Source organism: Catellatospora chokoriensis (assembly GCF_011297315.1).
Taxonomy (GTDB): domain Bacteria; phylum Actinomycetota; class Actinomycetes; order Mycobacteriales; family Micromonosporaceae; genus Catellatospora; species Catellatospora citrea.
Map to the genome: position 1 here is coordinate 89,042 of NZ_JAAOTI010000017.1, position 107,616 is coordinate 196,657.

General features: G+C 73.0%; 103 protein-coding genes (1 of these 103 running past the window's edge). 61 read left to right on the plus strand and 42 right to left on the minus strand.

Features of this window, described 5'->3' with window-relative positions; all coding sequences use genetic code 11:
* Both HAV39_RS24855 and HAV39_RS24860 read left to right on the plus strand, forming a co-directional pair.
* On the plus strand, positions 1-417 hold the end of the coding sequence (locus HAV39_RS24855; RefSeq protein WP_203736332.1) for a glycosyltransferase family 4 protein. It extends 741 nt beyond the left edge of the window; only the last 417 of its 1,158 coding nucleotides appear in the window; the start codon falls outside the window, past its left edge; the stop codon is at positions 415-417.
* The gene (locus HAV39_RS24860; RefSeq protein ID WP_483398702.1) at positions 414-1,547 is read left to right on the plus strand and encodes a glycosyltransferase; all 1,134 of its coding nucleotides are present in this window, start codon (positions 414-416) and stop codon (positions 1,545-1,547) included. The genes HAV39_RS24855 and HAV39_RS24860 overlap by 4 nt, the downstream gene beginning before the upstream one ends.
* Before the next feature lie 4 nt (positions 1,548-1,551).
* Here the strand turns inward: HAV39_RS24860 and HAV39_RS24865 are convergent, their stop codons facing one another.
* Positions 1,552-2,427 (minus strand): LysR family transcriptional regulator, encoded by an 876-nt coding sequence (locus tag HAV39_RS24865; protein WP_191841565.1) that lies wholly within the window; start codon positions 2,425-2,427, stop codon positions 1,552-1,554.
* A gap of 220 nt (positions 2,428-2,647) precedes the next feature.
* Between HAV39_RS24865 and HAV39_RS24870 the strand changes: the two genes are divergently transcribed.
* Together HAV39_RS24870 and HAV39_RS24875 are read left to right on the plus strand one after the other, a co-directional pair.
* Entirely contained in the window at positions 2,648-3,496 is an 849-nt protein-coding gene (locus HAV39_RS24870) for a GNAT family N-acetyltransferase (RefSeq protein ID WP_191841566.1), read from the plus strand.
* A gap of 214 nt (positions 3,497-3,710) precedes the next feature.
* Positions 3,711-5,837, plus strand: a complete 2,127-nt coding sequence (locus HAV39_RS24875) for a BTAD domain-containing putative transcriptional regulator (RefSeq protein ID WP_191841661.1) — start codon at positions 3,711-3,713, stop codon at positions 5,835-5,837.
* A gap of 266 nt (positions 5,838-6,103) precedes the next feature.
* Here the strand turns inward: HAV39_RS24875 and HAV39_RS24880 are convergent, their stop codons facing one another.
* On the minus strand, positions 6,104-6,577 hold the full coding sequence (locus tag HAV39_RS24880) for an allene oxide cyclase barrel-like domain-containing protein (protein WP_191841567.1): 474 nt from the start codon (positions 6,575-6,577) through the stop codon (positions 6,104-6,106).
* A 181-nt stretch (positions 6,578-6,758) separates the two neighbouring features.
* Here HAV39_RS24880 and HAV39_RS24885 point away from each other — a divergent pair, with 181 nt between their 5' ends.
* From HAV39_RS24885 to HAV39_RS24925, 9 genes are all read left to right on the plus strand, one after another.
* Complete coding sequence (locus HAV39_RS24885) at positions 6,759-7,373, plus strand: pentapeptide repeat-containing protein (protein ID WP_191841568.1); 615 nt, start codon at positions 6,759-6,761, stop codon at positions 7,371-7,373.
* A gap of 91 nt (positions 7,374-7,464) precedes the next feature.
* Positions 7,465-9,051, plus strand: a complete 1,587-nt coding sequence (mptB, locus tag HAV39_RS24890) for a polyprenol phosphomannose-dependent alpha 1,6 mannosyltransferase MptB (RefSeq protein WP_203736331.1) — start codon at positions 7,465-7,467, stop codon at positions 9,049-9,051.
* Positions 9,045-10,256 carry a glycosyltransferase 87 family protein gene (locus HAV39_RS24895; RefSeq protein ID WP_239120682.1) on the plus strand — a complete coding sequence of 404 codons (1,212 nt, stop codon included), beginning with the start codon at positions 9,045-9,047 and terminating at the stop codon, positions 10,254-10,256. The genes mptB and HAV39_RS24895 overlap by 7 nt, the downstream gene beginning before the upstream one ends.
* 51 nt (positions 10,257-10,307) lie before the next feature.
* Positions 10,308-11,201: a DMT family transporter gene (locus HAV39_RS24900; protein ID WP_191841569.1), complete on the plus strand. Its 894-nt coding sequence runs from the start codon at positions 10,308-10,310 to the stop codon at positions 11,199-11,201.
* 174 nt (positions 11,202-11,375) lie between these two features.
* On the plus strand, positions 11,376-12,659 hold the full coding sequence (locus tag HAV39_RS24905) for an ATP-grasp domain-containing protein (RefSeq protein ID WP_191841570.1): 1,284 nt from the start codon (positions 11,376-11,378) through the stop codon (positions 12,657-12,659).
* A 153-nt stretch (positions 12,660-12,812) separates the two neighbouring features.
* Positions 12,813-14,450, plus strand: a complete 1,638-nt coding sequence (locus HAV39_RS24910; RefSeq protein ID WP_239120681.1) for a vWA domain-containing protein — start codon at positions 12,813-12,815, stop codon at positions 14,448-14,450.
* A gap of 7 nt (positions 14,451-14,457) precedes the next feature.
* A complete protein-coding gene (locus HAV39_RS24915; protein ID WP_191841572.1) occupies positions 14,458-15,054 on the plus strand; it encodes a hypothetical protein in 597 nt (198 codons plus the stop codon).
* A 10-nt stretch (positions 15,055-15,064) separates the two neighbouring features.
* Positions 15,065-16,216, plus strand: coding sequence for a hypothetical protein (locus tag HAV39_RS24920; protein ID WP_203736330.1), 1,152 nt, complete (start codon positions 15,065-15,067; stop codon positions 16,214-16,216).
* Between the two features lie 100 nt (positions 16,217-16,316).
* A complete protein-coding gene (locus HAV39_RS24925; RefSeq protein ID WP_191841573.1) occupies positions 16,317-17,606 on the plus strand; it encodes a toxic anion resistance protein in 1,290 nt (429 codons plus the stop codon).
* A 129-nt stretch (positions 17,607-17,735) separates the two neighbouring features.
* Here the strand turns inward: HAV39_RS24925 and HAV39_RS24930 are convergent, their stop codons facing one another.
* The 3 genes from HAV39_RS24930 to HAV39_RS24940 form a co-directional block, all read right to left on the minus strand.
* Positions 17,736-18,641 carry a hypothetical protein gene (locus tag HAV39_RS24930; protein WP_191841574.1) on the minus strand — a complete coding sequence of 302 codons (906 nt, stop codon included), beginning with the start codon at positions 18,639-18,641 and terminating at the stop codon, positions 17,736-17,738.
* A gap of 65 nt (positions 18,642-18,706) precedes the next feature.
* The gene (locus HAV39_RS24935) at positions 18,707-20,074 is read right to left on the minus strand and encodes a hypothetical protein (protein WP_191841575.1); all 1,368 of its coding nucleotides are present in this window, start codon (positions 20,072-20,074) and stop codon (positions 18,707-18,709) included.
* Between the two features lie 120 nt (positions 20,075-20,194).
* Positions 20,195-20,764, minus strand: coding sequence for an HD domain-containing protein (locus HAV39_RS24940; RefSeq protein ID WP_239120680.1), 570 nt, complete (start codon positions 20,762-20,764; stop codon positions 20,195-20,197).
* A gap of 249 nt (positions 20,765-21,013) precedes the next feature.
* Between HAV39_RS24940 and HAV39_RS24945 the strand changes: the two genes are divergently transcribed.
* Entirely contained in the window at positions 21,014-21,415 is a 402-nt protein-coding gene (locus HAV39_RS24945) for a hypothetical protein (protein ID WP_191841576.1), read from the plus strand.
* 236 nt (positions 21,416-21,651) lie between these two features.
* Positions 21,652-22,629: an NAD(P)H-dependent glycerol-3-phosphate dehydrogenase gene (locus HAV39_RS24950; RefSeq protein WP_191841665.1), complete on the plus strand. Its 978-nt coding sequence runs from the start codon at positions 21,652-21,654 to the stop codon at positions 22,627-22,629.
* A 3-nt stretch (positions 22,630-22,632) separates the two neighbouring features.
* On the opposite strand, the gene HAV39_RS24955 is transcribed toward HAV39_RS24950, so the two are convergent.
* Positions 22,633-23,412: a GntR family transcriptional regulator gene (locus HAV39_RS24955; protein WP_191841577.1), complete on the minus strand. Its 780-nt coding sequence runs from the start codon at positions 23,410-23,412 to the stop codon at positions 22,633-22,635.
* A 141-nt stretch (positions 23,413-23,553) separates the two neighbouring features.
* Between HAV39_RS24955 and HAV39_RS24960 the strand changes: the two genes are divergently transcribed.
* The 3 genes from HAV39_RS24960 to HAV39_RS24970 all read left to right on the plus strand — a co-directional run bounded on the left by HAV39_RS24960 (position 23,554) and on the right by HAV39_RS24970 (position 26,788).
* Positions 23,554-24,672 (plus strand): M20 family metallopeptidase, encoded by a 1,119-nt coding sequence (locus tag HAV39_RS24960; protein ID WP_203736329.1) that lies wholly within the window; start codon positions 23,554-23,556, stop codon positions 24,670-24,672.
* A 120-nt stretch (positions 24,673-24,792) separates the two neighbouring features.
* On the plus strand, positions 24,793-26,367 hold the full coding sequence (locus HAV39_RS24965; protein WP_191841578.1) for a hypothetical protein: 1,575 nt from the start codon (positions 24,793-24,795) through the stop codon (positions 26,365-26,367).
* Between the two features lie 46 nt (positions 26,368-26,413).
* Positions 26,414-26,788 (plus strand): VOC family protein, encoded by a 375-nt coding sequence (locus tag HAV39_RS24970; RefSeq protein ID WP_191841579.1) that lies wholly within the window; start codon positions 26,414-26,416, stop codon positions 26,786-26,788.
* A 47-nt stretch (positions 26,789-26,835) separates the two neighbouring features.
* On the opposite strand, the gene HAV39_RS24975 is transcribed toward HAV39_RS24970, so the two are convergent.
* The 3 genes from HAV39_RS24975 to HAV39_RS24985 form a co-directional block, all read right to left on the minus strand.
* Entirely contained in the window at positions 26,836-28,923 is a 2,088-nt protein-coding gene (locus HAV39_RS24975) for a peptidoglycan DD-metalloendopeptidase family protein (protein WP_191841580.1), read from the minus strand.
* A gap of 139 nt (positions 28,924-29,062) precedes the next feature.
* On the minus strand, positions 29,063-29,476 hold the full coding sequence (locus HAV39_RS24980) for a YkvA family protein (RefSeq protein ID WP_191841581.1): 414 nt from the start codon (positions 29,474-29,476) through the stop codon (positions 29,063-29,065).
* Positions 29,477-29,484: 8 nt separating this feature from the next.
* Positions 29,485-30,315, minus strand: a complete 831-nt coding sequence (locus HAV39_RS24985; RefSeq protein ID WP_191841582.1) for an aldo/keto reductase — start codon at positions 30,313-30,315, stop codon at positions 29,485-29,487.
* 98 nt (positions 30,316-30,413) lie between these two features.
* Here HAV39_RS24985 and HAV39_RS24990 point away from each other — a divergent pair, with 98 nt between their 5' ends.
* Positions 30,414-30,992: a TetR/AcrR family transcriptional regulator gene (locus tag HAV39_RS24990; RefSeq protein WP_191841583.1), complete on the plus strand. Its 579-nt coding sequence runs from the start codon at positions 30,414-30,416 to the stop codon at positions 30,990-30,992.
* Positions 30,993-31,006: 14 nt separating this feature from the next.
* On the opposite strand, the gene HAV39_RS24995 is transcribed toward HAV39_RS24990, so the two are convergent.
* Positions 31,007-31,756 (minus strand): SDR family NAD(P)-dependent oxidoreductase, encoded by a 750-nt coding sequence (locus HAV39_RS24995; protein WP_191841584.1) that lies wholly within the window; start codon positions 31,754-31,756, stop codon positions 31,007-31,009.
* A 128-nt stretch (positions 31,757-31,884) separates the two neighbouring features.
* Positions 31,885-32,430, minus strand: coding sequence for a nuclear transport factor 2 family protein (locus tag HAV39_RS25000; protein WP_191841585.1), 546 nt, complete (start codon positions 32,428-32,430; stop codon positions 31,885-31,887).
* Between the two features lie 263 nt (positions 32,431-32,693).
* On the opposite strand from HAV39_RS25000, the gene HAV39_RS25005 reads away from it, so the two are divergent.
* Genes HAV39_RS25005 through HAV39_RS25015 form a run of 3 tightly spaced genes read left to right on the plus strand, consistent with a single transcriptional unit; the run spans position 32,694 to position 34,880 of the window.
* Positions 32,694-33,380: a GNAT family N-acetyltransferase gene (locus tag HAV39_RS25005; protein ID WP_191841586.1), complete on the plus strand. Its 687-nt coding sequence runs from the start codon at positions 32,694-32,696 to the stop codon at positions 33,378-33,380.
* 46 nt (positions 33,381-33,426) lie between these two features.
* Complete coding sequence (locus HAV39_RS25010) at positions 33,427-33,774, plus strand: PadR family transcriptional regulator (RefSeq protein WP_191841587.1); 348 nt, start codon at positions 33,427-33,429, stop codon at positions 33,772-33,774.
* Positions 33,771-34,880, plus strand: a complete 1,110-nt coding sequence (locus tag HAV39_RS25015; RefSeq protein ID WP_191841588.1) for a hypothetical protein — start codon at positions 33,771-33,773, stop codon at positions 34,878-34,880. The genes HAV39_RS25010 and HAV39_RS25015 overlap by 4 nt, the downstream gene beginning before the upstream one ends.
* Before the next feature lie 106 nt (positions 34,881-34,986).
* Here the strand turns inward: HAV39_RS25015 and HAV39_RS25020 are convergent, their stop codons facing one another.
* Complete coding sequence (locus HAV39_RS25020; RefSeq protein WP_191841589.1) at positions 34,987-36,117, minus strand: lytic polysaccharide monooxygenase auxiliary activity family 9 protein; 1,131 nt, start codon at positions 36,115-36,117, stop codon at positions 34,987-34,989.
* Positions 36,118-36,419: 302 nt separating this feature from the next.
* Here HAV39_RS25020 and HAV39_RS25025 point away from each other — a divergent pair, with 302 nt between their 5' ends.
* Complete coding sequence (locus tag HAV39_RS25025) at positions 36,420-38,093, plus strand: DHA2 family efflux MFS transporter permease subunit (protein WP_191841590.1); 1,674 nt, start codon at positions 36,420-36,422, stop codon at positions 38,091-38,093.
* Between the two features lie 83 nt (positions 38,094-38,176).
* Here HAV39_RS25025 and HAV39_RS25030 read toward each other — a convergent pair whose 3' ends face one another.
* Together HAV39_RS25030 and HAV39_RS25035 are read right to left on the minus strand one after the other, a co-directional pair.
* Positions 38,177-38,401: a hypothetical protein gene (locus tag HAV39_RS25030; protein ID WP_191841591.1), complete on the minus strand. Its 225-nt coding sequence runs from the start codon at positions 38,399-38,401 to the stop codon at positions 38,177-38,179.
* A gap of 140 nt (positions 38,402-38,541) precedes the next feature.
* Entirely contained in the window at positions 38,542-39,237 is a 696-nt protein-coding gene (locus tag HAV39_RS25035) for an NADPH-dependent F420 reductase (RefSeq protein ID WP_275413976.1), read from the minus strand.
* A gap of 117 nt (positions 39,238-39,354) precedes the next feature.
* Between HAV39_RS25035 and HAV39_RS25040 the strand changes: the two genes are divergently transcribed.
* Together HAV39_RS25040 and HAV39_RS25045 are read left to right on the plus strand one after the other, a co-directional pair.
* Positions 39,355-40,278, plus strand: coding sequence for a GNAT family N-acetyltransferase (locus tag HAV39_RS25040; RefSeq protein WP_191841592.1), 924 nt, complete (start codon positions 39,355-39,357; stop codon positions 40,276-40,278).
* Between the two features lie 108 nt (positions 40,279-40,386).
* The gene (locus tag HAV39_RS25045) at positions 40,387-41,439 is read left to right on the plus strand and encodes a hypothetical protein (protein ID WP_191841593.1); all 1,053 of its coding nucleotides are present in this window, start codon (positions 40,387-40,389) and stop codon (positions 41,437-41,439) included.
* A 58-nt stretch (positions 41,440-41,497) separates the two neighbouring features.
* Here HAV39_RS25045 and HAV39_RS25050 read toward each other — a convergent pair whose 3' ends face one another.
* From HAV39_RS25050 to HAV39_RS25060, 3 genes are all read right to left on the minus strand, one after another.
* Complete coding sequence (locus HAV39_RS25050) at positions 41,498-42,055, minus strand: Rieske (2Fe-2S) protein (protein WP_239120930.1); 558 nt, start codon at positions 42,053-42,055, stop codon at positions 41,498-41,500.
* Positions 42,055-42,609 carry a DUF6529 family protein gene (locus HAV39_RS25055; protein ID WP_191841594.1) on the minus strand — a complete coding sequence of 185 codons (555 nt, stop codon included), beginning with the start codon at positions 42,607-42,609 and terminating at the stop codon, positions 42,055-42,057. The genes HAV39_RS25050 and HAV39_RS25055 overlap by 1 nt, the downstream gene beginning before the upstream one ends.
* A gap of 66 nt (positions 42,610-42,675) precedes the next feature.
* Positions 42,676-43,365, minus strand: coding sequence for a hypothetical protein (locus tag HAV39_RS25060; protein ID WP_191841595.1), 690 nt, complete (start codon positions 43,363-43,365; stop codon positions 42,676-42,678).
* 214 nt (positions 43,366-43,579) lie between these two features.
* On the opposite strand from HAV39_RS25060, the gene HAV39_RS25065 reads away from it, so the two are divergent.
* The 5 genes from HAV39_RS25065 (at position 43,580) to HAV39_RS25085 (ending at position 48,843) form a co-directional block, all read left to right on the plus strand.
* Positions 43,580-45,229 (plus strand): adenylate/guanylate cyclase domain-containing protein, encoded by a 1,650-nt coding sequence (locus tag HAV39_RS25065; RefSeq protein WP_191841669.1) that lies wholly within the window; start codon positions 43,580-43,582, stop codon positions 45,227-45,229.
* A 67-nt stretch (positions 45,230-45,296) separates the two neighbouring features.
* A complete protein-coding gene (locus HAV39_RS25070; protein ID WP_191841596.1) occupies positions 45,297-45,968 on the plus strand; it encodes a Crp/Fnr family transcriptional regulator in 672 nt (223 codons plus the stop codon).
* Between the two features lie 81 nt (positions 45,969-46,049).
* The gene (locus HAV39_RS25075; protein WP_191841597.1) at positions 46,050-46,586 is read left to right on the plus strand and encodes a hypothetical protein; all 537 of its coding nucleotides are present in this window, start codon (positions 46,050-46,052) and stop codon (positions 46,584-46,586) included.
* 10 nt (positions 46,587-46,596) lie between these two features.
* Complete coding sequence (locus HAV39_RS25080; protein WP_191841598.1) at positions 46,597-47,133, plus strand: protealysin inhibitor emfourin; 537 nt, start codon at positions 46,597-46,599, stop codon at positions 47,131-47,133.
* A 75-nt stretch (positions 47,134-47,208) separates the two neighbouring features.
* A complete protein-coding gene (locus HAV39_RS25085; protein WP_191841599.1) occupies positions 47,209-48,843 on the plus strand; it encodes a RecQ family ATP-dependent DNA helicase in 1,635 nt (544 codons plus the stop codon).
* Positions 48,844-48,961: 118 nt separating this feature from the next.
* Here HAV39_RS25085 and HAV39_RS25090 read toward each other — a convergent pair whose 3' ends face one another.
* Complete coding sequence (locus tag HAV39_RS25090) at positions 48,962-50,365, minus strand: MFS transporter (RefSeq protein WP_191841600.1); 1,404 nt, start codon at positions 50,363-50,365, stop codon at positions 48,962-48,964.
* Between the two features lie 205 nt (positions 50,366-50,570).
* Between HAV39_RS25090 and HAV39_RS25095 the strand changes: the two genes are divergently transcribed.
* A complete protein-coding gene (locus HAV39_RS25095) occupies positions 50,571-51,827 on the plus strand; it encodes an NAD(P)/FAD-dependent oxidoreductase (RefSeq protein WP_191841601.1) in 1,257 nt (418 codons plus the stop codon).
* 115 nt (positions 51,828-51,942) lie between these two features.
* On the opposite strand, the gene HAV39_RS25100 is transcribed toward HAV39_RS25095, so the two are convergent.
* Positions 51,943-52,839 carry an alpha/beta hydrolase family protein gene (locus HAV39_RS25100; RefSeq protein ID WP_191841602.1) on the minus strand — a complete coding sequence of 299 codons (897 nt, stop codon included), beginning with the start codon at positions 52,837-52,839 and terminating at the stop codon, positions 51,943-51,945.
* Between the two features lie 98 nt (positions 52,840-52,937).
* Positions 52,938-53,708 (minus strand): enoyl-CoA hydratase family protein, encoded by a 771-nt coding sequence (locus HAV39_RS25105; RefSeq protein WP_191841603.1) that lies wholly within the window; start codon positions 53,706-53,708, stop codon positions 52,938-52,940.
* A 102-nt stretch (positions 53,709-53,810) separates the two neighbouring features.
* Here HAV39_RS25105 and HAV39_RS25110 point away from each other — a divergent pair, with 102 nt between their 5' ends.
* The 3 genes from HAV39_RS25110 (at position 53,811) to HAV39_RS25120 (ending at position 57,882) form a co-directional block, all read left to right on the plus strand.
* Positions 53,811-55,313 (plus strand): succinic semialdehyde dehydrogenase, encoded by a 1,503-nt coding sequence (locus tag HAV39_RS25110; RefSeq protein ID WP_191841604.1) that lies wholly within the window; start codon positions 53,811-53,813, stop codon positions 55,311-55,313.
* A 20-nt stretch (positions 55,314-55,333) separates the two neighbouring features.
* The gene (locus HAV39_RS25115; protein ID WP_191841605.1) at positions 55,334-57,193 is read left to right on the plus strand and encodes an AMP-binding protein; all 1,860 of its coding nucleotides are present in this window, start codon (positions 55,334-55,336) and stop codon (positions 57,191-57,193) included.
* An 80-nt stretch (positions 57,194-57,273) separates the two neighbouring features.
* Complete coding sequence (locus HAV39_RS25120) at positions 57,274-57,882, plus strand: fasciclin domain-containing protein (RefSeq protein WP_191841606.1); 609 nt, start codon at positions 57,274-57,276, stop codon at positions 57,880-57,882.
* A gap of 51 nt (positions 57,883-57,933) precedes the next feature.
* Here the strand turns inward: HAV39_RS25120 and HAV39_RS25125 are convergent, their stop codons facing one another.
* Positions 57,934-58,554, minus strand: a complete 621-nt coding sequence (locus HAV39_RS25125) for an isochorismatase family protein (RefSeq protein ID WP_191841607.1) — start codon at positions 58,552-58,554, stop codon at positions 57,934-57,936.
* Positions 58,554-59,747 (minus strand): CaiB/BaiF CoA transferase family protein, encoded by a 1,194-nt coding sequence (locus tag HAV39_RS25130; protein WP_191841608.1) that lies wholly within the window; start codon positions 59,745-59,747, stop codon positions 58,554-58,556. Before HAV39_RS25130 ends, HAV39_RS25125 begins: the two co-directional genes overlap by 1 nt.
* Before the next feature lie 54 nt (positions 59,748-59,801).
* Between HAV39_RS25130 and HAV39_RS25135 the strand changes: the two genes are divergently transcribed.
* The 3 genes from HAV39_RS25135 (at position 59,802) to HAV39_RS25145 (ending at position 63,093) form a co-directional block, all read left to right on the plus strand.
* Positions 59,802-60,686 carry a hydroxymethylglutaryl-CoA lyase gene (locus tag HAV39_RS25135; protein ID WP_191841609.1) on the plus strand — a complete coding sequence of 295 codons (885 nt, stop codon included), beginning with the start codon at positions 59,802-59,804 and terminating at the stop codon, positions 60,684-60,686.
* 68 nt (positions 60,687-60,754) lie between these two features.
* Positions 60,755-62,245 (plus strand): class I adenylate-forming enzyme family protein, encoded by a 1,491-nt coding sequence (locus HAV39_RS25140; RefSeq protein ID WP_191841610.1) that lies wholly within the window; start codon positions 60,755-60,757, stop codon positions 62,243-62,245.
* Entirely contained in the window at positions 62,242-63,093 is an 852-nt protein-coding gene (locus tag HAV39_RS25145) for a DUF4437 domain-containing protein (RefSeq protein ID WP_191841611.1), read from the plus strand. The genes HAV39_RS25140 and HAV39_RS25145 overlap by 4 nt, the downstream gene beginning before the upstream one ends.
* 66 nt (positions 63,094-63,159) lie before the next feature.
* Here HAV39_RS25145 and HAV39_RS25150 read toward each other — a convergent pair whose 3' ends face one another.
* Together HAV39_RS25150 and HAV39_RS25155 are read right to left on the minus strand one after the other, a co-directional pair.
* On the minus strand, positions 63,160-64,023 hold the full coding sequence (locus HAV39_RS25150; RefSeq protein ID WP_191841612.1) for a hypothetical protein: 864 nt from the start codon (positions 64,021-64,023) through the stop codon (positions 63,160-63,162).
* Between the two features lie 190 nt (positions 64,024-64,213).
* A complete protein-coding gene (locus tag HAV39_RS25155; RefSeq protein ID WP_191841613.1) occupies positions 64,214-65,641 on the minus strand; it encodes a dihydroorotase in 1,428 nt (475 codons plus the stop codon).
* 77 nt (positions 65,642-65,718) lie between these two features.
* Between HAV39_RS25155 and HAV39_RS25160 the strand changes: the two genes are divergently transcribed.
* From HAV39_RS25160 to HAV39_RS25170, 3 genes are all read left to right on the plus strand, one after another.
* On the plus strand, positions 65,719-66,915 hold the full coding sequence (locus HAV39_RS25160) for a CaiB/BaiF CoA transferase family protein (protein ID WP_191841614.1): 1,197 nt from the start codon (positions 65,719-65,721) through the stop codon (positions 66,913-66,915).
* Positions 66,915-67,898, plus strand: coding sequence for a cyclase family protein (locus HAV39_RS25165; RefSeq protein ID WP_191841615.1), 984 nt, complete (start codon positions 66,915-66,917; stop codon positions 67,896-67,898). The genes HAV39_RS25160 and HAV39_RS25165 overlap by 1 nt, the downstream gene beginning before the upstream one ends.
* A 164-nt stretch (positions 67,899-68,062) precedes the next feature.
* Entirely contained in the window at positions 68,063-69,433 is a 1,371-nt protein-coding gene (locus HAV39_RS25170; protein ID WP_239120931.1) for an MmgE/PrpD family protein, read from the plus strand.
* Between the two features lie 10 nt (positions 69,434-69,443).
* Here HAV39_RS25170 and HAV39_RS25175 read toward each other — a convergent pair whose 3' ends face one another.
* Both HAV39_RS25175 and HAV39_RS25180 read right to left on the minus strand, forming a co-directional pair.
* Positions 69,444-70,916, minus strand: a complete 1,473-nt coding sequence (locus HAV39_RS25175; RefSeq protein ID WP_203736657.1) for an alanine/glycine:cation symporter family protein — start codon at positions 70,914-70,916, stop codon at positions 69,444-69,446.
* 129 nt (positions 70,917-71,045) lie between these two features.
* The gene (locus tag HAV39_RS25180) at positions 71,046-72,512 is read right to left on the minus strand and encodes an RICIN domain-containing protein (protein ID WP_191841618.1); all 1,467 of its coding nucleotides are present in this window, start codon (positions 72,510-72,512) and stop codon (positions 71,046-71,048) included.
* A gap of 174 nt (positions 72,513-72,686) precedes the next feature.
* On the opposite strand from HAV39_RS25180, the gene HAV39_RS25185 reads away from it, so the two are divergent.
* On the plus strand, positions 72,687-73,370 hold the full coding sequence (locus HAV39_RS25185; protein WP_191841619.1) for an FAD-dependent oxidoreductase: 684 nt from the start codon (positions 72,687-72,689) through the stop codon (positions 73,368-73,370).
* A gap of 96 nt (positions 73,371-73,466) precedes the next feature.
* Here HAV39_RS25185 and HAV39_RS25190 read toward each other — a convergent pair whose 3' ends face one another.
* Genes HAV39_RS25190 through HAV39_RS25240 form a run of 11 tightly spaced genes read right to left on the minus strand, consistent with a single transcriptional unit; the run spans position 73,467 to position 83,011 of the window.
* A complete protein-coding gene (locus HAV39_RS25190; RefSeq protein ID WP_191841620.1) occupies positions 73,467-74,324 on the minus strand; it encodes an HpcH/HpaI aldolase/citrate lyase family protein in 858 nt (285 codons plus the stop codon).
* On the minus strand, positions 74,321-75,484 hold the full coding sequence (locus tag HAV39_RS25195) for an acyl-CoA dehydrogenase family protein (protein ID WP_191841621.1): 1,164 nt from the start codon (positions 75,482-75,484) through the stop codon (positions 74,321-74,323). The genes HAV39_RS25190 and HAV39_RS25195 overlap by 4 nt, the downstream gene beginning before the upstream one ends.
* 4 nt (positions 75,485-75,488) lie before the next feature.
* Positions 75,489-75,872: a Zn-ribbon domain-containing OB-fold protein gene (locus HAV39_RS25200; RefSeq protein WP_191841622.1), complete on the minus strand. Its 384-nt coding sequence runs from the start codon at positions 75,870-75,872 to the stop codon at positions 75,489-75,491.
* The gene (locus HAV39_RS25205) at positions 75,869-76,981 is read right to left on the minus strand and encodes a thiolase C-terminal domain-containing protein (RefSeq protein ID WP_191841623.1); all 1,113 of its coding nucleotides are present in this window, start codon (positions 76,979-76,981) and stop codon (positions 75,869-75,871) included. The genes HAV39_RS25200 and HAV39_RS25205 overlap by 4 nt, the downstream gene beginning before the upstream one ends.
* Complete coding sequence (locus tag HAV39_RS25210) at positions 76,978-77,397, minus strand: MaoC/PaaZ C-terminal domain-containing protein (protein ID WP_191841624.1); 420 nt, start codon at positions 77,395-77,397, stop codon at positions 76,978-76,980. The genes HAV39_RS25205 and HAV39_RS25210 overlap by 4 nt, the downstream gene beginning before the upstream one ends.
* Positions 77,394-77,858: an FAS1-like dehydratase domain-containing protein gene (locus HAV39_RS25215; RefSeq protein ID WP_203736658.1), complete on the minus strand. Its 465-nt coding sequence runs from the start codon at positions 77,856-77,858 to the stop codon at positions 77,394-77,396. The genes HAV39_RS25210 and HAV39_RS25215 overlap by 4 nt, the downstream gene beginning before the upstream one ends.
* Positions 77,859-77,895: 37 nt before the next feature.
* Positions 77,896-78,894: a RidA family protein gene (locus HAV39_RS25220; RefSeq protein ID WP_239120932.1), complete on the minus strand. Its 999-nt coding sequence runs from the start codon at positions 78,892-78,894 to the stop codon at positions 77,896-77,898.
* On the minus strand, positions 78,882-80,222 hold the full coding sequence (locus HAV39_RS25225; protein WP_191841626.1) for an MmgE/PrpD family protein: 1,341 nt from the start codon (positions 80,220-80,222) through the stop codon (positions 78,882-78,884). The genes HAV39_RS25220 and HAV39_RS25225 overlap by 13 nt, the downstream gene beginning before the upstream one ends.
* Positions 80,215-81,402 carry a CaiB/BaiF CoA transferase family protein gene (locus HAV39_RS25230; RefSeq protein WP_191841627.1) on the minus strand — a complete coding sequence of 396 codons (1,188 nt, stop codon included), beginning with the start codon at positions 81,400-81,402 and terminating at the stop codon, positions 80,215-80,217. Before HAV39_RS25230 ends, HAV39_RS25225 begins: the two co-directional genes overlap by 8 nt.
* Positions 81,399-82,514, minus strand: a complete 1,116-nt coding sequence (locus HAV39_RS25235; RefSeq protein ID WP_191841628.1) for an LLM class flavin-dependent oxidoreductase — start codon at positions 82,512-82,514, stop codon at positions 81,399-81,401. The genes HAV39_RS25230 and HAV39_RS25235 overlap by 4 nt, the downstream gene beginning before the upstream one ends.
* Positions 82,511-83,011: a MaoC family dehydratase gene (locus tag HAV39_RS25240; protein WP_191841629.1), complete on the minus strand. Its 501-nt coding sequence runs from the start codon at positions 83,009-83,011 to the stop codon at positions 82,511-82,513. The genes HAV39_RS25235 and HAV39_RS25240 overlap by 4 nt, the downstream gene beginning before the upstream one ends.
* A 77-nt stretch (positions 83,012-83,088) precedes the next feature.
* Between HAV39_RS25240 and HAV39_RS25245 the strand changes: the two genes are divergently transcribed.
* The gene (locus tag HAV39_RS25245) at positions 83,089-83,796 is read left to right on the plus strand and encodes a hypothetical protein (RefSeq protein ID WP_191841630.1); all 708 of its coding nucleotides are present in this window, start codon (positions 83,089-83,091) and stop codon (positions 83,794-83,796) included.
* 96 nt (positions 83,797-83,892) lie between these two features.
* Here the strand turns inward: HAV39_RS25245 and HAV39_RS42830 are convergent, their stop codons facing one another.
* Positions 83,893-85,500 (minus strand): RICIN domain-containing protein, encoded by a 1,608-nt coding sequence (locus HAV39_RS42830; RefSeq protein ID WP_244958863.1) that lies wholly within the window; start codon positions 85,498-85,500, stop codon positions 83,893-83,895.
* Between the two features lie 242 nt (positions 85,501-85,742).
* Here HAV39_RS42830 and HAV39_RS25255 point away from each other — a divergent pair, with 242 nt between their 5' ends.
* Entirely contained in the window at positions 85,743-86,498 is a 756-nt protein-coding gene (locus HAV39_RS25255; RefSeq protein WP_191841631.1) for a hypothetical protein, read from the plus strand.
* Positions 86,499-86,563: 65 nt separating this feature from the next.
* Here the strand turns inward: HAV39_RS25255 and HAV39_RS25260 are convergent, their stop codons facing one another.
* The gene (locus HAV39_RS25260; protein ID WP_239120938.1) at positions 86,564-87,373 is read right to left on the minus strand and encodes an IclR family transcriptional regulator; all 810 of its coding nucleotides are present in this window, start codon (positions 87,371-87,373) and stop codon (positions 86,564-86,566) included.
* Between the two features lie 146 nt (positions 87,374-87,519).
* Here HAV39_RS25260 and HAV39_RS25265 point away from each other — a divergent pair, with 146 nt between their 5' ends.
* The 7 genes from HAV39_RS25265 (at position 87,520) to HAV39_RS25295 (ending at position 95,641) form a co-directional block, all read left to right on the plus strand.
* Positions 87,520-88,500 carry a flavin reductase gene (locus HAV39_RS25265; protein ID WP_191841632.1) on the plus strand — a complete coding sequence of 327 codons (981 nt, stop codon included), beginning with the start codon at positions 87,520-87,522 and terminating at the stop codon, positions 88,498-88,500.
* 36 nt (positions 88,501-88,536) lie between these two features.
* On the plus strand, positions 88,537-89,823 hold the full coding sequence (locus tag HAV39_RS25270) for an acyl-CoA dehydrogenase family protein (RefSeq protein WP_191841633.1): 1,287 nt from the start codon (positions 88,537-88,539) through the stop codon (positions 89,821-89,823).
* Positions 89,820-91,295, plus strand: a complete 1,476-nt coding sequence (locus HAV39_RS25275; protein WP_191841634.1) for an aldehyde dehydrogenase family protein — start codon at positions 89,820-89,822, stop codon at positions 91,293-91,295. Before HAV39_RS25270 ends, HAV39_RS25275 begins: the two co-directional genes overlap by 4 nt.
* Positions 91,292-92,149, plus strand: a complete 858-nt coding sequence (locus HAV39_RS25280; RefSeq protein WP_191841635.1) for an isocitrate lyase/PEP mutase family protein — start codon at positions 91,292-91,294, stop codon at positions 92,147-92,149. Before HAV39_RS25275 ends, HAV39_RS25280 begins: the two co-directional genes overlap by 4 nt.
* A gap of 156 nt (positions 92,150-92,305) precedes the next feature.
* Positions 92,306-93,451 (plus strand): FAD-dependent oxidoreductase, encoded by a 1,146-nt coding sequence (locus tag HAV39_RS25285; RefSeq protein ID WP_191841636.1) that lies wholly within the window; start codon positions 92,306-92,308, stop codon positions 93,449-93,451.
* A 142-nt stretch (positions 93,452-93,593) separates the two neighbouring features.
* Positions 93,594-95,042: an aldehyde dehydrogenase family protein gene (locus HAV39_RS25290; RefSeq protein WP_191841637.1), complete on the plus strand. Its 1,449-nt coding sequence runs from the start codon at positions 93,594-93,596 to the stop codon at positions 95,040-95,042.
* A gap of 74 nt (positions 95,043-95,116) precedes the next feature.
* Entirely contained in the window at positions 95,117-95,641 is a 525-nt protein-coding gene (locus HAV39_RS25295) for an RBBP9/YdeN family alpha/beta hydrolase (RefSeq protein ID WP_191841638.1), read from the plus strand.
* Between the two features lie 259 nt (positions 95,642-95,900).
* Here the strand turns inward: HAV39_RS25295 and HAV39_RS25300 are convergent, their stop codons facing one another.
* Positions 95,901-96,542 (minus strand): TetR/AcrR family transcriptional regulator, encoded by a 642-nt coding sequence (locus HAV39_RS25300; protein ID WP_239120939.1) that lies wholly within the window; start codon positions 96,540-96,542, stop codon positions 95,901-95,903.
* Positions 96,543-96,639: 97 nt separating this feature from the next.
* Between HAV39_RS25300 and HAV39_RS25305 the strand changes: the two genes are divergently transcribed.
* A complete protein-coding gene (locus HAV39_RS25305; protein ID WP_191841640.1) occupies positions 96,640-97,245 on the plus strand; it encodes a TIGR03086 family metal-binding protein in 606 nt (201 codons plus the stop codon).
* Between the two features lie 117 nt (positions 97,246-97,362).
* On the opposite strand, the gene HAV39_RS25310 is transcribed toward HAV39_RS25305, so the two are convergent.
* Positions 97,363-97,845, minus strand: coding sequence for a TspO/MBR family protein (locus tag HAV39_RS25310; RefSeq protein ID WP_191841641.1), 483 nt, complete (start codon positions 97,843-97,845; stop codon positions 97,363-97,365).
* Between the two features lie 110 nt (positions 97,846-97,955).
* Here HAV39_RS25310 and HAV39_RS25315 point away from each other — a divergent pair, with 110 nt between their 5' ends.
* A complete protein-coding gene (locus HAV39_RS25315) occupies positions 97,956-98,522 on the plus strand; it encodes a dienelactone hydrolase family protein (protein WP_191841642.1) in 567 nt (188 codons plus the stop codon).
* 5 nt (positions 98,523-98,527) lie between these two features.
* On the opposite strand, the gene HAV39_RS25320 is transcribed toward HAV39_RS25315, so the two are convergent.
* On the minus strand, positions 98,528-98,809 hold the full coding sequence (locus HAV39_RS25320; RefSeq protein WP_191841643.1) for a Dabb family protein: 282 nt from the start codon (positions 98,807-98,809) through the stop codon (positions 98,528-98,530).
* A gap of 88 nt (positions 98,810-98,897) precedes the next feature.
* On the opposite strand from HAV39_RS25320, the gene HAV39_RS25325 reads away from it, so the two are divergent.
* Genes HAV39_RS25325 through HAV39_RS25365 form a run of 9 tightly spaced genes read left to right on the plus strand, consistent with a single transcriptional unit; the run spans position 98,898 to position 107,463 of the window.
* Positions 98,898-100,553 (plus strand): carbon-nitrogen hydrolase family protein, encoded by a 1,656-nt coding sequence (locus tag HAV39_RS25325; RefSeq protein WP_191841644.1) that lies wholly within the window; start codon positions 98,898-98,900, stop codon positions 100,551-100,553.
* Positions 100,554-100,560: 7 nt separating this feature from the next.
* Positions 100,561-101,361, plus strand: coding sequence for an oxidoreductase (locus tag HAV39_RS25330; protein WP_191841645.1), 801 nt, complete (start codon positions 100,561-100,563; stop codon positions 101,359-101,361).
* Positions 101,358-102,326 (plus strand): alpha/beta hydrolase family protein, encoded by a 969-nt coding sequence (locus HAV39_RS25335; protein WP_191841646.1) that lies wholly within the window; start codon positions 101,358-101,360, stop codon positions 102,324-102,326. Before HAV39_RS25330 ends, HAV39_RS25335 begins: the two co-directional genes overlap by 4 nt.
* Positions 102,327-102,329: 3 nt before the next feature.
* Positions 102,330-103,532, plus strand: coding sequence for an aromatic ring-hydroxylating dioxygenase subunit alpha (locus HAV39_RS25340; RefSeq protein ID WP_191841647.1), 1,203 nt, complete (start codon positions 102,330-102,332; stop codon positions 103,530-103,532).
* Positions 103,533-103,534: 2 nt separating this feature from the next.
* A complete protein-coding gene (locus HAV39_RS25345) occupies positions 103,535-104,242 on the plus strand; it encodes a hypothetical protein (RefSeq protein ID WP_191841648.1) in 708 nt (235 codons plus the stop codon).
* Positions 104,235-105,185 (plus strand): hypothetical protein, encoded by a 951-nt coding sequence (locus HAV39_RS25350; protein WP_191841649.1) that lies wholly within the window; start codon positions 104,235-104,237, stop codon positions 105,183-105,185. The genes HAV39_RS25345 and HAV39_RS25350 overlap by 8 nt, the downstream gene beginning before the upstream one ends.
* 43 nt (positions 105,186-105,228) lie before the next feature.
* On the plus strand, positions 105,229-106,002 hold the full coding sequence (locus tag HAV39_RS25355) for an SDR family oxidoreductase (protein WP_191841650.1): 774 nt from the start codon (positions 105,229-105,231) through the stop codon (positions 106,000-106,002).
* Complete coding sequence (locus HAV39_RS25360; protein ID WP_191841651.1) at positions 105,999-106,661, plus strand: hypothetical protein; 663 nt, start codon at positions 105,999-106,001, stop codon at positions 106,659-106,661. Before HAV39_RS25355 ends, HAV39_RS25360 begins: the two co-directional genes overlap by 4 nt.
* A gap of 58 nt (positions 106,662-106,719) precedes the next feature.
* Entirely contained in the window at positions 106,720-107,463 is a 744-nt protein-coding gene (locus HAV39_RS25365) for a maleate cis-trans isomerase family protein (protein WP_191841652.1), read from the plus strand.
* Positions 107,464-107,616: the final 153 nt, after the last annotated feature.

A 107,616-nucleotide genomic window follows, 5' to 3' on the forward strand; every position in this document is an offset into this window, starting at 1 on the left:
CCGCAGGCAGACTTCCTGGGCACCCGGCGCGGCACCGACCTGGCCCGGCTGTATGCCAGCCTCGACGTGTTCGTCCACACCGGACCGCACGAGACGTTCTGCCAGACCGTGCAGGAGGCCCAGGCCAGCGGCGTGCCGGTGGTCGCCCCGGCGATCGGCGGCCCGCTCGACCTGGTCCACCACGGCGTGGACGGCCTGCTGGTCACCCCGGACGACGGCGCCGCTTTCGCGGCCGCGGTCGACGCGCTCGCCGACCCCGCGGTGCGCCGGGCCTACGGGCAGGCGGCGCGCGCGGCCGTGTCCACCCGGACCTGGTCGGCCCTGGGCGACGAGCTGATCGGCCACTACGCCGCCGCCGCGGTGCGCGCCCCCGGCCGCCTGCCCGCGCCCGTCGCCGTGCCGGTGCGCGTCCCGTGACCGGGCTGCGCATCGTCCGGCTCGCCAACTTCGTCACGCCCAGCTCCGGCGGCCTGCGCACCGCGCTGCGCGAGCTGGGCCGGGGGTACGCCGCGGCCGGGCACGAACCGGTGCTGGTCGTCCCCGGCCCGGCGCACACCGACGAGCAGACCGAGCAGGGCCGCGTGATCACGCTGCCCGGCCCGGTCGCGCCGGGGCTGGGCGGCGGTTACCGGCTGCTGGTGCGCCGCGGGCCGCTGGCGGACCTGCTGGCGGAGCTGGCCCCGGACCGGATCGAGGTGTCCGACCGCACCACATTGCGCTGGACCGGCGCGTGGGCACGCCGCCACGGCGTGCCGTCGGTGATGGTGTCGCACGAGAGCGTCGACGGCCTGCTCGGCGTCGTGAAGCTGCCCGCCGGGATGCGCGCCCGCATCGCCGCCGGGCTCAACCGCGCCAGCGCCGCCGCGTACGACCGGATCGTCTGCACGACCGCCTGGGCCGCCGGGGAATTCACCGGCGTCGGGGCGCACAACGTCACGCAGGTGCCGCTCGGCGTCGATCTCGACCTGTTCCACCCCGACCGCCGCGACCCGCTCGTGCGCGGCGCGCACGTGCCCGGCGGTGAGCTGCTGCTCGTCAGCTGCGTACGGCTTTCCCCGGAGAAGCGGCCCGAACGCGCCCTGGCCACGCTGCGCACCCTGCTCGACCGCGGGGTGGCCGCCCGGCTTGTGATCGCGGGCGACGGGCCGCTGCGGACCCGGCTGCAGGCCGCCGCCGCGGGGCTTCCCGTGACGTTCACCGGCTGGATCAGCGACCGTCAGGAGCTGGCTGCCCTGCTGGCCGGCGCGGATCTGGTGCTGGCCCCAGGTCCGATGGAGACGTTCGGGCTGGCCGCCCTGGAGGCCCTGGCCTGCGGCACCCCCGCCGTGGTGAGCGCGTCCAGCGCCCTGCCCGCCGTGGTCGGCGACGCGGGCGTCGCGGTCGCGGGCGAGGACTTCGCCGACGGGGTGCTGCGGCTGCTCGACCGCGACGAACGCCGCCGCCGCGACGCGGCCCGCGCCCGCGCCGAACACTTCGGCTGGGACGCCGCCGTACGCGGCTTCCTCGACGTGCACACCGCGCTCGACCCGGCCGCCGTCGCCCGCTGACCGGCTACGCGTCGGCGGCGGCCTGGACGAAAGCGCGGACCAGCGCCGTTTCCGCGGCCGCGCGCCACACCAGTGAGTACTGCAGGACAGGTCCGTCGGTGATGGGCAGGAAGGTGACGTCGCGGCGCACCCGGGTGGCGGCCGCGTGCGAGCCGATCGGGGACACGACGGTGCCGGCGCTGATCGCGGTGAGGGCCTCCTCCAGGGTGGCCACGCCGAGGCCGCGCCGGATGGGCCGCCCGGCCGGTGTGACCGACGGGGTGTGCGCCTCCCACATGTAGTCGGGAATCGGCCCGTCCGGCCACACGACCGGGAAATCGCCGAGGTCCTCCATCTCGACCTGGTCCCGGCCCACGAGCGGATGGTCGGGGGCGACGGCCAGCACCAGCGGCTCGGTGTGCAGGTTCGGGCCGGACGCGAGGTCTGGCTCGTCGACAGGCAGCCACACGAGACCGACGTCGACCCGGCCCGCGCGCAGCGCGGTGAACGGGTCGGAGGGGAGGATCTCGCGGATGCGCAGCTCGCATTGCGGATGCCGCTGCCGGAACAGGTCGAGGACCGCCGCGATCTGCTGGTGGTCGGTGGCCATCGTGCCGAGGGTCAGGGTGCCGACCTGCCCGCGCGTGGTGGCGGTGGCCTCGTCGATGCCTGCCATGATCTCGCGGTAGCCCGCGTCGAGCCGGTCGCGCAACCGCGCGCCGAGCGGGGTGAGCTGCACGCTACGGCTGGTCCGCTCGAACAGGGCGCCGCCGATCCGGCGCTCCTGCTGTTTGATCGACTGGCTGACGCGCGCCTGGGACAGGTGCAGGCGCTCGGCCGTACGCCCGAAGTGGAGCTCCTCGGCGAGCGTCAGGAAGATCTCGATGTCGCGCAGCTCCACCTGGCCGCCCCCCTCCTGTCACCGCGAGGCCTGATCTCGTCCTGAACCGCGCGATTCGGCAGTCTACGGCGGTGGCGACGGCCAGGTGGAACTGCGCGACGGTGACCCGGGCCACGGTCACCGTCGGCGCCGCGTCCGGCCTCGAACGATAACCGGCGCTTATGCAGCGGTGCGATCTTGCGCGTTGTTCCGTCCCGGCGGTCGGTCGATCGTGGATGCCATGAACGAGTGCTCGATCGACATCGTGGCGGTGCCGGACCATCCCGGCGTGCGGTGGTGGCAGGCCGTGGCGTCCCACGGCTTCGTCGCGGGGGTGGCCGGTCTGCGTCCGACCCGGTCGCTCGGACACGACCTGCTGCTGCCCGCGGCCACCGCCAGGACCACGGACGCGGCCGAGCTGACGCTTTACGTCGAGCCGCAGTGGCGCCGTCGCGGGATCGGCTCCCGGCTGCTGGCCGCGGCCCTGGCCCAGACCGCCGAGCCACGCCTGATCGCGCACGTGGCCGCGGACTCGCCGGGCGAGGCGTTCTGCCTGTGGCACGACTTCCGGCACACCCGATCCCTGCGCCATGACCTGCTCACCTACTGCAACGTCCACCACGCCTGGCTGGGTGAGCTGGTCGACGCCGAGCACCCCGGCTATCGCCTGACCCACTGGACCGGCGACCTGCCCGCCGAGCTCCGGGTCGAGGAACTGCTCCGCAGCCCGAGCCGGCCCGGTGACGCCGTGCTCACCGCCGCCGACGCCGACGGGGACCTCGCGGCATACGCCGTGGCGGTCGTCGGCGCGCCCGCCCGGCCGCGCGCCCGCCAGTACGGACCCGCCGTGCTCCCCGGACATCGCGGACGTCGGCTGGGCCGCTGGGTCAACGCCGCGCTGATCCAGCAGCTGCGCGACGTCCACCCGCACCTGGAGGAGATCGAGACGGTCACCGCCGAGGACGACTCCCACCTGCTCGCCCTGCGCGAGGACCTCGGCTTCGGCCTGCTCCGGCGCACGCGCCGCTACGAGTTCACCCTGCGACAACACACCCGACCCGCGGCAACACGCGGCGAAGACGCGCGCTGATCGAGCGAGCCATGCCGTCGACAGCCCGGATTTCGCCACCGACTCAGAGGATCACACCACCATGTCCGTCGCGTACACCGACCAGGACGAGGCCACCCTACGGAGCATCATGCACGGGGCCGCCGCGCCGCCCACCCGGACGGCAGCCAGGCGCCTGCTCGACAGGCAGGCGCCGGCCGAGGACTCCCGCGGCACTGTCGCCGTCATCATCAGGATGCTCGGACCGTTCGAGGTGCGCACGGACGGCAGGGTCGCCGACGTGCCGGGCGCGCGGCTGCGCGGGTTGCTGGTCGCCCTCGCGCTCGCACCCGGTCGGGTGGTCCCCAAGGCGACGCTGCTGGACTGGATCTGGGGCGGACACCCGCCCGCCGACGCGACCAACGCCCTGTACCGCCTGGTCTCGCGGTTGCGCAGGGCGCTGCCGGAGGGCCTGATCGAGGGGCACGCCGACGGCTACCGGCTGCGGCTGGACCCCGACGCCGTCGACGCGGTGCGTTTCGAACGCCTCGTGAGCCGGGCCCGCGACGACGAGGGCGCGCAGCGCGTACGGCGGCTGCGTGAAGCCCTCGCGCTGTGGCGCGGCCCCGCCATGCAGGACATCGGACTGCCCGACAGCACGGCGTGCGACGCGGCGGTCGCCCGGCTGGAGCGGCTGCACCTGACCGCCGTGGAGGACCGGTGCGACGGGGAGATCGGTCTCGGCCACGGCGCGGAGCTGGTCACCGAACTGACCGATCTGGCCACTGCGCATCCGCTGCGCGAACGCCTCGCCGCCGCGCTCATGCGGTCCCTCGTGGCCGCCGGACGCGACACCGAGGCGCTGCTGGTGTACCAGCGCACCCGCGACGCCCTCGCCGACGCGCTGGGCGTCGACCCGTCACCGGAACTGTCCGCATTGCACGTCGCGCTGCTGCGCGGTGAACTCGGCCGGCCGGAGCAGACCCGGCGGACGAATCTGCGGGCCGAGCTGACCAGCTTCGTCGGCAGGGACGCCGATGTCGTCGCGGTCCGCGAACTCGTCGCAGGCCACCGGCTCACCACCCTGATCGGGCCCGGCGGGTCGGGCAAGACGAGGCTCGCCACAGAAACGGCGCACACGCTGCTCGGCGACCTGCCCGACGGGATCTGGCTGGTGGAACTCGCCGCCGTCGGCACGGACGGTGACGTGGCGCAGGCGACGCTCGCCGGGCTGGGCCTGCGGGACGCCCGGCTCGGCGAGCCGTCCGGCGCGGACCCCGCGGACCGCGTCGTGGCCGCGATCGGCGAGCAGGCCATGCTGCTGATCCTGGACAACTGCGAGCACGTGATCGAGTCGGCGGCGGTCTTCGCCCATCGCGTGCTCGGCGAGTGCCGGCGGCTGCGGATCCTGGTGACCAGCCGGGAACCGCTCGGCATCACCGGCGAGGCACTGTGGGCGGTCGCGCCGTCGGCCCTGCCCGTGCCGGACGCCACCCCCGGCGAGATCGAGTCCGCGCCGGCCGTCCGGCTGCTGCGGGACCGGGCCCGCGCGGTGTGCCAGGACCTCACGACCGACGCCGCCACGTCGGCGACCCTGGCCCGCGTCTGCCGGGCCCTCGACGGGATGCCGCTGGCGATCGAGCTCGCCGCGGCCCGGCTGCGCACCATGTCCCTCGACCAGCTCGCCAACCGCCTCGACGACCGGTTCCGCCTGCTGACCGGCGGCAGCCGCACCGCGCTCCCCCGGCACCGGACCCTGCGGGCGGTGATCGACTGGAGCTGGGAGCTGCTCACCGAGGCCGAACGAGTGGTCCTGCGCAGGCTCTCGGTGTTCTCCGGCGGGGCGAGCCTGGAGGCGGCCGAACGGATCTGCGCCGGCGGTGCGATCGCGACGAGCCAGGTGTTCGAGCTGCTCACCGCGCTGACCGGGAAATCGCTCGTGCTCACCGAGGGCGGGTGCACACCGCGCTACCGGATGCTCGGCACGATCAAGGAGTACGCCCGGCAGCGGCTGGCCGAGGCAGGGGAAGCGGACCTGGCACGCCACGCGCACCTGGCCTACTTCACCGAACTCGCCGAGACCGCGGACCAGCACCTGCGCCGCGCCGAGCAGGTGACCTGGCTCGCCGCCCTCGACGCCGAACACGACAACATCAACGCGGCGATGCGCGGTGCGCTCGCGGCCGAAGAGGCACCGGCGGCGATGCGGCTCGCGGCGGGCGCCGGCCGGTACTGGTGGCTCGGCGGACACCGGGCCGAGGGCCTGGAACTGATCACCGCGGCCGCCGGCATCCCCGGCGAGGTGGGCGACGAGACCCGGGGCGCCGTCCGCGGACTCGCCACCACCTTCGCCGCCGCCGCACGGGACGCGGACGCGCGTTGACCAACGCGCGGGAGAGCGTCTCCTGGTTCCTGTTCACCCTGTTGGGCGGGTCCGGCCGTACAACAAGTACCTGCGCCGGGAGCTGGAGACCTACCCGCTCGGCGGGCCGTGGGACGCGGCCACGCTGCCGCTGCGCGTGGCCGACGACCCTGCCGGACTCTCCCCTGACCTGGAGAAGTTCGCCCGCGAACGCGGCCACGGCGACGTGCTCGACGCCTGGGGCGGCGAACTCGACCTGCTGCGGTGATCGCCGGAGCGGACGGCGGTCAGCGGCTGATGTGGAAGGTCAGGTGCCGTTCGGTCTCCCCGGCGGGGACCGTGTGCACGTAGCCCTGGGCGGTGCTGTAAGCCCCGCTGCCGCCGGTGATCGGGATGTCGATCGAGGCAGCGGCCGGCAGGTGCAGCAGCGCCTGGGCGGTGATCTGCCCGTCGGGCAGCGAGAAGGTGCCCACGCACTGGAGCGCGTCCGGGCCGAGGCTGACATAGGTGCAGACGACGCTGTGGTCGCCGATCTTCTTGCCGTCGCGGTACACGTCCTCGAACACGGTGCGTTCGTCGCCGAGACTGGGCCCCTTCTTGCCGTGGTCGAGGACTTCGGCCTGGGTCTGCTGGGCGACCAGCTGGAGGACCTCGGTGTCGTCCGCCCAGGCCGAGGCGGCGGCCGAGGCCAGCGGACCGGCGAACAGGCCGATGGCCAGCGCGGCGGCGGTGGTCAGCCGACGGATATGGATCTTGTTCATGGTGTGCCTTTCCTTGGTTCAGCCTCGTACGAATATGAGCATATCCTCGTATTCGAGCGGCATCCCCACGTGCGTGATCAGCGCAACTCGCTAGGGTCGTACCGTGCCACCTCGGTCAGCCACCAGCAGAGACGCCAGTCGCGCACCTCGGACGCCCGCCAGGCCGAAGCCGCCGACCGCCATGGACACCGCGGTGTCGCCGGATCACGACCTGGAGGACGAGGCCACGTTCCGGCGGCTCGCCTTCCTCGATTTCGAGCTTAGCGGGCAGGCCGCCGACTCGGCCGAGTTCGAGCAGTGCCGGTTCACCCGCACCGGCCTGGCCCACACCGTGCTGGACCGGGCCGCGTTCACCGACTGCCTGGTGGAGAACTCGGACTGGGCGAACCTCAAGGCGACCAAGTCGGGACTGCTGCGGGTCGAGGTGTCGCTGGCCCGGCTGACCGGCCTGCAGTGGATCGACGGTGCGCTGCGCGACGTGGCGTTCCGCGAATGCCGGATGGACCTGGCGACGTTCCGGTTCACCTCGTTCAAGGACGTGGCGTTCACCGACTGCAACCTGGCCCGGGCCGACTTCACCAACGCCGATCTGCGCGGGGCGTCGTTCACCGGCTGCGACCTGTCCGGCGCGCAGTTCGCGCAGGCCGACTGCGCCGGAGCCCGGTTCACCCGGTGCGAGCTGGGCGGCATCGGCAGCGTGACGAGCCTCAAGGGGGCCGTGGTGAGCGCGCACGACCTCGCCGGGCTGGCGCACACCCTGGCCGCGGCGCTGGACATCACGATCGACGCGGGCTGACCGGGGGTCGCGCGCGAGCGGCAACCCGGCGGCCACGGGCGGTTGGGGAAGCCGTCGTCTGCCGTACACCGCCTGCTGGCAGCCTGCCTGGGTGCTGTCCGCCATCCGGTTGCCCGACGAGACACGGCGCTGTTTCGTGCTGGGCCTCGCCGGCTCCACCGCGCTGGCCGGGGGCGGCCTCGCGGCGGGCGCGCTGCCGGTGCGCGACACCCTCGCGCCCGCGCTCGGGCTGAGCGATCTCCGGCAGCATCAGAGCGCCGGACTGGTCTGCGCCTACTTCGGCCTGGCGCTGCTGGTCGCCGCCTGGTGGCGGCTGGGCCGGGCGGTGCGCGGCGGCGACCCGCCCTCGCCCCGCGGCCTGCTGCTCGTGCTCGCGGCCTGGGCGCTGCCGCTGGTGGCGATGCCGCCGCTGTTCAGCCGCGACGTGTACAGCTACCTGGCGCAGGGTGCCATGGTCACGGCCGGGCTCGACGTCTACACGGCGGGTCCGTCGGCGATGGGCGGGCCGCTGCTGGCCGAGGTGCCCGCGATCTGGCAGCACACCCCGACGCCGTACGGGCCGGCGTTCCTGTCCCTGGCCGCCGGGGTCTCCGGGTTCGCCTCGACCGACGTGCCGCTGGGCGTGTTCGGCATGCGAGCCGTGGCGCTGGCCGGAGTCGTGCTGCTCATCGGCTGCCTGCCCCGGCTGGCGCGGGCCTGCGGGGTGGATCCGGCCGCGGCGCTGTGGCTGGGCGCGCTGAACCCGCTGGTGCTGCTGCACCTGGTCAGCGGCGCGCACAACGACGCCGTCATGCTGGGCCTGCTCATCGCCGGGCTGACCGCCGCCGCGGCCAGCCGGTTCGCCGTGGCCACCGTCCTGATCACCCTCGCCTGCCTGGTGAAGGCCCCGGCCGCGCTCGGCCTGGTGGTCGTGGTCTGGCTCTGGCAACGCGCACTGCGGCACCCGGCGGGCTCACCGGCCTCCCCGGTGGGGTCTTCCCGCCCGGCGAATCAGCCGTCGCCGCCCGGTTCACCGGCGGAGCCGCGGCCGGGCCGCCCGGCCGCCGCCCGGCGGACGGCCACCCCGCGGGCGCTCGCGCTGACCGCCGGGCTGGCCGCGGCGACAACCGCGCTGGTGACCGCCGTGACGGGCACCGGCTACGGGTGGGTGCGCTCGCTCACGACCCCGATCTCGACGCACAACTGGTCGCTGAGCAGCACCGTCGGCCGGATCACCCGGAACCTGCTGGAGGCGGCGGGCAGCGACCTGGCCGCGTCGGCGATCCCGGCGTGGCGCTGGATCGGGCTGGTCGCCGCGGCCGCCGCGACGCTGCTGGCCTGGCACCACCGTCGACGGCTCGGGCTGGTGTACGCCCTCGGGCTGAGCCTGACCGCGCTCGCCCTGCTCGGCCCCGCGCTGCGCCCCTGGTACCTGCTGTGGGGCCTGGTGCCGATCGCCGCGGCCGCGCCGCCGAACGGGCGGGTGCGCCGCTGGACCGCGCTCGCCTGCCTGGCGCTGACCGTCACCGTGTTCCCGAGCGGCTTCACCCCGTCCGCGGGCGAGCTGGCCGCGGCGGTGGCCGGGGCGCTGCTGGCCGTGCCGGTGGTCTTCCTGTTCACCAGTGACATCGCCTTCACCAGTGACATCGCCCCCGCACCGGTGCACCCCTACCGAGGAACGGAACCCGCCGCATGGTGAAGACCCCCCGCGCCCGCCTGCTCTGCGTGCTCGCCCTGGCCACCTCGGTCGGCCTGTTCATCGCGCTGATCCCGGGGCACCGCGGCTGGTTCGACGTGCTGGTCTACTACGGCACCGTCAACGACTGGGTGCACGAGGGCGGCGTCATCTACGACTACCTGGTGCCGGGCACCCACTACGGCTTCACGTACCCGCCGTTCGCGGCCGTGGCGATGGTCCCGATGACCCTGCTCGGCTGGCACACCGTGGTCGCGGTCAACGTGGCGCTGACCGCGGTGGCCTGCGCGCTGCTGCTGTACTGGCTGGTCGACCCGATCGCCCGGGAGCAGCGGTGGCCGCGGCTGTTCACCTTCGGGATCGCCGCGTGCCTGCTGGCGGCGCTGCAACCGGCGCGCGACACGGTCAGCTTCGGCCAGGTCAACCTGCTGCTCGTCGCGCTGGTGCTCGCCGACGCCTGGCTGCTGACGAGCGGCCGGGGCCGCTGGGCGGGCATCGGGATCGGGCTCGCCGCCGCGATCAAGCTCACCCCCGCGATCTTCATCGCGTACCTGCTGCTGTCCGGTCGGCGGCGCGCCGCCGTGGTCGCGACCGCCACCGCCGCGGCCGCGACGCTGCTGGCCGCGCTGATCGCGCCCGGCCCCTCGTGGCGGTTCTGGACCGAGACGCTCGGCGACACCAGCCGCGTCGGCGACCTGTTCTACATCTCGAACCAGTCGCTGCGCGGGGTGATCGCGCGCCTCGACCCGGACACCCCGCACCCGGTGCTCTGGCTGCTCACGGTGGCGGCCGTGCTGGCGGTATGGGTGTGGCGGGTGCGCCGGGCCGCCCGCGCCGGCGACGTCTGGGGCGGGTTAGCCCTCACCGGCCTCGCCGCGTGCCTGGTCAGCCCGGTCACCTGGGTGCACCACCTGGTCTGGGTGGTGCCCGCGCTGGTGCTGGTGGTCGGCGCGGGGCTGCGCGAGCCGGATCCGTCGCGCCGCCGGCGGCTGCTGTGGTCGGCCGGGGCCGCCTACGTGATCCTGTGCAGCAGCGTGGTGTGGCTGTGGTGGTACGACTTCTCCGGCCCCGGGGGCCTGCTGGGCGGCAGCGCGTACGTCTGGATCACGCTCGGCCTGCTCGTCCTCCTGCCGCTGCGCGCGCCGACGCCCACCGTTCACCGACCGGCGGCGCAAGAGTCGATCACCGTACTCGCCGCCCGGTCATGATGCCCGCACGCCGTCCGGTCGCGGCGGCGCGCGGACGGGCGGAGCTGATCCATGACCATCACCAGCACCATCCTGGGTCTGCTCGCGGCCGCGCTGTTCGCGGCGGCGGCGGCCCTGCAGCACCGGGTCACCCGGGCGGTCGCGCAGGCGCGCGGTGACACCGCCGGGCGCTGGCTGCCGGTGCTGGGCACCCTCGCCCGCCTGCTGAGCAGCCCGGTGTGGCTGGCCGGGCTCGGCTGCAACGTGCTGGGTTTCGTCGCGCACGCCTCCGCGCTGCACACCGGCTCCATCGCCATCGTGCAGGCGCTGCTCGCGGTGCAGCTGATGTTCGCGCTGCCGATGGCGTACACCCGCACCGGCCACCCGCCCACCGCCCGGGACTGGCTGGGCACGGCCGCGGTCTGCGCGGGACTGGTGGTGCTGGTGCTGGCCCGGGGCGGGGTCGCGCAGACGGTACGCCGCGAGCCGCTGCCCGCCGTGCTGCTGGCCGCGGCAGTCCTGATCGGCGTGCTGCTCGCCCTCGCCCGCAGCCGTGTCGGCCGGTCCGCCCGCACCGCGCTGACGGGTGTCGCCGCGGGCACCGGGTTCAGCACGACCGCCGCGCTCACCGTCGTCGTCGCCGACCAGCTCGCGACACGCGGCCCGCTCACCGCCGCCCTGGACTGGCCGGTGTACGCGCTGGGCCTGTCCGGCCTGGTCGCGGCGATCCTGGCGCAGGAGGCGTTCGGCAGCGGCTCGCTGCCCGCCGCGCTGACCGCGATGACCGTCGCCGACCCCGTGCTGAGCTGGCTGTGGGGCGCGCTGCTGTTCGACGAGGCCCCACCGGCGGGACTGGCGGCACTGTGGACGCTGACCCTCGCCGGTGCCGCGATCGCGGCCGGCGTGGCGCTGCTCGCCTACTCCCCCACCCTGCGCGTGACGGCCGGCGCGAGCCGCACCCCATGATCGCTCGATGTGCCCGGCACATGGGCGAAAGGGCGCTCAAGACACGCACACCCGCCCGGCAAGTCGGATGACCTTGCGGCGCACCGGGGCGTGTCGAAGAGTTCTCGTGGCGTTCGCCGGAAGTACGCCCGTTGCGCGCCGCGCCGCCGCCCGCGATCGGCCACAGTTGCCGCCATGGCATGGGACCTGCACGACTACCGCCTGGTGACCGCCAGCGCGTACCCCGGCATGATGGCACCGCTGACCGAGCACCCCTCGTGTGTCTGCGTGCTGTCCGGCGACACCGACGCCGACCTGCCCGGCACCCGGGCACTGTCGCTGGAGAACCTCGACGGCGTACGCCGCCGCTGGCGCTTCGGCGACGTGGCCCGGCTGGCCGACTTCGTCCCCAAGGTGCTGGCCGAGGCGCCCGCCGACGACCGGCCGATCCTGCTGGTGCCGCCGCGCGCCAGCACCGCCTGGGAGGCCGCGGCGGCAGCCTGGCCGGGCCGGGTGCGGCTGGCCGCCGGGCCGCTCGACGTGGTGGAGCGGCTCGCTGAGGACAAGGTCTACATCCGCCAGGCCCTGCAGGGCCTCGGCGTGCTGGTGCCCGAGGCCCTGGCGCTCGACCGGGACGAACTCGACTTCACCGCCGTGGCCCGGCGGCTGGACGCGCCGTTCATCGCGCAGACCCCCAACGGCGCGGGCGGCCAGGGCACCTACCTGGTACGCGACGCCGCCGAGCTGGCCGCCGCACGCCACGCGCACCCGCACGTCACCCGCTGGCTGCTGTCGCGCTACGCCGGGGACGTGACGATCAACGTGGCCGGGGTGGTGCACGCCGACGGCGTCCGCCTGCTGCCCGCGTCGTTGCAGATCAGCGGCATCACGCAGCTCGGCTACGCGTTCGGCGGCTACTGCGGCAGCGACTTCGCCGTGCCCCGGGTCGACCCCGGCGCGCTGGCCCAGGCCTACCTGCACACCGAGCGCATCGGACAGTGGCTGGCCGAGCAGGGACACCGCGGCCTGTTCGGGGCCGACATCGCGGTGTCCGGCGGCGACGTGGCGTTCCTGGAGGTCAACCCGCGTATCCAGGGCTCGTCCTGGCTGCTGAGCCGGTTGCAGGAGCGGCACGGGCTCAATCCCTGCCTGCACCAGCACCTGCAGGCGCTGCTCGGCGAACCGCTGGACCCGGCCGACGCGGCGCGGCCGGTGCTGCCCACCGCGGGCAGCCACCTGCTGGTGCGCTGGACCGGGCAGGCCGGCGTGGTGCGGTCGGTGCCGCGGCCCGACTCGTACGCCGGAGTCCAGGTCACCGGCTTGCCGGCGCGCGGCGTGACGCTGCTGCCAGGCGCGATCATGGCCCGGCTGGAGTCCACCGCGAGCCTGTCCGAGCCGGACGGACGCGGCCTGCTGCCCGCCACCGCGGCGCTGGTCGGCGCGCTCACCGACGCCGTGGCCGTCGAGCCGCTGCGCTGACGGCGAAACCGTTGCGGCGCACCGCGAACCGGTGCGCCGCTCCTGGGCACTGCCTTCACGCCCCGTTAACCCGTCGTTGGCCTGTTTGCCCTGGTAGCGGCTTGCTACCAAGGAATGGTCTTGGCAGAAGACCAACCGTGGCAAGGAGTCCGTGTGCGAACCAGGGTGCTCTCCGTGATGCTGGCGGCAGCCGTGCTGCTGTCCGCCGGCTGCGACGACACGTCGGACCCGCCCGGCGGCGGGGCGCCGTACAGCAGCGATCCGAAGGTGTTGCAGCTCGTCGCCGGATCCGAGCAGCAGTCGGTGCTGGACACGGTCGTCGAGCCGTGGTGCCGGGAGAAGGGCTACGACTGCCGGTTCACCCTCAAGGGGTCGGTGGACCAGGCGCGGCTGCTGGCCTCGGGCAACGCCGACTATGACGCGTACTGGTTCGCCAGCTCCGTCTTCTCGCAGATCGGCGACCAGGCCGGCAAGCTGTCCGACGTCAGGCCGATGTTCCTCACCCCGGTCGTGTACGCGGGCTGGCGCGGCGAGATGCAGCGGCTGGGCTTCACCGGCCGCACCGACGTGGCCGTCAAGGACGTGCTCGACGCGGTCGAGTCCGGCAAGACGACGGTGTGGGTGACCAACCCGACCCAGTCCAATTCGGGCGCCACGGTGCTGTTCGGCTTCCTGAACCACTTCGCGGGCAACGGCCCCGGCCAGGCGCTATCCCAGGCGCAGCTGGACTCCCCCGCCGTCGACGCCGGCATCAGCCGGTTCATCCAGGCCATGGACGCCACGCCGCCGTCCACCGGCACCCTGATGAACGACTGCCTGGCCCGGCCCGACGCGTGCCGCACCGTGTTCACCTACGAGGACCTGGTCATCGAGAAGAACCAGGAGCTGGTCAAGGCGGGCAAGGAGCCGCTGTACGCGGTGTACCCCAAGGGCGCGCTGGCGATCAGCGACGCACCGCTGGGCTTCCTGCCACACGGCGCCGACGCCGACCCGGCCAAGCGGGCACTGGTCACCGAGCTGCAGAACTACCTGCTGACCGACGCCGGGGCGAAGGCGAAGCTGCTGGCACTGGGCCGCCGCCCGGCCACCGGCATCGGCCTGACCCTGGACAACCCCGACCTGTCGGTGTTCAACCCCGACTGGGGCATCCAGGCCAACCTGCGCGAGCAGGGCATCACCTACCCGTCCGTGGCCGTGATCAAGGCGGCGCTGGACCGCTACCAGACGCACTACCGCAAGCCGGTGGACGCCTACTACTGCCTCGACGGCAGCGGCTCGATGAACGACAACAAGGGCTGGGACGGCGTACGCGACGCCGCGCACCAGATCTTCGACGCCGACCAGGCCGCGCTGAACCTGCTGCAGACCCACCCCGAGGACATCACCACGGTGACCGTCTTCAACAGCGGCGTCTCCGCCGGGCCGTGGCGGGTCACCGGCAACGACGCGGGGCAGCTGCACGGGCTCACCGAGAAGATCGTCGCCCACTCCCCCGGCAGCGGCACCAACATGTACGCCTGCCTCAAGCAGGCCGTGAGCGCGCTGGCAGCCTCGAAGTCGGCGGCCCGCAAGAGCCTGGTCATCGTGATGTCGGACGGCATGTCGGAGGACGCCGAGCAGGCCGAGGCCGTCGCCGCGCTCAAGGCGGCCGGGGTGCCCGTGGTGGCCATCGCGTTCGGCGACGACGCCGACCCGGGCCAGCTCAAGCAGGTCGCCGAGGCCACCGGCGGCGCGTTCGTGCAGCAGAACGACCTGGTCGCGGCGCTGCGCACCGCCGCGGGCTACAAGTGAGGCGGCCATGATGCGCAAGGTCGCCACGCCGCTGGCGCTGCTCGTCGCGGTCGGCGTGTTCGGCGGGCTGTTCGCGGTCACCGACAGCCTGCTGTGGTCGCCGCTGCTGGCCGCGCTGTGCGCGCTCGGCGTCTACCTGATGCTCGACTCGCGCACCACGTCCCAGGTCCGCGATGACGAGTACGGCGCCGACGCCGACCGCAAGGCCGACGAGGTGGTGCGGGCGGCGAAGGAGATCCGCAAGCTCAGCCGCGACGTCGCCTCGCCGTCGGTGAAGCACCTGCTCCAGCAGGCCGCCGAGTTCGTGCCCGAGCTGCTCGAACGGGTCCGGGCCACCTCGCCGAACAGCCTCTACTCCAGTGCCAGCCAGCTCGGCGCGCACCTGCAGAGCCTGCACGGGGTGGTCCGGCAGTACCTGGACATCCAGCGCAACCCGACGTTCTACGACGACCCGGCGGCGCTGCTGGCCGGCGGAGAGCAGGCCGTGCAGCGCTTCACCGAGTTCACCATCGACAGCCTGCGCCTGGTCAACCAGGGCGACCTCGCCCAGTACCAGGCCAACCTGCAGACCGTCGCCCCGCCGAAACTTCCCCAGCTGGGATGAGGAGCATCACGTGAGATTGCCGAGCGGCCGATTCCTGATCGGGCTCGTCCTGGTCCTGGTGGTCTGCGTGGCCACCGCGTACGTGCTGACCCGCGGGAAGGACGATCCGCCCGGCGGGGGCGGCACGGCGCAGGCCGTCACCGTCACCTGCCTCGGCGGCTCGGAGAAGACCGAGCTGATGGCCGACGAGCAGGTGAGGAAGATCCTGCGCGAGCAGTACGGCCTGACCGTGGTGTTCCAGCCGCTGGGCTCGTACGACCTGGTGCAGCTGTCCAAGGACGACCTGGCCGCGCGCAAGGCGGGCTGCCTGTGGCCGTCCAGTGCCAGCGCGCAGAAGGTGTTCGAGAGCCTGCACACCGGCGCGTTCCCCGAATACCGGGCCGAGACCGTGCTCCAGTCCCCTGAGGTGATCTACGCCGGGCCGCAGGGCACCGACGCGCTGGTCAAGGCCGGGATCGTGCAGAAGCGCGCGGAGCGCTACTTCATCGTCGACATGAAGAAGCTGCTGTTGGAGCACGTGCTCAAGCGCACCACCTGGCAGTCGCTGGGCACCGCCGACCTGCGCGGCCCGATCGCGGTGTCGAGCACCGACGCGGCGAAGTCCAACAGCGGCTTCACCCTGGCCCAGCTCCAGCTGAACATCATCGCCACCGACGACGTGTTCTCCGCGCCGAGCCTGGCCCAGGCCCGCAAGGTGCTGCCGACGGTGCGCGCCGTGTACGACGCGCAGGGCCTGCAGGCGGCGGGCTCGGAGGCGGGCTTCCGGCAGTGGCTGACCCAGGGCGCGGAGTTCCACGCCCCGCTCTACGCCGGCTACGAGAACCAGCTCATCCAGCAGGTGGTGCAGCTCGGCGCGGACGCCGACAAGCTGCTCAAGGACGTGCGGGTGCTCTACCCCGACCCGACGATCTACAGCGACCACCCGATCCTGGCGCTGGACGCCGACGCGGCCCGCTTCCTGGAGGCCATGAAAGACCCCGCCATCCAGCAGCTCGCCTGGCAGAAGTACGGCCTGCGCTCCGGCCTGCACGTCGGCCTGAGCAAGGTCACCGACTTCCCGAACCTCCCGCTGGCCGACCAGTTCCGCACCACCGCACCACCCGGCGCCGAGGTGACCCTCGCCCTCCTCGCCTGCGTCAAAGAGGTCGCCAAGTGCTCCTGACGCCCCACACCCCGCCCGGCATCCGCAGTTTCGGGGAAACTGCACGATCCGGGCCGATCGACAGCGCAGTTTCCCTGAAACAGCAGGAGGAGAACCCGTCATGAGCGAGCTTGCCATCGACTTCGGGAGCATCACGGGTGCTCCGGCGCAGCCGGCGGGCAGCGCGGACAGCGCGCTGGCCGCGGTCGCCCGCACGGGCGAGCCGGGGCGGCTGGTGTGCGCCGACCTGCTCAGCCCGGCGCAGCGCGAGCAGGCTCTCGCGCTGGCCAAGCAGACCTACCCGCGCATGCTGGCCGACACCGACCAGCTGGCCGGCTTCGGCAACGGCGCGATCGACCAGGTCAACACCCAGGTGCAGCGGATCTTCCGAGAGGTCGGGCCGGTGAAGATCCCGGAGCTGACCCAGATCATGCACGAGATCAACGACCGGATGCGCGACTTCCGGCGCCGGTACGACCCGGCCGACCCGCGGGTGCGCGAGGTGTTCGACAAGTTCATGGACGCGGTCCGGGGCGTCTTCCGCAAGGGCCGCGACCTGGTGGAGATGCTGTTCGAGGAGGCCCGGTCGGTGGAGCAGCAGCTCGACCGCATCGCGGGCACCCTGGTCGAGAAGCAGCAGCAGCTCAAGCGCAACGTGGTGCTCTGCGACGAGCTGTACAAGGCCAACGAGGCCGCGATCAGCCAGCTCGTCGGCGTCATCGCGGTCATGGAGCAGATCCGGGACCTGGCCGTGGCCGAGGCGGCGTCGATCCCCGTCGACCCGGCCGACGTCGACCGCCGCGACAAGGAGGAGCGCCTGGCCCGGGTCACCGAGTTCATCCAGGCGATCGAGGTGCGCATCAGCGAGTTCCAGCAGCGGCTGTTCGTCGCCTGGTCGACCTCGCCGCAGGTGCGCAACATCCGCTCCCTGCACTACGGGCTCGGGCAGCGGCTGGCCCTGCTGGTCAACCTGACCATCCCGACCATGAAGCTGACCATCGCCCAGTGGGGCCTGCTGCTGCAGGCCAACCAGGCCGCCCAGATGCAGCAGGCGGTCGCCGACGGCGCCAACGAGGTGCTGTCGGCCTACGCCCACGCCGCGGGCACCGGCGTCCCGCAGATCGCCCGCCTGATCCAGACCCCCACGATCCGCCCGGAGACCATCCTGGAGGTCGCCGCCTCGATCGACGCCCAGGCCAAGGGCATCGAGGACGCGGTCCGCTTCGGCCAGCAGGCCCGCGCCGAGGTCGTCTCCGCCATCGTCACCGCCCAGGAATCCATGTCCGCCAGCTCCCAGCACCTCAGCCGCACCGTCGTCGACCTCGTCACCAAGGCCGGCAAACCCCTCGAACTCCCCGCCGGCCCCCAACTACCCGCCTCGGTCCTCGACCGCGCTGTCAATCTGGCCTAAGAAAGGCACCTTCTCGTCTATCTTGGGCGAGGAGGTGCCCGCCTATTCGGTGACGGCATGGGGCGGTCCTTCCCGCTCGGAGAAGGCTGTCGTATCTGGATTCATGCCACAGCGCCGCCAACTACGGGCCTACTTCTTCTGCGGGTCGTTGTCGGGGTCGGAGTCGACCTCCTGACGCGGTTTCACCACCAAGACACCCGCGGCCTTCGACGTTATGCAGGGTTCCCCTTCGGGGCCGATGGGGATCCAGATGGGACCGGCAAGGATCGACTCGTTGCCGGCGGCGTCCACCGCGGTGACGGCATAGTTGTGGCCTCCGCCTCGCTCGCCGCCCCGGTGCAGGCTGTAGTCGGCGAACTCAATGCGCTCGCCGCTGTTCTCAAGGACGGGTGGCCTGACCTTGACCGTCGCCAGGAGTCGCTGATCCCGGTAGATGTTGTACGTGGAGACTGCGACATTGTCAGTGGCGTGGCCCCATGTCAGCGATGCGTGCCGTCCATCCTCGCCGATTCTTCCTTCGAAGTACGGCGGCACCGAAGGTGCCTGCGTGTCGGCTCCGCCTGCCGTGGCGATCATCTCGAAGACCCGCTGGAGCAGCTCGCGGAAGATGTCTTCCCGGTAGCCGATGGCGAAGGCGATGACGTAGCCGAGGACTCTGGGTGGTTTGGTGTCGAACCCGTCATCAAACGACAGTGAGGCTTGAACGATCGAGATGTAGATGAGGTAGCCGATCACGCCGACGATGGCACTGGTCAATGGACGTGCTGCGTACCAGAGGTTCCACGCCGGATTCCACTTTTCGCCATGCCGCAGGAGTCCTGTGATGCTGGCCATGACACCTCCGATACTCCCGTACCAGGCGATGTACAGCATGTTCCGGGGATCGAAAATCCACGGCGGATTGGCTTCCAACAAAGAGCTGCGGTATCTGAAATATGCCCACGCCAAAAGCAGCAGAAGCACGAGATAGCCCATGCTGATCTTTGATAGGGAACGCGGCGTCAGCTCTCGTCCGCGTTGCTCGCCTGCTGCCATACGTCCTCCAAGGCCAAAGCGCAGATGCTAGGGAGCTCTGGGACGACAGGCAGTCAACAAACCGACTACCAGCGCCATTGAGATGAAGCTGGCACCGGGTGGGCGCGTAGCCAGCCGTTCGCCGAGCGCGCCAGGCGGGCCAGCACCGGGGCGGCGAGCCAGGCCCAGACGACGGCGAAGAAGACCAGCTGCGCGTACCTACCCACGGCCAGGTGGCCCGGCCAGTCGGTCAGCGGATACCAGAGGTCGCTCTCGACGACACCGAAGCGGCAGTAGTCCTCCTGCAGGTTGGCCTTGTCGTAGCAGCGCGGCGCACCGCTGGACTCGAACACGCTGCTGTCCGCGGCGACCCAGACCGACAGCGACAGCACGCCCAGCAGCACCAGGTTCACCCAGGCCCGGGTGTCGGGGCGGGTCAGCCACACCGCCAGGGCCAGCGCCGCGGGCAGGATCGCGAGCAGGAAGAAGCGCGGCCCCCAGTACAGGTCGCCGCTCCACGCCCACCAGTTGGCGTACACCGCGACCATCGCCCCGACGTAGATCAGCCACGACCGGTAGGCGCCCCACAGGTCGACCGCGTCCGGGTCGTAGAGCCCGCGCAGCCTGCGCCGGATCGGCAGGAACAGGCCCGGCACGAACCAGACGAGGCCCTTGCCGAACGAGAACAGGATCGCCAGCACGCCCAGCGCCATCGGGTAGTCGAAGCGCTCCCCGGTGTATCCCTGGTCCAGCGGGTCGCCGCGGCGCAGCCACGCCTCCCCGAGCACCAGCAGCACCGCCGCGGCGACCGGTACGGCGTACCGCAGCCGGCGGAGCCGCACCGCCCGGTCGGCGGCGGTGAGCGCGAGCGCGGGGATCGTCGCGGCGATGTTGGCCGTGCCCAGCGCCATCCCGGCCCAGCCGAGCCGCCGCGGCCAGGGGTGGGTGGCGGCGAGGCAGGCGGCGAGCAGGCCGACGCCCACGGTCATCGCCGAGAACGTCTCGGCGTAGAAGTTCGAGATGTGCGCGGGGACCATGCTCCCGACGACCAGCAGCAGCAGGAACCGGCGCCGCAGCCCGGCGTCGACCCGCCCCCGCAGCAGCAGGTGCAGCGCGAGCAGGCCGAGGGCGAAGACCACCAGGTTGAAGTACGCCAGCCAGCCGTCCGCGCGGCCGACCACCTGCCCCGCCAGCCACATCGGCGTCGCGAACAGCGGCCCGACCAGCGAGTACCGGTCCTCGGACAGCCCTTCGCCGCTGAGCAGCTGGTCCAGCGCGTCGAAACGGCGGCGCGCGTCCCAGGTCACCTTGTGGTTGGCGAAGACCAGCGACACCATGCCGATCCAGAACAGCGTCCACTCCACGACACGGGCCCGGTCGCGCGGCGGGGACGGATCACCGGTCGGGGTGGCGGCCGGTGCGGCCGTGGTCTGCTCTCGGATCTCAGCGGGCATTCAGCGAACCTAGAGAAGCGGCCACCCACCACGCGACCGGCTCCGATTGCTGTTGGGTAACGGTCGGCGAGCCGCGACGGCGTCACGCGCGCCGCCTGGCGCGGGTACGCCCGGCGCGGCTCAGGCCGTCGCGGCGCTGAGCAGGCGTGCCTGCACCCGTTCGGCGGCCGAGCGCAGGTAGGGTGCCCGGCCCGCGTGGGCGGCCGCGTGCGGCGAGCACGCCCCGTGCCGCCGCAGCACCTCTTCGAGCCGGTCCTCCAGGAACACCGACTCACCGCGTACACCCGTGGTCTGGTCGGCGCAGGCCAGCGCGTCGGTCACGGCCGAGCCCTCGTCGCCGAACTCGGCCATGCCGCCGACGCCCTGCGCCGCGGCCAGGAAGGACGCCCCGGAGTGGTGTGCCACCAGCGCGCACAGCCGCATCGGCCAGCCCCTCCGCAGCAGCAGGCGGGCCCCGTCCAGGGGGTGGAATCCGGTGTCCCGGGCCGCGGCGGCGTATCCGATGTCGTGCAGCCACGCCGCGCACAGCAGCAGCTGCCGGTCGGCCGGGTCGACAGCGGCGGCGAGGTCTGCCGCGCGTCCGGCCACCCCGGCCGTGTGCGACCACCGTTGCGGCAGGTCGGCCAGCAGCTCGTCGGCCAGGCCCATGGCGCGGGCCGGCACGAGATGATCGCTGATGATCAGCTGCACGTCCGTGACGGTAGGCCCGTACCGGACCCCGCTCAACCGATGTCGCTCACCGGCCTTGCACTGTTCGCCTGCTGTTCACCTGGTGCGCCTGGGCGGCGGCACGGCCACCCGCACGGGCCGGGCCGGGCTGCCGTCGACTGAACGCCTTGGTTGTTCGCTGCGCAACGATGTCCGATCGGCGGGCGCACTGAAACGCTTACCGGTTTAACGTCCACATCGCACTGTCGGGCGATCACGGGAGAACACGCCATGAGACCACGTCCGTACGTGCGATGCCGCGGCTGCGACCTCGTCGGGCCGGCCGAGCGCCTCGACTACGAACTCAGTGACACGGGTGACGTGGACTGGGCCCAGCCGGTGGCCTGGCAGTGCGCCGAATGCGGCTACCTCGACTCGATCACCGTGGACCAGGTGCTCGACCTCGACGCCGCGCACACCTGTGTCGAGTGCGCGACGCAGACCCCCTGCCCGGCCACGGCCGCGCGCGTCGAGTGCGAGCGGTGCGGGCTCATCGGCCTCGGCCCCGCGACCGCCGACCCGGAGATCGCGGGGCAGTTGCGGGCCATCGAGGCGCTGCACGACATCGAGCTGCGGGTGCAGCGGGCGCTGCGGGACGGCCACGGTCCGTCCGCCGGACCCCGTCCCGCGTGACCGCCGGCCCGCCGCGCGGGTCGGCCGGTCGGCGCGCGGAGCAGCCGACAGGATGAGCGGTCGGGCCGTCGCGCCGAGCCCACGTCGCCGCAAGGTCGACTCGACGTCGACCGCATCGCCTTCCCGGACCCGCGTGGCATGATTCCGAGCGACGACGGCCGGGATCCCCCGGCGGCGCGGAACAGGCCCGGCGACTGCCGCGGCGGGAGAGGTGGCGACGGGTGCGGACCGCGGTGATGGGAGCCGGCTCCTGGGGAAGCGTCTTCGCGAAGATCCTGGCGGAGGCCGGCGGCGAGGTGACCATGTGGGCCCGCCGGGAGTCCATCGCGGAGGCCATCCGCACCACCGGGCGCAACCCGGACTACTTCCCCGAGGCGGCGCTGCCGCGCAACGTCACCGCGACGTCCGACCCCGCCTCGGCCCTGGCCGGAGCCGACCTGGTCGTGCTCGCGGTGACCTCGCAGACGCTGCGCGCCAACCTCACCGCCTGGGCCGGGCTGATCCCCGCCGACGCGACGCTGGTCTCCCTGATGAAGGGGATCGAGCTGGGCACGACCAAGCGGATGAGCGAGGTCATCGTGGAGACCGCCGGGGTCGACCCGAGCCGGGTCGCCGTGGTCACCGGCCCCAACATCGCTCCCGAGCTCGTCGCGCGCCAGCCCGCCGCGGCCGTGGTCGCCTGCACGGACCTGACCCGCGCGACCGCGGTGCAGGAGGCGATCACCACGCCCTACTTCCGGCCGTACACCAACGACGACGTCATCGGGTGCGAGCTGGGCGGGGCGGTCAAGAACGTGATCGCGCTGGCGTACGGCATCGCCACCTCGATGGAGCTCGGCGAGAACATCAAGGCCACCCTGATCACGCGGGGCCTGGCCGAAACCACCCGGCTCGGAGTGGCGCTGGGCGCGGACCCGCTCACCTTCGCGGGCCTGTCCGGGCTGGGCGACCTGGTGGCCACCTGCTGCTCGCCGCTGACCCGCAACCGCACGTTCGGCGAGCACCTGGGCCGCGGCCTGAGCCTGGAGCAGGCCCAGGCGGCCACCCGGTACACCGCCGAGGGCGTGAAGAGCTGCCTGGCCATCCGGGACCTGGCGCACGCGCACGGGGTGGAGATGCCGATCACCGAGCAGGTCGAGCGCATCTGCCACGAGGGCGTCGACCCCAAGGTCGCGCTGGCCACCCTGATGAGCCGCCAGACCAAGCCGGAGTAGCCGTCAGCCGGCGGGGTCCTCCTGCCAGTGCCGCTCGAAGACGATCTTGTGGCGGTCCCCGGGCAGCACGTTCAGGGTGCACTGCACCGGCTGCCCGGCCGCGGTGTACCCGGTGTCGTAGTGGGCCGCGACCGGGGTGCCGGGGCCGAGGCTGAGCCGGTGGATCTCCTCGGGCGTCGGCATCCGGATGAAGATCTCGTCGATGGCGCGGTCCTGCCGGTAGCCCAGGTCGGCCAGCACCTGGTCGGTGCCGCGGGGCAGGTAGGCCGGCGACATGATCTCCGAGTCCTTGACCAGGTCGATCGGGAAGTGCGAGTCGTTGATGTTGGTCGGCTCGCCGTTGATGAACCGGACCCGGCGGCGCGCCACGACGGTCTCCCCGGCCGCGATGCCCAGGCGCTGCGCCAGATCGGGCGCGGCCTGCACCAGTGACACCTCGATCGCCTGGTGCGGGGTGCGCCCCTCGGCGACGATCTGCTGCGAGAACCGGTCCATCTCGGGCGAGGCCGGGCGGGGCCGGGACTTCTCCTGCGGGCGGTAGACCATGTGCTCGCGGCGGCGCACGAAGTAGCCGTGCGGCCGCCGGGCGACGATCAGCCCCTCGGTGACCAGGATGCCGAGCCCGGTGCGCACGGTCTGGCGCACCACGCCGAACCGGTCGGCGATCTCGTGCTCGGTCGGCAGCCGGTCCTCCGGCCGCAGCTCACCGGACATGATCAGGCTGCGGTACGCGGCAGCGATGCGCTGATATGCGGGCGCCCCCGAACTCCGGACCGTGTCCACGTGCCCCGCCTCCCGACGCTCGGATGCGCCTGCGATCGATGTCTTGACAACACATCCAAGACGACGGCACCATCATACGCAACATCTACATTGTCTAGTCAATGTAGATGTTCTTGCCGAACTGCGCTCGGAGGGAATCCCATGTCAGACTTCGCGCCCGTCGACCCCACCCTGCCCGGCCTGCGGGCCCGCCTGCCCCGGCTGATCGAGGACCTCGCCGACCTGGTCGCCGTCGAGTCGCCCGCCGAGGACCCGCGTGCCACGGCCACCAGCGCCGACGCGGTGACCGCCCTCGGCAGCCGCCTGCTCGGCAGCGCCCCCGAGCGCCACGGCTCCCACCTCGTCTGGAGCCACGGAGAAACCCGCGTGCTGCTGATCGGGCACCACGACACGGTCTGGCCGGTCGGCACCCTGGCCCGCTGGCCGTTCCGGGTCGACGGCGACCGGGCCACCGGGCCCGGCTGCTTCGACATGAAGGCGGGCCTGGTCCAGCTGTTCCACGCGCTGTCCATACGGTCCTCCCTCGACGGGGTCACCGTCGTCGTCAACGGCGACGAGGAGGTCGGCTCGCCCGACTCCCGGGTGCTCATCGAACGCGTGGCCCGCGGTGCCCGGGCCGCCCTGATCTGCGAGCCCAGCGCCGACGGTGCGCTCAAGACCGCCCGCAAGGGCATCGCCCGCTACCGCCTGGAGATCGCGGGCCGGGCCGCTCACGCGGGCCTGGACCCGGGCCGCGGGGTCAACGCCGCAGTGGAGCTGGCCCACCAGATCCTGGCGGTGGCCGGGCTCGGCGACGGCGAGACCACGGTGACCCCGACGGTGCTGGCGGGCGGCAGCACCGAGAACACGGTCCCGGCCGCCGCCGGTGTCGCCGTCGACGTGCGCGCCTTCGACCAGGCCGAATTCGAGCGGGTGGACCGGGCGATGCAGGGGCTGCGCCCCGTCCTGGCGGGCAGCCGGCTGACCGTGCACGGCGGTGTGCACCGGCCCGCGCTGCCACCGACCGCCTCCGCGCGGCTCTACGAACTCGCCCGCACCGTGGCGGCGGAGCTGGGGCTGGCCGCGCCCGCGGGCGTCGCGGTCGGCGGGGCCTCCGATGGCAACCTGACCGCCGGATACGGCATCCCGACCCTCGACGGGCTCGGCCCGGTCGGCGGCAACGCCCACGCCGAGGGCGAATGGGTCGACCTGCCCGCGATGGCCGAGCGGGCCGCACTGCTCGCCGCACTCGTCGATCGGGTGCTGCGTCCCCGGGCGTAGGCGCACACCGCCGAATCGCCCGGTCGCGGGCGGGCCGCAACCGGCCCGCCCGCCCTCATCGACCCTCTTTCACGACCATGAGGCGGTCGTCCGCCTCCCGGACCGGACCGGAGCCGACCCATGTGGACTCCCACCGCGGGCAACCAGCCCACGCAGTACCTCAAGATGCCCGCGGCGCAGCGGCTGTTCCTGCAACGGTGGATCGAGATGACCTCGCCGGAGGTCGACTTCCGCTGGCGGCTGCGGCCGGTCTCGGACGGCCTGCTGCGCAGGGAACTCGCCGCCGTCGAGACCACGGGAGCGGACAAGCGGCGGCTGAACGGCAGCACGCTGTACGCGGCACTGCTCGACGACGAGTGGGAGCAGACGCCGAAGGTCATGTTCGAGCGGCTGTCCGCCGAGCAGGTGCAGGCCGACCCGGTGGGCTACGCGGAACGGATGGCGCACGGGCTGATCCTGGCCGGATACAGCCCGCAGACCCTGCTCGGCGCGCGGCGGATCCTGCTCAACGGGCAGCGGCTGCAGGACCAGCTCGACGAGCTGCAGCGCTGGCACGCCAAGCGGACCACCGCCCGCACCTTCCGGCTGGTGGTCCCGGTCACCCGGGGCGGCACCATGATCAAAAGTTTCGGCTGGTCGCAGCTGTACTTCGACACGCTGGAGCCCGCCTTCCAGCAGCTCGTCACCGCCGCCGAGTCGGCCGGGCACGCCGCCCGCACCCCGCGCTACCTGGTCGCGGAGGTGACCGCGAACGACCCGACCGCGGCCGCGATGACCTTCCTGGAGCACTACGACCGCTACCAGCTCCAGCTCCGGCCGCCGAACCGGCCGGTGAACATCGGACACGAGATCGTCGTCGTGCACGACGAGTACCCGGCGCCCCAGGGCCGCACGGTGCGCTTCCCGATGCCGCCGCGGTTCGCCTACGAGCAGCCCGAGGCCGTCGACGGCAGGACGACGCAGCGTGTCATGGCGGCCGCCGAGACCGACCCGAGGATCCACACGCTGCTGCTGCAGTACCTGATGGCGCTGCGGGAACTGGAGCGCGGCTCGGTCCGCGACGCGTTCCAGGCGCTGCTGCCGCTGCTCGACGTCGGCTTCGAGTGTGACGAGGGCCCGTGGGCGCAGCGCACGGCGTTCGCGCGCACCATCGAGATCGCCGCCATCCTGCTCGCGGCGCAGACTCCCCGGGCACTGTTCCGCCACCTCCAGCAGTACCTGCGCCAACCCTGCCCGATCAACGCCAAGAGCGCCCGCGGGCCGTGGGCCACCGGCGCCGATGCCGCGGACCTCGCGCTGCTCACCGGGCCGCGATGGCACGAGCTGGCGGCGGCGTACGAGTGGAACGGGCTGCTCGCGCAGCGCCGCGCGGAGCTGCTGTCCCTGGTCACCGACCCGCGCTCCGCGGTCCCCCGCACCCGCCGCACGGCCCGCTGGGACATGGCCCGCGCGGTGCGGGCCCGGCACGCCTTCGCGCACCGCGGCGAGCCGATGACCGACGCGTACGGCCTGTCCGTGGCCCTGGAGGCCGCCTACCTGTGCCTGGTCGCGCGCTGCGCGGCAGTGGAACGCGGCATCGGCTTCGCCGAGCTGGTGACCCGGCTGGACGCGGCCACCGGCGCCGACCCCGCCCCGCTGAACTGGCCGCTGCTGGTCGCCGAGGGCGAGTGGGCCCTGGCCCGGTGCGTCAGCTGACGCCGCCGCGGGCCGCGCGGCCTGCCGATATGTGATCATGGCCGCCATGACCATGGCACTGCACAGCATCACCGTCGACTGTCACGACTGCTACGCCCAGTCCCTGTTCTGGACGCAGGTCACCGGCTGGCAGGAGGACCCGGACGACCCGAACGGCCCCGGTGACCCCAACGGCCGCCTGGTCGGCCCGCACGGGGTCAACCTGCTGTTCATCCCGGTGCCGGAGGGCAAGACGGTGAAGAACCGGATGCACCTCGACCTGCAGCCGCAGGAGCGCAGCCGCGACGAGGAGGTCGAGCGGCTGGTCGGCATCGGCGCGACGATCGTCTCCGACCAGCGCCGCCCCGACGGGCGCGGCTGGGTCGTCATGGCCGACCCGGAGGGCAACGAGTTCTGCGTCGAGCGCGGCCCGCTGGGCTGACGGAACGGGGGCCGGCGCGTCAGCCGGCCCCCGTCGTCATGCCCGCGTCAGCAGGGCGCCGCGGTGTACGTCTGCCCCTGCAGGAAGACGTTGCCGGGCACGCCGCAGATCTGCGGGATGCGGTCGAGGCCCTTGATGAAGCCGCCGCCGCTGATCGGGTCGGCGGTGCTGTCCGGCACGGCGACCTCGAAGTGCAGGTGCTCGCCGCTGGCCCGGCCGACGTCGCCCTCCAGGCCGAGCACCGTGCCCGCGGTGACCACGTCGCCGACCTGGTGGCCGCGGCTGGTCACGCTGTTGGTCTGGAAGTGGGTGTACTTGCTCCACTCGCCGTCGGCGTGCTCGATCCAGACGTAGTTGTTGTCGTCGGTCGGCTCCGCGTTGCCGTCCACGATGTACCGGATGGTGCCGGTGCGGGCCGCCACGATCTGGTAGTCCGGCCCGGCGTTCACACCGGCCATGTCGATGCGGAACCGGCTCGGCGAGTGCGACTGGTGGTCACGGGTGACCGTGACCCGGGTGCCGTCGGTGTATCCGATGCGGTACTGCCCCGTGGACACCCCGGGGCCGCCGCCGAAGCGGTCGTACGCCGAGGCCACGCCCTCGATGCCGGCCGTGTTCTGGGAGAAGATCTGGTCGTTGGCGGTCAGCAGCCGCAGCACCGAGCCGTAGAGCACGTTCACGGCGCCCGCGCCCGGCTGCGTGCCGTCGGCCTCGCCCGGCGCGGCAGCGGCCAGGTCGGCCCGCCCGTTGCCGTCGAAGTCGCCCGTGCCCAGCGCGTACCCCAGGCTGTCGCCCGCCTCCAGCAGGCCCTCGACGCCGAGCGTGCCCTGGCTGACGACCTGGCTGGTGAGCAGGGACAGCCCGACCGGGCTGCCGAACGCCACCGCCACCGCGCCCGCGGCGACGTTGCCCGCCACGGTCGCCCGGGGGATGCCGATCGCCAGCTCGTCGTGGCCGGAGCCGTTGAAGTCCCCGGCCGCCAGCGCCGACCCGAACGAGTCGCCCGCCTGGGCCAGACCCGACAACAGCAGCGTGGTGCGGGTGACGATCTGGCTGCCGGAGGCGGTCAGACCCGACGCCGCGCCGTAGATCACGTTGACCGCGCCCGCGTCGCGGATCGCGCCGTCGTCCTCGCCCGGCGAGCCGATCGCCAGGTCGTCGCGGCCGTCGCCGTCGAAGTCGCCCGCGGTGACCGCCGTGCCGGTCAGGTCGCCCGCCTCCCAGTTGCCCGGCACGCCAGTCGTCGACTGGTTCCACACCTGGTCACCGGCGGCGCTCAGGCCGGCCGCGCTGCCGTAGAGCACATTCACCGAGCCGACCCAGGCCTCACCGCCGATCGACTCGCCGGGCGTGCCCATGGCCAGGTCGGCCTCGCCGTCGCCGTTGAAGTCGCCCGCGGCCAGTGCCGCGCCGAGCTGCTCGCCGCCCTCCGGGTCGCCCTCCACACCGGACGTCGCCTGGTTCCAGTCCTGGCTGCCGGTGCCGGACAGGCCGGTGCGGGTGCCGTAGAAGACGGTCACCGTGCCGGTCTGGTTGGCCCCGGCGACGTTCTCCCCGGGTGCGCCCACGGCCAGGTCGTCGCGGCCGTCGCCGTTGAAGTCACCCGCGGCCAGCGCGGTGCCGAACTCGTCGGCGCGCTCCGGCGTCTCCGGCACACCCGGCGTCGCCTGGTGCAGCACCTGGTTGCCGGTGGTGCTCAGGCCGCTCGCGGAGCCGTACAGGATGTTGACCGCACCCGCGTCGAACACGGCGTTCGCGGAGACGTCGACGCTCTCGTGCGAGACGCCGATCGCCAGGTCGTCGCGGCCGTCGCCGTTGAAGTCACCGCACGCGGTGTCGGAGCCGAAGGCGTCGCCCGCCTCGGCTACCCCGTCCACGCCCGCGCTGTCCTGGTGGAACAGCTGGTTGCCGGTCGCGGTCACGCCCGCGGCGGAGCCGTAGAGGACGTTCACCGCACCGGCGCTGTCCAGGGTGCCGACGCTCTCGCCGGGCACGCCCACCGCCAGGTCGGACCGGCCGTCGCCGTTGAAGTCGCAGGCGGGGCCCGCGATGCCGGTGGCCGTCGCGGCCCCGGGCGCGCCGAGCACCGCTCCGGCCAGGACCAGGGCGACGGCGGCTGCGCGCAGCGCTCTCATCGTCGTACGTTGCATGCGGATCTCAGGACCCCATCTCGTCGTCGGGGGGTGGCGCCCGTACGGTAGCCAGCGCCGACGGACGGCTCCGACATCCATCGCGTGTCCCCGATGTCGGAAATAGGACGAGATCAGGGACTGGTCAGCCCGACTCAGGCCCGCGCATGCCGGTCAGCCGGGTGAGCGCCGCGAAGCCGTCCTCGGTGCCCGGCCAGTGCCGGCGGACCGCGGCCAGCCCCGCGCGGCGCACCGTCGAACGCAGCACCAACGCCACGATGATCGCGTCGTCGGCGTACCCGATGACCGGCAAGAAGTCGGGGATCAGGTCGAACGGGATGGCCAGATAGACCATGAGCAGCGCCAGCCGGACGCGTACGCCCCGGGGCAGGGTGCGGTCGGCGGCCAGGCGGCGCAGCAGCCGCAGCAGGTCCGGCAGCAACCGCACCGCCTCGGCCAGCAGCGGGCCCTTCGGCCGCGCCAGCAGCAGACCGACGACCAGCAACAGCCACGACGCCAGCAGTGCCACGCCGAGGCCGATCAGCAGTTCCCGGCCCATGGCGGTGCTCAGTGGCCGACGAGGTCGGAGTCCACCGCCGCGCGCTCGCCCTGGTCCAAGCCGGAGATCCGGCCCAGCTCCGCCTCGCTCAGCGCGAAGTCGAAGACGGCCAGGTTCTCGCGCATCCGCTGCGGATCGGCCGACTTCGGCACCGCGGTCAGGCCGAGCTGCAGGTGCCAGCGCAGCACGACCTGCGCCGGGCTGCGCCCGTGCCCGGCCGCGATCTCGGCGATCACCGGGTCGGCCAGCAGTTCGCGGCCCTGGCCGAGCGGGCTCCACGACTGCGTGACTATGCCGTGCTCGGCGTGGTAGGCGCGCGGCAGCTTGCGGGCGATACGCGGGCTGAGCTGCACCTGGTTGACGTCGGGCAGCACCCCGGTCTCGGCACGCAGCCGCTCCAGGTGGGCCGGTTTGAAGTTGGACACCCCCACGGCACGCAGCCGCCCCTCCTCCAGCAGCGCCACCATGCCCCGCCAGGCGTCGACGTAGCGGTCCTGCTCGGGGTTCGGCCAGTGGATCAGCAGCAGGTCGACGTAGTCGACGCCGAGCCGCTCGGCGGACGCGTCGAAGGCCCGGCGCACCAGGTCACGGCCGTGCCAGCGGGCGTTGAACTTGGTGGTGACGAACAGCTCCTCGCGGGGCAGGCCCGCGTCGCGCATGCCCTGGCCGACGCCGCGCTCGTTGCCGTAGTTCTCCGCCGTGTCGAAGAGCCGGTAGCCGGCCTCGACGGCCTGCACCACGCAGGCCGCGGCCTGGGCGTCGTCCATCGGCCAGGTGCCGAGACCGATACGCGGCATCACCGCGCCGTGCGTGAGCTTCACGGTCATGTCGTTGGTCATATCGCCATCCTCGCCCTCGATCGTCCCCCCGTCACCGGCGGTCCCACCCACCCGGCACGTAATGGATCATACAGTCCAATACGTGCTAACCTGGCCCCATGGCCAGGCCCCGCAAGTTCGACGAAGCCGAGGTGCTGCGGGCCGCCCGCGAGCAGTTCTGGACCGGCGGCTACGAGGCGACCTCGCTGGACGACCTGACCGCCGCCACCGGACTCGGCCGGGGCAGCCTCTACGGCGCCTTCGGCGACAAGCACTCGCTGTTCCTGCGCGCCTTCGACGGCTACTGCACCGACGCCGTCGCCGGGGTCGAGGCCGACCTGACCGGCCCCGGAAGGGCGTACGACCGCCTGGTAGCGCACCTGCGCACCGCGGCCGCGTCCTCCGACGGCGGTCGAGGCTGCCTGCTCGCCAAAAGCACCGCCGAACTGGCCGGCGACGACCCGGCCGTCGCCGAACGGGCCCGGGCGACCTTCCTGCGCCTGCACGAGCTGCTGACCGACACCGTCACCGCCGCGCAGCGGGAGGGCGACCTCGATCCGGCCGCCGACCCCGCGAAGCTGGCCGCCGTGGTGCTGGCCGCCCTGCGCGGCATGGAGTCCGTCGGCAAGGCCGGCGTCGGCCCCGACCTGCTGCGCGCCATCGCCGACCAGACCATCGCGCTGCTCCCCCGGCCCTGACCCGGCGGACGGGGTCAGACCTGGTTCATGCCTCCGTCCACGAACAGCTCGATGCCGGTGATGAAGGTGCTCTGGTCGGAGGCGAGGAAGAGAACCGCGTCGGCGACCTCCTCGGGGCGGCCCATCCGGCCCAGCGGCACCCGGTCGATCAACGCCTGCTTGAACTGCCGCGCCTGCCCCTCATCGGCGACCAGGCCGCTGATGCCGGGCGTCTCCACGGGGCCGGGGCTCAACGCGTTGACCCGGATGCCCCGATCCTTCAGCTCCATGGCCCAGGACCGGGCGAACGAGCGGACCGCCGCCTTCGAGGCCCCGTACACGCTGAACGCCGGCTCGCCGTTGGAACCGGCCGTCGACGCGGTCAGGATGACCGAGGAGCCCTCGCCGAGCAGCGGCAGGGCCTTCTGCACGGTGAACAGCAGCGCCTTGACGTTGAGGTCGAAGGTGCCGTCGAAGTGCTCGGGAGTCACCTGGTCCAGCGGCATGAACTCGCCGCCGCCCGCGTTGGCCAGCACCACGTCCAGGCCCGCACCGCGCTGCCGGACCGCGGCATAGAGCCGGTCCAGGTCGGCGGCGGAGGTGACGTCGCCGGTGATGCCGGTGGCGTTCGCGCCGATCGCGGCCACCGCGTCGGCGACCTGCTGCTCGCGGCGGCCGATGAGGAACACGTGCGCGCCCTCGGCGGCCAGCCGCTGCGCGGCCGCCAGCCCGATGCCCGTGGTCCCGCCCGTCACCACCGCCGTCTTGCCGTCGAGCCGACCCACGGCGTCCCCCTCACGCTGACCGGACGCCGGTCGGAGGCCCGACCGGCTCCCCCCATTGGTCCACACGACGAACCGGCCCGTCCGCGGAATCGCGGATCGGGCCGGTTCGGGTGGGCGGGCGGGCGGGCTCAGCCCAGGGCGTTCTTGGCGGCGGCGCAGGCCGACGACGTGATGGGGCGCTTGCCCCGGATCCGCGAGACGAGCGCGACGTTGTCCTCGTACATGTGCATCGAGGTGATGCGACCGCCCGACACGCTCAGGTGGATGGCCACCGGTGAGGACAGCCGGCGGCCGGTCGGCTTGATCACATGGATGAAGTGACCCAGCACCACCGCGTCGGTGCCGTCGACCAGCACCTTGTCCGCTTCGACCGTGCTGCGGCCGAGCTCGAAGCGCGGCATCGTCAGCCGCAGGAAGTCGGCGGCCAGCCCTCGGCTGGCCATCCACGGGGCCGCCTCGGACGCCGCCACGTAGCACTCGACCTCGTCGGCGAACAGCTCCGCGATACGCTCCGCGTCGCCCTCGGCCAGCCGGGCCAGGTACTCGTCGACGATCATGCGGGTGCCGGGCACCGCCGGAGCCATCGGACGGCGCAGCGGGGCGATCCCCACCTGGTGTCCGGCGTTGAGGCCGGTCCAGGGCGCGGACGCCACAGCCTGATCCTGGATCAACATGGGCGGAACGCTACCTTCCGGACGACCCGGATTCCCAGCATGCGGGTTATCGGTTAAATCACCTGCTCAAGCTGGAATGCGACCGGCCGTCAGCGCGGTTGTCGGCGAGCTTGTTCGCCGGTGATCCGTCACGCCCGGTTGGGGCGTTTTGTGCTATTCGTGCAATTATTCGGGGTGCCGACCTGATCGGTTGGGAAATGTGATGTCCTCCACCCCAGGAAATCGCGTTGACCCGGCCGCCGATCCGCGCCGACCATCGGTTCATGCTCATCGATCACTTCCCGCTGGTCGGACTCCGGATCACCACGCCCCGACTGCAGCTGCGGCTACCCGACGCGGAGGAACTGGCCACGCTGGCCGACGTCGCCGCCGACGGCGTGCACGACCCGGCGTACATGCCGTTCCGCATCCGCTGGACCGAGCTGCCGCCGGCCGAGCGGGCCAGGTCCGTCGTGCTGCACCACTGGGGCCTGCTCGGCCAGTGGACCCCGAAGGCCTGGAAGCTCCCGCTCACGGTGTTCCACGAGGGTGCGCCGGTAGGCATGCAGATGCTCAAGGCGACCGACCTCGCGGTGACCGCCGAGTGCGCGACCGCGAGCTGGCTCGGCCTGCGGCACCAGCGGCAGGGCGTCGGCGCGGAGATGCGGGCCGCGGTGGCACACCTGGCGTTCATCCACCTCGGCGCGACGGATCTGGTCTCGGCGGCCTTCACCGACAACGTGTCGTCGCTCGGGGTGTCGGCCAAGCTCGGTTACGCCCACGACGGCATCGAGCGGCACGACGACCAGGGCCGCCTGCGGGTGATCCGCCGGCTGCGGCTGTCCAGGCAGGCCTGGCAGGAGCGCGACCGTCCTCCGGTGACCGTCGAAGGGCTGGCACCGTGCCTGCCGCTGCTCGGCCTGGCCGACGGGCCGCCTTCCGATCAGGACCGTCCGGCCACGACCGAGTGACAGGTTCGCAGATTGCATATGTTTGTTGGACGTATATGCTCCCGGCATGGCTGAGATATCCATGGGGGAGCCCGCCTTCCTGATCCTCACGGCGCTGGCGGGCGAGCCCAGACACGGCTATGCCGTGATCGAGGACGTGCGCGACATCTCCGGCGGACAGGTCCGCCTGCACACCGGCACCCTCTACTCCGTGCTGGACCGGCTGCGCGAGAGCGGTCTGATCGAAGTGGACCGCGAGGAGATCGTCGCGTCCCGGCTGCGCCGCTACTACCGGCTCACCGGGGTCGGGCAGGAGCGCCTGGCCGCCGAGACGGTGCGCCTGCGCCGCAACGCCGACGCGGCCGCCGCCCGGCTGTCCGGCTTCACCCTGCGCCCCGGGACGGGGGCGGCGTGAGCGAGCACCACGAGCAACTGGCACGCCGGTACGAGCGCCTGCTTGCCCTGTTCCCGGCCGCGCACCGGCACGAGTACGAGGACGAGATGATCGGCGTGCTCATGGCCGGGGCGAAGCCGCAGCAGCGCTTCCCCGGCCTGCGTGAGACCGCCAACCTGGTCCGCTGCGCAGCCTGGATGCGCCTGGGCGGGCGTGGCGCGAGCGTCGCCGACGGGCGCTGGGCTCCGGCCGCCGCCGTGTTCGGCCTGGTCGCGTCGTTCATGATGCTCACCTACCAGCTCGGCAGAGCAGGCTCATCCCTGGCGTCGTTCTGGCGCTTCGACGATGTCTTCCCCTGGCTACCGGGCCGGTTGTGGCTTCCGCTGGCCGGCTGGGCGCTGGCCGTCGTGTTCGCGTTCACCGGGTTCCGTCTCGTGGCGGCCGCGGGCGCCTGGGTGGCGGTGCTGGCCGAGGCGGTCACGGCGTTTCGCGACTATCCGGACAACCCCACCGGCGTTCTGCAGTCCTGGTGGATGCTGGTGCTCGGGGTCGGCGGCGCGCTGGCGCTCACCGCCCGGGGCCGGACGCGCCCGCAGGCGAGCCTGGGCGCCCGCCGCACCGTCGTGCTGACGCTCGCGTTCGCGATGCTCGCTGTTCTGCCCACGATCGAGGTGATGCTCGCCGTGGTCACCCGGACGCCGGGCGGCGCCGTCGACTCGATCGGGGCGCTGGGCGGCTGGAACACGTCTGGCGGCTTCGGCTACTACTACGTCAGCGGCATCATCTCCGTCGTGCTGGGGCGGATCCTCGTCCTGGTGATCCTGTACTGCCTGGTGCGGACCGCCGCGCCGGTGCGCCGCCGGCTGCTGGCGATGTTCGCCCCGGCGCTCGCGCTGCAGATGCTCGTGCCGGTGGCGTTCAACGGGTTCATCGTGTCGACGCAGCGGTTCAACCCGCCCGTGTTGCTCGTGCCCGGGCAGTGGGTGCTCCTGATCGTGTTCCCGCTGGTGCTCTTCGTCGCCGGGGCGCTGCTGGTGGAGCGCGGGGAGCGGCACGCATACCTGATCGCGCTGGGCCGGTCCGCCGAGCGTGAGGCGCGACTCAAGCGGGCAACCGCGCCTTCCTGACCACAACCGTGCGGGCAGCGCCACGGGGGCGCTGCCCACACGATGTGCGTGGTGAGGAAGGGCGCCTACCACAATTTATGCGTTGTGGCAGGCGCCCTTCCTCCTGTCAGGTGGGTGAGCAGGTGAGGGCGGGAGCGCCGTTGGCGCTGCCGGTGTAGCTGCCGAGGAAGCCGAAGGTGGTGCTGGCTCCCGCGGCGAGCGCGCTGTTGTGGGCGACGCTCTTGGCGGTGGCGGTGGAACCGCTGGTGGTGACCGTGGCATTCCAGGCGTTGGTGATCTGCTGGCCGTTGGTCCAGGTGACCGTGACCGTCCACTTGGTGATCGCGGAGGAGCCCGCGGTCACCTTGACCTCACCCTGGAAGCCGCCGGGCCACTGGCCGGTCAGCGAGTACGACGCCGAGCAGCCGCCGGGCGGCGGCGGGGACGACGACGGGCTCGGCGAGACCGACGGGCTCGGCGACGGCGGCCGGCTGGGCGACGGCGACGCCGACGGCGGGCGGCTCGGCGACGGGGACGCCGACGGCGACTGGCTCGGGTTGACGCCGCCGAAGGTCACGTCGCTGCAGAAGTAGTACGACTGGTCCAGGTGGCTGGCCTGCCAGATGGTGTACACGATGTGCCGGCCGGTGCGCCCGCTGGCGGTGCCGCCGACCTGGATCGACACGCCGCCCGCGCTCTCCGGGGTCCACTGCGAGGCGGGGGTGTTGCCGATCTGGCCGACCAGTTCCAGGTTGCCCCAGCCCAGCGGTTGTGTGATCGGGTTGTACCCCTGCTTGGTCACGTACACCCGGATGTAGTCCGCGCCGTGGCTGGCCTGGTCGTAGAGCTTGACGCTGAAGTTGTTCGCGATCGACTGCGCCTTCCAGTCACCGACGGTGTCCATCGCGTTGTAGCGGCCGCTCTGCGTGTGGCCCGCGCTGCACAGCTGGCCGTCCGGGATGGCGCCCTGGTGGTTGCCGGCGACGCCCTCGCGGAACAGGCCGTTCCAGTTCCACATGGCCTGGGGGTCGGCCTGCCAGGCCTGCCAGCACATGGGGTCCTGGGTGGCCATCGCCGGGTTCTGGAAGTCGCTGCCCCAGCGCTGCCAGCACCCGTAGTTGCGCGAGGCTGGGCTGACGATGTTGCCGTGCGCGTCGGCGATCTTCGCCAGCGCCGTGGTGAGCAGCAGGACCGAGGCGACGGCCACGATCAGCGCGTAGAGTGCGGCCCGCCGTCGAGCGGCGAGTGTGGTGGACATGGGAACTCCTTCGTACGGAGTGCCATGCACGCGTGGGCGGATACCGAGGGAGCCCGGGGCCGTCGCACCGCACGCGAACGCACGCATGGTCGGACTTCGACTTCAGCCGCGGAAGGCTGCCCCACTTCCGCGCTGCTACGTGGCTCCCGTAGCGGTCGAATCAGACCTTACGCATTACCTTGAATATGTCAATTTATCACTCTGCGTGCATCCGGCCGCCACCCCGACAGACGAACGGTACGGCGGAAGTCATCGTCCGAGGACTATGCTCCACCCGCTCGGACGCAGACAGGAGACACGCCATGATCACTCAGCGTACGCCCGGGGCCGCGCCCGCGGCCGACGCCCCGCAACGCAACCCGTGGCTCATCCTTTCGGTGCTGTGCCTGGGCTTCTTCATGATCCTTCTTGATACGACCATCGTGAACATCGCGATCCCGGACCTCATCGACGACCTCGGCGCGACGCTGAACCAGATCTTGTGGATCCTCAACGCCTACATCCTGGTGTACGCCGTCCTGCTGATCACCGCGGGACGGCTCGGCGACGTCCACGGCCCCAAGCGGCTGTTCATGATCGGCCTCGCGCTGTTCACGGTCGCCTCGATCGCCTGCGGGCTGGCCCAGGATCCGGCCCAGCTCGTGGTGTTCCGCATCGCGCAGGGCCTCGGCGGGGCACTGCTGACCCCGCAGACGCTGGCCGTCATCACCACCATCTTCCCCGCCGAGCGGCGCGGCGCCGCGTTCGGCGTCTGGGGTGGCGTGGCGGGCCTGGCCACGGTCGCCGGGCCGACCCTGGGCGGCTGGCTGGTCTCCGAGTGGGGCTGGCGCTGGATCTTCTTCGTCAACGTGCCGGTCGGCGTGATCGCGCTCGTCATGGCCGCGGTCATCATGCCCGACCTGCGCTTCAACCGCCGCCACCGGCTCGACCTGCCCGGCACCGCCCTGGTCACCGCCGGACTGTTCCTGATCTGCTACGGCCTCATCGAGGGCGAGTCGCACGACTGGGGGCGGGTGTGGGGCCCGGTCACCATCCCGATGGTCATCGCGGCCGGGGTGCTGGTCCTCGCCCTGTTCGTCTGGCTGTCGCACGTGCGCAGCGACGCCGAGCCGCTGATCCCGCTGCGGCTGTTCGCCGACCGCAACTTCTCGGTGATGAACGCCGTGGTCGCCGCGGTCTCCTTCGGCATGCTCGGGCTGTTCCTGCCGCTCACCATCTACCTGCAGTCGGTCCTCGGCCTCACCGCACTGCAGGCCGGGCTCACCACCGCACCGATGTCCCTGATCTCCATGTTCGTGGCGCCCGTCGCGGGCCGCGCGGCCGACCGCCACGGCAAGTACGTCCTGCTGGCCGGCATGATCCTGTGGACGGCCGGCCTCACCTGGGTCGTGCTGGCCGCCCAGGCCGGCTCGGACCGTGGCGACCTGCTCCCCGGCCTGCTCGTCGCGGGCCTCGGCCTCGGCGGCGTCTTCGCCCCGCTGCAGACCATCGCCATGCGCGACATCGAGCCGCGCTTCGCCGGCGCCGCCTCGGGCGTCTTCAACACCACCCGACAGCTCGGCGCGGTCATCGGCGCGGCCGCGGTGGGCGCGCTGCTGCAGGCCCGGCTCGCCGTCGACCTGGCCGCGCAGGCCCGCACCAACGCCGCCGCGCTGCCCGAGCCGTTCCGCGACCGCTTCGTCGCCGCGTTCGACGAGGCCGGATCACGCGGTATGGAGGTCGGCGCGGGCCAGAGCGGAGCCCACCTGCCCGCGGGCGCCCCGCCGGAGATCGCGCAGCTCGCGTTGACCACGTTCCACGAGGGCTTCACCGCGGCGATGAAGTCGACCATGGTGCTGCCCCTGATCGTGCTCGGGGTCGCGGCCGTGTCCGTGCTGCTGGTCAGGGGGCGCAGGTCGGCAGCTGGCGTGCCCCGACCCGCCGAGGCACCCGCGGCCGCGGTCAGCGACGAGCAGAGCGTTGCCGCACAGAGCTGAACCGTGCGGGCCGGGCAACGCGGGAGGGCGGCTGTGGTGGCGTCCTGAGGGTGCCTGACGCGCTGATCGTCCGGCTCAGGCGCTCAGCGCCGCGCGTTGCGCGGGTGGTCGCGTGCGGTGCGCTCGTTGCCGTGCCGGTAGTTGCCCGTCCAGCGGGCCATGACCTCCTGCGGGTCACCGGCTCCCACCTCGTCCAGGAAACGCTTGGCACGGTCGCCGCGCAGCAGGGTCACCACGGCACGGTGGTGCGACACGGCGACGGTTCCGTCGGCGCGCACGGCGAAGTCGAATCCGTGGGGCGCGGGCACGCGGCCGATCCTGCCACGCGCGCCTCGCCACCGCACCGAGGTTTCCGCGGGCACCGCGGTTTCCGCAGGCGCTGCCCACCAGCACGACGGGAAGGGCGCCTTCTCCAACGCGAAGCGTTGAGAAAGCGCCCTTCCTTACATCAGGCCGCTTCGACGGCGGCGCGGACGGTGGCGGCGGGGGCGGGGGTGCCGTGCTCGTTGCTGAACGGGCCGTACGGGGTGCCGTAGGCAGGGGTGTCGGGCTGGTATTTGCGGCCGCCCGCGCCCAGGGGGCCGGCGTCGACCGCGTCGTAGCCGATCGCGTCCAGGAACGCCGTCACGGCCGCCTTGGCAGCGGGGTCGTCGGAGGCGATGGGCAGCGCGGTGCGGTCCGGCGCACCGGCCGGGCGGGCCAGCGAACCCAGGTGCTTGAAGAAGATGTTGTTGAACACCTTCACCACGTGCGCGCCCGCCAGGTGGCGCTGCAGCAGCTCGCTGCTGCTGGAACTGCCGTCGTCGAGGACCTCGATCTGCCCGTCGCGCTCGGGGTAGTAGTTGTTGGTGTCCATCACGACCTTGCCGGCCAGCGGCTCCGGCGGGACGCTGTCGTAGGCGTGCAGCGGCACGCTGACCAGCACCAGGTCACCCGCCGCGGCGGCCTCGGCAACGGTGCCCGCGCGCGCCCGCGGGCCCAGTTCCGCGGCCAGGTCGGCCAGTGTCTGCGGGCCCCGCGAGTTGCTCAGCACCACGTCGTACCCGGCGGCCACGGCCAGCCTGGCCACGGTGCCGCCGATGTGCCCACTGCCGATCAACCCGATCGTCGTCATCGCCCACTGCCTTCCGCCGTCGCCCGGCATGATCGCCGGCACCACGGTGGTCAACGGTCGACCGGCGCCGACGGTTCCGGGCCTGGCCGGCGCCGTGTCCCGGTGTGACGGATGGACCAAGCGGGCCGGTCCTCGTAGGGTCACGGCATGATCAGCGTGCGCGAGGCGACGGGGCCGGAGATCGAGCGGTGGCGGGCGGAGTGGGCGCGGCGGCTGCGCGAGCGGTACGTCCGGTGCTACACCGACCCGGCGACGATCACCCGGGAGGTCGAGCGCAGCCTCGGCAACCAGCGCGACGACGAGGGCGGGCGCGTGTACGCCGTCGAGGTCGGCGGCGCGGTGGCGGGCTTCCTGGCCCTCGGCGGGTCACGGCCCGGCCGGCCCGAGCAGCGCAGCCTGCACGACCTGTGGCTGGCCCCCGAGCACCGCGGCCGGGGCCTGGGCCGCGCGGCGGTGGCGTGGGCCCGCGAACACGCCGCCGCGGACGGCGGCAGCCGCCTGGCCGTGGTGACCGCACCCGGCGACCCGGCCGCCGACGCGCTCTTCGGCGCGTACCCCCTGCGGGCGCAGCAGATGGTCAAGACCGTGCCCGCCGGGGTGTCCCTGCCCGCCGGCGTCGCCGGGCGGCCGATGACCCCTGTCGACTTCGGGCTGTGGCGGGAACAGGCGATCCGCATGTACGCCGAGGAGATGGCCGCCTCCGGCAGCCGCTCCCCCGCCGACGCGCTGGCGGCGTCCGTCGCCGAGCACGACGAGCTGCTCCCGGAGGGTCTGCGCACCGCCGGCCACGCCCTCTGGTGTGTGACCGCCGGGGACGAGGTCGTGGCCACGATATGGCTGCGGCACGGCTTCGTGCCCGGGATGAGCTTCGTGTTCGGCGTGGACGTGGACCCGGCGCACCGGGGCCGCGGCTACGGGCGCGCCGCGATGCTCGTCGGCGAGCAGGCGACCGCGGCGGCGGGCGACGCCCAGCTCGGGCTGAACGTCTTCGGCCACAACACGATCGCCATGCGCCTCTACGGCTCGATGGGCTACCAGGTCGTCGAGCAGTACCGCGCCGAGGACCTGTAGCCGCGGCGTATTCACTCTCCAGCCAGGTTCCGACAGATTCATTGAGATCGTTAGATCCACATGTTTGCATGTATCGAGTTACCGTCCCGTCACGGAAAGGTATCGGACATGCTAAGACCGACACGCGTGCTCTCCACCCTGGTGGGGATCGTCGCCATGCTCGGCACACTGCTGGTCGCCGGCACGCCCTCGCAGGCTGCCGTGCCGAACCGGTTCGGGTTCGTCCTGTGGAACGGCGCGGCGGTGGTGGCCGGAGGCACCACCCCGGCGGCCACCACGGTCGTCCCGCTGGCCGTCGGCCGCTACCAGGTCACGTTCCCAGGCCAGGCAGCCCCCGGGGGCGTCGTGCACGTCACCGCGATCACCACCGCGCCACGCTGGTGCCAGGCCGAGACCTGGTTCCCGTCCGGCGCCAACGAGATCGCCATCATCCGCTGCTACCGGGTCGGCGGGGTGCCCGACAACAGCGGCTTCAGCGCCTTCTTCACCATGGCCTCAGGCGTCGGGGCGTCCGGGCCCTACGGTTACGTGGACACCCAGCCGACCGGCGTGATCATCAGCCAGTACAACGCGGTGGGCGCGGGCAACCTGGTCACGCCGATGGGTGTGGGCCAGTGGAGCGTGAAGTTCCCGGGCATCGGCTCCGGCGGCCCGATCGACGGCAGCGCGCAGGTGACCGCCGTCGCCACCGCGGGCACTCGCTGCAAGATCCGCAACTGGACCTCGATCCCGGCGCAGCAGGAGGTCACGGTGCTCTGCTTCGACTCGGCGGGCGCCCTGGTCAACAGCCGCTTCACGGTGTCGTACCAGCAGAAGGCGTCGCTCTACGGCGCCGGATTCCCGCCGCAGTACTTCGGCTACCTCTGGAACGCCCCGCCGGTGGGCCCGGCGTTCACCAACTTCAACTCGGTGCTCGGCTACGGCGCGAACACCCTCATCTCGGCAGGTCTCGGCCTGTCCCTGGTCACCTTCCGGCAGATCGGCTTCGCGCCGCTGACCGTGCAGGTCACCGCGGCCGGCTCGAACTCGAACTTCTGCGGCCTGAACTTCCCGTGGACGATCTCGGGCGTCGACCTGTACGTGCGCGACGTCAGCTGCTACACCAACGCGGGTGCGGCCGTGAACACCGGCTTCACCGTCAGCGCCAGCTCGCGCATCTGACGGGCAGTCGAGCAGGGGCACCTTCCTCCACCGGCAACGAGAGGAAGGTGCCCTTCCTTCAGGCGCGGAAGACGCCGGTGGCGTCGGACTTGACACGGATTTCGCGGAGGGGGCGGTTGGCGGGGCCGCCGGCCACGGAGCCGTCGGCGGCGCGGAAGCGGCTGCCGTGGCAGCCGCACTCGATGACGCCGTCGGCGACGCTGGTGACGATGCAGCCCTGGTGGGTGCAGACGGCGGAGAACGCCTTGAACACGCCCGCCTGCGGCTGGGTGACGACCAGGCGCTCGCCTTCGAGCACCACACCGCCGCCCACCGGCACCTTGCCCGCCTCGACCAGCGGCTTGGCCGCGGGCGGGGCGGCGGCGGTGGCGCCGGGACCCGTGGTGCCGGGTGCCGGGCCGGGACCCGTCGTGGCCGGCGCGGGGTCGCCGGGCCCGGTCGTGGCCGGGGCCGGCTCGGGCAGCGGCTCCGCCGCCGTGTTCTCCCCGTACGTCTGGCAGCCCGCCAGCAGCGCGGCCGCCCCGGCCACGCCGGCCAGCACGGCCCGCCGGGACGCGCAGCCGGCCGCGCAGGCGCCGGTGGTCGTGTCGTCGTGCATCGCGGTCTCCCGGTTCATCAGAAACGCACCCCGATCGTGGTGAAGTACCAGAACGACGAGGTCAGCCACAGTCCGATCAGGGCGGTGAACACGGCGCCGCCCAGCAGCGGCAGGGTCCAGCCGGGCAGCCCGCGCTTGGGCAGGCTCAGCATCTTCACCGTGAACGCGCCGAAGAAGAAGCAGCCCAGCAGGGAGTGGGCCAGGGTGCGGGTGTCGTAGGTGGCGAAGCCCAGCGCGTACAGGCAGTGCACCGCCACCGGCACGGTCAGCAGGAACGCGAACCGGCCCGACCAGCGGTGCAGCGGCCCGATCCAGGACGGCACCCGCGGGCCGAACTTGCCCCACATCGCGAACGCGCTGACCAGCTGCACCAGCGCGAGCAGCGCCGCGCCGGTGGCCAGCCACACCTTCACCGTCTGCGGGCCGGAGAAGCCGGCCACGTTCACCGCGATCCCGGTCGGCGTGTGCACGCTGCCGTACACGCCCAGGGTCACCGTCACCACCGCGCCGAGCAGCAGCGGCACGTACAACCCCGCCGCCGAGACCCTGGTACGCCTCGTCTGCTCGCTCATGCCTTCTTCCCTTCCTGCTCGCCGGTGGCGCTGACGGCCACGAGTCGTCTGCGGTGCTCGTCCATGTCAGTTCGCGGTCAGCGGGCCGGTGACGGGTTCAGCGGTGAGCGCCGCGCCGTCGACGGTGACCGCGCCGGTGGCCGGGTCGATCGCGGGTGCGGGCTGCGGCACGTCGTCGACGGTGACGACACCGACCTGGCTGCCGTCGGGCAGCACGATCCAGCCGCCGACGACCTTGGCGTTGCGTACGGTCGCGGTGGCGCGGTAGAGGCCGGACGGCTTGGCGACCGCCTTCACGGTGAAGGTCCACTTGCGGCCGCTCGCGGTGACCGTGCCGGTGGCCTTGCCGCCGCCGAAGGTGCCGACGAGGGTCGCGCCGTTCTTGCCGGTCAGCGACAGCTTGCCGGCCGCGGCGGTGCCCTGCAGCCACACCTCGGCCTTCTTGCCGTCACACAGGTACGCCACCGCGACGCCGTCGGTGACCGAGATCGCGATGGTCGCACCGCCGCCGTCGACGGTGCCCGCCCAGGTGGCGTTCACCTTGGCGGCGGGCACGGCGGCGGGGGACGCCTCCGCCGAGGGCGAGGCCGCGGGCGGCGCGGACTCGGCGGGCGCGCTCGTGGCCGGCGCGGCGCCGAACCCGGCCGGGTCCGGGTCGTCGCCACCCCGTGCGGTGACCGTCAGGTTCACGGTGATCAGCACGGCCGCGAGGGCCAGGCCGGCCAGCAGCGTGAGCAGAGGTCCGTTGCGCTTCATGGTCAGCTCCTAACGCCGCCGGACACAGCACCGGCGACGCGTCCAGACAACCGCGTCAGCGGCTGGGAGTCTGCGTACTAGTCCACACAGCGCATTCGCGACAGTTCTGCGGCGGTGCCGCGGGGCGTAGGGTGTCGGCGTGTCGCGGCCCTTCCTCCCTCCCGCCGTCCAGCCGGTGCGCGCCCTGGTCTGGCTGCTGCACCTCGCGCTGCCGATGGCGGGGCTGTGGCTGCTGCTGGCCGTGCCGGGCGCGGACATCTCCTGGCACGACTCGCACAGCCACTTCTGGCTGGTGCTGGTCGTCGCCGCGGTGAACGTGGTGCTGGGCATCCGGATCTCCGCCGTGGCGCGCAAGCGGGCCGACGCGCGGCTGCTGCTGGTGTCGCTGGCGTTCCTGGCCAGCGCCGGGTTCCTGCTGCTGCACGCGCTGGCCACGCCAGGCGTGCTGGTGCACCACGCCTCCGTCGGCTTCGACCTGTCGCAGCCGGTGGGCCTGGCCGTGGCGTCGGTGTTCGCGCTGGTCTCGTCGCTGCCGCTGGAGGGGGCGCGGGGCACGGCGGTGCTGCGGGCTCGGCCCTACCTGCAAGGCGGGTTGTGGCTGCTGATCCTGGGCTGGGGCGTCGTCGAGCTGCTGGACCTGCCGCCGCTGAGCGCCCGGCCCGGCCCGCGCGACGTGCAGGGCGCGATGGCCTGGGTCACCGCGGCCACCGTCGTGCTCTACCTGGTCGCCGCGCTGCGCTACTTCGCCATGCACCGGCGCAAGCCCGCCGCCATGCTGATCAGCATCGTCACCGCGTTCACGCTGCTGGCCGAGTCGAGCGTGGCGGTGCTGCTGGCGTACAAGTGGCAGCTGTCCTGGTGGGAGTGGCACCTGCTGCTGGCGTTCGCGTTCGGCTTCGTCGCCTACAGCGCGTACGTGCAGTACGGCCGCGAGGGCGGCAGCGCCGGCCTGTTCGACGCGATCACCCTGGACCAGACGGCCCGTGCGATCCGCGCCGAATACGGTGCGGCACTGGAGGAGCTGGTCACCGCGCTGCAGGAGCGCGAGCGCACCGGGGCGGCCACCGGGCCGGTCGCCGCCCGCCTGGCCGAACGCTTCGGGCTCACCGAAGGCCAGACCGCGGTGCTGGACCGGGCCGCGGCGGCGCTGTCGGCCGAGCGGGAGGTGTCGCGCACGCTGGGCACCCTGTTCCGGCACTACCTCTCGCCGGACGTGGCCGCCGCGCTGCTGGCCGACCCCGACCAGGCCGCGCTCGGCGGCGAGGTGGTCGAGGTGACCGCACTCTTCGCCGACCTGCGCGGCTTCACCACGTTCTCCGAGGGCGTCGAGCCGGCCGAGATCGTGCGGATGCTCAACCGCTACCACGGCGTCGCGGTGCCGGCGATCCTCGACAACGGCGGCACCGTGGTGCAGTTCGTCGGCGACGCGCTGCTGGCGCTGTTCAACGCCCCGGCCCGGCAGCCCGACCACGCGCTGCGGGCGGTGCGCGCGGCGCTGGCCATGCAGCGCGGGGTCGACGCGATCGCCGCCGGGCACCCCGACTGGCCGCGGTTCCGGGTCGGCGCGAACACCGGCCCGGCGCTGGTCGGCAACATCGGCAGCGAGCAGCTGCGCGGCTTCAACGCGATGGGCGACGCCGTCAACGTCGCGGCCCGCCTGCAGACGCTCGCCGAGCCCGGCCAGGTCGTCATCGGCGAGGCGACCCGCCTGGCCGCCGGGGCCGCGATCACCGTGCGGCCGCTGGGCGACCTGCCGGTCAGGGGCCGGATCGCCACGGTACGCGCGTACACCGTCACCGGCCTGCACGTCCCGGCACCGGTCCCCGCTCACGCCGCCGACGAGCGCAGCGAGGAGAAGGCGTGAGCGAGCGGAGCGAGCGAACCATGTCGACGCGGACTCACGCCGCCGACGAGCGCAGCGAGGAGAAGGCGTGAGCGGTGGGGACTTCTGGAGCCTGCTGACGCCCGCGGAGCAGGAGCAGTTCACCCGGCGTAGCGCGCTGCGGCGGTGGAGCCGCGGCGAGGTGCTGTGCCGGGAGGCCGACCGCTCGGACTGGGTCGCCATGCTGCGCGCGGGGCGGGTCAAGGCGTCCTCGCACACCGCCGCGGGCGGCGAGGTCGTGCTCGCGGTACGCGGCCCCGGTGCGCTGCTCGGCGAGCTGTCGGCGGTGGACCGGGCGCCGCGTTCGGCCACGCTGACCGCGCTGGAGCCGGTGACGGCGCTGGTCATGGCATTGCCGGAGTTCGAGGCATACCTGCAGGCCCACGGCCGGGTGGCGTTCCTGCTGATGCGGCTGCTCACCGAACGGCTGCGCGACGCCGACCGCAAGCGTGTCGAGTTCGGCGCGCAGGACAGCACCGGCCGGGTCGCCGCGCGCCTGGTCGAGCTGGCCGAGCGGTTCGGCCGCCCCGACGGCGACGTTATCGCCATCGCACTGCCGCTGTCACAGGACGAGCTGGCAGGCTGGGTCGGCGCGTCCCGGGAGGCGGTCAGCAAGGCGCTGGGCGTGCTGCGCAGCGCCGGATGGATCCGCACCAGCCGGATGTCGGTGACCGTGCTGGATCTCGCCTCGTTGCGGGCACGTGCCGGAATGTCCGGTTGATCTCTCAGATGTCACCGGCTCGACGGATCCGGCCGCGTTGCGAGCGCGCGCCCGGCCGACGGGTTGAGTAGATTGCCCTCTGTGCACCGTTCATCGATTGTCCGCCCGGCACGCCGCACGTTGTGGGCGGCGGCCGTGGTCGCGGCGATGCTGCCGGCGCTCGCCGCGTGCTCCGGCGGCGAGCAGGCCGTGCGCGACCCCGGCCCGGTCGAGCACGGCGCCCTCATCAACGTGGTCCGCAACGGCGGGCGGCCGTTTCGCGACGAGAGCGCCATGGTGTTGCCGGACGGCTCCTGGCGCTCCTACCGCAGCGGCCAGGACAAGGCGTCCGGCACGCTGACCCCGCAGCAGCAGGCGCAGCTGACCGCGCTGCTGACCGATCCGCGCCTGCGCGACGAGGGGCGCCAGAGCCACCCGCCGACCTCCTGCCCGGACGCCTTCCGCGTCTGGCTGTATGTCGTGCACCCGGACGGCAACGTCACGATCGGCTACGCCGAGTGCCCGGACGCCACGGCACCCCCGGTCGCCGCGGGCATCGCCAACCTGCTGATGGACGCGACCGACTGGGTCGGAGCCCGGGCCATGGCCGCCGGCCCGGCGGTCCACCAGGGCGCATAGACTGACAGGCATGAATGAAGCACCGCCGTCCGGCAACCGGCCCGCGATCCGGGCCGTCCCAGCACACATGACCGCACTGCGTTTCGCCGCCCTCGCGGCGCTGCTGGCGCTCACCACGGCCTGCGCGCCCGGCCCCGCGGCTCCCGGCGCCTCACCCAGCCCCGGCGGGTGGTTCTCGCCCACGCCCGCCACGGTCGTCGTGCACCGCACGGGTGGCTTCGCCGGCGTCGACGACCAGATCACGGTCGACCCGGCGGGCAGGTGGACCGCAACCGACCGCGCCAAAGCCAACAAATCGGGTGAACTGACCACATCGGAGCAGGCGCAGCTGCAGACCCTCGCCGCCGACCCGCGCCTGGACACCGAGGCCGCGCGTCCCACCACGCCGACCAACTGCGCCGACGCCTTCCAGTACACCGTCACCGTGGACCGGACGGGCCGCCACGGAACGGTCACCGTCGCGTTCACCGACTGCCCCGGTGACGAAAATCTGCCAGAGGCCGCCGCCGCGATAGCGAACCTGGTCACGGGCGCTGTCGACCGCTGATCTTCATCCATACGCGTCTACGGACAGCATGTCGGTGACGTTTGCGTGTCGGCGGAACTGGTTAGAGTCGCGGCGATGATGTTCTTATTCCGCTCCCTGCGCCTGCGTCGCGCCGCCCGTGACCACTTCGGCTGGAACCGGTTGCGGCCCGCGCAGCTGGACGCCATGCGCGCCCTGCTGCGCGGCCGCGACGCGGTGGTGGTGCTGCCCACCGGTGGCGGAAAGTCGGCCGTCTACCAGGTCACCGCGTCCCTCCTGAAGGGACCGACCGTGGTGATCTCCCCGCTGCTGGCACTGCAGCAGGACCAGATCGCCAACCTCAACGATCGCGGCAACCCGGCCCTGCGGGCGGTGCGGATCAGCTCCGCGGAGACCCCCGCGAAGCAGGCCGCGGCCCTGCAGGAGCTGCGCGCGGGCACGGCCCGGTTCCTGTTCATCACGCCCGAGCAGCTCAGCTCGCCGGAGCGGATGGCTGAGGTGAAGGCGCTGCGCCCGAAGCTGGTCGCGGTGGACGAGGCGCACTGCATCTCGTCCTGGGGCCACGACTTCCGGCCCGACTACCTCACGATCGGGCATCTGATCCGGGGGCTGGGCCGCCCGCCGGTGGTGGCGCTGACGGCCACCGCGTCGCCGCCGATGCGCGAGGACATCATCGCCCGCCTCGGGCTGCGCAAGCCCAAGGTGGTGCTGACCGGGCTGGACCGGCCCAACCTGTTCCTGGAGTCGACGCACTGCCCCAGCGAGGACTACCGCTGGCGGCGGCTGCTCAAGCTGCTGGAGGAGGCCACCCCGCCGGGCATCGTGTATGTGCCGACCCGCCGCGCCGCCGAGGAACTGGCCCAGCGGCTCAACGACGCCGGCCACGAGGCCACGGCATACCACGGCGGCATGGCGGCCGGGGTGCGCGCCCGCGCGCACGAGGCGTTCCTCGCCGACCGAGTGCCGATCATGGTCGCCACGTCGGCGTTCGGCATGGGCATCGACAAGCCGAACATCCGCTTCGTCGCGCACATGGCCCTGCCTGATTCGCCCGACAGCTACCTGCAGGAGATCGGCCGGGCCGGCCGCGACGGCGACCCGGCGCACGCGCTGCTGCTGCACCGCGCCGAGGACGTGGCCCTGCAACGCTTCTTCAACGGCGGCGCGCCCGATCTGGCCGAGCTGCGCACCGTGGCCGCGGCCCTGCACAGCGGCCCGGTCACCAAGACGGCACTGGCGAAGACCACCGGCTACAACGCCCGCAAGCTCGCCGCGCATCTGAGCCTGCTGGAGCAGGTCGGCGCGGTCGCGACCGGGACCAAGGGCGAGCTGAGCGTGCCGCGCTTCGCGCCGCTGCCCGACCAGGCCGCCCGGGACGCGATCGCCGAGCACGGGCGATACCAGGCGGGCCAGCGCTCGCGCACCGACATGATGCGCCGGTTCGCCGAGATGCGCGGCTGCCGGGTGCAGGCCCTGCTGGGCTACTTCGGCGAGCAGCTCAACGACACCTGCGGGCACTGCGACAGCTGCCACGAGGGCACCTCGGAGGTGCTGCCCGACGACGTGCCGTACCCGCTGCACAGCACGGTGCGCCACGCCGACTGGGGCACCGGCATGGTGCTCGGCTACGAGAAGGACCGGATGACGGTGCTGTTCGACGAGGTCGGCTACAAGACCCTGGCGGTCGCCGTGGTCACCGCGCAGAAGCTGCTGGTCGTGGAACGCGGCTGACACCATCGGGCGCGACCGGGCAAGGTCGGTGCGCCCTGGCCTTGATCGCCCGACTTGCCTGGCAGGTGTGCGCGTATCTCGCACCTTCATCCGCCCACCTGCCTGGCAAGTCGAACGATCAAGAGGGCGTGTCGCGGGTGGACAGCGCAGCGGCGGCATCGGCGTCGTAGCCGGGCCAGGCCCGGAGCACGATCAGGCTGCCGACCACCAGCGGCGCGATGACCACGGCGTACGCCAGGCGCAGCGAGCCGGTGGCGTCGGAGGCCTCGCCGATGAGCCACGGGCCGAGCGCGCCGCCCAGCGTGATCACCGACTGGAGCACCGCGAAGCCCAGGCCGCGCCGGGAGGCGGCGACCACGTCGGCGTTGGCCGCGGTCAGGTTCGCGATGGCGCCGGCGAAGCCGACGTTGGCGAGTCCGAAGCAGACCACCTGCGGCACGAACGGGCCGACCGCCACGGCTCCGGCCAGCGCGACGGTGCCGAACAGCAGCGACGATCCGCCGAGCCGCACCCGCCAGCCGGGACGGCGGCCGTGCCCGCGGTCGCCGAGCCAGCTGCCCAGGCCGATGCCGGCGAGGATGCCGACCAGGCCCGCGCCGCCGCCGACCGCGGCCGACGCGGCCTCGTCGAGCCCGAATTCGCGCTGGTAGAACGACGGCATCCAGAAGAACAGCCCGCCCAGCCCGAAGAACAGGATGCTCAGCCCGCTCACCACGGACCGCAGCGTGCGGATGCCCCACAGCTCTCGCACCTGCGCCACCAACCCCGACATCGCCGGCTTTAGCCCGGATCGGGCCGCCGGGGCGGTCACGGGCGGCAGTCCGGTCGGCGGCTCCGCGGCCGGATCGGCGTACCAGGAGCTGAGGCGGTCGCCGATGCCGCGGACCGGTTCGCGGACCGTGAGCATGAGCACCGCGATGACCGCGCCGGGAATGGCGACGAGGAAGAAGCCGGTGCGCCAGTCGTACGCCTTCGCCAGCGCCCCGCCCGCAATGACGCCGATCGGCAGGCCCGCGAAGTAGGCGGCGCGTTCGAGCCCGTAGGCGCGGGCCCGGCTGGGGCCCGGGTAGAGGTCGCCGAGCAGGCTGGACGCGGGCGGGTTGTAGAGCTGCCCGGCCGCGCCGAGCAGCACCCGCACGCCGAACAGCATCGCGTAGGAGCCGGCCAGGCCGGTGCCGAGGGTGAGCAGCGCCCACACCGCGACCACGGCGGCCACGGTCCAGGTGCGCCGCCCGGTGTCGGCCAGCCGCCCGGCGGGCAGCAGCAGGAGCACCGCCGCGATCGCCCCGGCGGTGGCGATGGCCCCGGCCGCGCCGTCGTCGAACCCGAATTCGCGCTGGATCGCCGGCAGCGCCCCGGCCAGCAGGTTGTACTCGATCCGGTCGATCAGCGCGACCAGCGCGATGCAGACCGCGGGCCACCAGCCGAACGGGGCGGCACGCCCCCGGGTGACCCGCACCGGGGGCCGCCCCGCATACGCGGCGATCTCGCGGACCTGCTCGTCGACGGCGGGGACGGCCATGCGCCTACCTCCAGGGCTCGACCGGGCGACCCGGCAGCTGCCCGCGTCTCGTCCACGCCGAGGTGTCCCGCGGCAGCCACCGGATCCGGTGCCGAGCATCCTACGTATGGGAAACGGCGTTTCGCCAGAGGGAACCGACCTGCGGGGATCGACGCAGTCCACCGAAACCCGCTGCACCGCAGGTGCGGCGGCCTAGCCTGAGGACATGGCGGAACACTGGGACGTGGCCGTCGTCGGCGCGGGCCTGGCAGGGCTGACCGCCGCGCGGCGGATCGCCGACGCCGGGCTGCGGGTGACCGTGCTGGAGGCGTCCGACGACGTCGGCGGGCGGGTGCGCACCGACGCCGTGGACGGCTTCCTGCTGGACCGGGGCTTCCAGACGATCTGCCCGGCCTACCCCGCGCTGCAGGTGGAGTGCGACCTGGCCGACCTGCACCTGCGGCCGTTCACGCGCGGGGTGGCGGTGCACTGGGCCGGACGCACCCACGACCTGCGCCCCGGCCCGACCGCGGCGCTCGCGCTGGCCTCCGGGCTGGTGCCGGCGGCCGACGGGCTGACGCTGGTCGAGCTGGCCGCCCGGGACACGCTCGGCTCCACCGCGGCGGTGCTGCGCCAGCCGGACGTGAGCACCCTCGACGAGCTGAAGGCGGCCGACCTCGCGCCCGCGACGGTGGACCGGGTGCTGCGCCCGTTCCTGGCCGGGGTGTTCCTGGAGGACCGGCTGGACACGTCGGGCCGCTTCTTCCATCTCATGTGGCGCATGTTCCTGCGCGGCGGCGCCGCCGTGCCCGCGCAGGGCATGCAGGCGCTGCCCCGGCTGCTCGCGACGAAACTGCCCGGCGGGACCGTGCGCTGCGAGGCCCGGGTGCGGCAGCTGACCCCGCACGGCGTGGCGGTGGCGGGCGGCGAGGAGATCCTCGCGCGGGCCGTCGTCGTGGCCACCGACGGAGCCACCGCGGCGGCGCTGCTGCCCGGCCTGCGCGCACCCGCCTGGCACGGGGTGACCACGTTCTACCATGCCTGCTTCGGTGCGCCGTCCGCCCACCCGCTGCTGACCGTGGACCCCGGCGGGGCCGGCCTGGTGACCAACACGGTGGTGCTCACGGCCGCCGCGGCCGGGTACGCCACCGACGGCCGGGCGCTGATCGCCACGTCCACCCTGGACACGGCCACCCCGATCGACGCGTTGGAGCGCTCGGTCCGCGCCCGGCTGGCCGTGCTGTACGACGTGCCGACGGCCGGTTGGCAGTTCCTGGACGCGTATCGCATCCCGCACGCGCTGCCCGCGATGCCCGCACCGCACCGCATGCGCCGCCCCGTGCGCCACGGCTACGGCCGGTACGTCTGCGGTGACCACCGCGACACCAGCTCGATCCAGGGCGCCCTGGTCTCCGGCCGGCGCACGGCGAACGCGGTCCTGGCCGACCTGGGAGCACGGGTCTACGCGGCCGGCCGGGTCTGATTCCCGGCTGTCCCGGACGGCGGGGCCGTGGTGCCTCGCGCGGACCGGGCGGGCGAAGACCCCGGCGCCGGGCGCGTGCCGCGATCGGCGGACGCGCCCGGCACCCCAGGTTCACCTAGGCGACGCCCTCGAACACGACCTGTGGGTCGCCGGTCGCGCCCGGGCCCCACACGGCGTCGTAGGCCGTGGCGTCCCCGGCCAGGTAGTAGCGGAACCAGTCGGTCAGCACCCGCCGCGTGATCTGCAGCTGGACGGCGCGGGTGATGGTGCCGCTGTCGCAGAAGGCCGACGAGCTGTCGATGAAGCCGCAGTGGAAGCCGCCGACGATGGTGCGCAGCTGCTTGGGCGCGGGCTTGGCGGTGTAGATCGGACGCTGGTGGCTCGCGATCGGCGCGGTGCCGTCCTTCTGCCCGGCGACCAGCATCATCGGCACCCGCACCGAGGCCGCGGCGGTGGCCGCCGACGGGTTGGTCTCCGCGGCCGCGAGGTTGGCGACCGTGGTGACCGCGGGGTTGCGGGAGGCGGCCAGCACGCTCGCACCACCGCCCATCGAGTGGCCGGACAGGCCCAGCCTGGTGGTGACGATGTGCGCGTTGAAGCGCGAACCCGCCGTGGCGTCCTGCGCGACCAGCCAGGTGAGCTGCGCGTTGAGGTCGTCGGCGAAGGCACTGTGGCTCGGGAACAGGCTGCCCTGCGAGGTCGGCGCGGCCACCACGAAACCCCACGAGGCCAGGTGCTGCATGGTGCTGTAGTACTTGCTCACGCTCTGCAGGAAGCCGTGCCCGAAGGCGATGGCCGGGAAGCGCCCGGCGGCCACGGCCGCGTTCTGCCCCGCGGTCGCCGCCGGGTAGTAGATCCGGGCGCTGAAGGAACGCCCGGAGGCGCTGACCGAGGCGTCGACGTAACCCACGGCGTACGCGCCGGGGGTGGAGCTGTCGGCCGCGGCGGGCGAACCGGCGCTCGCCACCGCGGCGGCGATCATTGCCAGCACGAGGATCGCTCGTCTGATCATCACTGTTCCTCTCGTCGAGGGAATCTGGTTCGCACAGTGGAACACCGTTTCCCTAAACGAGACAAGAAATGATTTATGCCAACATATCGATATGCAGGTCAGGCCGCCCACGACGGCTTGCGCCGTTGCAGGAACGCCGTCATGCCCTCGACCGCCTCGTCGGTGGCGAACAGCCGCGCCGACTCCTCGGCCAGCCGCGTCCCGTGCTCGTCCAGCACGCGCCGGACAGCCGCCGTGGTCAGCAGCTTGGACGCGGCGAGGCCCTGCGGCGAGGCCGCACGCAGCCCGGCCAGCACGTCGGCCAGCAGCACGTCCACGTCGTCCCCGGCCAGGGTGACCAGGCCGCAGGCGACCGCCGCCGCTGCGTCGAACACCTCGCCGGTCAGGTAGTAGCGCGCGGCGGCGCGTTCAGGCATCCGGGTGAGCGTGGTCAGCGAGATCACCGCGGGGGCGACCCCCAACCTGGCCTCGGTGAACGCGAACCCGGACGCGGGCCCGGCCAGCGCGATGTCGCACGCCCCGAGCAGGCCCAGCCCGCCCGCGCGCACCTGGCCGTCCACCCGCGCCACCACCGGTTTCGGCAGCTCGACGATGGCCCGCAGCAGCCCCAGCAGGCGCGCCGTGCCCTCGGCGATCCCGCCGCCGGCGGCCTCGGCCAGGTCCGCGCCCGCGCAGAAGACGCGGCCGGTGTGGGTCAGCACCACGGCACGCACGCCGGGGTCGGCAGTCGCGACGGCCAGCGCCTCGCCGAGCTGCGCGACGAGCGCCGCGGACAGGGCGTTGCGGTTGTGCGGGGAGTCCAGCGTCAGCGTCGCGACGCCGCGCTCCACGGTCGAGGTCACGAGGTTCGGCACGGCGTCCACCCTCATCACCGCGTCCATAAAAGTCAAGCACGCTTGATTTATCTCGCGTTGACCTGCATTGATGCGACGAGCTCTTGCGTTTGCGGCACGAAGGGCTACCGTGCACGCATGGGCACCCCTGCATGCCGCGGGGCCGACGCCGTTCCGCTGGCGCCGCTCACCGGCGAGCCCCTCCCGCCCGTGCGGCAGTCCACTGCCGACGACGTCGCGCTGGCCTACGTCCGGGCCCGCGCGGCCCAGTCGGGCTGGGCGGCGCTGCCGCCGCGCGGGCGCGCCCGCCCGGTGCGCCGCTTCGCGGAGCTGCTGCTGCGCCGCCAGGACGAGATCCTCGACCTGGTGCAGCGTGAGACGGGCAAGGCCCGGCTGCACGCGCACGAGGAGGTGCTGGACGCGGCGCTGGTCAGCACCTACTACGCCCGCCGCGCGCCGCGCCTGCTGCGCCCGCGCCGCCGTGGCGGCGCGCTGCCGCTGCTGACGTACGCCGTCGAGGTGCGGCATCCGCTCGGTGTGGTCGCCGTGATCACGCCGTGGAACTATCCGCTGGCGCTCGCCGTGACCGACATCGTGCCGGCGCTGCTGGCCGGGAACGCGGTGGTGCACAAGCCGGACACCCAGACCGCGCGGACCGCGGCCTGGGCGCGGGACCTGATGACCGAGGCCGGGCTGCCGGACGGGGTGTGGCAGCAGGTCACCGGCGAGCCCGCGGACATCGGCGACGCGCTGCTCGACGGCGCGGACCACCTGTGCCTGACCGGTTCCACGGCCGCGGGCCGGGCGGTCGCGGCGGGGGCCGGGCGGCGGCTGATCGGCTGCTCGCTGGAGCTCGGCGGCAAGAACTCCCTGCTGGTGCGCGCTGACGCCGACCTCGACCAGGCCGCCCAGGCCGCCGTACGGGCCTGCTTCGCCAGCGCCGGGCAGCTGTGCCTGTCCGCCGAGCGCATCATCGTGCACGAGCGCGTGCACGACGCGTTCCTGGACCGATTCCTGCCGCTGGTGCGCGGGCTGCGGCTGGCCGCGCACCTGGACTACGGCCCGCAGATGGGCTCGCTGAGCCTGCCGCGCGTGCTGGCCACGGTGCGCCGCCACGTCGAGGACGCGACCGGGCGCGGCGCGGTGGTGCTGGCCGGCGGCTCGGCCCGCCCCGACCTCGGGCCGCTGTTCCACGAGCCCACCGTGCTGGCCGGGGTCACCCCGGACATGGCGGTGTATCGCGAGGAGACGTTCGGTCCGGTGGTGGCCGTGTTCGCGGTGTCCGGCGACGACGCCGCGGTCGAGCTGGCCAACGACACCGAGTACGGCCTCAACGCCGCCGTGTTCAGCCGGGACACGGGCGCGGCGCGGGCGCTGGCCCGGCGGCTGCGGGCCGGGACCGTGAACATCAACGAGGGCTACGCCGCCGCGTACGCCTCGCACGACGCGCCCATGGGCGGCATGAAGTCGTCCGGCCTCGGACGCCGCCACGGCACGGCCGGGCTGCTCGCCTACACCGCCCCGCAGACCATCGCCCACCAGCGCCTGAATCTCACCCCGCCGGCCGGTCCCGGGCAGGCCCGCTACGCCCGCGCGCTGACCGTCGCGGTGCGCGCCATGCAGTTGCTGCACCTGCGCTGATCCGTTCCGGAGAGGACCCGATGCACCCCGCCACCCCGCCCGCCGCGGGCCCGACGCCACCGGGCGCGCCCTCACCCGGCGCGGTCCCGCAGGCCGCGTCGCGCACCTTCGACGACCCGGAGCTCGTGCCGCCGAGCAGCAAGCATGCCGCGACGCTGTGCGCGGCGTTCCAGGCGACCGCGTCGGCCGCGCCCGATGACATCGCGCTGGGCGCTTACGGCTCCGACGTGGAGCTGACCTGGCGCGAGTACGCCGACCGGGTGCGGGCCATCGCGGCTGGCCTGGCCGGGGCGGGTGTGCGCCGGGGGCAGACGGTCGCGCTGATGCTGGCCAACCGGCCCGAGTTCCACCTCGCCGACACGGCCGCGATCCACCTCGGCGCGGTGCCGTTCTCGGTCTACAACACGTCCTCGCCCGCGCAGATCGCCTACGTGCTCGACAACGCGCAGGCCCGGGTCGTCGTCTGCGAGCAGCAGTACGCGGCGCGCATCGTGGCCAGCGGGGCGCGCTACGACCACCTGGTCTGCGTGGACGGCCGGCCCGACGGCACGATCACCCTCGACGGGCTGTGCGCGCTGGCCGAACCGGGTTTCGACTTCGACGCCGCGTGGCGTGCCGTGCAGCCCGACGACCTGCTCACCCTCATCTACACCTCGGGCACCACCGGTCCGCCCAAGGGCGTCGAGCTGACCCACGCCAACCTGCTGGCCGAGGCGGACGCGGTGACCGCGCTGTTCCCGCTGCACCGCGCCGACCACGGGCTGTCCTACCTGCCCGCCGCGCACGTCGCCGACCGCCTGGCCAGCCACTACCTGCAGCTGCTCTACGGCGCGCGGATCACCTGCCTGGCCGACCTGACCCAGCTCGGCGCGGCCCTGGCCCAGGTGCGCCCGACGTACTGGGCGGCGGTGCCGCGGGTGTTCGAGAAGATGCGCGCCCGCATCACCGACGCCCTGCTCGACGCGCCCGCGCCGCGGCGGTGGGCGTTCCGGCTGGCGCTGCGGTGGGGCCGGGGCAGGCGGGGCGGCCCGGCCGCGCGGGCGCTGGCGCGGATCGCGGACCGGCTGGTGCTCGGCCAGGTGCTGGCCCGGCTGGGCATGGACCGCATGCGCTGGGCGATGTGCGGGGCGGCCGCGCTGCCCGTGCCGGTGCTGGAGTTCTTCCTCGACCTCGGGCTGCCCGTGTGCGAGATCTGGGGCATGTCGGAGACCTGCGGCGCGAGCACGCTCAACCCGCCCGGCGCGATCCGCCCCGGCACCGTCGGCATCCCCGCGCCCGGGGTGCGGGTGCGCCTGGCCGACGACGGCGAGCTGCTGATCCGCGGGCCGCTGGTGACCCGCGGCTACCACCGCGACCCGCAGCGCACCGCCGAGGCGTTCGACGCCGACGGCTGGCTGCGCACGGGGGACGTGGCCGCGATCGACGCCGACGGCTACGTGTCCATCGTGGACCGCAAGAAGGAACTGATCATCAACGCGGCGGGCAAGAACATGTCCCCGGCCAACATCGAGGGCGTGGTCAAGTCGGCGTGCCCGCTGATCGGCGCGCTGGTCGTGGTGGGTGACGGGCGGCCGTACAACGTGGCCCTGATCGTGCCGGATCCCGAGGCGGTGGCGTCGCACACCGCGCGGCACGGCGCGGATACGGTCGCCGACGCGATCGCGGCCGGGGTCGCCGCGGGCAACGCCGAGCTGTCCCGGGTCGAGCAGATCAAGCGGTACGAGGTGCTGGACGCGGTGTGGGCGCCGGGCGGGGACGAGCTGACGCCGACGCTGAAGCTGCGCCGTGCGGCGATCGTCCGCAAGTACGCCTCCGAGATCGACGCACTTTACGCGTCACCCGAAAGATATTCCCCAAGCGCTCAGAAAGCAGAAAACTAAAAAATCCGGCTATACGACCAAACCGCGCCAGGCCCGGTGTCGAATCCCTCCTGAAGTCTCACCGGAGGAAGGACACCGACATGCTCGGCAAGAGGAGGCTGACCGCGCTCGCGGCAGCCGGCGCCTTTGCGTTCCCGCTGGCCTTGACGGCCTGCGGCGCCGACACCATGGCCACCCAGACCACGGGGGGCACCGTATCCGCGATGGCCGCGGAGGAGTTCGGACCCGGCTGCACGGCCGTGCCGAAGGACCCGAACAACCCGGGCAGCTTCGAGGCGATGGCCCAGCAACCCGTGGCGACCGCCGCCTCGGGCAACCCGCTGCTGTCCACGCTGGTCACCGCGGTCAAGCAGGCCGGCCTGGTCGACACGCTCAACAACGCCGAAGCCGTCACCGTCTTCGCGCCGACCAACGACGCGTTCGCGAAGATCCCGAAGGCCGATCTGGACAAGGTGCTGGCCGACAAGGAACTGCTCACGAAGATCCTGACCTACCACGTGGTGGCCGGGAAGACCGCTCCTGAGCAGCTCGCAGGCACCCACAAGACCCTGGAGGGCCAGGACCTGACCGTGTCCGGCAGCGGCGCCGACTTCAAGGTCAACGACAGCACGCAGGTGGTCTGTGGCAACGTGCAGACCCGCAACGGCACGGTGTACATCGTCGACTCCGTGCTGATGCCGCCGTCCTGACCGGATCCCACCGCTCCCCGGCCCGCGCACCGGGCCGGGGAGTACCCGCGCTCACCCGAGCCGGGTCAGCGCCTCGGCCAGGCTCACCACGTCGGCGTACTTGGCGTCGAGGTCGAACAGGTTGGCCTCGTGCGGGCCGGGGTCGCGGTCGGCGCAGGCCTCGCGCGCCACCATGGGCCGGAAGCCGTGCTGCAGCGCGTCCACGGCGGAGGCCCGTACGCAGCCGCTGGTCGAGAAGCCGCCGATGACCAGCGTGTCCACCCGGTGCGCGGTCAGCCACGCCGCCAGCGAGGTGCCCGCGAACGCGCTCGCGTAGTGCTTGAGCACGACGTGCTCCCCCGGCGCGGGGGCGACCTCCGCCGGGAACTCCCCCAGCGGGCTGCCCGCGGCGAACGCCGCCAGCGCGGGCACCTTCGCGGCGAACAGCGGGGCCTCGGCGCAACCGGCGTCGGCGTACCGCACACCGGTCAGCACCACCGGCAGCCCGGCCGCGCGCGCCGCCTTCAGCAGCGCGGCCATCGCCTCCAGCGCGGCCTGCCCGGTGTCGAGCCGCAGCGGCGAACCGTCCGCCGTGTACGCGGCCACCGGGTCGACCAGCAGCACCGCGGGCCGCTCGCCCCAGCCGAGCCGCCGGGCGAACCCGGCCCGCGCGTAGTCGGCGTCCAGCGCCATCAGATGACGCCCCGCTCCCGCAGCTGCGCCCGCTCGGTCTCGGACAGTCCCAGCAGGGTGCCGTACACCTCGTCGTTGTGCTGGCCCAGCGCGGGCCCGGCCCAGCGCACCGCACCGGGGTCGGCCGACAGGCGCGGGGCGACGTTCTGCATGGGCAGCTCGCCGAAGTCAGGGTGCGGCACGCGCACTATCGCCTCCCGGGCCGCGATGTGCGGGTCGGCCAGCATGTCCTTGGCGGTGTAGACCCCGCCCGCCGGGACCCCGGCCTCGTGCAGCGCGGCCAGCAGCTTGTCCGCGGGCTGGGTGCGGGTCCACGCGGCGATCAGGTCGTCCAGCTCGGTCTGGTGCGCGCCGCGGGCACCGTGCGTGGCGTATCGCGGGTCGGTCGCCAGCTCCGGCATCCCCATGACCTCGCACAGCCGCCCGAACACGGTGTCCTGGTTGGCGGCGATCAGCACCTCGGTGCCGTCGGCGGTCGGGTAGGCGTTGCTCGGGGCGACGTTGGGCAGCACCGCGCCGGTGCGCTCGCGCTGGTAGCCGGCCACCGCCCACTCGGGCAGCAGCGACTCCATCATGGCCAGCACGGCCTCGTAGATCGCCGAGTCGACGACCTGGCCGCGCCCGGTGCGCTCGCGGGCGTGCAGCGCCGCCAGGGTGCCGTACGCGGCGTACGTCGCGGCCAGGGAGTCGCCCAGCGAGATGCCGGAGCGCGACGGCGGCCGGTCGGGTTCGCCGGTGACGTAGCGGATGCCGCCCATCGCCTCGCCGATCGAGCCGAACCCGGCCCGCGGCGCGTACGGCCCGGTCTGGCCGTAGCCGGTGACCCGGACCAGGATCAGCCGCGGGTTGATCGCGGACAGCTCGTCCCAGCCCAGCCCCCAGCGCTCCAGGGTGCCGGGGCGGAAGTTCTCCAGCAGCACGTCCGCGTCGGCGACCAGGCGGCGCACCAGGTCCTGGCCTTCGGCGACACGCAGGTTGCAGGTGACGGACTTCTTGTTGCGGGCGACCACCGGCCACCACAGCGACTGCCCGTGCGGCTTCTCCCGGCCCCACTGGCGCATCGGGTCGCCCTTGCCCGGGTCCTCGAGTTTGATGACCTCGGCGCCGAAGTCGCCGAGCAGCTGGCCGCAGAACGGGCCGGCCAGCAGCGTGCCGGTCTCGATCACCCTGATGTCGGATAGTGCGCCTGTCACGGCCGCATCCTATGCTTTGGAAACGCTGTTTCGCCAGAGGGAACCGAGGGTGCCGTGGAGATCGTGGAGGTCGGCCCGCGCGACGGGCTGCAGAACGAGCGGACGCTGCTGTCCACCGAGGTGAAGGTCGAGTACATCACGCGCGCGCTCGCGGCGGGAGTGCGCCGCATCGAGGCCGTCGCGTTCGCCCATCCGGCCCGGGTGCCGCAGCTGGCCGACGCCGAAGCCGTGCTCGACGCGATCCCCCGGCGTGCGGACGTGTCCTACATCGGCCTGGTGCTCAACCGGCGCGGCCTCGACCGCGCACTGGCCTCGGCGGGCGTGGACGAGGTCAACTACGTGCTGGTCGCCACCGATGAGTTCTCGCAGCGCAACCAGGGCATGACCACCGCACGCTCGCTCGCCCAGTGGGACGAGGTCGCCGCCGGCGCCCGCGCGGCCGGGCTGCGCACCACGCTGACCGTCGCCGCCGCGTTCGGCTGCCCGTTCACCGGCGAGGTCGCCGCCGACCACGTCGCGTCGCTGATCGCCCGCGCCGCCGTCGCCCCCGACGAGATCTGCCTGGCCGACACCATCGGTGCCGGTGTGCCGCGCCAGGTCGCCGCGCTGGTCACGGCGGTGCGCGAGGCCGCGCCCGACGTCGCGCTGCGCGCGCACTTCCACAACACCCGCAACACGGGGTACGCCAACGCGCTGGCCGCGCTCGACCACGGCGTGTCGGCACTCGACGCGAGCATCGGCGGCATCGGCGGCTGCCCGTTCGCCCCGGCCGCCACCGGCAACATCGCCACCGAGGACCTGGCCTACCTGCTGGCGCGCTCCGGAATCGAGTCCGGGGTGCGGCTCGACGGGCTTGCGGCGACCGGAACCTGGATCGCCGAACGGCTCGGCATCACGGCCCCGGCCATGCTCGGCCGCGCCGGGAACTTTCCCGCCTAGTCCTGCCCGTGAGGGGCCGGGCGGGACAGGGGTTGCCTCAGAATGGAAACGGTGTTTCCATTCTCGGCATGGTGGATGCTGCCGAGCTGAACATCGCCGGGGGTGTGCGGGAGTTCGCCCGGGCGACCCCGGGCGTCACCGCGGTGATCGACGGCGACCGTCGGCTGAACTACGCCCAGCTCGACGACCGCTCATCCCGGCTCGCGCAGGCACTGCTGGCCCGCGGGCTGCGCGCCGGGGACCGGGTCGCGGTGCTGCTCGGCAACCGCCTGGAGTATCCCGAGATCGCCGCCGCGCTGGCCAAGGCCGGACTGGTGCTGGTGCCGCTCAACCCCCGGATGGCCGGACCCGAGATCGCGTTCATCGTCGAACACTCGCGGGCCCGCGCGATCCTCGCCGACGAGGCGCTGGCCCACCTCGCTCCCGCGCTCGACGTCTCCATCGCGGTCGGCGAGCAGTACGAGCAGGTCCTGGCCGCCGCCGACGCGCGCGACCCGTGGGCGGCGGTGTCCGAGCGCGACCCGTTCTGCGTCGCGTACACCTCGGGGACCACCGGCGACCCCAAGGGCGTGCAGATCTCCCATCGCTCCCGGGTGCTGACCTTCTATGCCGCCGCGCTCGAATGGGGCCTGGGGCCGGGGCGGCGCACCATCGCGGTCGCACCGATGTACCACGGGGCCGGGTTCGCGTTCGCGTACGCGGCGGTGTTCTGCGGCGGCACGGTCAGCATGCTGCGCGGATTCGACGCCGGGAACGTGCTGGAGATGATCGCGCGGGACCGGGCCCAGTCGGTGTTCCTGGTGCCCACGCACGCGCAGCTGATCCGCTCGCTGACCGCCGAACCGGCCGCGCACGCCGAGCTGTCCAGCCTGGACACCCTCTACTTCAACGCCGCCGCGCTGCCCCGCCCGCTCAAGGAGTGGGTGCTCGACGCGTTCCCCGGCGTCGGCGTGCACGAGCTCTACGGCTCCACCGAAGCCGGTGTGATCACCAACCTGCGCCCGGCCGACGCCCGCCGCAAGGCCGGGTCCGTCGGCCACCCGTGGTTCGCCACGCGGGTGCGGGTCGTCGACGACGAGGGGCGGCCGGTGCGGCCGGGCACGCCCGGTGAGCTGTTCAGCCGCTCGCCGTACCTGATGAACGGCTACCTGGACAACGCCGCCGCCACCGCCGCCTGCACCACCCCGGACGGGTTCATGACCAGCGGCGACATCGTGGTGGTCGACGACGAGGGGTTCATCTCCATCGTCGACCGCAAGAAGGACGTGATCATCACCGGCGGCGTCAACGTGTACCCGCGTGACGTCGAGGAGGCGCTGGTCACGCATCCCGGCGTGGTCGAGGCCGCCGTCGTCGGGGTGCCCGACGAGCACTGGGGCGAGCGGATCGTCGCGCACGTGGTGTGCCGCGAAGCCGTCGCGACCGCCGACCTCGACGCGCACCTGCGCGCCCGGCTGGCCGGCTACAAGGTGCCCAAGTCCTACGAATTCCCCGGCACGCTGCCCCGCAACGCCGCCGGAAAGGTGTTGAAACGACAGTTGAGGAGCGAACCGCAGTGAGAGCGCACGTAGAACTGATCCACGAGGACGACTACATCTGGCACGTCGGCGAGCTGCCGTACGGCGAGGGCAAGGTGCGCGAGCGCCGCCTGTCCGTCGACGAGGAGGACGGCTCGTCCTCGCTCTCGCTGGACTTCCCCGCCGACTGGGGCCGCGGCGGCGGCGTGCCGCACGCGAACACGGAGTTCTACGTTGTCTCGGGCTCGCTGTCCTACGGCGGCACCGAGCTCGGCGCGGGCGGCTACGTGCAGGTGCCGCGCGGCGTGCCGATGGACTGGATCAAGGTGCGGGAGGGCAGCCGGGTGCTGCACTGGCGCGAGTACGGCGACTGCGGGTTCGACCCCGGCGCGCGGCGGTGGGCCGACGCGGTGGGCGAGGTGACCGTGGTGGACGCCAACAGGATGGAGTGGACCGAGGCGCCCAGTGTCGGGCCGCTCACGCCGCTGTACATCAAGCTGCTGCACCGCGACCCGAAGACCGGCTTCTACACCCGGCTCATCCGGGCGAAGAAGGGCTGGACCGACCACCGGCTCGCGCACCACCCGTGCTACGAGGAGTTCTACACCCTCGGCGGCAAGATGGCGTACAACTTCGGCGACATCGACGACGGCACGTACTGCTTCCGCCCAGCCGGGGTCAAGCACGGCCACTTCATCGCCGAGACCGACATCGACTGGATCATCCGGTCGGACGGCGAGCTGATCAACTGGTACACCACCGAAGAGTGGGTCAAGTGGGGCGGCCACGCGGAGAACTACGACGACCACAACCACGACCACCTGCCGGTCATCTCCACGCTGCCGGTGCGCTCCCGCTCGCGCGGCGAGTGGAGCGGCGACGGCATGTGACCGACGTGTGCCCGGGCCGACGCGCCGACCGCGCGACGGCCCGGGCGCCTCTGTCCGGCCGGGCGCTCAGGCGGCGCAGATCGCGAGCGCCGTCGCCTGCCAGGGCGTGCTCATGCCGTACGCCATCTGGCGGGCGCTGACCGAGACCGTGTCGCTCGTCGTCCACGGCATCATCGCCTCGATCTTCGCGCCGTTGTCCGCGCCCGCGAGCGCACCTCCGACGCCGTGCACCGTCGTGCCCGGCGGGCAGTACGCCACCACGGCCTTGTCCGACGTGCTGAACGGGCTCGACGCGTACGCCCGCTGCTGGCCGGGCACCGGGGCGACGCAGATCGCCCACACGTCGCCGTATCCGGTCACGTCGGCGTAGTCGCCGGGCGCCGCCTCACGGGCCCGGTTCCATTGCACGGTCACCATGCCCAGGTCCGCGTCCACGACCAGGTCGTCCAGGATGTACGGCGACTTGTGCACACTGCCGCCCAGCCCGATCGCCTTGCGCCCCTTCGGGCAGTATGCCTTGGCGGTGCCGGTGGTCTGGCCCGCCAGGGTCGTGAACTCGGTGTGCACGATGCTGTGGCCGGTGACCCCGGTCCCGCAGATCGCCCAGGACTGCACCGCCCACGGGGTCGCGACGATCAGCACGCCGTCGCGGTAGGCGGCGTGCTCGTACGCGATCGCCGACCAGGCCCGGCCGTCGGAGCGCGGACCGGAGTGGTTGAGCTGCACCACGCCGTTGCCGCCGATGACCCGGCCGCCGCCGCCCAGCAGCAGCGTGCCGGTCGGGCAGGCCGCCTCAGCGATCTTGAAGGCGAGATTGGTCGGAGTGGTCGCGGAGACCACGACCCGTCCGGACACGGCAGCCGCCGGCACGGCAGGAACGAGGGCGGCGGCCAAGGCCACCACAGCGACTACGGCAAGGCGACGACTCATGACGGCCCTCACAGATCGGGTAGCGATTCCCCCGATCGTCCCGACACCCACCTCCCCACGCGAGCCCCCCGCCGCCAACCCGACAACACCCCGGGGCACCTCGGGCGCCTCGGGCGGCAGTTTCGGGGAAAGTGGCGGAATCGGCGCGCGGTTTCGTGCACTTTCCCCGAAACTGCAGGCGCGACGGGCGTCAGCGGGCGACGAAGCGGCCGGAGGGGGTGCCCAGGACCTTGCCGTCGCGGTAGGCGAGGCGGCCGCCGATGACGGTGGCGATGGGCCAGCCCTTGACCTTGTGGCCTTCGAAGGGGCAGTGGTCCTGGCCGGAGAGCAGCAGGTCGGTGGTGACCTCCTGTTCCAGCTCCGGGTCCACGACGGTCAGGTCGGCGTCCATGCCCACCATCAGGCTGCCCTTGCGCCCGGCCAGGCCGTAGGCGCGGGCGGGATTGCCCGCGGCGAGCTCGGCGACACGCTGAGCGGACAGGCCCCGCTTGTGCAGGCCCTCGCTGAGCAGGATCGGGTACAGCAGCGCGGTGCCGCCGAAGCCGGGCAGCGCGGGCCACAGCGCGTCGCCCTTGTTCTCCTCCAGGCAGCAGGCGTGGTCGGAGGCGACCCAGTCCACGGTGCCGTCGAGCACCGCCGACCACAGCGCCTCGGTGTCCGACACGGACCGGATCGGCGGGTTGACCTTCGCACCCAGGCCGCCGCGGCGGTCCAGGCTCTCGTGGTCCAGGCACAGGTGGTGCAGGGTGACCTCGCAGCGCAGGTCGAGCCGGCCGGTGGCCTTGGCCGCGGCCGCCGCGGCGATCGCCTCGGCCGACGACAGATGCAGCAGGTTGACCGGGCAGCCGGTCGCGCCGGCCAGCGTCGTCGCCTCGCCGATGGCGACCTGCTCGGTCAGCGGCGGGCGCGCGTCGGAGTACGCCTTCAGGGTCTGCGGGTCACCCGCGGCCCGGACCCGGTCGATGAACAGCCGCATCAGCTCGGCCTGCTCGCAGTGCAGCGACAGCGAGACCCGGCGGCCCGCGCGCTGGTTCGCCGCGACCGCCTCCATGATCTGGTACAGGTGGCCGAGGTCGTACTCGTCGCTCATGGTGAACGACTTGGCGTCGCGGGAGTCGGCGGACAGGTTGAATCCCTTGTAGAACATGTAGTACTTGAACGAGCTGACGCCGTGCTCGTCGATCAGCGCGGGCACCTCGCCGACCTGCGCGGTGTCCATCGGCGCGAGGTGGAAGCCGTAGTCGGTCCAGGCGTGCCCGGCCACCGCGTCCAGCACCTGCGGGAAGATCTCGCCGTAGGGGCCGGTGCGGTTGAGGTAGTGCTGGCCGGTGCGGAAGTAGGACAGCACCGTGGTCACCCCGCCGACCAGCGAGGAGCGGGTCTCCTCGGCGGCGTCCAGGGCCAGGTCCCTGTAGATGCCCAGGTGGTAGTGGGCGTCGACGGCACCGGGGAAGACCAGCCGGTCCTGCGCCGAGACGACCTCGTCGGCCGCGGCCGGGTCGAGGTCGTCGGCGATCGCCGCGATCTTCCCGTCGCGTACGGCGAGATCGGCGCGTACCGTGCCGGCATACGGCAGCACCAGTGTTCCGTCCTTGACCAGCAGATCGTATCGTGCCACGGTGGTCCTCCCAGGAGTGCGTTTCGCACACTGTAACGAGGTTTCCTTTTTGAGGGTAGGGCGTGTACGGTTCCCCCATGCCGCCCGCCGCCCTGTCCGGCGTCACCGTCGTCGACGCCGCGACCCTTTTCGCCGGACCCCTCGCCGCGACGATCCTCGGCGACTACGGCGCGGACGTGATCAAGATCGAGCACCCGGCCAAGGGCGACCCGTCCCGGGGACACGGCCCGGCCCGCGACGGGGTGCCGCTGTGGTGGACCATGCTGGGGCGCAACAAGCAGACGGTCACCCTCGACCTCGGTCGCGCCGAGGGGGCGGCACTGGCCCGGCGGCTGCTGTCCGAAGCCGACGTGCTCATCGAGAACTTCCGGCCCGGCACCCTGGAGCGCTGGGGCCTGTCGCCCGAAGCCCTGCACGAGGTCAACCCGCGCCTGGTCGTCGCCCGGGTCACCGCGTTCGGCCAGCACGGCCCGTACGCCCACCGGCCCGGGTTCGGCACGCTCGCCGAGGCGATGAGCGGCTTCGCCGCGATCACCGGCGCACCCGACGGGCCGCCCACCCTGCCGCCGTTCGGGCTGGCCGACGGCATCTCCGCGCTGACCTGCGCGCAGGCGGTGATGACCGCGCTCTACCACCGCGACGCGCGCGGCGGCACCGGGCAGGTGATCGACCTGGCCATCGTCGAGCCGATGCTGACCGTGCTGGGCATGCAGGCCATGGCGTACGACCAGCTCGGGCTCGTGCAGCAGCGCACGGGCAACCGCTCGGTCAACAACGCGCCGCGCAACACGTACCGCACCCGCGACAGCCGCTGGGTCGCCGTGTCGACCAGCGCCCAGGCCATCGCCGAACGGGTCATGCACCTGGTCGGCCACCCCGAGGTCATCGCCGAGCCCTGGTTCGCCACCGGCGCGGGCCGCGCCGCGCACGCCGACGAGCTGGACGCCCACGTCGGCGCCTGGATCGCGCAGCGCGACCTCGACGAGGTGGCCAAGGCGTTCGACGAGGCCCAGGCCGCGGTCGCGCCGATCTACGACATCGCCGACGTCTTCGCCGACCCGCAGTTCACCGCCCTGGACTCGATCACCACGATCGAGGACCCCGCGCTCGGGCCGCTGCGCATGCCCAACGTGCTCTACCGGATGTCGCAGACGCCCGGCCGGATCGGCTGGACCGGTCGGCCCCGCGGAGCCGACAACGACGCCGTCTACCGCGACCGGCTCGGCCTCACCGACGACGAGCTGACCGCACTGCGCGACACCGGGGTGATCTGATGCAGGGCCTCGACCAGGACCGGCACGCACTGCTGCCGGCACCGAGCGGCCGGTCGCGGCCGGCATCAGCCGCCTCGGTCGACACCTCGACACCGCACGGCACGGTCCCGCAGAGCGGCATCGCGACACCCGACAGCGGTGCGGCCCGGCCCGGCCTCGCCACGCCGAGCGGCGGATTCGGCAGCACGGTCACACCGTGGGAGGCACTGCGCGGGCGGCGAGTGATCGACCTGGCGCAGCCGATGCGGCGGGGCATGCCGCAGTCGCCGAACCACCCGCCGTTCCGGATGGCGCTGGAGCGCCGGCACGGCGACATGACCAGGCCCGACGGCGGCTCCGCGGCCAACGAGCTGATCGTGACCGGCGGGCACGTCGGCACGCACGTCGACGCGCTGTCGCACGTGTCGCAGGACGGCCTGCTGCACGGCGGCCGCCCCGCCGGCCCGCTGCAGTCCCACCTGGGCTTCAGCGACCTCGGCATCGACACGTTCCCGCCCTACCTGGGCCGCGCCGTGATCCTGGACGTGGCCCGGGTACACGGCGTGGACGTGCTTCCCGCCGGGTACGCGATCACGCCCGACGACCTCGGCCGCGCCGCGAGAGACCTGACCCTCGTCCCCGGCGAGGTGATCCTCATCGGCACCGGCTGGTCCCGCCGCTGGTCCGAACACGACGCCTTCATCGGTGCCCGCGACGGCACCCCCGGCCCGGACGAGGCCGCCGCGCACTGGCTGGCCGCGCACTCCCCCGCTGCCGTCGGGGCGGAGACCATCGCCTTCGAGCACATCCCGGCCGGACGCGGCCACGCCGTGCTGCCCGCGCACCGGGTGCTGCTGGTGGAGCACGGCGTCCACATCGTGGAGACGATGAACCTCGACCCGCTGCTGGCCACCGGTGCCCGCGAGATCCTGCTCGTGCTCAACCCGCTGCCCCTGGTCGGCGCGACCGGCGCCCCTGTCCGCCCCCTGGCGGTGCTCGCATGACCCCCGGACCCGACCCCATCGGGGCCGCCATCGCTTCCCGCGCCACCGATCCCGGTGCCCCTGCTCCCGGTGCCCCTGCTCCCGGAGCCGCTGCTCCCGGTGCTGCTGGTTCCGGAGCTGCTGGTTCCGGAGCTGCTGGTTCCGGTCCCGGGTCGCCTGTCGCCGTGGACAAGGCGGTGCACCGGCTCGCGGAATTCGCCGTGGGCTGCCGGGACGGCGTGGTCCCGGACGGGGTGCCGGGGCGCATCCTCGACATCCTCGGGCTGGCGCTGGCCGCGCAGGACGATCCGGCGGTGCGGGCGGTGCTCGCGTCGGTGCGCCGGTGGGGCGGCACGCCCGAGGCGACCGTGATCGGCGCGGGAGACCGGCTGCCCGCGCCCGCCGCGGCGCTGGTCAACGGGGTCATGGCGCACGCGCTCGACTTCGACGACACGCACCTGCCGTCGGTGCTGCACCCGAGCGCGAGCATCGTGCCTGCCGCGCTGGCCGCCGCCGAGGCCGTCGGTGCGGACGGTCCCGCGCTGGTCCGCGCGGTCGCCGCCGGGATAGAGATCTGCAACCGGCTCGGCATGGCCGCCTACGACCGGGAGCTGCGCAACTCCGTCTTCTTCGAACACGGCCTGCACGCCACCTCGATCTGCGGCACGATCGGCGGGGCCGCCGCCGCGGGGCTGCTGTACGGGCTGGACGCGGCCGGGATCGGGCACGCGATGGGCATCGCCGCGTCCATGGGCGCGGGGCTGCTGGAGGCCAACCGGACCGGTGGCACGGTCAAGAAGGCGCACTGCGGCTGGGCCGCGCACGCCGGGGTCAGCGCCGCCGTGTTCGCCGCCGACGGGCTCACCGGGCCGCCGACGGTGCTGGAGGGGCGTTTCGGCTTCTTCGCCGCGTACACCTCGGGGGTCTTCGACGCCGACGCCCTGCTCGGCGGCCTGGGCGAGCGGTGGGAACTGTCCCGGACCGTCTACAAGCCCTACCCGACCAACCATTTCACGCATCCGGGCATCGACTGCGCGCTCGCGCTGCGGGCGGCCGGGCTGCGCGCCGCCGACGTGGCGTCGATCGAGCTGGGGGTGGCCGCGCCCGTGCTGCGCACCATCGCCGAGCCCGCCGCCGACAAGGCCCGCCCGCAGACGGCGTACCACGGGAAGTTCTCCGGGCCGTACACGGTCGCCGCGGCGCTGCTCGGCGGGGGCGGGCTCGGCGTGGGCACGGCCGACTTCCGCGAGCTGGACGAAGCCGTGCTGGCGCTGGCGGCGCGGGTGACCTGCGTGGCCGACGAGCGCGCCACCGAGCTGTTCCCGAACGCGTTCGCGGCCGTGCTGCGGGTCCGCACCACCGGCGGCAGGCTGCTCGAACACCGGGTCGACTCGTCGCGAGGCAGCGAGCGTCACCCGCTGAGCAGCGCCGACCTGGACCTCAAGTTCCGCCTGAACGCCGCCGGCCTGTCCACCGCGCAGGCCGCGGCGGTGTCGGCGGCCACGCGCGCGCTTCGCCCGGCCGCCGAGCTGCTGGCGCTGACGCGGCCCCGCTGACCGGCCCGCCCTAGGGCCAGACGTCGCCGACCAGCGGCCGGGGCAGGTGCGGGTTGCCGGTCGCGGTGAAGGCGGGCTCACGGCCGCCGCGCGCGGCCGCCTCGAAGTCGTCGAGCATCCCGAACGCCCACTTGCCGAGCAGCAGGATCGCGGTCAGGTTCACCAGCGCCATGAGCGCCATCGCGACGTCGGCGAGCGCCCATACCGGCTCCAGCGCCACCACCGAGCCGATCGCGACCGCCACCAGCACCACGATCCGGAACGCCGTCTCCACGGCCGGGCTCGCGCGCAGGAAGTCGAGGTTGACCAGGGCGTACGAGGAGTTGCCCAGGATCGACGAGAACGCGAACACGGTGACCAGCACGGCCATCAGCCAGTTGCTCCAACCGCCGAGCTGGGCCGCGACGGCCGCCTGGGTCAGCGACGCGCCGGTGTCCGCCGTCGCCTGGCCCGGCCGGTACACGTCGTCCCCGCCGAGCATCACGATGAAGGCCGTGGCGGTGCAGATCAGGATGGTGTCGACGAAGACGCCCAGCGACTGGATCAGGCCCTGCCGCGCGGGATGGGTCGTGGTCGCGGTGGCCGCCGCGTTGGGGGCGCTGCCCATGCCGGCCTCGTTGGAGAACAGGCCGCGCTTGGCGCCGTTGAGCAGCGCGGCGCTGATCCCGCCCGCGACACCGGCCAGGGCCGGGTCCAGGCCGAACGCCGACTTCACGATCGTGGCGAGCATGCCCGGCACCTCGCCGAGGTTGAGCAGCACGATCAGCGCGGCCAACAGCAGGTAGACCGCCGCCATGACCGGCACCACGTATTCGGCGACCCGCGCGATGCGCCGGATGCCGCCGAACAGCACGGGCGCGGTCGCCAGCACCAGCACCAGCGCCACCCCGAGCTGGCGGTCGCTGGAGCGCAGGGTGCTGACCACGTCGGCGATCGTGTTGGCCTGCACCATGTTGAACGCGATGCCGAAGGTGAGGATCAGCAGCACCGCGAAGACCTTGCCCCAGGTCCGCGAGCCCAGCCCGCGCTGGATGTAGGTGGCGGGGCCGCCGCGGAACGCACCGTCGGGCCCGCGCACCTTGAACACCTGCGCGAGCGTCGCCTCCACGAACGCGGTCGCCATGCCGACCAGGCCGACCACCCACATCCAGAAGATCGCGCCGGGCCCGCCGAGGGTCAGCGCGATGGCCACCCCGGCGATGTTGCCGGTGCCCACCCGGGACGCCAGGCCCACGCAGAACGCCTGGAACGACGAGACCCCGGTGTCCTCGCCGGAGCGCGACCCGCGCATCTCGGAGATCATCTTGGGGAACAGCCGGAACTGCACGGCGCGGGTCCGCAGGGTGAAGTAGAGGCCCGCGCCGATGAGCAGGTAGACCAGCACGTAGTTCCAGAGGAACGCGCTGACCGGGTCGATCAGCGACTGCTGGATGAAGTCCACCGTGCACCCTCCGCCGACGTCGACGTCCCGCTCGATTGTCAACCCATCGGACCGCCCAATACCCCCAAACAGCCACATTCGCCCCGCACCGCCTCGACCGAACCCGGGAAGGGCGCCGTCCCATCGCTCCGCGATGTAGAAGGTGCCCTTCCCGACGTCGGCTACGGGAGCTCAGCGCCAGAACCAGACCTGGTTGGACTGCGGACCGGCGCCGCACGCCCACAGGATCGTGGTGGTGCCGTTGGCCGTGCCCCAGGCGTCGGCGTCGAGGCACTTGCCCGACGCCGGGTTGACCATGTTGCCGTTCGCCTGCATGACCCACTGCTGCGCCGAGTTGTTCAGGCAGGTCCACAGCCGCACCACGGCCCCGTCGGCGGTGCTCGCGCCCGCCACGTCCAGGCACTTGCCCGAGTTCGGGTTGACCAGCGTGTTGCCGACCTGCCGCCACTGCTGCGCCGGGTTGTTCAGGCAGTCCCACAGCTGCGTCTTCGTGCCGTCCTCGGTCCGCCCGCCCGACACGTCCAGGCAGCGGCCCGACACCGGGTTCCCGATCGGCCGCGCGGGCGCGCCGCCGCCGCGGATCAGGAACAGGTTGTCCGCGACGTTGAAGTTGTTCGCCAGGTACGACCCGGCCGCCGGGTTGGTGCTGTAGTAGTCGTCGTGCCGGCAGTCCAGCCGCTCGTCATGGGACCGGTCGCCGCAGACGAAGCGCATCGGCGGGTGGTTCGGCTCGTCGGAGTAGCACATCACGTCCCACTCGTCGGTGCAGTGCGCGCCGCCGGAGGCGTTGGGGGCGTTGTTGTTCACCGCACCCAGGTTGTGCCCCAGCTCGTGGCTGGCCACGGCGGCCGTCCAGCAGCCGTTGTCGGACCGGCCGTACTCCGGGCCGAAGTTGGACCGGTTGTCGTCGGTCTTGCGGGTGTCCCCGGCGAAGCCGCCGATGCCGCAGTACACGTTCGCCTCGACCAGCATCACGTACTTGCGGTCGGTGCGGCTGTAGCCCTGCGCCCGCACCGCGTTGACGCTGGCCCCGAACTCGCCCAGGGCCGACTGGGCGACCTGCACCCGGCGCACCACGGGCCGGCACGCGCCGTTGACGTTCTCGGTGACGAAGCGGATGTGCCGCTCGCCGCCGGTCTCCCGGGCGCTCTCGTTGTAGATCACGTCCATGCCCTCGGCGAGGGTGCGGAACGTCTCCCGGTACTGGTCGTACCGGTTGGTGGCGCCGTGCACGTAGAGCACCTCGACGCGGCGGCCGGACACCCCGTCGCCCTCGCAGACGGCCAGCGCCGCCGGGGCGGACAGGGCCTGCGTGGCGGGGATGCGCCGGTTCACGGCCAGCCCCGCGGGCGGGGCGTCGGGGCCGTGCGTGCACATGACCGGCGTGACCGCGACGACGCGCATGCCGCCGACGCACGGACCGGCGGTGTCGGCGGTCAGGCCCCGGTGGACCAGCCCGCGGTCGGGGTCGTCGGCGGGCAGCGCGATCGGCCTGGCGTCCGCGCCGAACGCGCGGAACTCCGGGGCCGGATCGGCGGGGCGGGCGGTGGCCGAGCCGGTGAGCACCGTCGCCAGGAGCAGCAGCGCGGTGGCCGCGAGCGGTGCGACCGCCCGGCCGCGGGACAGTTGCAGAGCCATGGGCGTGGCTCCTCTCCGAAGGGTGGGGAGCCCAGAAGCTATCCGCGGCCCACCTCCGGAGTCGATGGTTTTCGATACTCCTATGGCTTCACCGCGGGCATCGGTCCGGCGGTTCTGGACGCGGCCGCGCGATCAGGCGAGGATGTGCGACAGCGAGCGAGGAGAGACAGCCCCATGGCCCGACTGCACCTGATCGGCAGCACCCACGAGTACGGCGACGTGGTGACGTACCGCTTCCGCCCGCAGGGCGACCTGAGCTTCGCGCCCGGCGAGTACGGGCACCTGTTCTTCCCGCAGTTGCTGCGGCGGTTCGCCAAGCCGGTGCGGGAGATCTCGTTCGCCTCCGCACCCGGCGACGACGAGGTCTGGTTCACCCTCGACCACGCCTCCGGGTCGCCGTTCCAACAGCATTTCCGGTCGCTGGCACCGGGTGCGGCGATGCAGGTGTTCGGCATCGGCGGCCATCTGAAGCTGCCCGAGGACCCGACCCGGCCGCTCGTGCTCGTCGGCGGCGGCATCGGCGTGACGCCGTTCCGCTCGATCCTGCGCCACCTGCGCGTACACCAGCCGCAGACCCCGGTCGCGCTGGTCCACGCGGCGCGCGCGGACTACCTGTTCGGCACGGAGTTCGCGGCCATGCCGATCGCGTACCACCAGGTCGGCCGAGCCGAGCTCGCCGACACCCTGGCCGCCGTCGGCGACGTCGAGCCGCCCGCGGCATACCTGGTGGCCGGATCGGACGCGTTCATCTCCGGCGCGGTCGAGCACCTGCACAACGCAGGCGTCCCGCACGGCTCCATCCAGACCGACACCTTCAAGGGCCTGCACGACCTCGACGCCGCCACCGCCGTGCCTTGATCGTCTGACTTGCCTGGCACCCGCGCATATCTTGAACGGTGATTCGCACAGGTGCCAGGCAAGTCGAGCGATCTTGCCCGCTGGGGCGAGCCTGGGTCAGTCCTGGGTGAGGAGGCGGCGGGCGGAGCGGACCACGGCCTCGTCGACCAGGTGGCCGTGGGCGTCCAGGCAGACGCCGGAGCCGTCCCGCATCGCCTGCTCGTGCCGGGCCACCAGATCACGGGCCGCGGCGAGTTCCGGCTCCGTCGGGGTGAAGACCTCGTGCACCACCGGGAGCTGGGCCGGATGGATGCAGGCCCGGCCGCGGAAACCCAGCCGTTGGAGAGCGACCGTCGAAGCGCGCAGGGCGTCGAGGTCGCGGAAGTTCACCGAGACCGGCGCGACCGGCGGGGCGATGCCCGCCGCCGCGCCGGCCAGCACGGCCTGCGAGCGGGCCCAGAGCAGCTCGCGCTCGTCCGGTCCGAGGGTGACGCCCAGGTCAGCGGCCAGATCCGCCTCACCCAGCTGCAACCGCGCCACCCGTGGCCCGCGCGCGATCGCCGGGGCGGCCAGCACCGCCGCCGCCGACTCCAGCAGCGGCACGACCTTCGTCGAGCCCACCACCAGCCCCGCCGCCGCCTCCAGCCCGGCCAGCACACCGTCCAGTGCGGACAGCTGCGCCACCGACTCCGTCTTCGCCACACACAACCCGGCCAGCCCCGGCCCGACCACCGCCGCCGCGTCGGCGTGCCCCAACTCCCCCGGATTCACCCGCACCCACACCCGCGGCCGCGCCGCCCCGTCCACGGCAGCAGCCGCATCCGCCAGGAAGTCGGCCACCGCGGCGCGGGCGGCGTCCTTCCCGGACGGGGGTACGGCGTCCTCCAGGTCGACGATGAGGGCGTCCGCGCCGACGGTCAGCGCCTTGGCCAGCTTCACCGGGTTGTCGCCGGGCACGTACAGGTAGGACCTCATCCGATCGCGCCCTTGCCGGCCAGCAGCGCGCGGGCGATGACGATGCGCTGGATGTCGTTCGTCCCCTCGCCGATCATCATCAGCGGCGCGTCGCGGTAGAGGCGCTCGACGCCGAACTCGGGCGAGTACCCGTACCCGCCGTGGACCTGCATCGACAGCAGGGCGCAGTCGACGGCCGCCTCGGAGGCGTGCGCCTTGGCCATGCCCGCCTCCAGGTCGACGCGGTGTCCGGCGTCGGCGCGCGACGCGGCCCAGTGCACCAGCAGCCGCGACGACTGCACCTTCATCGCCATGTCCGCGAGCTTGAGCTGGATCGCCTGGAACTCGCCGATCTTCTGCCCGAACGCCTCCCGCTGGTTCGCGTACGCCAGCGCGGTGTCGTAGGCCTCCTGCGCGATGCCCAGCGCCCGCGCGGCGACGTTGATCCGCCCGATCTCCAACCCGGACAGCACCTGCTGCATACCCCGTCCCTCGACCCCGCCGAGCAGTGCCGTCGCGGGCACCCGCACCTCGTCGAACACGAGCTCGCACGACTCGGGACCCTTGTAGCCGAGCTTCGGCAGGTCGCGCAGCACCTCGAAGCCGGGCGTGCCGGCCTCGACGAGCAGCACCGACATCCCCCGGTGCGCGGGGTCGGCGGACGGGTCGGTCTTGCACAGCACCGGCAACGGATCGGCATGCCGGGCGTTGGTGATCCAGGTCTTGCGCCCGTTCAGCACGTAGTGGTCGCCGTCGCGGCGGGCCGTGGTGCGGATGCCCTGCAGGTCGGTGCCCGCGTCGGGTTCGGTCAGCGCGATGCCGGTGCGGCGTGCTCCGGTGGCGAGTTCGGGCAAGTAGCGGTCCTTCTGCTCGGCGGTGCCGTGCCGGGCGATGAGCCAGCAGGACAGCGAGTGGCTGCCCAGGATGCCCGCGATGCCCATCCACGCCCGGGCGATCTCCTCGAAGACGATCGAGAAGGAGACCAGGTCGGCACCGAGGCCGCCGTACTGCTCCGGCACGGTCAGGCCGAACAGGCCCAGCTCGCGCATGGTCGCGACGATCTCCGTCGGGTACCGGCCGGATGCCTCCCATTCCCGGGCCACCGGACGGATCTCGCGGTCGGCGAAGGCGCGGATGGTCTCGCGCAGCAGCCGCTGCTCGTCGTTGAGCTCGAAGTCCACGGGTTCACTCCTCGGTGGTGAAGACGGGCAGCGCCCGCCCGTCGGGCAGTGGCCGCCAGGCCAGGGTCACGGGCAGGTCGCACCGCGGCTCAGGTGTGCCCACCAGCGCGGTGAGCAGGATCGGCCCTTCCGCCAGCCGCACCCTGGCCACGGTGTAGGGCGCCTCGGCCGCCGGGTCGGCGGCACGGTGGATCACGGTGTACGAGTCCACGACACCCCGCCCGTCCACCGGCTCCAGCCGTGACGCGCGGCTGCCGCAACCGGTGCACAGCACGCGCGGCGGCAGCTGGGCCAGCCCGCAGCGGGCGCAGCGCTGCACCGTGAGCCGCCGCTCGCGCGTGGCGTCCCACCAGGGCGCGGTGACCTCGTCCTCGGGGATCTCGGTCACCGGACCCCCAGGATGACGGTGGCGTGGCTGGACGCGATGCCGCCGGTGCCGTGGACCAGCGCGGTGGCCGCGCCGTCGACCTGGCGTGCGCCGCACTCGCCGCGCAGCTGGCGCACCGCCTCGACCAGCAGCAGCACACCCAGCTGACCGGGATGGCAGTAGGACAGGCCGCCGCCGGTGGTGTTCACCGGCACGCCCGCCCAGTGCACCCCCGTGCCGGGCGGGCAGAAGCCGAGCTGCTCCAGGCCCAGCGGCACGCTGACGGTGAACGAGTCGTAGAGCTGGATGACGTCGATCTCCTCCGGTCGCACCGCCGCGCGGGCGAACGCGCGCGCCCCGGACGCGGCCGCGCCCGTGCTGAGCAGATCGTCCGGCGTGGCCATCGCCGCGTGGGTGACCGACTCGCCGTAGCCGAGCACGCGCACCGGTGTCTTCGCCAGGTGGCGGGCGCGGTCCAGGGAGGTCAGCACGATCGCGCCGCCGCCGTCGGTGACCAGGCAGCAGTCCAGCGCGCCCAGCGGGCTGGAGATCATCGGCGCGGCGAGCACCTCCTCGACGGTCAGCGGCCCGGCGGCGTGCCGGAACGCTGCTGGATTACGCAGCGCGTGCTCACGCGCGGCGACCGCGACGCGGGCCAGGTCGGCCCGGTCCAGCCGGTAGGTGTGCAGGTAGCGCTGCGCGGTCATGGCGTAGTAGGACAGCGGCCACAGCGGCTGGTACGGCTGCTCGAACTGCGCTTCCGGGGTGGCCGGGTCGTAGACGCCGCCGATGCGGCGGGCGCGGGCCGAGCGCTGGTTCGAGGCGAACGCGATCACCGCGACGGTGCACTGCCCGGCGGCGATGGCCTGGGCGGCGCGGGCGACGTACATCTCGAAGACGGCTCCCCCGGCGGCGGTCGAGTCCGTCCACGACGGGCACAGGCCCAGCTGGTCGGCGAGCTGCGTCGCGGGGAAGCGCCCGTGCCCGGTGGTGGCGATGCCGTCCACGTCGCACACCCGCAGCCCCGCGTCGTCGAGTGCCCGGACCACCGCCTGTGCCAGCAGGTGCTGCGTGGACAGCCCGGTCTGCCCTAGATCGCACTCGGCCGCCCCGACGATCGCGACGCTCACGGTGCCACCAGGACCACGGTCGCGCCGGCCGGGTGCACGGCGACGCGGCCGTCGTCGGCCACGGTGACCTTCAGGGTGAGGATCACCGTGTCCCCGTCGACCTCGACGACCTCGCCGGTGGCGACGACCGTCTCGCCGGCGAACACCAGCGCGGCGAAGCGCAGGTGCAGCCGGGTCAGCACGGCGCCGGGTCCGGCCCAGCCGCGCACCAGCTCGGCCAGCAGCGCGCCGAACAGCTGCCCGTCGACGACGGGCCGGGTCAGGCCGCGCCCGGCGAGGTGGTCCGGGTCGTAGTGCAGGCGGTGCCAGTCCCAGGTCGCGCCCGCGTACGCGATCATGTCGGGCAGTGTGATCGTGCGCCGTAGCTCCGGCAGCCGCTCGCCCACCGCGCTGACTCGCTCGCGATGCTCGCTCATGCGCCACCGCCCAGGTAGATCAGCGTCTCGGCGTTCACGGCCAGCAGCTCGGCGCGCTGGTTGCGGTAGGTCGCGGTGGACAGCACCACCAGCATCGGCGTGCCGCCGCCGGTGACGCGCTCGGTCATCGACTCCAGCCGCCAGGTCACCGTGAGCACGTCGGACGCGCGGGCGGGCTGGTGGAACTCGTAGGCGTTGCCGCCGCGCACCAGCCGCGCGCCGGGCACGTCGAGGTGCCAGCCGTGGCCGGGGTAACCGTCGGCGTCGGCCGGCAGGTTGGCGTACTGGTTCGTCTCGCAGATCATCGTCGGCGGCGCTTCGGGATCGTCGCCGCTGGTGTACGCCGGGTCGACGGCCCCGATCGCCTGGGCGAAGTACCGGATCGCGGCGCGACCGATCTCCTCCGGCGCGGTGTAGACCACCTCGCGTCCGAGCTGCGCCCGCAGCTGCTCGCTCAGCATGGTCACGACCTCGCCTCGCCGTTCGCCGCCCGCGTGCTCATGCCGCTGCCCGCTCGGGCAGCAGGCCGCGCGGCACGACCTCGATCAGGAACTCCGGGCGCAGCAGCGCGTCGCAGACCACCGAGGTCACCACCGCGCCCGGGAAGTAGTCGGCACGCAGCTCGGCCAGGCGCGGGTAGGCCGCGACCGCGTCCGGGGTGACGTACTCCAGCAGCGACACCGTTTCCGCGCCACCGGCCGCGCCGAACACCGCGGCGATGTTGCCGTACACGAAGGCGGCCTGGGCGAGCAGGTCACCCCCGTGCACGGCGGTCTGCGTGACGGGGTCGAGCGCGCCGAACCCGGACCCGAACACGTGCCGCCCGGCGACCGCCGCGGGTTGGTAGGTGAGCGTGTCATACCTGGCCCAGCCGGGGTTCACCGCGTGCAGCGGGCCGGTGGCGGCGACCGCGTCGAGCGCCACCATCGCGCCGGGCGCGAGCGGCACGTCCACCAGGATGCCGGCCGCGCCCGGGTGCACGGGGCCGTCGCCGAGCAGCTCGCGGCGCGGCCGCCCGCAGCGCGGGTACGACGCGCGAGTGGCGGTGGCGGTGTAGTCGGTGGTGAGCACCAGGGCGTCCAGGCCGAGCCGCAGCGGGGACAGCAGCTCGCGCACCCGCAGCAGGCAGGCCCGGTACTGCTCGGCGAACTCGCCCTCGGTGGTGTACACGCTGGGCAGGTAGACCACGCCGTCGGCGACGCGCAGCACGTCGCGGTCCGTGCCGCGCAGCACGCCGCCGCCGGGGTACGCCGTGACCCCGACGCGGTACGGGTCGGCGCTGCCGGGGAAACCGCGCACCGGGATCGTCGACACCGGGGCCACCATGCCGTCCAGCAGCACGTCCCGCCCCGCGGCGACGGCGGCGGGATCGACCGCCGCCGTGACGTACTCGACGACGTGCACGATGTCGGAGGGTTCCCGCTCGTGCGCCGCCAGGGCGGCGGCCGCGTGGGCGTATCCGCCGACCGCGGGCAGGTGGATCGTCAGGCCAGGCACGTCACCAGCTCCTTCACGTCGGGTGCGGTGGGCAGCGCGGCCAGCGCCGCGAGCACCGCGTCGGCCCGCTCGCCCAGGTTGGCGCGGGCCTTGGCCACCAGCAGCTCGTCCAGTCCGGGGTCGTCGGCCCCGCCGCCGCACCGGGGCACGCCGACCTCGCGCACGCCGCCGTGCGCCAGCTGCGCGCGGACGTGGCCCGGCGCGTCCGCCGCGGCGGTCGGCACGTCCTGGCGCAGCGGCTCGATCGCCACCCGCCGGGCCAGCGCGACGATGTCGGGACGGAACGGGTCGTCGAACACCTCGACCGGCAGCGCCCCGTCGCGCAGCATCGCCGCCACGCACCAGGCCGCGGAGAACTTCGCCGCGTACGGCGTGGACGGCAGCCCGGCCCCGCCGACGATCGGCAGCGCGTCGGGGTGCAGCCGCACGACGACGGCGGTGATCTGCGAGACGTCCACGTCGCGGCGCAGCAGCGCGGCCGCGTCGATGACGGCGTGGCTGAGCCGGCAGGCCGGATAGGGCTTCACGGTGATCCGCGCCGCCTCCCAGCGCTCACCCAGCCCGCCGCGCAGCATCCCGGCGTCCGGGGCACGCCCCGCCAGCGCCGCGAACAGCCCGTTCGCGCCGTCGAGGAAACCCGCCGGGCCGGTCGCGCCCGCTGCCGCCAGCCGGGCGGCGACGATCGCCGCGTGGGCCGCCAAGCCGGGGTGCAGCTGCTTGGTCGAGCCGCCGGTGTGCAGGAACTCCAGCAGCCCGGACGAACCGCTGGCGGCGATTCCGGCGGCGTGCGCGGTGGTCGCGGCGTCCAGCCCGAGCAGCCGCGCGGCGACCACGGCCCCGGCGATCGTGCCGCAGGCCGAGGTCGCGTGCACACCCCGGGCGTGGAACGCATGCGGTGCCGCGGCGCCCAGCCGGCACACGACCTCCAGACCTGCCGTGTACGCCGCCAGCAGGTCCTCGCCGCTCGCCCCGGTCTGCTCGGCCAGCGCCAGCGCCACCGGCGCGGTGACCGTGGTCGCGTGCACGAGCCCGGTGGCGTGGGTGTCGTCGAAGTCCAGCGCGTGCATCGCGACCGCGTTGCCGAACGCGGCCGCGGCGGCACCGATCCTGATCGGCGGGTGCGGCGCGGCGACGTGGCCGAACAGCGTCGCCTCGGGTGGGCCGCCGAGGCTGCGGGCGACCTGCTCGGCGGCGGGTGCTTCGGCTCGGCGTACGCCCGCGATCAGGCAGCCCAGCCCGTCGAGGAGCCGCGAGCGCGCGGCGGCGCGGACCGGCGCGGGGATCTCCGCCCAGGTCAGGCCCGCCGCCCAGGCGATCAGGTCAGGCACCGAAGGCCCCTGCCGCGCGCAGCCGCGCGACCTGCTCCGGGCTGTAGCCGAGCAGGTCGTCGGTCACGTAGCCGAAGTCCTCGTTGCGGCGCGGGGCGCGGCGGTAGGCGGGTGCCTCGTCGCCGACCCGCACCGGCGAGGCGACCTGGGTGACCGTGCCGAAGGCCGGGTGCTCGGTCCGCACGATCATGTTGCGGGCCTGCGTGTGCGGCTCGGCCAGCGCGGCGGCCACGTCGTTGACCGGCCCGCAGGGCACTCCGGCGGGCTCCAGCACGGCGAGCCAGCCGGCCACGGTCCGGGTCGCGAACGCCCGCTCCAGGATCTCCAGCAGCTCGTCGCGGTGCTGCTGCCGTTGCGCGAACGTGGCGAAGCGCGGGTCGCCCGGCAGCTCCAGCACCTCGGCCAGCCGCCGCCAGAACTTCTCCTTGGCGCAGCCGACCACCAGCCACCCGTCGGCGGCCGCGAACACCTGGAACGGCACCAGCGACGGGTGCGCCGAGTGCCGGGTGCGCGCGGGGGCGAACCCGGCGCTGAGGTGCCAGGTCGCCGGGTAGGTGAGCAGGCCGATGGCGGTGTCGAACAGGCTCAGGTCGCAGTCCATGCCCCGGTCGTCGCGCCGGGCCGCGTGCACGCCCGCGAGCAGCGCCATCGCCGCGACGAAGCCGCCGGAGTAGTCCACCATGGACAGCCCCGACTTGGCGGGCGGGCCGTCGGGTTCGCCGGTCAGCGACATCCAGCCGGCCAGGCCCTGCAGGATGTAGTCGTAGCCGGGCTGCCTGGCGCGCGGCCCGGTCATCCCGAAGCCGGTCAGCGAGCAGCACACGATGCGCGGGTTGAGGTGCTTGAGGTCGGCGTAGGTCAGGCACATCCGGGCGGGCACGTCGCCGCGCAGGTTGGAGTAGACGGCGTCGGACTCGGCGACCAGGTCCTCGAACACCTCGCGCCCCGCGGCCGTGGACAGGTCGAGCGACAGCGAGCGCTTGCCCCGGTTGAAGGTCTCGAAGAACAGGGAGTCCTCGCCGTCGGTGTACGGCGGCACGTAGCGGCCGACGTCGCCGCCCGACGACGGGTCCTCGATCTTGATGATCTCCGCGCCGAGGTCGGCCAGGTGCAGGCTGCCGAACGGGCCCGCGCCGTACTGCTCGACGGCGATCACGCGGATGTCGGCCAGTGGTCTCACGCCAGCTCCCGGATGAGGTCGATGATCGCGTTCTGGGCGACCCTGATCTGCGCCGGGGCGAGCCCGTGCGTCGGCGGCGACAGCTTGACGGCGTCGGCCAGCCCGTCGTACCGGGCGATCCCGGCGGCGACGTCGTCACGGGTGCCGCTGAGGGTGTACGCGGCCGCCATCGGCGCGGGCACGAACTCCGCGAGGGCTTCGGCGGCGCGGCCCTCGCGACGCGCGGCGACGACGGCCGCTTGCTCGTCGGCGTACTCGGCGAAGAGGTCGGCGTAGGTCTGCACGCTGGCGTAGAAGCCGACCACTCCGCGCGCCCGGTCCCGGGCCACGACCGGGTCGGCGTCGACGGAGCAGCAGGCCGACACCACGACCTCCGGAGTCCTGCCCGGCAACACCGCCGTGGCGGCGCTCGCGGCTGTTCCGGCGCCCGTCACCGGGCCGGTGTTCGTCGCTTGTCCGGCGCCCGTCGCCGTTCCGGCGCTCGTCACCCTGTTCCGGTTGCGGGCGGAGCCCTTGCGCAGCACGGGCAGGATCGTGTCGGCCAGGTGGCCGGGCGGGCACAGCTCGTGCGACAGCCAGCCGTCGCCGATCTCGCCGGCCAGGGCGGTCATCGCCGGGCCCATCGCGGCCAGGTAGACCGGGATGCGCTCGCGGACCGGCGGGTACGGCCGCCGCCAGCCGCGCACCGCGATCGACGCCTCGCCGGTGTGCTCGATCGGCTCCCCGGTGTACGCGCCAGCCACGACGGCTCGGATGATCGCCACGGTGTCGCGCAGCCGGGCCACGGGCGGGTCGAACGGCATGCCGTGCCAGTCGCCGATCAGGCGGCGCACGCCCGTGCCCAGGCCGAGGCGGAACCGGCCGCCGGACAGCTCGTCGAGGTCGAGCGCGGACAGCGCGGTGAGCATGGGGCTGCGGGCGAACGCGAGCGCGATGCCGGTGCCGACGCCGACGCGGGTGGTCGTGGCGGCCAGCGCGGCAGCGGTCACCGGGGCGCTGCGGTGCAGTTCCGGGGCCCACAGCACGCCCGCGCCGGCGTCCTCGGCGCGACGGGCCGCGTCGGCCAGCTCGGCCAGGCTCTCGCCCCAGGGCTGGAAGTCCAGGCGGATCATGCGGTCATCGGGCCGGTCTTCGCGACCGGGAAGAGGTCCTTGTCGTGCGGGGCGTCGCGCTTGTAGACCATGACGGTGCGGGTCCACGACATGACCTCGTCGCCGTCGGAGTTCAGGCCGCGGGTGCGGCAGGTGACGATTCCCGCGTACGGGCGGCTGCCCGACTCGCGCAGCGCGGTGACCAGTGATTCGGCGTAGAGCGTGTCGCCGACGAACACCGGGTGGGTCAGCCGGATGCCGTCCCAGCCGAGGTTCATCAGGGCGTTCTGGCTCATGTCCGAGACGGACAGGCCCAGTACGATCGCCACGGACAGCCCCGAGTTGACGATGAGCCGCCCGTACGGGGCGCGGCTGGCGAAGTGCTCGTTGAAGTGGTTCTGGTTGGTGTTCATCGTGAGCAGGGTGAACCAGGTGTTGTCGGCCTCGCTGATCGTGCGGCCGAGCGGGTGCTGGTGGACGTCACCCACGGTGAAGTCCTCGAAATAACGACCGACCATGGCGCCGACGCTAGCCACGCGTTGAGCAGCCCGTCAAGGGCTTGTTTCTCACAGCGAATCAGTGTTTCCATTACGCGGTGGGACCGCATACGCACGGCTGGTGGATTCTGCTCCACGTCATCCTCTTCGTCTTCTGGCTCGGCGGCGACCTGGGCGTGTTCTGGTCGAGCCGGTTCGTCCTCCGGCCCGACCTCACCCCCGCCGCCCGCGCCACGGCCCTGAAGATCATGGGCGGGCTCGACCTCGGCCCGAAGATCTGCCTGGTGCTGTTCCTGCCCAGCGGCGTCACGCTGATGGCCCTGGAGCCGCACGGCGCGACGGTGTTCGGCGTCAACCCGTTCGGCTGGCCGGTGGTCGTCGCGGTATGGCTTTTCGCCGCCGCCTGGCTGGCCGCGACGATCATCGACCACCACCACCCCGGCCGCCGGCCCTGGGTGCGCCGCGCCGACTGGACGATCCGGCTCACCCTGATCGCGGCGCTGGGCGTCACCGCCGTTTACACCCTGGTCGCGGACCGGCCTTTCGGGGTCGACACCCATCCGCGCTGGCTGGGCGCGAAGCTGCTGCTCTACACCGCGGCCATCGGCTGCGGCCTGGGCATCCGGCTGACCCTGCGCCCGTTCGGCCCGGCCTTCGGCGCGCTGATGGCCACGGGCTCCACGCCCGAGGTGGAGAGCGCGCTCAAGCGGTCCATCGACGGCTGCCTGCCGTACGTGTGGGGCATCTGGGGCAGCGTGCTGGCCGCCGCCGCGCTCGGCATCCTGAAGCCGTTCGCGGAGCTGTGACCGCCGGGGACTCGGGGCACGATCGCCGCTTCGGGTCGGAAACTGAGGTTGGACCACAGGTTTCGACCCGAAACGGCGATCTTCACAGCTGACGGGTCAGCGCCAGTTCTGGTTGGACTGCACGGGGGTGCCGCAGGCCCAGATGATCATCTGGGTGCCGTTGGCGGTGCCCCAGCCGTCGGCGTCGAGGCACTTGCCCGACTGCGGGTTGACGACGGTGCCGTTCGCGTTGACCGTCCAGCGCTGCGCGCCGTTGCCCAGGCAGGTCCACAGCCGCACGAGCGCGCCGTTGGCGGTCGAGCCTCCGGCCACGTCCAGGCACTTGCCGGAGTTCGGGTTGACCAGTGCGCCGTCGGCCTCGACCCGCCATTTCTGGGCCGGGTTGTTCAGGCAGTCCCACAGCTGCACCTTGGTGCCGTCAGCGGTGCGCCCGCCGGACACGTCCAGGCAGCGGTTGGCGCCGACGTTGACGAACGTGCGCTCGGCGACGCCGCCGCCGCAGGTCGTGGTGAAGGCCCGGTCGGTCAGCCCCGCGCAGAAGGCGTTCTTGGCACCGGTGTATCGCGACAGCCGGCCGTCGACGAACCAGGTCGAGTTGACCGGGAAGTCGAAACTGCCGTCGTCGACGCCGTCCCAGCCGTAGCGGAAGTCCAGGTCGATGTAGGTCGCCGCTTTGATCACATTGCTGAGGTCGTACGTGCCCGAGGTGTTGGGCAGCGGCCCGACGTAGTCCATCAGGCTGAACAGCCGCCGCACCCACGTCTCGCCGCGCGCGGCCTCCAGGCCCGCCGTGTCGCCGCCGTTGTCGGTGAAGTTCATCATCCCGGACTCCGACACGATCATCGGTTTGCCGTGGTCCTTGGCGAACTTCATCATCTTGAGCACGTTGCCGTCGTGGTCCCAGTTGCGCCAGATCGCGGTGTCGTTGCCGTTGCCGTCCTTGCCGAGGTACGCGTTGCGGCACTGCAGCGCGGCCGTGTCGTAGTTCTGCGGCGGCGTGCCGTTGTACAGGTAGCCGTTGTCGTAGATCGGCAGGCACAGCTCGTGCGCGAACACCGAGACACCGACCCAGTCGGTCACCGCGTCACCCGGGTAGAGCTGCTCGTACTCGCCGCGCACCGGGTGGAACACGTAGGTGACGTTGTCGGGCGCGGTGCCCGCGTCGATGAGGCCCCGCAGCCGGGCGAAGGCGTTGCGGTAGGACGCGCAGCTCGCGTCGGTGCAGTGGTAGAAGCTGGACACCTCGTAGTCCAGGCGCAGGAAGAACTTCGCCTGCGGGTACGCGTTCATGAAGTTGATCAGGTTGGTGAACTGCGCGGCGTGCTGACCGTTCGCGATCTCCTGGGTGACCGCGCGGGAGCGGGCCGCCTTGGCGTTCTCGTCGCCGCCGGAGAAGCCGGGCGGGTTGTCCTTCCAGCTCACGCCGACCTGGATCATCTTGCCCTGCTGGGCGAGCCAGGTGGCGTGGTCGCGGTGGCCGTTGTTGACCCAGGTGCCCGACTTGACCTCGTAGTAGACCGAGCCGCCGGCGGGCGGCTGCGCGAACGAGGTGTAGTCGTTCCAGGAGGCCTGGGTGGACTGGCCGATGAACAGCAGCCGCCCGTTCGCGGGCGCGAAGGTGGCGGCGGTCGCCGGGGCGGCGACGGCGGTCAGGGCGGCCGCGGCGAGCAGGGCGCAGGCCAGGCCGATGGCGGTACGTCTCACGGTGGTACACCTTCCGTGCGGGAGTCGTCCCGGGGAGCGGGATGGTGTCGCCAGGCTATGAACGGCGGGGCTGGATACCGCCGGTTTTCGATACTCCGACATCATGTTGATCACCTGAAGTGATCAAGCGACTGCGCAGGGAAGTCGTCCACGCAAGGTGGAAACATCCAAAGTAGACCGGCGGAATGTTGTCTGTTTCGCAGGCTGGAACACTGTCCCTGAAGGCACATAGGCTCGCGCGCATGTTCATGGATGTGCTGCCGATCCTGGCGTCGGCGGCCGAGGAGCAGCCCCCCGCGCTCAGCGTGGCGCTGGCGGTGGAGGACTTCGCCCCCACGCTGCTGGCGTTCGCCGGGTTCCTGCTGCTGGCCCCGTCCGCGCTGGGCCGGATCGGCGCCGTCCTGATGGGTGCGGGCGGCGCGGCGAAGTCCACCTGGAAGCTGCTGCACGCCGCCTGGTCGATCGACGTCGACTGGCTCGACGACCTGCTCTTCCCCCTGCTGGCCGCGGGCGGGCTGCTGCTGGCGCTGTCGCTGCACCGCTCGCTGCGGTGGTGGCGCTGGCCGCTGCTGCTGATCGGCACGGGCGTCGCGACCCTCGCCGCGCAGGCCCGCTCGGTGCAGCCCGCGTTCGTGTTCGCCACCGCGATCGTGATCTGGATCAGCGTGCTCGGCACGGTGCGCGCCTGGAAGCACGGCAACGCGCTTGCGGCCGGGCTCTTCCCGGTCAGCGTGCTGGCCGTGATCGTGCTGGTCCCGTTGCGCGGCCACGCGGCCAGCGACGCCCTCGCCTTCCAGTGGGTGCAGCAGGGCATGAACACCATGGCCCAGGGCATCTTCTTCGTCGCCGCGCTGCTCACCTACCGCGCAGTGAAGGGCAAGGGCAAGGACTTCACCGACGCCGACACCGTCGACCGGCAGTGGCCCGCCGACGAGCACACCGGATACGACGGCACCCGCCGCTACGAACCGCAGGGCGGCCGCCGCCGCCGGCCCTGACGGACAGCCGCGCTTCGGACGAGCGCCATGCCGCACGGGGCGCCCAGGCAGGCGCCCTGCCGCGGTCAGGCCACGTAGCCCAGCTGCTCCGAGATCCGGGCGGCCGCGGCCATCAGCTCCTGCGCGTTGCCGGACTGCTCGGGCTTGAAGCGGGCGGCCGGACCGGCGACGCTGAGCACGGCGACCACGTGGCCGTCGTGGTCGAACACCGGCGCGGCGATCGACGCGGCCCCGGCCTGCCGCTCGCCGAGCGAGGTCGCGTAGCCGCGCTTGCGGATGACGGCCAGCTCCTTGCGCAGCTTCGCCGGGTCGGTGACGGTCTTGTCGGTCAGCGGCTGCAGCGGGTGCCGTTCCAGGTAGGCGTCGACGTCGCTGTCGGGCAGGAAGGCCAGGAACGCCTTCGACGACCCGCCGGCGTGCAGCGGGTACGGGATGCCGAGGGTGACCTCCATGCGCAGCTCCTGGTCGGGCACGACCTGGTCGACGTAGAGGCGGGTGTCGCCGCGGCGCAGCGACAGCGTCGCCGTCTCGCCGGTCGCCTCGGCGAGCTGGCGCAGCTCGGGCGCGGCCATCGCGCGCAGGTCGGTGCGGGCCAGGTAGGCCCTGCCCAGCGAGACCGCGGCGTGGCCGAGGGCGTATCGCCGCGTCACCGGGTCGACCGTGATCAGGTCGCGGCTGCGCAGCGCGGTGAGGATGCGGTGCACCGCCGCCTTGGTCAGCCCCAGCGCGGTCGCGATCTCGGTGACGCCCAGGTCCGGGTGTCCGCTGCGGCCGAAGTAGAGCAGCACGTCCATGGCGCGCTCGACGGCGGCGATGGAGCGGGACTGGCTGTCGTCGTCAGCGGTGACGGTCGACTTCGCAGCGGCAGTGGGCACGGGTCCTCCTGAGAGCGCGGACGGTCGCCAGTGTAGATCCAGCCGCGTTCCGCGCGCAGAGGCCGCACGGGCGTTGACAGGTGCGCGACCGAGTCGTTACCTTCACGGCAACAGCGTTTCCTAATGCGAAACGGAGGGTGGTGGCGGTGGACGGCGCACACCTGCGTTCGGTGCTGAGCCAGTGGCCCAGCGGCGTCGCCGTGGTCACCACCATGGTGACCGAGCCGGACGGCGCCCGCCGCCCCCACGGCATGACCGCCAGCTCATTCTCCTCGGTCAGCCTCGATCCGCCACTGGTCTCGGTCTGCCTGGGCAATCATCTGCCCACCCGGCTGATGGTCGAGCGGGCGGGCGTGTTCGCGCTGAGCTTCCTCGGCAAGGACCAGGCCGAGATCGGGCGGCGTTTCGCGGGCGCGCGACCGGGCGAGGACCGCTTCGCCGGCCTCGACTGGCTGACCGGGCCCACCGGCTGCCCCATGCTGGCCGACGCGACCGGCCGCCTCGACTGCACCGTCGAGCACGCGTACCCCGGCGGCGACCACACCATCTTCGTCGGGCGAGTGGTCGACGCGGCGGTGCCGCGGATCACCGCGCCGCTGCTGTTCCACTCGCGCGCGTGGGGCCAGCTGGCCGACCCGCTGCCCGAGGAGATCACCATGACGGTGCTCGACGACCCCGCCGCGACCGTGCCGCACCCGCTGCTCGTCCGTGACTCCGGCGACGTCGCGCAGGTCGCCGCCGCCGCGGCGCACGCGCCCGTGCTGGCGTACGTCACCGATGCCTTCTCCCCCGCGCGTGAGGCCGCCGTGCTCGCCGCGATCGACGCCCTGGCCGGGCTGCCGGGGGTGACGCTGGGCTGCGCCGAGACCAGCCCGGCGTCCCCGCTGCAGGTGCGCCGGGTGCTGCAGGACGCCGTGGTGCGTACCCGGCCCGCGCCGGTGCGCGTGCGGCTGCTCGCCCACCACGGCCTCGGCCTGGTGAACGCGCTGGTCGCGATGAAGAGCGGGGTGCACCGGTTCGACACCGTGCTCGACCCCGGCTCCGGCGGCCTGCCCGCGCAGGACCTGCTGCTGCTGGCCCGCCAGCTCGGCGTGGCGTGCGCGCCGCTACCCGGCCTCCATCCCTGAAGAACTCGCCTGACCATCCACAAGGGAGTGCACGAAATGGCAGACCGGCTCATCGGCCAGCGCCTCGTCGACGACATGACCGACGCCGAACTCGACCGCGCGGCCCGCGTGGAGGCGGTGCTGCCCGCGCTGCGCGCCGCGGCCGAGCAGGCCGACGCGGCCGGGGAGTTCCCGGTCGGCCACGTCGCGCTGCTGCGCGAGGCCGGGCTGCTCGGCCTGGTCGTGCCGCAGGTGTACGGCGGCCTCGGCGGCGGGCTGCGCGACCTGGCCGCGGCCACGTTCGCGATGGGCAGCGCCTGCCCGTCGACCGCGTTGGCCTTCTTCTTCCACAACACCAGCGCCTCGCGCGGGCTGCTGCCGCTGGAGGCGATCGAGGCCGGGCTGTTCGACGACGCCGACGTGCCGGTGGTGCGGGCCTTCGCCGAGCAGGTGCTGCGCCGCATGGCCGGCGGGATGTGGCTGGCCAACTTCGCCAGCGAGTCGGTCAAGAGCGCCAGCGCCAACATCGCCATCTCCACCACGGCCCGTCCCGCGACCCGCGACGGCGTCGCGGGCTGGCTGATCACCGGCGAGAAGTCGTTCGGCTGCGCCACCGGCGTCGCCGACACCTACCTGGTCACCGCCCGGCTCGACGGCACCGACACCGCCGCCGGGCTGGCCCTGTTCCTGGTGCCGCGCGAGGCCGAGGGCGTCGCCTCCCGCCCGGCCTGGGACGGGCTGGGCATGCGCGGCTCGGCCAACCACGGCATCACCCTGCGCGACGTGTGGGTGCCCGCGACCGAGGCGCTGACCGTGCCCGGCGCGTTCGTGAAGATGCTGCAGTGCAGCCGGGGCAGCTTCGTCGGCAACCAGCTCGCCATCACCGCCGTGTACGTCGGCTGCGCCCAGGGCGTCTACGACGAGACGCTGCAGCGGCTGACCAGCAGGACGTTCGCCGACACCGGACGGCCCATTGCCGAGTCCCCCATGCACCAGGTGATCATCGGGGACATGACCGAGAACCTGGAGACGGCGTACCTCTGGCTGCGCCGCCAGCTGCTGCTGGAGACGTCCGAGCCGCCCATCGCGAGCAAGCACGAGGTCTACCGGCAGTGGCGGCTGGCCAAGGGCTCGATCTGCGAGAACGCGTTCGCGGTCGCGGTCGGCGCGTTCAAGGCGTCCGGCACCTCCGGCGCGACCCTGCACGGCACCATGGGCCGCGCCCTGCGCGACCTGTCGATGGGCCTGGTCATGACGTTCCCGCCGGAGCGCGGGCGGCTGGAGGCGGCGGGCATGATCACCGCTGATCGGGCGAACGACCTGTTCGCGAGCGTGCCCAAGTGAGCGCCCGGCCCGAGGCCGTCGCCGACCTGGTCGACGGCGACTGGGCGGCCTGCACCGCCCCGCTCGGCTTCACGTTGCAGGATCCGGCGACCGGCGAGTCCGTCGGCGCGGCGGTGGGCAGCGACCCCGCCCGGGTCGAGGCGGCCGTCGCCGCGGCGACCGCGGTGCACGAGTCGGGTGCCTGGTCCGGCCTGCCCGCGACCGAGCGCGCCGACGTGCTCGACGCGGTCGCGACCCGGGTGGAGGCGGCCGGAGCCGACATCGCCGCCGTCGAGTCGTTCGCCACCGGCGTGCCGATCTCGCAGACCATGCCGCTGTCGGTCATCCTCGGCGGCGCGTTCCGGCTGGCCGCGATGCAGCTGCGCGAGGGCTGGCTGAGCAGCGCCATGCCGCGCGAGGACGGCCGGCTCGCGCACGTCGACCGGCTGCCCTGGGGACCCGCGGCCTGCCTGGTGCCGTGGAACGCACCCGCACCCATGGCCGCGCACAAGGCCGCCAACGCGCTCGCCGCGGGCTGCCCCACCATCGTCAAACCCAGCGAGTACGCCCCGTACGGCACGCAGCTGCTGGCGCGGGCCGTGCACGCGGCGCTGGCCGAGGCGGGACTGCCCGGTGGGCTGTTCCAGCTCGTGCACGGCGACGCGGGCACCGGGGCGCGGCTGGTGGGCGACCCGCGCGTGCGGGCCGTGTCGTTCACCGGCGGGCTCGCCGGTGGCCGGGCCGTCGCGGCGGCCTGCGCGTACGACATCAAGCCCGTGCAGCTGGAACTGGGCGGCAACAACCCGCTGCTGGTGCTGCCCGACGCGGACACCGCGGACACCGCACGCGCCGCCGCCGACCTGCTCACCACGCTCAACGGGCAGTGGTGCCGGGCGCTGGGCCGCCTGATCGTGCCCGCCGGCCGGGCCGCCGAGATCCTCGACGCGACCCTGTCCCGGCTGGCCGCGCTGCGGGTCGGCGCACCGCTCGACCCGGACACCGACTTCGGTCCGCTGGTCCACTCCGGACACCGCGACCGGGTCGCCGCCGCCCGCGACGCGCTCGTCGGCCACGGCGGCACCGCGCACACCTCGCTCGCCGTGCCCGGACACGGCAACCACCTCAGCCCGACGCTGGTCACCGGCGTCGACCCGATGCACACCACGCACGAGATCTTCGGCCCGGTCGCCGCAGTGCACACCTACGACACCGTCGACGAGGCCGTGGCGCTGGCCAACGGCACGCCGTACGGGCTGGAGGCCTACGTGTCCGGGACCGACGAGGACGCCGCGCTCGCGGTCGCGCGGCGGCTGCGGGCGGGCGAGGTGAAGGTCAACGGGTCCAGCGTGATGAGCCTGCACCTGTTCACCCCGCGCCCGGCGTGGGGGCTGTCCGGATACTCGGAGGAGGGCACGGCCGAGACGCTGCGCTTCTTCACCAACCCGCGGGTCGTCGGCGTCGAGGGCGGCTTCGCGCTGCACGGCCGCCCGTGACCGCCGCGGCGCTGCGGGCCCTGCTCGCCGCAGGCGGCGTCACCCACCTGCCCGGCGTGTACGACCCGCCCACCGCGACGCTGGCCGTGCGTGCCGGGCACCGGGCCGCGCACCTGTCCGGGGCCGCCTGCGCCGCCCTCGACCTGGGGCTGCCCGACCTGGGTTACGTGCACGGCACGCACATCGCCGAACGCGCCGCCCGGATCACGCCCGCGCTCGGCGGCGTGCCGCTGCTGGCTGACGCCGACACCGGCTACGGCGACGCCCTGCAGGCCGTGTGGACCGCCCGGCGCTACGCGGCGGCGGGCGTGTCCGGGCTGCACCTGGAGGACCAGGTGATGCCGAAGCGCTGCGGCCACCTCGCGGGCAAGGAACTGGCCGACGCCGACACCGCCGCGCGCAAGATCCGGGCGGTGGTGTCCGACGGGACCGGGATCGTGGTGGTGGCGCGCACCGACGCGTACACCGTGACCGGGTTGGACGATGCGATCGCCCGTGGACGGGCCTACGCGGCGGCCGGCGCGGACGCCGTCTTCCTGGAGGGCGTGTCCGGCCTGGACGAGCTGGGTCGCGCCCACGCCGCGCTGCCGGGTGTGCCGCTGGTGCTCAACCGGTCCGAGGCGGCCGGGGACACCTCCGCCGCTGCGAGTGATGCCGAGCTGGCCGCCGTCGGGGTGCGCCTGGTGTTGCATCCGGTCGCGCCGCTGCTGGCGGCGCTGCACGCCGCCGATCGTGCGTATCGGGAGATCGCCGCGACCGGGCTGGCGAGCGTGGCGCGGCTGGCCTGGTCGGAGTTCACCGGGCTGGTCGGCCAGGACGAGGCGCTGGCACTGGACGCGAGGAGCTACGGGTGACCACTTTTATCGACGCTGGCCTATCACATCGAATCCGGGCCGCGGATTTTCGATGTGATAGGCCAGCGCCTATGCCAACACAGGGCGAGGCGGCGTCACCCTGCGCTGTTCGCCGGACGCGCAGCGCCGCATGACCGGACGCCGGGAGGAGAGGGCATGAGCAGGATCGTCGTCGCCGGGGCGGGGCCGGTCGGGTTGACCGCCGCGCTGGCGTTGGCGCGGCAGGGCGTCGCGGTGACCGTGCTGGAGGCGGGCGACGAGCTGGCCGCCGAGTCACGGGCCTCGACGTTCCACCCGCCGACCCTGGAGATGCTGGCCGAGCTGGGCGTCGTCGACGCACTGCTGGCCCGAGGGCTGATCGCGCCGACGTTCGCCTACCGCGACCGGGCGGGCCACGTCGCCACGCTCGACCTGAGCGTGCTCGCCCGGGACACGCCCTACCCGTACCGCGTGCAGTGCGAGCAGTCGAAACTCACCCCGATCCTGCGGGCCGAGGTCGAAGCCGCCGGGGGCGTCATCCACTTCGGCTGGCCGGTGGCCGGTGTCGACCAGGTCGCCGACGGTGTGGTGGTCCGGGCCGCCGACGGCCGGATCGAGCGCGGCGGCTGGCTGATCGCCGCCGACGGGGCCCACTCGGCGGTGCGCCGCTCGCTCGGCGTGGAGTTCGCGGGTATCACCTACCCGGAGCGCTTCCTGGTCGCGTCGACCGATGAGGACCTACCGAGCCTGCTCGACGACCTGGCCGAGGTCAACTACGTGTTCGACCCGGTGGACTGGTCGGTGCTGCTGCGTACGCCGGATCACTGGCGGGTGCTGCTGCCGACGCCGGACGGCACGCCCGACCGTGACGAGCTGGACCGGCTCGACGGGCGGCTGCGGCAGGTCGCCGATCCCGGACGGCCGTGGCAGGTCGCCCATGCCAGCATCTACCGCGTACACCAGCGGGTGGCCGAGCGGTTCCAGGTCGGACGGGTCCTGCTGGCCGGGGACGCCGCGCACGTCAACAACCCGCTCGGCGGGCTGGGCATGAACTCGGGCATCCACGACGCGGTCGCGTACGCCCGCGCGCTGGTCACCGGCGACGGCGCGGTCCGGCTGGCGACCACGCAGCGGCGGCGCATCGCCCTGGAGTACGTGCAGACCGTCTCGCACCAGAACTACCAGCGCCTCACCGCGACCGATCCCGCCGCGCGCACCGCGTACCTGGACGAGGTCCGCGCCATCGCCGCCGACCGGGCCCGCTCCCGCGTCCACCTGCTGCGCGCCTGCATGATCTCCTCCCTGCGCCCGGTGCCCGCGTGAACGCCCCCGGCGCACGACCAGCCCCGCGCGCCGCCCACGGCGACCAGCCGGGCTCGCGGATCGCGCGCGGAGGACGGCCAGGCTCGCGGCTCACGCGCGGAAGACAGCCGGGCTCGCGGGTCGCTCGTGGCGGGGAGGTGGCATGAGCGGGCGGATCGCGCGCTACAACCCGGCGCGGGTGTACGAGCTGGTCGGCACCGTGCCCGTCGCGGACCCGACCCGGGTCGACGCCGTGGTGCGGGCCGCCGACGCGGCGCAGCGGGGCTGGGCGCGCACCGACGTCGCGGACCGGGTGGCCGCGCTGCGGGCCGCCGCCGACGCGGTCGAGCCGGACCTGCCCGTGCTGGCCGAGCTGCTGGCCCGCGAGTCGGGCAAGGTGCTGGCGGACTGCCGCGGCGAGCTCGGTTTCGCGCTGACGTTTCTGCGCTGGGTGGCCGACCGGGCCCCGCGAGTGCTCGCGGACACGGCGCTCGACGACGCGGCGGGACGGCTGCTGCTGCGCCGCCGCCCGTACGGCGTGGTCGCGGCGATCACCCCGTGGAACGCCCCGATCATCCTGTCCCTCCTGAAGATCGCCCCGGCGCTGGCGGCGGGCAACACGGTCGTGGTCAAGCCGTCGCCGCTCGCCCCGCTGGCCGTCGACCGCACGGTGCGGCTGCTCGCGTCGGCGCTGCCGGCCGCGGTGCTGCAGGTGCTGCACGGCGACGCCGAGGCGGGCGCCGCGCTGGTCGGGCACCCGCTGGTCGGCAAGGTCGCGTTCACCGGCGGCGCGGCGACGGCCCGGGTGGTCGCGGCGGCGGCCGCGGCGCAGACCACGCCGACCACGCTGGAGCTGGGCGGCAACGATCCGGTGCTGCTGCTCGCTGACGCCGACCTGTCCCCGGAACCGATGCGGCGGCTGGTCATGGCCTCGTTCGCGACCAGCGGGCAGGTGTGCATGGCAGCAAAGCGGCTGTACGTGCCCGCGGCCCGGCACGACGAGTTCGTCGCCGCATACCGGCAGGCCGCCGACGAGGTGCTGTGCCTGGGCGATCCGCTCGCCGCCGGGGTGAGCATGGGCCCGGTCGTGACCGCCGAGGCGGCGGCCCGGATCACCGGGCTGGTCGAGGACGCGGTCGCGCGCGGCGGGCGGGCGCTGCCGGTGGGCCGGGCCGATCCGGGCACCGACCTGCGGGCCGGGCATTTCGTCGCGCCGACGCTGGTCACCGGCGTGCCCGAGGACGCCGCGGTGGTCGCCGAGGAGCAGTTCGGGCCGACCGTGCCGCTGCTGTCCTACCGCGACGAGGACGACCTCGTGGCCCGTGCGAACGCGGGTGAGCTGGGGCTCGGCGCGTCGGTGTGGTCGGCCGACGAGGAGCGGGCGTTCGCCGTGGCACGGCGGTTGGAGGCCGGGTTCGTGTTCGTCAACACGCACAACCGCACCGGCATGTCGCTGCGCGCGCCGTTCGGCGGCGTGAAACGGTCCGGCTACGGCCGGGAGTACGGCGACGAGGGCATCGCCGAGTACGCGCAGACCTGCGTCGTGCACGCACCGGCCGCGTTCCGGGCGGGCGGCGCGGGCGCGGCGGCGAACGCGTACCCGTCGGCGTGACCGGTCTGCCACGGTCGTGACCAGGCACCGGCCCGGGCGGGCCGGCCGGGCGGGTCGCCGCTTACGCTGCCGGGATGACGAGCGTGCTGATCCTGCCCGGTTTCGAGAACTCCGGCCCGGCGCACTGGCAGACCCGGTGGGAGCAGGAGCTGGGATTCCAGCGGGTGGAGCAGGCCGACTGGTGCCACCCGCTCGTCGGCGACTGGGTCGACACGCTGGCCGCCGCGGTGGCGGCCGCGCCTGAGCCGGTGGTCCTGGTGGCGCACAGCCTCGGCTGCGTGACGGTGGCGCACTGGGTGGCCCGCGGCGGCGACACCGCCCGGGTGCGCGGCGCGCTGCTGGTGGCGCCCGCCGATGTGGACACCGCGGACGTTGCCGAGCTGGTGAACTTCCGGCCGGTGCCGCTCGTGCCGCTGCCCTTCCCGAGCATCCTCGTCGCCGGCGACGACGACCCGTGGGCGGCCCTGCCCCGCAGCGAGGCCTTCGCCCAGGCGTGGGGCTCCCGCCTGGTCGTGGTCCCCGGTGGCGGCCACCTGAACGCCGACTCCGGCCTCGGCTCCTGGCCCCAGGGCCAGTCCCTGCTCACCGACCTCCGCTGACTCCGACCCGGACACCGCAGATCACGACGCGCGTGCCGGACCGCACCACCAGGTCGCCGAACGCCGGACGGCGCGGCCGCGGGCGGCGTTGATCGCCCGACTCGCCTGGCACTCGTGCGCATCTTGAGCCCGAATACCCACATGTGCCAGGCAAGTCGAGCGACCTTGGTGTGCATTTGGACCGGGTCGGCGCGTCGGCCGGGTCGACGGCTGGACCGGGCCGTTGCGTGGACCGGGTCCGCGGGCGCGGCGGACCCGGTCAGGGGGTGCGCCAGCGCCAGTTGAGTTCGGCGGCGGTCGGGGCGGGGCCGGGCAGCGCGGTGCGGACGGGGTCGGCGGCGAGGCCGTCGAGCAGCAGCGCGAGGTGCCGGGCGCGCAGTTCGCGGGTGCGCGCCGGGTCGGGCACCCGGACCGCGGCGCAGCTCTCCAGCAGTAGCGTGATGTCCGCGAGCACGGCGTCGGGTCGCAGGCTGCCGTCGTCGAGCGCCCGCTGCACGAGTTGCGCCACCAGTTCCCCGGAGCGGCGGGCCGTCGCGCCCATCTCGGGGGTGGGTGTGAAGGTCCCGGCCAGGCGCACGGTGAGCGAGTGCACGTCGGCGTCGACGATCTCCCGCAGGAAGCCGGTCAGGCCACGCCACGGGTCCGGTTCGGCGAGCGCCGCCTGCGCCTGAGCCGTGAACAGCAGCAGCCCGTCGTGGCACAGCCGGCGCAGCAGCTCCTCCTTGCCGCTATAGCGGCGGTAGAGCGCGCTGATGCCGACTCCCGCGCGTTCGGCCACGGCCGCGATGGGGGCCTTCGGATCGGCGAGGAACACCTCCCGGGCCGCGTCGAGGATGACCGTGTCGTTGCGCGCCGCCTGCTGTTTTCGGCCCGACAGCGGGGCCGCGTCCGTCTCCGTCACCGGCTCAGGATAACAGTGGAACGGATCGTTCCGCTCTGCTATCCTGAAACGGAACGAGGCATTCCGTTCCGGAATTGCCGAGACGAAGGGCGGAGCCATGACCACCATCACTGGCACGAACGCAATCACCCTGCTCGGCGCGGCGCACAGCGCGCTGCGCGCGGCCGTGGCGGGGATCCCGGCCGACGGCTGGGACCTGCCGACGCCCTGCGAGCACTGGAACGTCACCCAGGTGCTGCAGCACGCGACCGGCGACCAGATCGGCTTCGCCGCGGCCATCACCGGCGGCCCGTGGCCGAGCGAGGACCCGTTCCAGCCCTCCGGCCGCATCGACGGCGACGCCGCCGCCCTGCTGGAGCAGGCCCTCACCGCGTCGGCGGCGGCCTTCGCGACCGTCGACGCCGACGCCGAGCAGGTGCCCGTGCCGCTGCCGCAGGGCCCGCTGCCGCTGTGGGTCGCCGCCGGCGCGTGCGCGCTCGACGCCGCGGTGCACGCCTGGGACATCGCCGTCGCCACCGGCCGGCCCTCGCCGCTCACCGCACCGGACGCCGAGCAGCTGCTCACGGTGGCGAAGCAGATCGTCGAGCCGCTGCGCGCCTACGGGGCGTACGCCCCCGAACTGCCCGTGCCCACCGACACCGACCCGACCACGGCACTGCTCGCCTACCTGGGCCGCCGCGCCGAGTGGACGCCGCAGGCCTGACCCGAACCTTCCGCAACTCTTAAGGAGTCGCGGCCTCGGCCCGTGCCGGTGGCCGCGACTCCTTAGGAGTTGCGGCCTTTGGCCGGCCCGGCGGGGCGGAGGGTGGCGGGTGGCGGTTCAGTTGAGTTGCCAGATGGCGAGGTTGAGGGCGGTGGCGAAGGTGACCCAGAGCCAGTAGGGCACGAGCAGCCACGCCGCGACGGCGGAGATCCGGTGGAAAAGCCACACCGTGACGCCGATGGCCAGCCACAGTGCCACGATGTCGGCGAACGCCAGGCCGCGTTGGCCGGCGCCGAAGAACAGCGGCGTCCAGATCGCGTTGAGGACCAGTTGTACGGCGTACACCCCCATGGCCGGTCCCCAGCCGGCCCGCCGCCAGACCAGCCAGCCCGCCACCGCGATCATCGCGTAGAGCACCGTCCAGACCGGCCCGAACAGCCAGGACGGCGGCGCCCAGCCGGGGCGGACCAGGGCCGCGTAGTCGTCGGCGGGTCGTGCCACCGCCAGCCCGCCGACCAGCGCCACCGCGAGCACCGCCGCGAAGAAGCCCGCCAGTGCCCACCACTGCGCTGCCGGACGTCGTGCCAGGTGAGCAGTCATGACTCCGCTATAGCCGAACCGACCGGCAGGGAAACGGCGTTTCGCGGTGTTGCGTCGATTCGCGGATCGGTGCCGCGCGCGGCGTCGGGGCGGCCTGTCAGGATGGGCGGATGGCCCACGTCCTGCTGTTCCACTCCGTCATCGGGCTGCGCCCGGCCGTGCTGACCGCAGCCGAACGCCTGCGGGCCGCGGGGCACACGGTGCTGACGCCCGACCTGTTCGACGGCGTCGTGGTGGACACCGTCGACGAGGGCTTCGCGCTGCTCAACGAGATCGGCCCGGAGGTGGTGCAGCAGCGTGCCCGGCAGGCGGCGGCGCACCTGCCCGGGGGTGGCGTGCTGGCCGGGCTGTCCATGGGCGCGAGCTTCGCGCAGGCCATCGCCGAGCGCGAGCCGCGGGTGGGCGGCCTGCTCCTGCTGCACGGCACCGCGGGCACGCCCCGCCGGATGCCGTCCGGCCTGGACGCCCAGCTGCACGTCGCCGAGCGCGACGAGTACGAGTCGGCCGACGCGATCATGGCGTGGGAGATGGCGATGGCCCGGCTGGGCACGCACCCGGAGGTGTTCACGTACGCGGGCGGGCACCTGTTCACCGATGACGCCTCACCCGACTACGACGCCGCGTCCAGCGAGCTGACCTGGGAACGCTGCCTGCGTTTCCTGGCCGCGCTGAGCTGAGCCCGTCAGCTGCCGAAGTCGACGACCACCCGGGCGGCCAGCCGCGGCCGCAGCCACTGCGCGAGCTCCAGATGCGCCGGGTGTTCCTGGTATCCGCGCAGGTCGGCCTCGTCCTCATGGGTCGTGATCAGGCACAGGTGCGCCGAGACCGGGGTGTGCAGCTCGTCCAGGTGCGCCTGGAGCGTTCGGACCTGCGGAACGGCCCCGACCAGCCCTTCCAAAAGATCCTTCGCCTTGGCAGCATCGTCTGCGTCGGTGAACGTCATCAGCACCACGTGAGAAAGCATCACGACCTCCGGTCGACCCCTGTTGTAAACGCCCCCGCAAGTGTAGTTTCGGGAAACAGCGTTTCGCTAGGGGAACCGGAGACACCACATGGCTCCAGTACGGGTTGCCGCGGTGCAGCTCGCGGCGTCGCAGGACGTCGACGCCAATCTCGCCGCCTGCCTGCGCCTGATCGACGAGGCCGCGGCACAGGGCGCGCGGCTGATCGTGCTGCCCGAGTTCTGCAACCACCTGTCCTACTACGCCGACCGGGCCGAGGCGCACCGCATCGCCACCCGGCCCGGTGACCCGTTCCTGAGCGCCGTCGCCGAGCGCGCCCGCAAGCACAAGGCGTACGTGAAGATCAACGTCACGCACGCGCACCCGGACGGGCGCACCGGCGGCACGAACTTCATGTTCGGCCCGGACGGCGCGGTGCTCGGCCAGTGCGACAAGCAGACGCTGATGGGCGCGGAGAACGACCACCTCGACCCGGCCGGCGAGGTCGGGCCGGTGCTGGACACCCCGCTCGGCCGCCTCGGCATGTACGCCTGCATGGAAGGCGTCATCAACGAGGTGGCCCGCGGGCTCGCCCTGCGCGGCGCGCAGGTGCTGCTGAACAGCCTCAACTCCTTCGCCACCGATGAGGCCAGCCTGCACATCCCGGTCCGCGCCGCAGAGAACAAGGTGTGGGTCGTCGCCGCCAACAAGGTCGGCCCGCTGCTGCCCGAGGAGCACCTGCCCCGGCTCAGCGCCGCGCTCGGCGTGCCCGCCGAGTGGCTGCACGGCGCGGGCGAGAGCCAGATCGTCGCCCCCGACGGCACGGTGGTGGCCAAGGGGCCGCGCACCGGCGAGGCCGTCGTGATCGCCGACATCGACCCGTCGCTCGCCGACGACAAGCGCCGCCCCGACGGCACCGACATCTTCGCCGCCCGCCGCCCGGAGCTCTACGCCCCCATCGCCGCCCCGCCGACCGGCCGCCGCCACGGATCCGGCGCGGAAACCCTGCCCGTCGCGGTCATCCGCGGCGACACCGCGACCGTCGTGCGCGAGACCGCCCGCGCCGCCGCAGCCGGCGCCCGCCTCATCGTCACCACCCAAACCGACCCGACCCTGCTGGCCGCTGCCCTCGACGGCACCAGCGCCCACGCGGTCACGGCGACGCCGACCGGCCCAGTCCTCGTCGACGCCAACGGCGAAGTCGCCCACCAACCCGTCCTCCACCCCCTTGATCACGACGATCTTGCGCGAACTGTTGCCGATACGCCGGAAACGCCCGTGTCATCCCCACAGTCCACGCAAGATCGTCGCGGCGAGGAGGGGGCGGTGCGGGTCGTGGGGTTGCCGTGGGGGCGGCTGGCCATGGTGGCGGGGGTGGACTCGATCTTTCCTGAGGTGTTTCGGCTGGCGGCGCTCGCTGATGCCGATGTGGTGGCGGTGCCGTTCGAGGCTGTGGAGCAGTGGGAGTTGAGCCTCGGGTTGGCGGAGCGGGCGGCGGAGAACCGGCTGAACGTGGTCGCCGTGGCGCCGGTCGAGCAGGACAGTGCGGTGTTCGCGTTGTCGCCTGATTTCACGTTGTGGACCGCTTGGCAGGGGCCCTTCACGGGGCGGATCAGTCATCCGGTCGTCACCACCGTGCCCGCCGGGCAGGTGTCGGGGCGGGCTGACGTCGCGCCGGCACAGGCCGCCAACCGGCAGGTGTCACGGCGGACGGACCTCGTCGACGGCCGCCCCTGGCGGCTCGTGCAAGCCCTCACAGAAAGGTAGACCGCCAGTGGCCGAGACCCTGCGGCACGTCGAGGACATGGTGGACAACTCCCCCGTCGTCGACGTGCACGAGACGTTCCACCTGTACCAGGAGCTGCTGGCCGAACTGAAGGCGAAGATCGACGCCCGGTTCGAGCTGCGGCGTGACCCGTCCACCCTGGAGCTGGAGTCGTACGGGCAGTACCCGGACGGGCCCGGCGGCTCGCTGGCCGCGTACAGCGGGCCGGAGGTCGACTGGATGGTGCACTCCTGGCTGGGCAACCCGTCGGCGAGTTTCGCCAACCTGCACCTGACCGTGTGGCTGGGCCCGCAGGTCAAGGTGCCGCACCTTGGCCTGGCCCTGCTGGTGTGGCCGGAGGGCTGGTTCTACCTCGACTCCGTGCCCCGGGTGAACCTGATCTCCGACGGCGCGTACTACGACAGCTACTACGCCCCGCTCGACGCCGACTGGCTGGCCCACCGCGCCGACCCCGAGTTCGAGTACTTCGTCAGCCGGGCCGGCTTCATCCGCGCCAGCCTGAGCCCGACGGCGTACTGCTACTCGTTCGGCCGCAGCGCGCGCAACCTCGACATCGTCCGCAAGCTCACCCACGAGCACGTGGACCGCTGGCTGCGCTGGGTCGACGAGGCCCCGCCGGTGCCGGAGCACGAGCGCGCCGCGCTGGCCGAGACCGACCTGCGCATGCGCCGCAACATCGCCGAGCGCGACCCGGCCAACGTGATGGGTGTGCGCTTCTTCGGCCAGGAGACCACGGACAAGCTGGTCCGCGGCCTGTGGGGCGGCAACCGGAAGCTGGCTCGGCCGTGAAGGTGATCCGCTCCGTCTGGTGGGCCACCACGATCCCGGGCCACGAGGCCCCGTTCGACACCGCGCACCTGCGCGTCTACTACCCGGCACGGCCGGACGGCTCGGACCGCGAACGCCTGTCCGGCGTGATGGCGGCCGACGCGGACGGCGCCCCGTACCCGGTGGCGGTGATCGTGTCCGGGGTCAACGTGGGCCAGGAGGCGTACCGCTGGCTGGCGGTGCGGCTGGCCGAGCAGGGCGTCGTCGCGGTGACCTACGACTGGGTCGGCACGCTGTTCGGCGGCCTGCACGGCATCACGCCGGGCGTGGACCTCGACGCGGCCCGGCCCGACGGCTACGGCAAGCGGCCCACCACGCCCTCGCTGCGTCCGGTGCTCGACGCCCTCGCGGCGATGACGGGGCCGGTCGCCGGACTGCTCGACCTGAACCGGGTCGCCCTGATCGGACACTCGGCGGGCGGCACGGTCGCGCTCCAGTCCGCACGGTTCGTGCCGGAGGTCAAGGCCGTGGCGACCTACGGCGCGCACACCATGGTCGCCACGATGCTGGGCTGGCCCGCGGGCACCGTGCTGCCGGCCCAGGCCGACTGCCCGGTGCTGCTGGTCGCGGGCACCAACGACGGCGTCATCAACGGTTCGGCGGACCGCTACGGCGAGGACGCGGCCACCCGCCGCGACCCGATCACCCGGACCTTCGACGAGGCGCTGCCCGACCGCGGCGGGGACAACGCGCTGGTACGCCTGGCCGGGGCGAACCACTTCGCGATCGTGCACCCGGTCGACCACACCGCCGCGCGCGCCTTCCTCGACCAGACCGCCGACGGCGACCCGACGGCCCACCGCGAACTGCTGGCCGGCCTGCTCGGCACGTTCTGCCGGATGCACCTGACCGGCGACCAGGCGTCGTATACCGAATGGGACAAACTCGCCGGCCACGGCGGCGTCGCGTCGATCCAGCGGAGGTAAGCCATGTTGAAGAACTTCTGGTACGCGGTCGAGTTCGCCGACCGGGTCACCGTCAAGCCGGCCCGGGTCACCGTGCTCGGCCAGCACCTGGCCCTCTACCGGACCCCGAAGGGCCGCCCGGTGGCGCTGTCCGACCTGTGCGTGCACCGCGGCGCGGCGCTGTCGGGCGGGTGGACCAAGGACGGCTGCATCGTCTGCCCGTATCACGGCTGGGAGTACGACGCCGACGGCCAGTGCACGAAGATCCCGGCGAACCTGCCCGGCCGCGCCATCCCGAGGAAGGCCCGCGTCGACTCGTACCCGGTGCAGGAGAAGTACGGCTTCGTCTGGGTGTTCATGGGCGACCTGCCGGAGTCCGAGCGCCCGCCGATCCCGGTCTGGCCGGAGTTCGACGACCTGAAGGAGAACGGCGGCCGCTTCCGGGCGGTGACCGGCGAGTTCCTCTGGAAGGCCAACTACGAGCGCATTCTGGAGAACGGCTGCGACATCGCGCACGCGCCGTTCGTGCACGCGGGCGCGTTCGGCAACCCGGAGCGCCCCGAGGTCGCCGAGTACGAGCTGGAGACCCCCGACGAGTGGTCGGCGTTCGCCACGGTGGACCTGTACCCGCCGCGGCCGAAGGGCATCTGGGCCGCGCTCAACCGCAACAGGGGCGACCTGAGCAACCGCCCGCCGGTGCGCACCTCCGCCGGCTGGATGCTGCCCAACATGATCAAGCTGCACGTGCGGCTGCCGATCGGCGAGCTGATCATCTACGACACCAACATCCCGGTCGACGAGACCACCACGCTGGTCAAATGGGTCGCGCTGCGCACCTTCTTCACCGGCAAGTGGGCCGACAAGAACGCGATCAATCGCACTCTGAAGATCTTCTACGAGGACGCGGAGGTCGTGAACAAGGTGCGGCCCGAGCTGCTGCCCTTCGACCTTGGCGCGGAGCTGCACATCAAGAGCGACCTGATCGCGGTGCACTACCGCCGCCGCCGCCAGGAGCTGGCCGAGAAGGGCTGGCTGCTGTCCGAGGAGGACAGCATCACCGGCGACGTGCCGCGCCGCACCGCGACCGTGATCGCGTCCCCGGCCCGCCGGGAGAACCCCGAGCTGGCCCGCGCCTGGGTGCACAAGGCCCGGGGCGAGCACCCGACCGTCCAGGCCGCCTGGGACGCGGCCGCCGCGGCCGAGTCCGATTCCACCCCTGAGGAGTGACCGTGAGCCTGCCCGCCGACCTGTGCGAGCGCACCCTGCAACGTATCCTCGCCCGCCACCCCGACCTGGTCGCGCAGGAGACGCCGCTGGCCGAGCTGACCAGCCCGATGTCGCCCGCCCCGGTCGGCTCGGTGCGCGTCTTCCGTGGCGAGGCCGTCGCCAAGGTCGTGTACGTCGGCCTGGTGGTCCCGATGATCCACCTGGACAGCCACATGATCTTCGCGTTCACGCCCGAGGACTCGGCCGTCCCCCACTTCACCCTCGACTCGGTGTACGGCGGCTCGTACCACGCCTTCCACCTGGACCTGATCCCCCGCGCCGACCTGGCCGCGAACCTGGCCTACCTGGACGCGGCGTTCCACCCGCTGACCCCGGTGTTCGAGGCCGCCTCGGCGACCGAGGGCCTTTCCCCCGCCGCGATCGGCCCCCGCCAGCGCGCCATCATGTCGCCGTGGATGCTGGTCAACCGGGCCACCGAGGAGGCGTTCGCGGGCATCGACACGTACGTGAACGCGTACGCCGACCACTGGTCGACGCTGGTCGAGAAGGGGCTGCCGAGCCTGGCCGGGGTCGACCTGGCGGCGCGGGACGCGGCGGTGCGCGCCAACATCTTCAGTCGCGACGTCGACCCGGTCTGGGCGCAGGTGTCCCGGCTGCTCGGCGACGAGACCACCGACGCGATCCGGGCCGAGCTGGTGGCCAATGGCTGAGCCCAGCGAGTGGCAGCGGCGCATCACCGGCGAGTGGCACGGCCGCCCGTCGCTGTTCGACGCCACCGGCACCTGGTGCGGCTACGAGGACATCCGCCGCAGCTCGGTCTTCGACGACGGCGTGACGACGTACTACATGGACGGCGGGCTGACCGGGGGCGGGCCGCTGGCCGGGCAGTTCCGGTTGGGCGCGCCGTTCGCGTTCGGGGTGCGGGACGCCGACGACGACCGGGTGTACACCGGGCCGGACTTCTACGGCACCGGCCAGCCCTACGGCTCGTTCGTGGACTCGCACTACTACGGCCCCGGCTGGCAGGTCGACCTCAACACCTGGAACCAGATCCTGCCCGACGGCCAGACCCAGGTGTACTCCTCCGTCCTCTACCAGGGCTGGTCGGTGGTCGGCTGCTTCAACGGCGTCTACACCCGCAGCACCGACCACGACGACGACCCCGCCACCCAGGCCCGGGTCACCGACTTCCTGGCGGCCGAGACACGCCGCGGCCCGGTCCCGCACATCATGCCCACCAAACAATCCGGGGCGTACGCGGGCAGCTGCGAACTCTGGGGTGCCGACCAGAAACCCCGCGGCACGGTCGACGTCCGCATCAGCCTCGAACCGGTCGACCTGCTGCACACCCGCCGCACCCTTACCTGGTCCGGGGCGCTGCACCGGACCGCCACGGCGTCGGCCCGGCGCGACGGCAACCGGCTGTTCCACGAGGGCCCCGACGCCTGGGGCAACGCGGTGGCCTTCGGCCGCGCCGCGTTCGGCTCCCTGCACTTCACCGACGTGACGAAGGTGAAGTACCGCGAGTTCATGATCGACGCCGAGCCCGGCATGTCCGCCGGGAAGCGGCTCGCCGTCGTCTACGAGATCTTCGACGGCAACGTGCTCGACGGCGTCCTGCACGGCCTGCTGGAGTGGGAGGACGCGGCATGAGCGCGCGGCACTCCGCGGTCGTGGCGACCCGGGCGGCGACGGCATGACCAAGGTGGTGGTCGTCACCGGCGGGACCCGGGGCATCGGGCTCGGGCTGGTGCGGGAACTCGCGGCGCGGGGCGCGCGGGTCGTCTACTGCGGACGGTCCGTCGACTCCGTCAAACGAGCCGAGGAGCAGGTGCCTCAGGCCTTCGGCGTGGTCGCCGACGTCACCGACCGGGCGGCCGTGCAGCGGCTGTGGGACGCGGCGGTCGAGCGGCACGGCCGGGTCGACATCTGGATCAACAACGCGGGCATGTCCCCGGCCCGCCGCAAGCTGTGGGAGCTGGACCCCGCCGCGCTGGACGCCACCGTGGACCTGAACCTGCGCGCCCTGCTGCACGCCAGTGCCGTCGTGCTGGCCGGGATGGCCGCCCAGGGCGCGGGCGCGCTGTGGAACATGGAGGGCTTCGGTTCCAACGGCATGCTGCGGCCCGGCCTCACCGTCTACGGCGCGACCAAGCGGGCCGTCACCTACACCACGGACAGCCTGGCCAAAGAGGTCGAGGGCACCGGGGTCACCGTGCACCACCTGTCGCCCGGCATGGTCGTCACCGACCTGCTCACGCACGACTACACACCTGAGGAACTGGCGCAGGCCAAGAAGATCTTCAACATCCTCGCGGACCGGGTGGAGACCGTGACCCCGTGGCTGGCCGAAAAGGTGCTGGCCGGGGCGAAGAACGGGGCCCGGGTGGCGTGGCTGACCCGGGGCAAGGCGTTCGTACGCTTCCTGACCGCGTTCCGCAAACGTGACGTGTTCGGGGAGGACGCGTGAACACCAACGACTACCCGGTGATCATGGCGCTGGAGGACTACGTCCCCACGCTGCTGGCACTGGCCGGGTTCTGGCTGCTCGGCGGGGCCTCCGCCGCGATCGACCGGCGGGTCGCCGCGATCGGCCGGGTCGGAGCCGTGCTGATCGGCCTGGGCGGGGTGGCGAAGTCCACCTGGAAGCTCGTCCTGTCCGCGTTCGGCTCGGACGTGCGCTGGCTGGAGCAGTCGCTGTTCCCGCTGATGGCGACCGGTGCACTGCTGGCGCTGTGGTCGCTGCACACGACACTGCGGGGGCGGCGCGCGCCGTGGTGGCCGTACGCCCTGGTGGGTGTGGGGGTCGCCGGGGCCGCGGTCGCGTCGGGCAGCGTGCAGCCGGCGTTCGTCGCGGCGACCACCGGGGTCACCGCGATCAGCGTGCTCGGCGCGGTGCTGGCCGGCCGCCGCCGGGCCTGGGGCGCGGTCGCGCTGTACGTGCTCGGCATCGTCGCGGTCACCTCGCTGGTGCCGCTGCGCAACCACCCGCAGCACGAGACGCTCGGCTTCCAGTGGCTGGAGCAGGGCACCAACACCCTCGCCCAGGCCGTCTTCCTGACCGCCGCCCTGCTCACCGTCCGCGCGGCGACCGCCGCCGCTACTCGTCCCGTGGAGGTGGCGGCATGAGCGAGCGAATCATGTCAACCGGCGTCCATGCCGGCAACGAGCGAAGCGAGGAGCGGGCATGACCGATGCACTCGGCTGGCGGCGCAAGTTCGGCGTCATCGCGCCGTCCACCAACACCATCGTCGAGCCGGACTTCTACTCGATGACCGTGCCGGGCGTGACCGCGCACTTCTCCCGCATCCACATCCGCAACCAGGACCTGTCCGACGACGCGAACTTCGAGCACCTGCTGGTGCAGATCCGCGACGAAATCGGCGCGGCCTGCGAACGGGTGCTCACCTGCGAGCCCGACTACATGGTCATGGGCATGTCGGCGGAGACGTTCTGGGGCGGCGTCGAGGGCAACCGCGAGTTCGTCCGCCAGATCAAGGCCATCACCGGCCTGGAGGTCGCCACCGGCGCCGAGGCCTGCGAGCGGGCCCTCAAGATCTACGGTGCCCGCCGCATCGGCGTCGTCACCCCCTACCAGCCCGTCGGCGACCAGAACGTGGTCAAGTTCTTCAGCGAGATCGGCTTCGAGGTCACCGCCATCGAGGGCCTCAAGTGCCCCACGGCGGTGGCCATCGCCCACGTCACCGAGAACGAACTCCGCGACGCGATCCGCAAGGTCGACGGCCCCGACGTCGACGCGATCGTCCAGTGCGGCACGAACCTGTCCATGGTCCGCCTGGCCGACGAGGCAGAGCGCTGGCTCGCCAAGCCGGTCATCGCCATCAACGCCGCCACCTGGTGGATGGCCCTACGCGACAACAACATCGCCGACAAAATCCACGGCGCCGGCTCCCTCCTCCGCGACCACTGACCAAGATCGCGACGATCTTGCGTGGACTGCGGGTACCACACGCCCTTTCCGGACATACCCCCAACAGTTCGCGCAAGATCGTCGCGATCTTGGGGTGGGGGGTTAGGGGTTAGGGGTTAGGGGCGGGTTGTCAGTGGTAGGGCTAGGCGTAGG

What these genes read in the sequence shown, in the direction of transcription:
- HAV39_RS24870 (WP_191841566.1), top strand. Translation starts at nt 2,648, where the DNA reads ATGAACGAGTGCTCGATCGACATCGTGGCGGTGCCGGACCATCCCGGC.
- HAV39_RS24875 (WP_191841661.1), top strand. Translation starts at nt 3,711, where the DNA reads ATGCTCGGACCGTTCGAGGTGCGCACGGACGGCAGGGTCGCCGACGTG.
- HAV39_RS24880 (WP_191841567.1), bottom strand. Translation starts at nt 6,577, where the DNA reads ATGAACAAGATCCATATCCGTCGGCTGACCACCGCCGCCGCGCTGGCC.
- HAV39_RS24885 (WP_191841568.1), top strand. Translation starts at nt 6,759, where the DNA reads ATGGACACCGCGGTGTCGCCGGATCACGACCTGGAGGACGAGGCCACG.
- HAV39_RS24895 (WP_239120682.1), top strand. Translation starts at nt 9,045, where the DNA reads ATGGTGAAGACCCCCCGCGCCCGCCTGCTCTGCGTGCTCGCCCTGGCC.
- HAV39_RS24900 (WP_191841569.1), top strand. Translation starts at nt 10,308, where the DNA reads ATGACCATCACCAGCACCATCCTGGGTCTGCTCGCGGCCGCGCTGTTC.
- HAV39_RS24905 (WP_191841570.1), top strand. Translation starts at nt 11,376, where the DNA reads ATGGCATGGGACCTGCACGACTACCGCCTGGTGACCGCCAGCGCGTAC.
- HAV39_RS24915 (WP_191841572.1), top strand. Translation starts at nt 14,458, where the DNA reads ATGATGCGCAAGGTCGCCACGCCGCTGGCGCTGCTCGTCGCGGTCGGC.
- HAV39_RS24925 (WP_191841573.1), top strand. Translation starts at nt 16,317, where the DNA reads ATGAGCGAGCTTGCCATCGACTTCGGGAGCATCACGGGTGCTCCGGCG.
- HAV39_RS24930 (WP_191841574.1), bottom strand. Translation starts at nt 18,641, where the DNA reads ATGGCAGCAGGCGAGCAACGCGGACGAGAGCTGACGCCGCGTTCCCTA.
- HAV39_RS24935 (WP_191841575.1), bottom strand. Translation starts at nt 20,074, where the DNA reads ATGCCCGCTGAGATCCGAGAGCAGACCACGGCCGCACCGGCCGCCACC.
- HAV39_RS24945 (WP_191841576.1), top strand. Translation starts at nt 21,014, where the DNA reads ATGAGACCACGTCCGTACGTGCGATGCCGCGGCTGCGACCTCGTCGGG.
- HAV39_RS24950 (WP_191841665.1), top strand. Translation starts at nt 21,652, where the DNA reads ATGGGAGCCGGCTCCTGGGGAAGCGTCTTCGCGAAGATCCTGGCGGAG.
- HAV39_RS24960 (WP_203736329.1), top strand. Translation starts at nt 23,554, where the DNA reads ATGTCAGACTTCGCGCCCGTCGACCCCACCCTGCCCGGCCTGCGGGCC.
- HAV39_RS24965 (WP_191841578.1), top strand. Translation starts at nt 24,793, where the DNA reads ATGTGGACTCCCACCGCGGGCAACCAGCCCACGCAGTACCTCAAGATG.
- HAV39_RS24970 (WP_191841579.1), top strand. Translation starts at nt 26,414, where the DNA reads ATGACCATGGCACTGCACAGCATCACCGTCGACTGTCACGACTGCTAC.
- HAV39_RS24975 (WP_191841580.1), bottom strand. Translation starts at nt 28,923, where the DNA reads ATGAGAGCGCTGCGCGCAGCCGCCGTCGCCCTGGTCCTGGCCGGAGCG.
- HAV39_RS24980 (WP_191841581.1), bottom strand. Translation starts at nt 29,476, where the DNA reads ATGGGCCGGGAACTGCTGATCGGCCTCGGCGTGGCACTGCTGGCGTCG.
- HAV39_RS24985 (WP_191841582.1), bottom strand. Translation starts at nt 30,315, where the DNA reads ATGACCAACGACATGACCGTGAAGCTCACGCACGGCGCGGTGATGCCG.
- HAV39_RS24990 (WP_191841583.1), top strand. Translation starts at nt 30,414, where the DNA reads ATGGCCAGGCCCCGCAAGTTCGACGAAGCCGAGGTGCTGCGGGCCGCC.
- HAV39_RS25000 (WP_191841585.1), bottom strand. Translation starts at nt 32,430, where the DNA reads ATGTTGATCCAGGATCAGGCTGTGGCGTCCGCGCCCTGGACCGGCCTC.
- HAV39_RS25005 (WP_191841586.1), top strand. Translation starts at nt 32,694, where the DNA reads ATGCTCATCGATCACTTCCCGCTGGTCGGACTCCGGATCACCACGCCC.
- HAV39_RS25010 (WP_191841587.1), top strand. Translation starts at nt 33,427, where the DNA reads ATGGCTGAGATATCCATGGGGGAGCCCGCCTTCCTGATCCTCACGGCG.
- HAV39_RS25020 (WP_191841589.1), bottom strand. Translation starts at nt 36,117, where the DNA reads ATGTCCACCACACTCGCCGCTCGACGGCGGGCCGCACTCTACGCGCTG.
- HAV39_RS25025 (WP_191841590.1), top strand. Translation starts at nt 36,420, where the DNA reads ATGATCACTCAGCGTACGCCCGGGGCCGCGCCCGCGGCCGACGCCCCG.
- HAV39_RS25035 (WP_275413976.1), bottom strand. Translation starts at nt 39,237, where the DNA reads ATGCCGGGCGACGGCGGAAGGCAGTGGGCGATGACGACGATCGGGTTG.
- HAV39_RS25040 (WP_191841592.1), top strand. Translation starts at nt 39,355, where the DNA reads ATGATCAGCGTGCGCGAGGCGACGGGGCCGGAGATCGAGCGGTGGCGG.
- HAV39_RS25045 (WP_191841593.1), top strand. Translation starts at nt 40,387, where the DNA reads ATGCTAAGACCGACACGCGTGCTCTCCACCCTGGTGGGGATCGTCGCC.
- HAV39_RS25050 (WP_239120930.1), bottom strand. Translation starts at nt 42,055, where the DNA reads ATGAACCGGGAGACCGCGATGCACGACGACACGACCACCGGCGCCTGC.
- HAV39_RS25055 (WP_191841594.1), bottom strand. Translation starts at nt 42,609, where the DNA reads ATGAGCGAGCAGACGAGGCGTACCAGGGTCTCGGCGGCGGGGTTGTAC.
- HAV39_RS25060 (WP_191841595.1), bottom strand. Translation starts at nt 43,365, where the DNA reads ATGAAGCGCAACGGACCTCTGCTCACGCTGCTGGCCGGCCTGGCCCTC.
- HAV39_RS25065 (WP_191841669.1), top strand. Translation starts at nt 43,580, where the DNA reads ATGGCGGGGCTGTGGCTGCTGCTGGCCGTGCCGGGCGCGGACATCTCC.
- HAV39_RS25080 (WP_191841598.1), top strand. Translation starts at nt 46,597, where the DNA reads ATGAATGAAGCACCGCCGTCCGGCAACCGGCCCGCGATCCGGGCCGTC.
- HAV39_RS25085 (WP_191841599.1), top strand. Translation starts at nt 47,209, where the DNA reads ATGATGTTCTTATTCCGCTCCCTGCGCCTGCGTCGCGCCGCCCGTGAC.
- HAV39_RS25090 (WP_191841600.1), bottom strand. Translation starts at nt 50,365, where the DNA reads ATGGCCGTCCCCGCCGTCGACGAGCAGGTCCGCGAGATCGCCGCGTAT.
- HAV39_RS25095 (WP_191841601.1), top strand. Translation starts at nt 50,571, where the DNA reads ATGGCGGAACACTGGGACGTGGCCGTCGTCGGCGCGGGCCTGGCAGGG.
- HAV39_RS25100 (WP_191841602.1), bottom strand. Translation starts at nt 52,839, where the DNA reads ATGATCAGACGAGCGATCCTCGTGCTGGCAATGATCGCCGCCGCGGTG.
- HAV39_RS25105 (WP_191841603.1), bottom strand. Translation starts at nt 53,708, where the DNA reads ATGAGGGTGGACGCCGTGCCGAACCTCGTGACCTCGACCGTGGAGCGC.
- HAV39_RS25110 (WP_191841604.1), top strand. Translation starts at nt 53,811, where the DNA reads ATGGGCACCCCTGCATGCCGCGGGGCCGACGCCGTTCCGCTGGCGCCG.
- HAV39_RS25115 (WP_191841605.1), top strand. Translation starts at nt 55,334, where the DNA reads ATGCACCCCGCCACCCCGCCCGCCGCGGGCCCGACGCCACCGGGCGCG.
- HAV39_RS25120 (WP_191841606.1), top strand. Translation starts at nt 57,274, where the DNA reads ATGCTCGGCAAGAGGAGGCTGACCGCGCTCGCGGCAGCCGGCGCCTTT.
- HAV39_RS25125 (WP_191841607.1), bottom strand. Translation starts at nt 58,554, where the DNA reads ATGGCGCTGGACGCCGACTACGCGCGGGCCGGGTTCGCCCGGCGGCTC.
- HAV39_RS25140 (WP_191841610.1), top strand. Translation starts at nt 60,755, where the DNA reads ATGGTGGATGCTGCCGAGCTGAACATCGCCGGGGGTGTGCGGGAGTTC.
- HAV39_RS25150 (WP_191841612.1), bottom strand. Translation starts at nt 64,023, where the DNA reads ATGAGTCGTCGCCTTGCCGTAGTCGCTGTGGTGGCCTTGGCCGCCGCC.
- HAV39_RS25160 (WP_191841614.1), top strand. Translation starts at nt 65,719, where the DNA reads ATGCCGCCCGCCGCCCTGTCCGGCGTCACCGTCGTCGACGCCGCGACC.
- HAV39_RS25165 (WP_191841615.1), top strand. Translation starts at nt 66,915, where the DNA reads ATGCAGGGCCTCGACCAGGACCGGCACGCACTGCTGCCGGCACCGAGC.
- HAV39_RS25180 (WP_191841618.1), bottom strand. Translation starts at nt 72,512, where the DNA reads ATGGCTCTGCAACTGTCCCGCGGCCGGGCGGTCGCACCGCTCGCGGCC.
- HAV39_RS25185 (WP_191841619.1), top strand. Translation starts at nt 72,687, where the DNA reads ATGGCCCGACTGCACCTGATCGGCAGCACCCACGAGTACGGCGACGTG.
- HAV39_RS25190 (WP_191841620.1), bottom strand. Translation starts at nt 74,324, where the DNA reads ATGAGGTCCTACCTGTACGTGCCCGGCGACAACCCGGTGAAGCTGGCC.
- HAV39_RS25210 (WP_191841624.1), bottom strand. Translation starts at nt 77,397, where the DNA reads ATGAGCGAGCATCGCGAGCGAGTCAGCGCGGTGGGCGAGCGGCTGCCG.
- HAV39_RS25215 (WP_203736658.1), bottom strand. Translation starts at nt 77,858, where the DNA reads ATGCTGAGCGAGCAGCTGCGGGCGCAGCTCGGACGCGAGGTGGTCTAC.
- HAV39_RS25235 (WP_191841628.1), bottom strand. Translation starts at nt 82,514, where the DNA reads ATGATCCGCCTGGACTTCCAGCCCTGGGGCGAGAGCCTGGCCGAGCTG.
- HAV39_RS25240 (WP_191841629.1), bottom strand. Translation starts at nt 83,011, where the DNA reads ATGGTCGGTCGTTATTTCGAGGACTTCACCGTGGGTGACGTCCACCAG.
- HAV39_RS25255 (WP_191841631.1), top strand. Translation starts at nt 85,743, where the DNA reads ATGTTCATGGATGTGCTGCCGATCCTGGCGTCGGCGGCCGAGGAGCAG.
- HAV39_RS25270 (WP_191841633.1), top strand. Translation starts at nt 88,537, where the DNA reads ATGGCAGACCGGCTCATCGGCCAGCGCCTCGTCGACGACATGACCGAC.
- HAV39_RS25285 (WP_191841636.1), top strand. Translation starts at nt 92,306, where the DNA reads ATGAGCAGGATCGTCGTCGCCGGGGCGGGGCCGGTCGGGTTGACCGCC.
- HAV39_RS25290 (WP_191841637.1), top strand. Translation starts at nt 93,594, where the DNA reads ATGAGCGGGCGGATCGCGCGCTACAACCCGGCGCGGGTGTACGAGCTG.
- HAV39_RS25295 (WP_191841638.1), top strand. Translation starts at nt 95,117, where the DNA reads ATGACGAGCGTGCTGATCCTGCCCGGTTTCGAGAACTCCGGCCCGGCG.
- HAV39_RS25305 (WP_191841640.1), top strand. Translation starts at nt 96,640, where the DNA reads ATGACCACCATCACTGGCACGAACGCAATCACCCTGCTCGGCGCGGCG.
- HAV39_RS25310 (WP_191841641.1), bottom strand. Translation starts at nt 97,845, where the DNA reads ATGACTGCTCACCTGGCACGACGTCCGGCAGCGCAGTGGTGGGCACTG.
- HAV39_RS25315 (WP_191841642.1), top strand. Translation starts at nt 97,956, where the DNA reads ATGGCCCACGTCCTGCTGTTCCACTCCGTCATCGGGCTGCGCCCGGCC.
- HAV39_RS25320 (WP_191841643.1), bottom strand. Translation starts at nt 98,809, where the DNA reads ATGCTTTCTCACGTGGTGCTGATGACGTTCACCGACGCAGACGATGCT.
- HAV39_RS25325 (WP_191841644.1), top strand. Translation starts at nt 98,898, where the DNA reads ATGGCTCCAGTACGGGTTGCCGCGGTGCAGCTCGCGGCGTCGCAGGAC.
- HAV39_RS25340 (WP_191841647.1), top strand. Translation starts at nt 102,330, where the DNA reads ATGTTGAAGAACTTCTGGTACGCGGTCGAGTTCGCCGACCGGGTCACC.
- HAV39_RS25350 (WP_191841649.1), top strand. Translation starts at nt 104,235, where the DNA reads ATGGCTGAGCCCAGCGAGTGGCAGCGGCGCATCACCGGCGAGTGGCAC.
- HAV39_RS25355 (WP_191841650.1), top strand. Translation starts at nt 105,229, where the DNA reads ATGACCAAGGTGGTGGTCGTCACCGGCGGGACCCGGGGCATCGGGCTC.
- HAV39_RS25365 (WP_191841652.1), top strand. Translation starts at nt 106,720, where the DNA reads ATGACCGATGCACTCGGCTGGCGGCGCAAGTTCGGCGTCATCGCGCCG.